General features: G+C 43.7%; 103 protein-coding genes and 9 tRNA genes (1 of these 112 running past the window's edge). 40 read left to right on the top strand and 72 right to left on the bottom strand.

All coding sequences use genetic code 11. The features are described from left to right. A protein-coding gene (locus FTU46_RS07900; protein ID WP_159123435.1) for a DsbA family oxidoreductase crosses the window boundary here: on the top strand, positions 1 to 50 show its 3' end. It extends 646 nt beyond the left edge of the window; only the last 50 of its 696 coding nucleotides appear in the window; the start codon falls outside the window, past its left edge; the stop codon is at positions 48 to 50. Between the two features lie 55 nt (positions 51 to 105). Here the strand turns inward: FTU46_RS07900 and FTU46_RS07895 are convergent, their stop codons facing one another. Then, positions 106 to 306 carry a dodecin family protein gene (locus FTU46_RS07895; protein ID WP_179991974.1) on the bottom strand — a complete coding sequence of 67 codons (201 nt, stop codon included), beginning with the start codon at positions 304 to 306 and terminating at the stop codon, positions 106 to 108. A 417-nt stretch (positions 307 to 723) separates the two neighbouring features. Between FTU46_RS07895 and FTU46_RS07890 the strand changes: the two genes are divergently transcribed. The 4 genes from FTU46_RS07890 to FTU46_RS07875 all read left to right on the top strand — a co-directional run bounded on the left by FTU46_RS07890 (position 724) and on the right by FTU46_RS07875 (position 3,986). Further along, positions 724 to 891 carry a hypothetical protein gene (locus FTU46_RS07890; RefSeq protein ID WP_004781698.1) on the top strand — a complete coding sequence of 56 codons (168 nt, stop codon included), beginning with the start codon at positions 724 to 726 and terminating at the stop codon, positions 889 to 891. Between the two features lie 256 nt (positions 892 to 1,147). Then, positions 1,148 to 1,327: a hypothetical protein gene (locus tag FTU46_RS07885; RefSeq protein ID WP_004781696.1), complete on the top strand. Its 180-nt coding sequence runs from the start codon at positions 1,148 to 1,150 to the stop codon at positions 1,325 to 1,327. A gap of 9 nt (positions 1,328 to 1,336) precedes the next feature. After that, positions 1,337 to 2,764: a hypothetical protein gene (locus FTU46_RS07880; RefSeq protein WP_180104699.1), complete on the top strand. Its 1,428-nt coding sequence runs from the start codon at positions 1,337 to 1,339 to the stop codon at positions 2,762 to 2,764. Positions 2,765 to 2,849: 85 nt separating this feature from the next. Further along, a complete protein-coding gene (locus FTU46_RS07875) occupies positions 2,850 to 3,986 on the top strand; it encodes a hypothetical protein (RefSeq protein ID WP_180104698.1) in 1,137 nt (378 codons plus the stop codon). Positions 3,987 to 4,056: 70 nt separating this feature from the next. Here FTU46_RS07875 and FTU46_RS07870 read toward each other — a convergent pair whose 3' ends face one another. From FTU46_RS07870 to FTU46_RS07845, 6 genes are all read right to left on the bottom strand, one after another. After that, positions 4,057 to 4,329: a hypothetical protein gene (locus FTU46_RS07870; protein WP_180104697.1), complete on the bottom strand. Its 273-nt coding sequence runs from the start codon at positions 4,327 to 4,329 to the stop codon at positions 4,057 to 4,059. A 198-nt stretch (positions 4,330 to 4,527) separates the two neighbouring features. Next, positions 4,528 to 6,447: a molecular chaperone HtpG gene (gene htpG / locus FTU46_RS07865; protein ID WP_180104696.1), complete on the bottom strand. Its 1,920-nt coding sequence runs from the start codon at positions 6,445 to 6,447 to the stop codon at positions 4,528 to 4,530. Between the two features lie 154 nt (positions 6,448 to 6,601). After that, complete coding sequence (locus tag FTU46_RS07860) at positions 6,602 to 6,946, bottom strand: lysozyme inhibitor LprI family protein (RefSeq protein WP_166134767.1); 345 nt, start codon at positions 6,944 to 6,946, stop codon at positions 6,602 to 6,604. A gap of 175 nt (positions 6,947 to 7,121) precedes the next feature. After that, positions 7,122 to 7,757 carry an OmpW family protein gene (locus FTU46_RS07855; RefSeq protein ID WP_180104695.1) on the bottom strand — a complete coding sequence of 212 codons (636 nt, stop codon included), beginning with the start codon at positions 7,755 to 7,757 and terminating at the stop codon, positions 7,122 to 7,124. Between the two features lie 334 nt (positions 7,758 to 8,091). Next, positions 8,092 to 9,459 carry a Na+/H+ antiporter family protein gene (locus FTU46_RS07850; RefSeq protein ID WP_180104694.1) on the bottom strand — a complete coding sequence of 456 codons (1,368 nt, stop codon included), beginning with the start codon at positions 9,457 to 9,459 and terminating at the stop codon, positions 8,092 to 8,094. Between the two features lie 98 nt (positions 9,460 to 9,557). Further along, complete coding sequence (locus FTU46_RS07845; protein WP_180104693.1) at positions 9,558 to 10,439, bottom strand: alpha/beta fold hydrolase; 882 nt, start codon at positions 10,437 to 10,439, stop codon at positions 9,558 to 9,560. A gap of 117 nt (positions 10,440 to 10,556) precedes the next feature. On the opposite strand from FTU46_RS07845, the gene FTU46_RS07840 reads away from it, so the two are divergent. Then, positions 10,557 to 11,051: a DUF4442 domain-containing protein gene (locus tag FTU46_RS07840; protein ID WP_180104692.1), complete on the top strand. Its 495-nt coding sequence runs from the start codon at positions 10,557 to 10,559 to the stop codon at positions 11,049 to 11,051. 67 nt (positions 11,052 to 11,118) lie between these two features. Here FTU46_RS07840 and FTU46_RS07835 read toward each other — a convergent pair whose 3' ends face one another. From FTU46_RS07835 to rpoB, 3 genes are all read right to left on the bottom strand, one after another. Continuing rightward, the gene (locus FTU46_RS07835; RefSeq protein WP_034170980.1) at positions 11,119 to 11,484 is read right to left on the bottom strand and encodes a DNA transfer protein p32; all 366 of its coding nucleotides are present in this window, start codon (positions 11,482 to 11,484) and stop codon (positions 11,119 to 11,121) included. A gap of 260 nt (positions 11,485 to 11,744) precedes the next feature. Beyond that, the gene (gene rpoC / locus FTU46_RS07830) at positions 11,745 to 15,944 is read right to left on the bottom strand and encodes a DNA-directed RNA polymerase subunit beta' (RefSeq protein WP_180104691.1); all 4,200 of its coding nucleotides are present in this window, start codon (positions 15,942 to 15,944) and stop codon (positions 11,745 to 11,747) included. Between the two features lie 144 nt (positions 15,945 to 16,088). Beyond that, a complete protein-coding gene (gene rpoB / locus FTU46_RS07825) occupies positions 16,089 to 20,177 on the bottom strand; it encodes a DNA-directed RNA polymerase subunit beta (RefSeq protein WP_180104690.1) in 4,089 nt (1,362 codons plus the stop codon). Between rpoB and FTU46_RS07820 the strand changes: the two genes are divergently transcribed. Next, the gene (locus tag FTU46_RS07820) at positions 20,171 to 20,422 is read left to right on the top strand and encodes a hypothetical protein (RefSeq protein WP_034170979.1); all 252 of its coding nucleotides are present in this window, start codon (positions 20,171 to 20,173) and stop codon (positions 20,420 to 20,422) included. The genes rpoB and FTU46_RS07820 overlap by 7 nt on opposite strands. Before the next feature lie 63 nt (positions 20,423 to 20,485). Here FTU46_RS07820 and rplL read toward each other — a convergent pair whose 3' ends face one another. The 26 genes from rplL to FTU46_RS07690 all read right to left on the bottom strand — a co-directional run bounded on the left by rplL (position 20,486) and on the right by FTU46_RS07690 (position 39,887). Further along, the gene (gene rplL, locus FTU46_RS07815) at positions 20,486 to 20,854 is read right to left on the bottom strand and encodes a 50S ribosomal protein L7/L12 (protein ID WP_159123444.1); all 369 of its coding nucleotides are present in this window, start codon (positions 20,852 to 20,854) and stop codon (positions 20,486 to 20,488) included. A 48-nt stretch (positions 20,855 to 20,902) separates the two neighbouring features. Continuing rightward, positions 20,903 to 21,409 (bottom strand): 50S ribosomal protein L10, encoded by a 507-nt coding sequence (rplJ, locus tag FTU46_RS07810; protein WP_004781671.1) that lies wholly within the window; start codon positions 21,407 to 21,409, stop codon positions 20,903 to 20,905. A gap of 306 nt (positions 21,410 to 21,715) precedes the next feature. Beyond that, positions 21,716 to 22,411, bottom strand: a complete 696-nt coding sequence (rplA, locus tag FTU46_RS07805) for a 50S ribosomal protein L1 (RefSeq protein ID WP_004781669.1) — start codon at positions 22,409 to 22,411, stop codon at positions 21,716 to 21,718. 3 nt (positions 22,412 to 22,414) lie between these two features. Next, positions 22,415 to 22,843, bottom strand: coding sequence for a 50S ribosomal protein L11 (rplK, locus tag FTU46_RS07800; protein ID WP_004781668.1), 429 nt, complete (start codon positions 22,841 to 22,843; stop codon positions 22,415 to 22,417). Between the two features lie 117 nt (positions 22,844 to 22,960). Beyond that, positions 22,961 to 23,494, bottom strand: coding sequence for a transcription termination/antitermination protein NusG (gene nusG / locus FTU46_RS07795; RefSeq protein WP_005232530.1), 534 nt, complete (start codon positions 23,492 to 23,494; stop codon positions 22,961 to 22,963). Positions 23,495 to 23,501: 7 nt separating this feature from the next. Next, positions 23,502 to 23,942 carry a preprotein translocase subunit SecE gene (gene secE / locus FTU46_RS07790; RefSeq protein ID WP_179991968.1) on the bottom strand — a complete coding sequence of 147 codons (441 nt, stop codon included), beginning with the start codon at positions 23,940 to 23,942 and terminating at the stop codon, positions 23,502 to 23,504. Positions 23,943 to 24,018: 76 nt separating this feature from the next. Continuing rightward, positions 24,019 to 24,094: transfer RNA gene (locus tag FTU46_RS07785), tRNA-Trp, on the bottom strand. 46 nt (positions 24,095 to 24,140) lie between these two features. Continuing rightward, the gene (gene tuf, locus FTU46_RS07780; protein WP_179991967.1) at positions 24,141 to 25,331 is read right to left on the bottom strand and encodes an elongation factor Tu; all 1,191 of its coding nucleotides are present in this window, start codon (positions 25,329 to 25,331) and stop codon (positions 24,141 to 24,143) included. 151 nt (positions 25,332 to 25,482) lie between these two features. Next, positions 25,483 to 25,557 (bottom strand) — tRNA-Thr (locus tag FTU46_RS07775). 21 nt (positions 25,558 to 25,578) lie between these two features. Next, a tRNA-Gly gene (locus FTU46_RS07770) sits at positions 25,579 to 25,654 on the bottom strand. Between the two features lie 36 nt (positions 25,655 to 25,690). Next, positions 25,691 to 25,774, bottom strand: a tRNA-Tyr gene (locus FTU46_RS07765). A gap of 55 nt (positions 25,775 to 25,829) precedes the next feature. After that, positions 25,830 to 25,905 (bottom strand) — tRNA-Thr (locus FTU46_RS07760). Positions 25,906 to 26,003: 98 nt separating this feature from the next. After that, the gene (gene trpE, locus FTU46_RS07755) at positions 26,004 to 27,497 is read right to left on the bottom strand and encodes an anthranilate synthase component I (RefSeq protein WP_180104689.1); all 1,494 of its coding nucleotides are present in this window, start codon (positions 27,495 to 27,497) and stop codon (positions 26,004 to 26,006) included. A gap of 108 nt (positions 27,498 to 27,605) precedes the next feature. Next, positions 27,606 to 28,274 carry a phosphoglycolate phosphatase gene (gene gph / locus FTU46_RS07750; RefSeq protein WP_180017492.1) on the bottom strand — a complete coding sequence of 223 codons (669 nt, stop codon included), beginning with the start codon at positions 28,272 to 28,274 and terminating at the stop codon, positions 27,606 to 27,608. 78 nt (positions 28,275 to 28,352) lie between these two features. After that, the gene (locus FTU46_RS07745) at positions 28,353 to 29,012 is read right to left on the bottom strand and encodes an FHA domain-containing protein (protein ID WP_180104688.1); all 660 of its coding nucleotides are present in this window, start codon (positions 29,010 to 29,012) and stop codon (positions 28,353 to 28,355) included. Positions 29,013 to 29,074: 62 nt separating this feature from the next. Beyond that, positions 29,075 to 31,330: a type II secretion system secretin GspD gene (gspD, locus tag FTU46_RS07740; protein ID WP_180104687.1), complete on the bottom strand. Its 2,256-nt coding sequence runs from the start codon at positions 31,328 to 31,330 to the stop codon at positions 29,075 to 29,077. A gap of 38 nt (positions 31,331 to 31,368) precedes the next feature. Further along, positions 31,369 to 32,226 (bottom strand): type II secretion system protein N, encoded by an 858-nt coding sequence (locus FTU46_RS07735; protein WP_180104686.1) that lies wholly within the window; start codon positions 32,224 to 32,226, stop codon positions 31,369 to 31,371. Then, entirely contained in the window at positions 32,226 to 32,969 is a 744-nt protein-coding gene (gene gspN / locus FTU46_RS07730) for a type II secretion system protein N (RefSeq protein WP_004781653.1), read from the bottom strand. The genes FTU46_RS07735 and gspN overlap by 1 nt, the downstream gene beginning before the upstream one ends. 187 nt (positions 32,970 to 33,156) lie before the next feature. Further along, on the bottom strand, positions 33,157 to 33,483 hold the full coding sequence (locus FTU46_RS07725) for an H-NS family nucleoid-associated regulatory protein (protein ID WP_079281036.1): 327 nt from the start codon (positions 33,481 to 33,483) through the stop codon (positions 33,157 to 33,159). 154 nt (positions 33,484 to 33,637) lie between these two features. Beyond that, complete coding sequence (locus tag FTU46_RS07720; protein ID WP_180104685.1) at positions 33,638 to 34,063, bottom strand: thioesterase family protein; 426 nt, start codon at positions 34,061 to 34,063, stop codon at positions 33,638 to 33,640. A gap of 7 nt (positions 34,064 to 34,070) precedes the next feature. Continuing rightward, complete coding sequence (locus FTU46_RS07715) at positions 34,071 to 35,264, bottom strand: heme biosynthesis protein HemY (RefSeq protein WP_180104684.1); 1,194 nt, start codon at positions 35,262 to 35,264, stop codon at positions 34,071 to 34,073. 6 nt (positions 35,265 to 35,270) lie between these two features. After that, positions 35,271 to 36,110, bottom strand: coding sequence for a hypothetical protein (locus FTU46_RS07710; protein ID WP_180104683.1), 840 nt, complete (start codon positions 36,108 to 36,110; stop codon positions 35,271 to 35,273). A gap of 7 nt (positions 36,111 to 36,117) precedes the next feature. Next, positions 36,118 to 36,885 carry a uroporphyrinogen-III synthase gene (locus FTU46_RS07705; protein WP_180017501.1) on the bottom strand — a complete coding sequence of 256 codons (768 nt, stop codon included), beginning with the start codon at positions 36,883 to 36,885 and terminating at the stop codon, positions 36,118 to 36,120. Then, positions 36,885 to 37,808, bottom strand: a complete 924-nt coding sequence (gene hemC / locus FTU46_RS07700; protein WP_159123732.1) for a hydroxymethylbilane synthase — start codon at positions 37,806 to 37,808, stop codon at positions 36,885 to 36,887. Before hemC ends, FTU46_RS07705 begins: the two co-directional genes overlap by 1 nt. Before the next feature lie 114 nt (positions 37,809 to 37,922). Next, positions 37,923 to 38,663 (bottom strand): LytTR family DNA-binding domain-containing protein, encoded by a 741-nt coding sequence (locus FTU46_RS07695; RefSeq protein WP_005232557.1) that lies wholly within the window; start codon positions 38,661 to 38,663, stop codon positions 37,923 to 37,925. A gap of 69 nt (positions 38,664 to 38,732) precedes the next feature. Continuing rightward, positions 38,733 to 39,887, bottom strand: coding sequence for a sensor histidine kinase (locus FTU46_RS07690; RefSeq protein WP_159123731.1), 1,155 nt, complete (start codon positions 39,885 to 39,887; stop codon positions 38,733 to 38,735). Between FTU46_RS07690 and argH the strand changes: the two genes are divergently transcribed. Together argH and FTU46_RS07680 are read left to right on the top strand one after the other, a co-directional pair. Then, on the top strand, positions 39,878 to 41,308 hold the full coding sequence (gene argH / locus FTU46_RS07685) for an argininosuccinate lyase (protein ID WP_051065353.1): 1,431 nt from the start codon (positions 39,878 to 39,880) through the stop codon (positions 41,306 to 41,308). The genes FTU46_RS07690 and argH overlap by 10 nt on opposite strands. A 29-nt stretch (positions 41,309 to 41,337) precedes the next feature. Then, positions 41,338 to 41,613 carry an oxidative damage protection protein gene (locus FTU46_RS07680; protein WP_004781637.1) on the top strand — a complete coding sequence of 92 codons (276 nt, stop codon included), beginning with the start codon at positions 41,338 to 41,340 and terminating at the stop codon, positions 41,611 to 41,613. 955 nt (positions 41,614 to 42,568) lie between these two features. Here the strand turns inward: FTU46_RS07680 and pgsA are convergent. The 3 genes from pgsA to uvrC form a co-directional block, all read right to left on the bottom strand. Beyond that, positions 42,569 to 43,156 carry a CDP-diacylglycerol--glycerol-3-phosphate 3-phosphatidyltransferase gene (gene pgsA, locus FTU46_RS07675; RefSeq protein ID WP_004781631.1) on the bottom strand — a complete coding sequence of 196 codons (588 nt, stop codon included), beginning with the start codon at positions 43,154 to 43,156 and terminating at the stop codon, positions 42,569 to 42,571. A 107-nt stretch (positions 43,157 to 43,263) separates the two neighbouring features. Then, positions 43,264 to 44,058 (bottom strand): thioesterase family protein, encoded by a 795-nt coding sequence (locus FTU46_RS07670; protein WP_180104682.1) that lies wholly within the window; start codon positions 44,056 to 44,058, stop codon positions 43,264 to 43,266. A 118-nt stretch (positions 44,059 to 44,176) separates the two neighbouring features. Continuing rightward, on the bottom strand, positions 44,177 to 45,976 hold the full coding sequence (gene uvrC, locus FTU46_RS07665) for an excinuclease ABC subunit UvrC (protein WP_166136811.1): 1,800 nt from the start codon (positions 45,974 to 45,976) through the stop codon (positions 44,177 to 44,179). 224 nt (positions 45,977 to 46,200) lie between these two features. On the opposite strand from uvrC, the gene FTU46_RS07660 reads away from it, so the two are divergent. After that, positions 46,201 to 47,265 carry an AAA family ATPase gene (locus tag FTU46_RS07660; RefSeq protein WP_180104681.1) on the top strand — a complete coding sequence of 355 codons (1,065 nt, stop codon included), beginning with the start codon at positions 46,201 to 46,203 and terminating at the stop codon, positions 47,263 to 47,265. On the opposite strand, the gene FTU46_RS07655 is transcribed toward FTU46_RS07660, so the two are convergent. Both FTU46_RS07655 and lpxO read right to left on the bottom strand, forming a co-directional pair. Next, a complete protein-coding gene (locus FTU46_RS07655) occupies positions 47,262 to 47,678 on the bottom strand; it encodes a PH domain-containing protein (protein ID WP_179991994.1) in 417 nt (138 codons plus the stop codon). The genes FTU46_RS07660 and FTU46_RS07655 overlap by 4 nt on opposite strands. A gap of 108 nt (positions 47,679 to 47,786) precedes the next feature. Continuing rightward, positions 47,787 to 48,704, bottom strand: a complete 918-nt coding sequence (lpxO, locus tag FTU46_RS07650; protein WP_166136817.1) for a lipid A hydroxylase LpxO — start codon at positions 48,702 to 48,704, stop codon at positions 47,787 to 47,789. Positions 48,705 to 49,193: 489 nt separating this feature from the next. Here lpxO and fadB point away from each other — a divergent pair, with 489 nt between their 5' ends. From fadB to FTU46_RS07630, 4 genes are all read left to right on the top strand, one after another. Further along, positions 49,194 to 51,344 carry a fatty acid oxidation complex subunit alpha FadB gene (gene fadB, locus FTU46_RS07645; protein WP_159123725.1) on the top strand — a complete coding sequence of 717 codons (2,151 nt, stop codon included), beginning with the start codon at positions 49,194 to 49,196 and terminating at the stop codon, positions 51,342 to 51,344. Between the two features lie 12 nt (positions 51,345 to 51,356). Continuing rightward, positions 51,357 to 52,529, top strand: a complete 1,173-nt coding sequence (gene fadA / locus FTU46_RS07640; RefSeq protein WP_180017513.1) for an acetyl-CoA C-acyltransferase FadA — start codon at positions 51,357 to 51,359, stop codon at positions 52,527 to 52,529. Positions 52,530 to 52,666: 137 nt separating this feature from the next. Further along, positions 52,667 to 53,491 (top strand): hypothetical protein, encoded by an 825-nt coding sequence (locus FTU46_RS07635; RefSeq protein ID WP_166136827.1) that lies wholly within the window; start codon positions 52,667 to 52,669, stop codon positions 53,489 to 53,491. A gap of 173 nt (positions 53,492 to 53,664) precedes the next feature. After that, a complete protein-coding gene (locus FTU46_RS07630) occupies positions 53,665 to 54,171 on the top strand; it encodes a hypothetical protein (RefSeq protein ID WP_159123721.1) in 507 nt (168 codons plus the stop codon). A gap of 104 nt (positions 54,172 to 54,275) precedes the next feature. On the opposite strand, the gene tehB is transcribed toward FTU46_RS07630, so the two are convergent. From tehB to FTU46_RS07595, 7 genes are all read right to left on the bottom strand, one after another. Continuing rightward, positions 54,276 to 55,139: an SAM-dependent methyltransferase TehB gene (gene tehB, locus FTU46_RS07625; protein WP_180104680.1), complete on the bottom strand. Its 864-nt coding sequence runs from the start codon at positions 55,137 to 55,139 to the stop codon at positions 54,276 to 54,278. 189 nt (positions 55,140 to 55,328) lie between these two features. Then, positions 55,329 to 56,078, bottom strand: coding sequence for a hypothetical protein (locus FTU46_RS07620; RefSeq protein WP_180104679.1), 750 nt, complete (start codon positions 56,076 to 56,078; stop codon positions 55,329 to 55,331). Positions 56,079 to 56,319: 241 nt separating this feature from the next. Continuing rightward, positions 56,320 to 56,820 (bottom strand): hypothetical protein, encoded by a 501-nt coding sequence (locus FTU46_RS07615; protein WP_180031031.1) that lies wholly within the window; start codon positions 56,818 to 56,820, stop codon positions 56,320 to 56,322. Between the two features lie 228 nt (positions 56,821 to 57,048). Beyond that, positions 57,049 to 57,570, bottom strand: a complete 522-nt coding sequence (locus tag FTU46_RS07610; RefSeq protein ID WP_180104678.1) for a hypothetical protein — start codon at positions 57,568 to 57,570, stop codon at positions 57,049 to 57,051. A gap of 204 nt (positions 57,571 to 57,774) precedes the next feature. Then, positions 57,775 to 57,850 (bottom strand) — tRNA-Phe (locus FTU46_RS07605). A 136-nt stretch (positions 57,851 to 57,986) separates the two neighbouring features. After that, positions 57,987 to 58,062: transfer RNA gene (locus FTU46_RS07600), tRNA-Phe, on the bottom strand. 201 nt (positions 58,063 to 58,263) lie between these two features. Continuing rightward, the gene (locus FTU46_RS07595; RefSeq protein ID WP_180104677.1) at positions 58,264 to 58,641 is read right to left on the bottom strand and encodes a GNAT family N-acetyltransferase; all 378 of its coding nucleotides are present in this window, start codon (positions 58,639 to 58,641) and stop codon (positions 58,264 to 58,266) included. A 96-nt stretch (positions 58,642 to 58,737) separates the two neighbouring features. Between FTU46_RS07595 and hisB the strand changes: the two genes are divergently transcribed. The 5 genes from hisB (at position 58,738) to FTU46_RS07570 (ending at position 62,719) form a co-directional block, all read left to right on the top strand. Next, positions 58,738 to 59,331, top strand: a complete 594-nt coding sequence (hisB, locus tag FTU46_RS07590) for an imidazoleglycerol-phosphate dehydratase HisB (protein WP_005232589.1) — start codon at positions 58,738 to 58,740, stop codon at positions 59,329 to 59,331. Beyond that, complete coding sequence (gene hisH / locus FTU46_RS07585; protein WP_180104676.1) at positions 59,331 to 59,948, top strand: imidazole glycerol phosphate synthase subunit HisH; 618 nt, start codon at positions 59,331 to 59,333, stop codon at positions 59,946 to 59,948. The genes hisB and hisH overlap by 1 nt, the downstream gene beginning before the upstream one ends. Positions 59,949 to 60,082: 134 nt before the next feature. Next, positions 60,083 to 60,763, top strand: a complete 681-nt coding sequence (locus tag FTU46_RS07580; protein WP_373686584.1) for a 3'-5' exonuclease — start codon at positions 60,083 to 60,085, stop codon at positions 60,761 to 60,763. Between the two features lie 222 nt (positions 60,764 to 60,985). After that, on the top strand, positions 60,986 to 61,720 hold the full coding sequence (gene hisA / locus FTU46_RS07575; protein ID WP_005232592.1) for a 1-(5-phosphoribosyl)-5-[(5-phosphoribosylamino)methylideneamino]imidazole-4-carboxamide isomerase: 735 nt from the start codon (positions 60,986 to 60,988) through the stop codon (positions 61,718 to 61,720). Positions 61,721 to 61,789: 69 nt separating this feature from the next. Beyond that, positions 61,790 to 62,719 (top strand): DMT family transporter, encoded by a 930-nt coding sequence (locus tag FTU46_RS07570; RefSeq protein WP_180104675.1) that lies wholly within the window; start codon positions 61,790 to 61,792, stop codon positions 62,717 to 62,719. 65 nt (positions 62,720 to 62,784) lie between these two features. Here FTU46_RS07570 and FTU46_RS07565 read toward each other — a convergent pair whose 3' ends face one another. From FTU46_RS07565 to FTU46_RS07555, 3 genes are read right to left on the bottom strand one after another with little or no spacing between them, the layout of a single operon-like run. Continuing rightward, positions 62,785 to 63,180, bottom strand: a complete 396-nt coding sequence (locus tag FTU46_RS07565) for a membrane protein (protein WP_034702680.1) — start codon at positions 63,178 to 63,180, stop codon at positions 62,785 to 62,787. Positions 63,181 to 63,200: 20 nt separating this feature from the next. Beyond that, positions 63,201 to 63,827 (bottom strand): DUF1294 domain-containing protein, encoded by a 627-nt coding sequence (locus tag FTU46_RS07560; RefSeq protein WP_034170207.1) that lies wholly within the window; start codon positions 63,825 to 63,827, stop codon positions 63,201 to 63,203. 26 nt (positions 63,828 to 63,853) lie between these two features. Further along, positions 63,854 to 64,801, bottom strand: a complete 948-nt coding sequence (locus FTU46_RS07555) for a homoserine kinase (RefSeq protein WP_034170208.1) — start codon at positions 64,799 to 64,801, stop codon at positions 63,854 to 63,856. 113 nt (positions 64,802 to 64,914) lie between these two features. Between FTU46_RS07555 and hisF the strand changes: the two genes are divergently transcribed. Continuing rightward, a complete protein-coding gene (gene hisF / locus FTU46_RS07550; RefSeq protein ID WP_180104674.1) occupies positions 64,915 to 65,673 on the top strand; it encodes an imidazole glycerol phosphate synthase subunit HisF in 759 nt (252 codons plus the stop codon). A 338-nt stretch (positions 65,674 to 66,011) separates the two neighbouring features. On the opposite strand, the gene FTU46_RS07545 is transcribed toward hisF, so the two are convergent. Next, on the bottom strand, positions 66,012 to 66,605 hold the full coding sequence (locus tag FTU46_RS07545) for a hypothetical protein (protein ID WP_180104673.1): 594 nt from the start codon (positions 66,603 to 66,605) through the stop codon (positions 66,012 to 66,014). Between the two features lie 108 nt (positions 66,606 to 66,713). On the opposite strand from FTU46_RS07545, the gene FTU46_RS07540 reads away from it, so the two are divergent. Beyond that, positions 66,714 to 67,784, top strand: a complete 1,071-nt coding sequence (locus tag FTU46_RS07540; protein WP_180104672.1) for an AraC family transcriptional regulator — start codon at positions 66,714 to 66,716, stop codon at positions 67,782 to 67,784. A gap of 73 nt (positions 67,785 to 67,857) precedes the next feature. Here the strand turns inward: FTU46_RS07540 and FTU46_RS07535 are convergent, their stop codons facing one another. Then, positions 67,858 to 68,103 carry a hypothetical protein gene (locus FTU46_RS07535; RefSeq protein WP_180104671.1) on the bottom strand — a complete coding sequence of 82 codons (246 nt, stop codon included), beginning with the start codon at positions 68,101 to 68,103 and terminating at the stop codon, positions 67,858 to 67,860. An 85-nt stretch (positions 68,104 to 68,188) separates the two neighbouring features. After that, positions 68,189 to 69,286 carry a DNA/RNA non-specific endonuclease gene (locus FTU46_RS07530; RefSeq protein ID WP_166136858.1) on the bottom strand — a complete coding sequence of 366 codons (1,098 nt, stop codon included), beginning with the start codon at positions 69,284 to 69,286 and terminating at the stop codon, positions 68,189 to 68,191. Between the two features lie 266 nt (positions 69,287 to 69,552). Here FTU46_RS07530 and FTU46_RS07525 point away from each other — a divergent pair, with 266 nt between their 5' ends. Next, positions 69,553 to 70,110, top strand: coding sequence for a hypothetical protein (locus tag FTU46_RS07525; protein ID WP_180052761.1), 558 nt, complete (start codon positions 69,553 to 69,555; stop codon positions 70,108 to 70,110). A 67-nt stretch (positions 70,111 to 70,177) separates the two neighbouring features. Here the strand turns inward: FTU46_RS07525 and FTU46_RS07520 are convergent, their stop codons facing one another. Further along, positions 70,178 to 72,058: a potassium transporter Kup gene (locus FTU46_RS07520; protein ID WP_104426719.1), complete on the bottom strand. Its 1,881-nt coding sequence runs from the start codon at positions 72,056 to 72,058 to the stop codon at positions 70,178 to 70,180. A gap of 121 nt (positions 72,059 to 72,179) precedes the next feature. Here FTU46_RS07520 and FTU46_RS07515 point away from each other — a divergent pair. The 5 genes from FTU46_RS07515 (at position 72,180) to FTU46_RS07495 (ending at position 75,317) form a co-directional block, all read left to right on the top strand. Then, positions 72,180 to 72,270: transfer RNA gene (locus FTU46_RS07515), tRNA-Ser, on the top strand. Positions 72,271 to 72,616: 346 nt separating this feature from the next. After that, the gene (locus tag FTU46_RS07510; RefSeq protein ID WP_179991941.1) at positions 72,617 to 73,753 is read left to right on the top strand and encodes a J domain-containing protein; all 1,137 of its coding nucleotides are present in this window, start codon (positions 72,617 to 72,619) and stop codon (positions 73,751 to 73,753) included. 417 nt (positions 73,754 to 74,170) lie between these two features. Then, complete coding sequence (locus tag FTU46_RS07505) at positions 74,171 to 74,371, top strand: hypothetical protein (RefSeq protein WP_004781578.1); 201 nt, start codon at positions 74,171 to 74,173, stop codon at positions 74,369 to 74,371. 437 nt (positions 74,372 to 74,808) lie between these two features. Next, a complete protein-coding gene (locus FTU46_RS07500) occupies positions 74,809 to 75,036 on the top strand; it encodes a hypothetical protein (RefSeq protein ID WP_004781576.1) in 228 nt (75 codons plus the stop codon). Positions 75,037 to 75,241: 205 nt separating this feature from the next. Continuing rightward, positions 75,242 to 75,317 (top strand) — tRNA-Thr (locus FTU46_RS07495). A gap of 81 nt (positions 75,318 to 75,398) precedes the next feature. Here the strand turns inward: FTU46_RS07495 and FTU46_RS07490 are convergent. The 3 genes from FTU46_RS07490 to FTU46_RS07480 form a co-directional block, all read right to left on the bottom strand. Next, entirely contained in the window at positions 75,399 to 76,238 is an 840-nt protein-coding gene (locus FTU46_RS07490) for a cyclopropane-fatty-acyl-phospholipid synthase family protein (RefSeq protein ID WP_159123709.1), read from the bottom strand. A gap of 3 nt (positions 76,239 to 76,241) precedes the next feature. Continuing rightward, on the bottom strand, positions 76,242 to 77,549 hold the full coding sequence (locus tag FTU46_RS07485; RefSeq protein WP_180104670.1) for an FAD-dependent oxidoreductase: 1,308 nt from the start codon (positions 77,547 to 77,549) through the stop codon (positions 76,242 to 76,244). A 414-nt stretch (positions 77,550 to 77,963) separates the two neighbouring features. Beyond that, entirely contained in the window at positions 77,964 to 78,842 is an 879-nt protein-coding gene (locus tag FTU46_RS07480) for a pirin family protein (RefSeq protein WP_180104669.1), read from the bottom strand. Positions 78,843 to 79,141: 299 nt separating this feature from the next. On the opposite strand from FTU46_RS07480, the gene ycaC reads away from it, so the two are divergent. Beyond that, on the top strand, positions 79,142 to 79,768 hold the full coding sequence (ycaC, locus tag FTU46_RS07475) for an isochorismate family cysteine hydrolase YcaC (RefSeq protein WP_180002495.1): 627 nt from the start codon (positions 79,142 to 79,144) through the stop codon (positions 79,766 to 79,768). Between the two features lie 140 nt (positions 79,769 to 79,908). After that, entirely contained in the window at positions 79,909 to 80,832 is a 924-nt protein-coding gene (locus tag FTU46_RS07470; protein WP_180104668.1) for a LysR substrate-binding domain-containing protein, read from the top strand. An 83-nt stretch (positions 80,833 to 80,915) separates the two neighbouring features. On the opposite strand, the gene ahpC is transcribed toward FTU46_RS07470, so the two are convergent. Further along, on the bottom strand, positions 80,916 to 81,479 hold the full coding sequence (gene ahpC / locus FTU46_RS07465) for an alkyl hydroperoxide reductase subunit C (RefSeq protein ID WP_005232609.1): 564 nt from the start codon (positions 81,477 to 81,479) through the stop codon (positions 80,916 to 80,918). Between the two features lie 151 nt (positions 81,480 to 81,630). Continuing rightward, the gene (locus tag FTU46_RS07460; RefSeq protein ID WP_180104667.1) at positions 81,631 to 82,275 is read right to left on the bottom strand and encodes a TetR/AcrR family transcriptional regulator; all 645 of its coding nucleotides are present in this window, start codon (positions 82,273 to 82,275) and stop codon (positions 81,631 to 81,633) included. A gap of 139 nt (positions 82,276 to 82,414) precedes the next feature. On the opposite strand from FTU46_RS07460, the gene FTU46_RS07455 reads away from it, so the two are divergent. Further along, on the top strand, positions 82,415 to 82,879 hold the full coding sequence (locus FTU46_RS07455) for a hotdog fold domain-containing protein (protein WP_180013823.1): 465 nt from the start codon (positions 82,415 to 82,417) through the stop codon (positions 82,877 to 82,879). A 70-nt stretch (positions 82,880 to 82,949) separates the two neighbouring features. On the opposite strand, the gene ssb is transcribed toward FTU46_RS07455, so the two are convergent. The 3 genes from ssb to FTU46_RS07440 all read right to left on the bottom strand — a co-directional run bounded on the left by ssb (position 82,950) and on the right by FTU46_RS07440 (position 86,196). After that, the gene (gene ssb, locus FTU46_RS07450; RefSeq protein ID WP_159123705.1) at positions 82,950 to 83,534 is read right to left on the bottom strand and encodes a single-stranded DNA-binding protein; all 585 of its coding nucleotides are present in this window, start codon (positions 83,532 to 83,534) and stop codon (positions 82,950 to 82,952) included. A gap of 51 nt (positions 83,535 to 83,585) precedes the next feature. Then, positions 83,586 to 84,950: an MFS transporter gene (locus FTU46_RS07445; RefSeq protein WP_159123704.1), complete on the bottom strand. Its 1,365-nt coding sequence runs from the start codon at positions 84,948 to 84,950 to the stop codon at positions 83,586 to 83,588. A gap of 154 nt (positions 84,951 to 85,104) precedes the next feature. Continuing rightward, positions 85,105 to 86,196, bottom strand: coding sequence for a DUF475 domain-containing protein (locus tag FTU46_RS07440; RefSeq protein ID WP_004781554.1), 1,092 nt, complete (start codon positions 86,194 to 86,196; stop codon positions 85,105 to 85,107). 222 nt (positions 86,197 to 86,418) lie between these two features. Between FTU46_RS07440 and tenA the strand changes: the two genes are divergently transcribed. Further along, entirely contained in the window at positions 86,419 to 87,090 is a 672-nt protein-coding gene (tenA, locus tag FTU46_RS07435) for a thiaminase II (protein WP_179991937.1), read from the top strand. A gap of 290 nt (positions 87,091 to 87,380) precedes the next feature. After that, positions 87,381 to 90,209, top strand: coding sequence for an excinuclease ABC subunit UvrA (uvrA, locus tag FTU46_RS07430; RefSeq protein ID WP_180104666.1), 2,829 nt, complete (start codon positions 87,381 to 87,383; stop codon positions 90,207 to 90,209). Positions 90,210 to 90,241: 32 nt separating this feature from the next. Here uvrA and FTU46_RS07425 read toward each other — a convergent pair whose 3' ends face one another. Next, complete coding sequence (locus FTU46_RS07425) at positions 90,242 to 91,885, bottom strand: P-loop NTPase fold protein (protein WP_180104665.1); 1,644 nt, start codon at positions 91,883 to 91,885, stop codon at positions 90,242 to 90,244. 65 nt (positions 91,886 to 91,950) lie between these two features. Beyond that, complete coding sequence (locus FTU46_RS07420) at positions 91,951 to 93,660, bottom strand: diguanylate cyclase (protein WP_180104664.1); 1,710 nt, start codon at positions 93,658 to 93,660, stop codon at positions 91,951 to 91,953. Positions 93,661 to 94,801: 1,141 nt separating this feature from the next. On the opposite strand from FTU46_RS07420, the gene omp33-36 reads away from it, so the two are divergent. Then, positions 94,802 to 95,698 carry a porin Omp33-36 gene (gene omp33-36, locus FTU46_RS07415; RefSeq protein WP_005232638.1) on the top strand — a complete coding sequence of 299 codons (897 nt, stop codon included), beginning with the start codon at positions 94,802 to 94,804 and terminating at the stop codon, positions 95,696 to 95,698. A gap of 64 nt (positions 95,699 to 95,762) precedes the next feature. On the opposite strand, the gene FTU46_RS07410 is transcribed toward omp33-36, so the two are convergent. The 4 genes from FTU46_RS07410 to FTU46_RS07395 form a co-directional block, all read right to left on the bottom strand. Beyond that, on the bottom strand, positions 95,763 to 97,727 hold the full coding sequence (locus tag FTU46_RS07410) for a choline BCCT transporter BetT (protein ID WP_180034248.1): 1,965 nt from the start codon (positions 97,725 to 97,727) through the stop codon (positions 95,763 to 95,765). Positions 97,728 to 97,906: 179 nt separating this feature from the next. Further along, positions 97,907 to 98,623, bottom strand: coding sequence for an ion channel (locus FTU46_RS07405; RefSeq protein ID WP_180104663.1), 717 nt, complete (start codon positions 98,621 to 98,623; stop codon positions 97,907 to 97,909). A gap of 232 nt (positions 98,624 to 98,855) precedes the next feature. Next, positions 98,856 to 100,571 (bottom strand): cation acetate symporter, encoded by a 1,716-nt coding sequence (locus FTU46_RS07400; protein ID WP_180104662.1) that lies wholly within the window; start codon positions 100,569 to 100,571, stop codon positions 98,856 to 98,858. 1 nt (position 100,572) lies between these two features. Beyond that, complete coding sequence (locus FTU46_RS07395) at positions 100,573 to 100,905, bottom strand: DUF485 domain-containing protein (RefSeq protein ID WP_004781535.1); 333 nt, start codon at positions 100,903 to 100,905, stop codon at positions 100,573 to 100,575. 182 nt (positions 100,906 to 101,087) lie between these two features. Here FTU46_RS07395 and FTU46_RS07390 point away from each other — a divergent pair, with 182 nt between their 5' ends. Together FTU46_RS07390 and FTU46_RS07385 are read left to right on the top strand one after the other, a co-directional pair. Then, positions 101,088 to 104,579: a PAS domain-containing hybrid sensor histidine kinase/response regulator gene (locus FTU46_RS07390; RefSeq protein ID WP_180025259.1), complete on the top strand. Its 3,492-nt coding sequence runs from the start codon at positions 101,088 to 101,090 to the stop codon at positions 104,577 to 104,579. Between the two features lie 417 nt (positions 104,580 to 104,996). Then, a complete protein-coding gene (locus FTU46_RS07385) occupies positions 104,997 to 105,764 on the top strand; it encodes a hypothetical protein (protein WP_166139501.1) in 768 nt (255 codons plus the stop codon). A 67-nt stretch (positions 105,765 to 105,831) separates the two neighbouring features. On the opposite strand, the gene FTU46_RS07380 is transcribed toward FTU46_RS07385, so the two are convergent. Then, positions 105,832 to 106,482, bottom strand: coding sequence for a response regulator transcription factor (locus tag FTU46_RS07380; protein WP_004781530.1), 651 nt, complete (start codon positions 106,480 to 106,482; stop codon positions 105,832 to 105,834). Between the two features lie 373 nt (positions 106,483 to 106,855). On the opposite strand from FTU46_RS07380, the gene msuE reads away from it, so the two are divergent. From msuE to FTU46_RS07360, 4 genes are all read left to right on the top strand, one after another. Beyond that, positions 106,856 to 107,590 carry an FMN reductase gene (gene msuE, locus FTU46_RS07375; RefSeq protein ID WP_180104661.1) on the top strand — a complete coding sequence of 245 codons (735 nt, stop codon included), beginning with the start codon at positions 106,856 to 106,858 and terminating at the stop codon, positions 107,588 to 107,590. A gap of 28 nt (positions 107,591 to 107,618) precedes the next feature. Beyond that, positions 107,619 to 108,734, top strand: coding sequence for a dimethylsulfone monooxygenase SfnG (gene sfnG, locus FTU46_RS07370; RefSeq protein ID WP_180104660.1), 1,116 nt, complete (start codon positions 107,619 to 107,621; stop codon positions 108,732 to 108,734). Positions 108,735 to 108,886: 152 nt separating this feature from the next. Continuing rightward, complete coding sequence (locus FTU46_RS07365; protein ID WP_125279183.1) at positions 108,887 to 109,501, top strand: riboflavin synthase subunit alpha; 615 nt, start codon at positions 108,887 to 108,889, stop codon at positions 109,499 to 109,501. A gap of 126 nt (positions 109,502 to 109,627) precedes the next feature. Beyond that, entirely contained in the window at positions 109,628 to 111,037 is a 1,410-nt protein-coding gene (locus FTU46_RS07360) for a deoxyribodipyrimidine photo-lyase (RefSeq protein WP_180104659.1), read from the top strand. A gap of 62 nt (positions 111,038 to 111,099) precedes the next feature. Here the strand turns inward: FTU46_RS07360 and FTU46_RS07355 are convergent, their stop codons facing one another. Together FTU46_RS07355 and acs are read right to left on the bottom strand one after the other, a co-directional pair. Next, positions 111,100 to 112,281, bottom strand: a complete 1,182-nt coding sequence (locus FTU46_RS07355; RefSeq protein ID WP_180104658.1) for an acyl-CoA dehydrogenase family protein — start codon at positions 112,279 to 112,281, stop codon at positions 111,100 to 111,102. 130 nt (positions 112,282 to 112,411) lie between these two features. Continuing rightward, positions 112,412 to 114,358, bottom strand: coding sequence for an acetate--CoA ligase (gene acs, locus FTU46_RS07350; protein WP_180104657.1), 1,947 nt, complete (start codon positions 114,356 to 114,358; stop codon positions 112,412 to 112,414). A gap of 261 nt (positions 114,359 to 114,619) precedes the next feature. On the opposite strand from acs, the gene FTU46_RS07345 reads away from it, so the two are divergent. Continuing rightward, on the top strand, positions 114,620 to 115,195 hold the full coding sequence (locus FTU46_RS07345; protein ID WP_180104656.1) for a DUF805 domain-containing protein: 576 nt from the start codon (positions 114,620 to 114,622) through the stop codon (positions 115,193 to 115,195). The last annotated feature ends 148 nt before the right edge of the window (positions 115,196 to 115,343 follow it).

Here is a 115,343-nt window from a genome sequence, read left to right as displayed (position 1 = left end):
CTGATCAGTGTTCTACAGATGCTTGTGATGTTCCGGCAAAGCCTGAGTAAAAACTAAATCAAAAAATCCCCATTTAAGATGGGGATTTTTTATGAATGATGTGAATTATTCAACCAGAAAACTGATCTTTAGATTGACACGATATTCGGTAATTTTATTGTCATTAATCACGACTTTCTGTTCATTGATCCAGGCACCTTGAACATTTTTGATCGTCTCTGTGACTTTTGCGATGCCACTTTGAATTGCATCCTCAAAGCTTTTACTACTGCTTGAATTGACTTCTACCACTTTTGCAATTGCCATGATTCAACACTCACTCTGTGAAGATAGAAGCATTCATCTTAGTCGATTTAAATTTCTCTACAGCTCCTAGCAAACAAGTAATAGCAAAAACTTACAGGGAATGAACAAATACTGATCTGCCCTTACTGCTTTAAAAAAATTTAAATCTGGACCTCTAGTTTTAAATAATCAACAAATAAATGTTTGTTTAAAAGCTTCTAAAACATCTAAAAAATGTATAAAAAACAATCCAAAACTATCTAGAGTAAATATTCTAATACATTGTTTTATAGAGTATTTTATCTAAATTTAGTTGCTTTTCTTGCCGATTTGATCATTTTTTATTAATTGCCATTTGATATTATTTTTCACGTGATTTAGGACTAACTTTTTTTCTTGTTCAAGCTCTTGAACACCCAGATATCAAAAGGTCATGTTATGAAAACTGTTAAATTTTTATGCGCAGCAACTGTGATGGCTTTTTCTCTACAAGCTTCAGCACAAATGGCTCAAGTAGTTTATCTTCCAGATTTCCCTGTGAGCAAAGCTCCAGTTGAAACTGTAGCTACAGATACTGCAACTGCAGAAACTGAAAAAGCGGCTTAAGTCTTTAAGCAAAATCTCCCAGCAGGCTGAATTATTCAGCCTGTTTTTATTTCAGGGCTTCGAAAATTTAACTTGTTCTTCTATTTAAAGAGCATTAAAAATCTCATTATTTTTTATTTTATTTTGATTTCATTCACTTTTTATTCAAAAACAACTACCAAATTCGCTTAAAAAATACTCAAAATAATCAAGCATTTTGTCAATCAGATGCTTATAATCAGAACCTGATCTTTTATGGATTTCAGACTTTCTTGTTATGAACCAGCTTCAAGCATTAATACAGGGAAAAATTTCTCCGCAGGCAATTTCTGTGGATTTTTTGATTGAAATGGCTGAGCGTTATCCAGATCCCAACTCTACCGAATACAAACTGGTAGAACTTGCAGTCAATATGATCATGGCCAAGTCACTGGATAAAGCACTCAAATATATCTAGAGAGCTAAAATGAATGCTTTAGAAAAAGCAAAATTAATTAAAGAATTAAATGAATTGGGGCAGCAATTAGAACATAAATCCCTTAGTTTATATGAAGCTGCCCGAACCAAAAAAAGACTCCAGGATATTTTTCATCTCTGTGATGAACCTGTTTTTAAAAATCAGATTTTAAGTTTTAAATCCCGTGTTCAGCCGGAGATGGCAGCGCATCAGTTTGCGGCGAGCACCGAGTTTCATCACTGTTATCGCGGTTATTTTAAGAATCCTGTCCAGCTGCAACAGGCACTCACTGCACATTCAGAAACAGGCTGGGCCTTTTTGCATCAGCCACAACAAGGCTGGCAAATCTGGCTAGGTCCCGTAGAGCAATCTGATTTTTTACATAGTGAATGGGATGAATTAGTAAATTCCCACAACTGGCTTTTGCAGCAACAGCAACAAGGCACATATTTTCCTCTCGATCCCCAACTGGATATTCCGGCTTTATCTGTTCAGGACGCCGAATTCGATACGCTTACCCTGGAAATCGCGCGTTATCATCAGGGCAGTTTGCAGATTCAGACCAAGATCACTGCACCTCAACTGTCTAAAACAATTAAACCTGATTTAGACAGAGCAACTAGCGAAACAGAAGAAGCTAAAACAGCTGAGCTGTCTATAGAAATAGACAATACGGATAGTTCACCCTCTATTTTGATAATAGATGAAAATATTAATTTTCCTGAATCTATACAACTAGGTGAATTCTCTGCCCTGCTGCATCCATTAGAACATGCTGGAGCGACTATACGGCGTCTCTGTGCCCTAGAATTACAACCGACTGTCTCCCAACCGGCCGATCTGGAAATAGCGCTATATTATGCCGAGGAAGAGCACTGGCAGGCACGTCCTGTTTATCTCTCCATGCAGACCGATCAGCAAGGGCAAGGTCTGAAATATCTGATGCTCTTAGGCGCACCGAGCCTCTTGCAGGCCAATTCCTGTATCCAGCACTGGGGCACGCAACGTGGACGGCGTTGTATAGAGATAAAATCCATATCATGGGCAGCTTTAGGTGCCTGTCTTGATCAGATAGATCTTTTCAGTGAAATATATCTGCAACAAGCCGGAACGGTCTGGATGCCTGAGGAAAGCTATGCCTATATTCCGGCTCGGTGTATTCATCAAAAGAAATTTATCAATTTTGAGGAAGCGCCCGCTGATTTTTCTACTCCAATTTTATTGCTACAGGAACATCAGAAAATTCGGGTGATTCATGGAGAACGTCGCCTGGCATTGTCCAATCAGGAAATCGCTTATCCTTATTTAATGCTCAAACGAGATAAGGATTTGAATTGGCAAAAAATTCATCAAATTGTTTTAGGATTGTCACAGCCAGTACAGGTTTTAGATCTTTATATGGCAATTCAGGCACAAATCATTAAACAATTGATGTAGTTATGTAGTTTATCCTTGCTTTTTTTCCTTATTTTTTAGAAAACTAGCGCAGTAAATAAAATACGATAAGAGCAAGAATCAACTCATGCGAATAAACCAAATTACTCGAATCTTATTGCTATCATTTGGCGTGGGATTAAGTAGTAGCCCAGTTTGGGCAGAAGTATCTCCTATAGAAACAGAACAGCCTACAGGTACAGGTACAGGTACAGGTACAGGTACAGGTACAGGTACAGGTACAGGTATTTTAGATCAGATTCCACGCTTGATCGATGCCACGCCCACGATTTTACCTGAACAGTCAGACGAAGCGATGGTGCCCACCACTGAGGAAACAGAAGATAAATCTTGGGCTGACAAAAAGCAGAAAAGAATCCGTGAATGGGCAGACCGCACCGCACATAAGATTGATAACTGGTTTGGCCAGACCAACCCGGATGAGCCAGCAACTGCGACTTTGCGAATCATCCTGGATAATAGCTGGGACAAATATGAAAACTATGAAATCAAGCCGAGGATTCGAGGAAAAATCAAGCTTCCAACCTTGGAACAAAGGTTAAGTTTGGTCTTTGGTGATGACAGCCTGGATAACGAACTGGATAGCAATGTCGCAATTACCAATGAAAATCCTGGCAATGCCCGGGATAAAAATCTGGATATTCGCCGTACCCGTGAAAACAACAGCTCGTTTGCACTACGCTGGTCAGAATTTTCAAATGGCCTACCTTTCGATAGCGATCTGGATCTGGGGGTACGTTCTGGGGATGATATCTATGTACGGGCCAAAATCAGTAAAGACTGGGCGATGCAGAATGACTTCTCTTTTCATGCCGAACAGATTTATCGCTATGGATTGCAGAGTGAAAATTATTTGCGGACCAACCTGGAACTGATCCATGCTCGTCCCAATGAGGCCTTTTTTTCCAATCAGTTAAGTTTAACCTATGCAGATGAGCAGGAAGACGATTTGACCTGGGACAACTATACCTTCAGACAGCATCAATTTTTCCAGGGCAACCGCTTTAACTATGGCATCTATACGGGCGGCTATCTGGATGATAAAGATTTACGCTTAAATCGCTGGGGACCTTATGTGTCCTGGAGACAGCCTTTCTTACGTGAATGGTTCTTTGTGCAAGGCGACCTGAACTATCTGAATGATGACCGACTGGACCGAAGCCATTATCTGGGTGCGATGGTACGTCTTGAGGCCATTTTCTAAATTTGAACAAATCCGAAACTATAAAAGCCCATAAAATATGGGCTTTTTAATGTCTGAATCCAATAAGTTTTTATTGGCGGTGCTCAACCGTTGTAAAGGCAATTCGATCACTACGAATCATACGTTTTTGCTGCAAAGAAGGCTGTTCCATCTGTGGCATATTCCATACCGCGCGGTCGGTACGCTGCATTCGTTTTACTTTTGGCGCTTCTTTTTTCATGGGTGTCTGAAAACTAATACGATCGCTACGAGTCACTTTTTTGGACTCAGTATCGGCCATTGTGGCTGCGCTCATTGACATCAGAATGACTGTACTCAGACTCATCATCAGTGATTTTTTCATGGGAGAATTCTCTAAACTTAATAATCGCTATTATAAATTAATATATAAAATATTATCTATTTTTCAGATTTAAAACTTAAAGGTATTTTTTTATTCTGGCTATCGCTTTTTTAAATCATTAAAGGGGAATCCAAGTTTTAAGCGCTAAATTCAGAACATAAAAAATCCCTCCGTAGAGGGATTTTTGAAATATAAAAATTAACCCAACAATAGACTGTTAATACGTTTTACATACTCAGCCGGATTTTCTGGTAGACCACCTTCTGCAATCATTGCCTGATCAAAGATCACATTGGCCAGATCATCAAACTGGGTAGAACCTTCCAGTTTTTTCACCAATGGATGTTCCGGGTTAATCTCCAGAATCGGCTTCACATCCGGTACAGGCTGACCTGCATCTTTCAGCATACGGATCAGTTGTGGAGAAAGCTCCCCTTCCCCTGTGACCAGACAGGCTGGGGAATCCACCAGACGAGTTGTTACACGCACCTCTTTCGTTTTATCTTTCAGAGAATCAGTCAACTTTTCAACCACAGGTTTGAACTGTTCAGCAGCAGCTTCGAGTGCTTTCTTCTCTTCCGCATCTTGTAGATCACCTAGATCGACTGCACCCTTAGATACGTTTTGCAATAGCATACCATCAAACTCATGCACGAAGTTCATTGCCCATTCATCGACGCGCTCTGACATCAGCAATACTTCAATGCCTTTTTTCTTGAACACTTCCAGTTGCGGTGAGTTTTTCGCAGCATTCAGGCTTTCAGCAGTAATATAGTAAATCGCTTTCTGGCCTTCCTTCATGCGTGCTTTATAGTCCGCCAATGAAGTGCTTACTTCATCATTGGTTGAAGTTGCATAGCGCAGCAGTTTCAAGATACGTTCGCGGTTACCGAAATCTTCACCTAAACCTTCTTTCAGCACCGCACCAAATTCGCGGTAGAAAGTTTTGAAGTTTTCCTGATCTTTTTCATCTTCAGATTTTGCCAGATTATCCAAAGTGGTCAGAATACGGCGGGTATTGCCTTCACGGATGGTTTTCACATCACGGCTTTCCTGCAGCAATTCACGGCTCACGTTCAATGGCAGATCGGCACTGTCTACCACGCCCTGTACAAAGCGCAGATAGTTTGGAATCAGGTTATCCGCATCATCCATAATGAAGACACGTTTCACATAGAGCTTGATGCCGGCCTTGGCTTCACGAGTGAAAATATCCTGTGGCGCTTTGCTTGGGATATAAAGCAGTTGGGTATATTCAGTACTACCTTCAACACGGTTATGCGCCCAAGCCAATGGTGCAGCAAAATCATGGGTTAGGTTTTTATAGAATTCGGTATATTGCTCTTCAGTAATCTCAGATTTATTCCGGGTCCACAGTGCGCTGGCAGAGTTAATCGCTTCCCACTCATCGGTCTTCACATATTGACCGCCTTTTGGTGTTTCACCTTCAGCAGCTTCTTCTTCCTGCCAGACTTCTTTTTGCATCTGGATTGGCAGGCTAATGTGATCTGAGTATTTATTGATGATCTGTTTGACTTTATAGCTTTGCAGATAATCCAACGCATCTTCACGCAGATGCAGGATAATATCGGTACCACGACCTTCTTTAGTGATCTGTTCAACTTCGAATTCACCAGTACCGCCACTGATCCAGCGCACCCCTTCTGAGGTATCCGTACCGGCACGACGTGATTCTACAGTAATCTTATCAGCCACAATAAAGCCTGAGTAGAAACCGACACCAAACTGGCCAATCAGCTGCGCATCAGCTTTCTGATCACCCGTCAGTTTTGACATAAAGTCTTTGGTACCCGATTTGGCAATTGTCCCCAAATTTTCAATGGCTTCTTGCTGGCTTAAACCGATCCCGTTATCTGAAATGGTAATAGTTTTATTTTCTGGATCGAGGCTGACACGTACGCGGAGGTCAGGATCATTTTCATAATATTCAGGATGATTAATGCCTTCAAAACGTAATTTGTCACACGCATCTGAAGCATTAGAGATCAATTCACGCAGGAAAATTTCAGGATTTGAATAAAGCGAATGGGTCACGAGGTGCAGTAACTGCGCTACCTCAGCCTGGAAACTGTGTTTTTGTACGCTTAAATCGCTCATGAATCACTCCTATTATTTTAGATACAGATGTTAACTGCTGCCTATATGAATGGAGTGAGTTCAATAATTTTCAATAGCATCAAAATAATTTTTTCGCAAAAAATATTTTTATGGCTTTCATTTTTATCAGTTTAATTGATGGGATGGACAAGACTTAATAAGGCCCCATTTTATAGATACGATCAAAATGCAGATCCAGCTGCTGCTGACGCATGTTATAAACCTGACTCAAGCAGGATATGGATTCCTGGCAACGGTCACGAAATTGTAGCCATTTCACCTGATCGCGTTGAATCACCGAACGTGTTCCCATCGGCACCATACGGCGCAAGATGTTATAGCTGGTACTCATTTTGACATCAGCGTCATTCAGCAAACGATGTTCACAAATTGTTTTCTCAGTCGCGGTTGTCGCTTTCTGACAATTAAAACTGGCAGCATAACTCTGTGAAATAAACAGCGTGCTGAAGATCAAAAGACTCTTCGACAAAAAACTCATGCTTTGATCTTCCTTATTATTAAGTCGTATTCAATTAATATTTACTTTATTCGTTTTAATATATTTGAGTATTGCCAATCTGCTCAATTTCAATACGTTATAAATCGTTGTTATTTTGAAAAAAAGCCCCATGCAGGATGAGGCTTTTGGAAAAAATGAACCAAAAAATTGGAGCTTAGAATTTATAGCTATAACCGATCGTATAAACCCAAGGATCGATTCCAAATTCACCTAAATTAATTTTTGTCCCATCAGCAGTCTTTGCTTCCAGATCTGTATCTAAGTCTGCATAACGTGCATCAACAAAGACACCCCAGTTTTTTGCATCCGCTGGCTGGAAGTTAAAGCCGACTTGGCCAGCTACACCATAAGCAACATCTGCATCAAGCTTTGCTACACCTAATGCGTCTTTTGCCGTTTGGCTAAATTCTTCATCCCATGGAATGAATACAGTAGCACCTACACCGATATATGGAGTAAAGCGGCTTGAATTTTTAAAATTATATTTGGCTGTGATTGTTGGTGGTAGATGTTTTAATGATGCAATTTTCACATCACCCGCCATCTCAACATCATGTTTAAATGGGGTAGCCAATAATAATTCGGCTGAAATATTGTCATTGAAGAAATATTCGACTGAAGGAGTAAAATTGAGTTCGCTACTTGCTTTAGCATCTTCAACTACACCAGGAATCAGGTCAGTTTCCTGAGTAGGCGCTAATACAGAAGCCCCCACTTTCACTTGCCATTGCCCTGCCATCGCAGATGCTGAAAAACCCATTAATGCAATTAGAGCTACTTGCTTTAACATTTTAAAATACCCCCAAGGGAAGAATAATTATTAAGAAAATATTTCTTAATTAATAATAAACATGGCTTAAATTAATATGCAATAGATATTATAAAAATAAATTTTATTTATTATTTAAGTATATGTAATTATTAAATATTTATTTTAAATTGATTATATTGGTTGGTTTTGAATACCCAGTAATTTAATCAGATTAAAATAATAATATTCAGAGTAAAATAATCGGTTTTATATTAATTTTTTTATTTAAACATATATTTTAAATACATCTTATAATTTATTTTAAATCTAGGCAAATCTGCTCCGATTTATATCAGAGCAGATTAAAAAGGACTTACAGAACCATGGCTGCAATCCAGCCAAAAATGATAAGCGGAATATTAAAATGAATGAAGGTTGGAACTACACTATCCTTCATATGGTCATGCTGACCATCCATATTCAGACCGGATGTTGGGCCTAGAGTTGAATCTGATGCTGGAGAACCGGCATCGCCCAAAGCAGCCGCAGTGCCGATAATTGCAATAGTTGCTGCAGGACTAAAACCAAATTGAATACAGAGCGGTACATAAATAATCGCCAGAATCGGAATGGTAGAGAATGATGAACCAATACCCAGAGTAATCAGCAGACCAATCAACAACATTAAAAAGGCGGCAAGTGCCTGGCTATTCCCAATCCAGTCAACCGACGCTTCAACCAGCGCAGGAACCTGTCCTGTTGCCTCAATCACGGCAGCAAAACCTTGCGCGGCAATCATGATAAAGCCAACCAGAGCCATCATACGCATACCGGTGATGATCACATCATCTGCTTCTTTCCATTTAAAGATTCCGGCACAACTCAAGATTGCGACACCGACCAGACCGGCAAGAATCATCGAATCTGAATAGAGCTGTACCACAAGGGTTGCAATCACCGCGATCGCTGCCATCCAGATGGTCAGTTTGGCAATTTGCGGTTTCGCTGATTTTTGTTCTATACCCAGTTCAGCAGAGATACTTTGCTGCTGTTCCACATGGATATCTTTATAGAGACGCGGCTTACGGTAGCTGATAAACATGGCCACCAGCAAACCCACGAACATACCTGAGACCGGAATCGCCATCGCAGCGGGAATCTGGTCATAAGTAATCTCAAAGCCATAGGGCTTACCAAAGGTATTGATGTTATGGCCCAAAATATCATTCAGGAAGATGGCACCAAAACCGACTGGAACCAGCATATATGTTCCCACCAGACCAAAGGTCAGCAGACAGGCCACCAAACGGCGATCCAGCTTCAGATGGTTAAATACCAGCAATAACGGTGGAATCAGAACCGGAATAAAGGCAATGTGTACCGGAATCACGTTTTGTGAGAAAACGGCAGCCAATGCCACTGTACAGAAGATCAGATATTTAACCTTGTTCTGTGCCTTTTCTGATGCCTCACCTTTTAAGGTGGTAATCATTTTATAGGCCAGCAAGTCAGGCAAACCGGAACGTGCCAAGGCCAAAGCAAAAGCACCCAAGATGCCATAAGCCAAGGCAATTTTAGCGCCGCCGCCCAGACCATTGTTAAATGCATCTAAAGTTCCCTGGAGGCCAAGACCTGCCAGCAAACCACCCGTAACAGCACCAATGACCAGGGCAAAAACCACAGGTACACGTGCCAATGAGAGTCCAAACATGACTCCAATAGCAGCAAGAATTGCGAACATAATGAATTGGGAATGAGAGAAAACGGCTATTTTATCAGAAAATCCGGATAAAAATTCTTCCACTTATCCCTTGCCGAGTCACGTTCCCAATCTCCATATTAAGTAGTTGCTGTTAATTTTTGCTGAATAAAATTATGGATTAGATGAGCCACCTGTTCCGGCTGACTCAAAATCGCCCAGTGATTGGCATTTAATTCTACCCTGGAAAAATCTTCCACCCATTTTGGCATTTCATCAATCAGATCCGGGCCAACAAACTGGTCCTTTTTGAGCACAATTGCCTGTACCGGACAGATTGCAAAACGCTGTCTAGGTCGAGATAAACGTGGTAGAAAGTTCGCCCGATACAGATTGACGCCATATTTGCCGTCTTTGACAATATTCTGGTTTAGCGGCAGATTATCCTGCTGTTCCAGCTGACTGATCATTTTGCCCCAACGTTCTGCATTAAAGAAATTCCATGCTGTAGGTGCTATAAAAGGTAGCTGGAATACCGCGATATACCAAGACTTGGTCATCTGTTTAAAAAACTTGACCTTATACTGTTTAAACTGTTCACGCATCCAGAAAGCAGCATGATCCAGACATGGACCTGACATGGTGCTAAAAGACAAAATCCGGCCTTTAAATTTAGGTTCGGTGACTGCTTCCCAAGCCTGGATTGACCCCCAGTCATGAGCCGCAAGGTGGAAAGCTCGTCCTGGCAAGACCTGATCGACCACTTGCTCTAAATCTACACACAGACGTTCCAGGCGATAATCCCGAATTTTCTTGGGAACGCTGGAGTCTCCTGCTCCGCGCACATCATAGGTCACCACAAAATAATCCTGAACGAGGTGAGAAATTACCGCTTCCCAAACATCCTGATGGTCAGGATAACCATGAACCAGCACCAAAGCCGGTCGCTCAGGCTCACCCCAGGTTTTCACATAGAGACGTTGATGATCGCTGGTATCTACCCACTGGCTATGTCTTTGCATAGATGTATCCTTATTCGCTGATTGACTCTTTTATTGTTGAAATAGGCACGATTTATCAATGCCAGCTTATTTTTGTTGTTCTAGTATGCATACAAGACCAGAAAAAAGAATATCCACATGAGCCTATTACGAAAAATTCAGCAACTGCCCTCGTTATCCAAATTTATCCTGAATCGCTATGCCCCTTACCGTGGAGCAGGCATTGTCATTGATGAAATGGATTTTGCCAATTATCACGTTCGCGTGAAAATGCCACTGACTCGCAAAAATCAGAATATTGTCGGAGTACATTTTGGTGGCAGCCTGTATTCCATGGTCGATCCTTTTTATATGTTATTGCTGATGCACCATCTGGGTCCGAAATACATTGTCTGGGATAAAAGCTCTACCATTCAGTTTCTAGCGCCAGGACGTGGAACGGTCTATGCGGACATCCGGATTTCCAGGCAGGAAGTACAAACAGTAAAAGAACTGGCAGCTGACCATAGTCCGGTTTATCGCCAGTATCAGCTCAATATTTATGATGATTCCGGTGTGCGTATCGCTGAGGTACAAAAGACCGTTTATATCCGCCTTAAACAGAGCAAAGGCAAGCTTCGAGAAGCTAAATAACGAAATTGAATAAACTAAAAGCGCCATGGAGGCGCTTTTAAATCTATCTGGAGGATAGTTCTGTCGATTAACGACGACGGTTATTCTGTTCGATCGCTGCACCAGCACCACCACCGATGGCACCACCAATTGCAGCCCCACCTGTACCGCCAAAGATGCTTTTACCCACTGCAGAACCTACAGCACCACCGACACCACTATAGGTCGCATTACGGTTTGAACCACCTTGAGCTTTACTACCGACTGCTGCACCGGCACCACCGCCAACTGCTGCACCAACACCACCACCTACTCTGTTACCTACACCACCACCCACTGCACCACCGAGCGCAGCTGCGCCAATACGCTGATCTTTAGCAGACATATTTTCACAGCCTGCCAACATAAAAGTGGAGATAGTTGCAACAGCCATTACGCTCATTAACTTTTTCATGATCTTGGCCTTCCTTCGTGCTTTGACTTAAGATTAACCTGATTTTAAGGAGCGATTCATAACAAGATGTTAAATCTTGAAACCTTCATGATTTATTTTGTAAAGAGCGCATGAAAGATCATGTTTTATTGATGATTTCTCCATATTTAGGACAAGTAACTACCAGATAATCTGATCTTTTCTAGCAATATAAATATATATAATTTGAGAAATAAAAAAGCCACCCGAAGGTGGCTTTTTTAAAATGATTTAGCGGCTAATTACAGACCGTTAAATTCATCGCTGAATGCTTGGCTCAACGCTTGGTCTACATCAGAGAAGTCATTGTGCAGTTCAAATTCTGCAGCTTCTGCTTCTTGACGACGACGCTCTAAGTGGTAAGCCAGACCTGTACCCGCTGGAATCAGACGACCTACAACTACGTTTTCTTTCAGACCGCGTAGATCATCTTCTTTACCTGTTACAGCAGCTTCAGTTAACACACGAGTGGTTTCCTGGAACGATGCAGCAGAGATGAACGAGTCAGTAGAAAGCGACGCTTTGGTAATACCCATCAATTGACGTTCAAATTTCGCAGGGAACTTGTTTTGCGCAAGAACAGCTTGGTTCTCTTGCATCACACGGATGTAATCCACTTGTTCGCCTTTGATGAAGCTTGTATCGCCACCGTCAGTGATGTCCACTTTACGCAGCATTTGACGTACGATCACTTCGATGTGTTTATCGTTGATTTTTACACCTTGCAGACGGTAAACGTCCTGAACTTCGTTCACGATGTAGTTGGTCAACGCCACTTCACCTTTCAGACGTAAGATGTCATGCGGGTTCTGTGGACCATCAGAAATGGTTTCACCACGGTTCACATGTTCGCCTTCGAACACGTTAATGGTACGCCATTTCGGAATCAGCTCTTCGTAGATCTCAGAACCATCATCCGGAGTAATCACCAGACGGTTTTTACCTTTGGTCTCTTTACCGAAGCTTACAACACCTGACACTTCTGCAAGGATTGCGTGTTCTTTCGGTTTACGCGCTTCGAACAAGTCAGCAACACGTGGCAGACCACCGGTAATATCACGAGTACGTGAAGATTCTTGTGGTACACGACCAATTACGTCACCCACACCAATTGTTTCGCCATCACGGACAGAAAGAATAGTGTTTTGTGGCAAGAAGTAGAACTGTTCGCCGCCGTCTACTGTATCAAGCACAACAGCTGGACGTAAATCTTTACCAGACGCAGGACGAGCTGTTACAGGCAAGATTTCAACAGTGGTCATACCAGTTGCATCATCAGTTTTCGATGTTGCAGTTACACCATCAGCGATTTGGCTGAAGCGAACTTTACCGGCAACTTCTGTAACCAGTGGATGTGTATGCGGATCCCAAGTTGCTACGATACCGCCTGCTTCTACAGCTTCGCCATCTTTCAGCAAGATAAACGCACCGTATGGCAGTTTGTAACGTTCACGTTCACGGCCTAAGTCATCTGCAATACCGATTTCACCTGAACGTGAAGTTGATACCAAGTGACCTTTGGCATGTTGTACAGTTTTCACATTGTGGAAACGTACAGTACCTTTGTTACGAACTTGTACGCTGTTTGCAGCAGAAGTTCGGCTCGCAGCACCACCTACGTGGAATGTACGCATGGTTAACTGTGTACCCGGCTCACCAATCGACTGAGCAGCCATAACACCCACAGATTCACCTGGGTTTACCAAGTGACCGCGTGCAAGGTCACGACCGTAACATTTCGCACAAACACCGAAAGTAGATTCACAAGATACGACTGAACGTACTTTAACTTCATCGACACCTTGCTCTTCCAGGTAGTTTGCAAGTTTTTCGTCGATCAATGTGTTACGCGGCAGAATAACTTCTTCAGTACCTGCACGTTTCACATCTTCAGCAACTACACGACCCAGTACTCGAGTACCCAGGTTCTCGATCACGTCACCGCCTTGAATGAACGGAGTCATAACAAGACCAGACAACGTACCACAATCCGGCTCAGTGATGACTAAGTCTTGCGCAACGTCTACCAGACGACGAGTCAGGTAACCAGAGTTCGCTGTTTTCAGTGCTGTATCGGCCAAACCTTTACGTGCACCGTGTGTTGAAATGAAGTACTGAAGTACTGTCAAACCTTCACGGAAGTTCGCTTTAATAGGCGTTTCAATGATCGAACCATCTGGTTTCGCCATCAGACCACGCATACCAGCCAACTGACGAATCTGAGCTGCGGAACCACGGGCACCAGAGTCAGACATCATGTAGATGCTGTTGAATGATTTCTGTTTCTCATCCTCACCCTGTTTGTTCTTAACAGTCGTGAATGACAAGTTGTCCATCATCGCTTTCGCTACCTGGTCGTTTGTACGCGCCCAGATATCGACCACTTTGTTATAACGTTCGCCGGCAGTTACGAAACCTTGTTCGAACTGTTGTTCGATTTCACGAACTTCAGCTTCGGCTTTCCCGATAATCGCTTGTTTTTGTGGTGGAATGACCATATCTTCCATACCAACAGAAACACCAGAACGAGTCGCTTGACGGAAACCAAGGTACATCAATTGGTCAGCGAAGATAACAGTGTCTTTCAGACCCAGTTTACGGTAGCAAGAGTTGATTAACTTAGAGATGTTCTTTTTGGTCATCTCAACGTTAATTTGCTGGAAGTCCATACCTTCAGGCACAACTTCCCAAAGCAGACAGCGACCAGGAGTCGTATCTACGATAATCGTTTGCTGTTCACGTTCACCGTTTTCGTTGATCACGGTTTGGTGTACACGTGCTTTCACGCGAGCGTGCATATCCACCTGACCAGTCGCAAGCGCACGGTTTACTTCGTCAGTGTCCGCGAACACCATGCCTTCACCTTTGGCATTTACCGCATCACGAGTGATGTAGTAAAGACCCAAGACAACGTCCTGAGACGGTACGATGATTGGCTCACCGTTCGCTGGAGACAGAATGTTGTTGGTCGACATCATTAACGCACGAGCTTCTAATTGAGCTTCAAGTGTTAATGGAACGTGTACCGCCATTTGGTCACCATCGAAGTCGGCGTTGAACGCAGCACATACGAGTGGGTGAAGACGGATCGCTTTACCTTCAATCAGAATAGGTTCAAATGCTTGAAGACCTAGACGGTGAAGTGTCGGCGCACGGTTCAACATCACTGGATGTTGACGGATGACAGAGGCAAGAACGTCCCAAACTTCTGGAGTTTCGCGCTCAACCATTTTCTTCGCAGCTTTAATGGTTGTTGCTTGACCAGATGCTTGCAGTTTCGCAAAGATGAATGGCTTGAACAGTTCAAGAGCCATTTTCTTAGGAAGACCGCATTGGTGTAAACGAAGGCTTGGACCTACGGTAATTACCGAACGACCAGAGTAATCGACACGTTTACCCAACAAGTTCTGACGGAAACGACCTTGTTTACCTTTGATCATATCTGCCAAAGATTTAAGAGGACGTTTGTTAGAACCAGTAATCGCACGACCACGACGACCGTTATCCAGCAATGCATCTACAGATTCTTGCAACATACGTTTTTCGTTACGTACGATGATGTCTGGAGCTGCAAGGTCAAGAAGACGTTTTAAACGGTTGTTACGGTTGATCACACGACGGTAAAGGTCGTTCAAATCAGAAGTCGCGAAACGACCACCTTCAAGTGGTACAAGCGGACGAAGATCTGGTGGAAGTACAGGAAGTACGTTCATCACCATCCATTCTGGCTTGTTGTTCGAATCGTTGAATGCTTCCATCAATTTCAGACGCTTAGAGGCTTTTTTAAGCTTAGTTTCTGAAGTTGTATTTGGAATTTCTTCACGAAGACGCGCAATTTCAGCTTCAAGATCGATATCTTTAAGCAAGTCTTGAACCGCTTCTGCACCCATTTTCGCAGTGAATTCATCACCGTGTTCTTCTAACGCATTGAAGTATTCTTCATCGTTAAGAAGTTGGTATTTCTCAAATGGAGTCATACCTGGGTCAGTGACAACATAAGATTCGAAATACAATACGCGTTCGATATCACGTAGCGTCATGTCTAATAAAAGACCGATACGGCTAGGAAGTGATTTCAAGAACCAGATGTGTGCAACTGGAGAAGCCAATTCGATGTGACCCATACGCTCACGACGAACTTTCGCAGTTGTTACTTCAACGCCACATTTTTCACAAATGACGCCTTTGTATTTCATGCGCTTGTATTTACCACACAAGCATTCGTAATCTTTTACTGGACCAAAGATTTTGGCACAGAATAAACCGTCACGTTCTGGTTTGAAGGTACGGTAGTTAATGGTTTCTGGCTTTTTAACTTCACCATGAGACCACGACTTAATCATTTCTGGTGACGCAAGACCAATACGGATGCGATCAAACTCTACTGGAGCATGACCGTCGGAATCCGTCTTTTTGCGCATGATATCGAGCAAGTCTTTCAATTTTTTTCTCCGTGTGTCGAGGAGATTTTCACTTCCCGACTGGGTCACAAATATTGTTTTTTAACTGAAATTTGGAATCTCCCCTAACCCCTCTTTACTAAAGAGGGGAACTCCCCCTTTGAAAAAGGGGGCCAGGGGGATTAATTAGTCACCATTTTTCAGTTCAATGTTGATACCTAAAGAACGGATCTCTTTGGTCAATACGTTGAACGATTCAGGCATACCTGGGTCCATATAATGGTTACCATCTACAATGTTCTTATAGATACGGGTACGACCTTCAACGTCATCCGACTTCACAGTAAGCATTTCTTGAAGCGTATATGCTGCACCGTATGCTTCCAGTGCCCAGACTTCCATCTCACCGAAACGCTGACCACCGAATTGTGCTTTACCACCCAGCGGCTGTTGCGTTACTAGAGAGTAAGAACCAGTAGAACGCGCATGCATCTTGTCGTCAACCAAGTGGTTCAGTTTCAGCATGTACATGTAACCTACAGTTACAGGACGGTCGAAACGTTCACCAGTACGGCCATCGTACAATACAGTTTGACCCGTACGTGACAAGCCAGCAAGCTCAAGTAATTCTTTGATCTGACCTTCTTCAGCACCATCAAATACTGGAGTTGCCAGAGGAACACCTTTACGCAGGTTACCAGACAGTTTCAAGATTTCTTCATCAGTCAGGCTGTCAAGATCTTCTTGCTGACCGCCAACCTTATTATAAATCTTGTCTAGGAAATCACGCAGTTCAAGAACTGTACGCTGTTCTTTCAGCATCTTGTCGATTTGATCGCCAAGACCTTTAGCAGCCATACCCAAGTGAGTTTCCAGAATCTGACCCACGTTCATACGTGATGGTACACCGAGCGGGTTCAGTACGATATCTACTGGTACACCATTGGCATCGTGCGGCATGTCTTCAACAGGCAGGATGTTAGAAACTACACCCTTGTTACCGTGACGACCTGCCATCTTATCACCAGGCTGGATACGACGTTTAACGGCCAGGTAAACCTTAACAACTTTCAATACGCCAGTTGTCAGTTCGTCACCTGTAGAAAGTTTGCGTTTTTTCTCAGCAAATTTCTCATCAATTTCAAGGCTCTTCTCTTTCAGGAACACTTGAATTTGAGTTAAACGTTCAGCAATTGCTTCATCACTTGGTTGGATATCAAGCAGATCAACCAGCTCTAAACCAGATAACAATTCTTCAGACAGTTTGTCACCGCGTTTAGTAGTACCGCCACCGTTAGATTCCTGACCTTTCAACAGACGGACAATACGTTCACGTGCTGCTTCTTCGAAGATTTTGTATTCTTCTTTCAAGTCTTTACGGTAAGCATCCAGCTGAGCTTTTTCAATTGCCTGAGCACGTTCGTCTTTCTCAAGACCGTCACGTGTAAACACTTGAACGTCGATCACAGTACCTTTAGTACCCGATGGAACACGTAAAGAAGAATCTTTTACATCAGCCGCTTTTTCACCGAAGATTGCACGAAGCAGTTTTTCTTCAGGAGTTAACTGAGTTTCACCTTTAGGCGTTACTTTACCTACCAGGATGTCACCCGCAGTCACTTCAGCACCGATGTAAACGATACCTGACTCGTCCAGTTTAGAAAGCGCTGCTTCACCCACGTTCGGAATATCGGCAGTAATTTCTTCAGCACCCAATTTGGTATCACGTGCAACACATGAAAGTTCTTGGATGTGAATAGACGTTAAACGGTCTTCTTGAAGAACACGCTCAGATAACAAGATCGAGTCTTCGTAGTTGTAACCATTCCAGGTCATGAACGCTACACGCATGTTTTGACCAAGCGCAAGCTCACCGCCATCAGTTGATGGACCGTCAGCCAGAACGTCACCACGACCTACTTTATCGCCCAGGTTCACAAGAACTTTCTGGTTGATACAAGTGTTTTGGTTAGAACGTGTGTATTTGATCAGGTTATAGATATCTACACCTGCTTCGCCTGCAACCATTTCGTCTTCGTTGACACGAATCACGACACGCGAAGCGTCAACAAATTCAATACGACCACCACGTTTCGCGATTACACATACACCAGAGTCATGTGCTACGTTCGCTTCCATACCGGTACCAACCAGTGGTTTATCAGCAATTAACGTAGGAACAGCCTGACGTTGCATGTTCGAACCCATCAATGCACGGTTGGCGTCATCGTGCTCAAGGAACGGAATCAGTGATGCTGCTACAGATACAACCTGTTGTGCAGATACGTCCATATGCGTCACTTTTTCAGGAGGCATACGTACGAATTCACCTTGGTGACGTACAGAAACGAATTCTTCAGACAGGTTGCCATCTTTATCTACTGCAGAGTCGGCCTGTGCAATCACAGTACCTACTTCTTCAATCGCAGATAGGTATTCAACGTCATCAGTTACGCGACCATCAACCACTTTACGGTATGGAGTTTCCAGGAAACCGAAGTTGTTACATTTTGCGTAAACAGATAGCGAGTTGATCAAACCAATGTTTGGACCCTCAGGAGTCTCAATTGGACATACACGACCATAGTGAGTTTGATGTACGTCACGTACTTCGAAGCCCGCACGTTCACGAGTCAAACCACCAGGCCCAAGTGCTGATACACGACGTTTGTGTGTAATTTCAGACAACGGGTTGTTTTGGTCCATGAACTGAGACAACTGACTTGAACCAAAGAATTCTTTGATTGCAGCAGCCACTGGCTTCGCATTGATCAGGTCTTGCGGAGACAGATTATCAGTTTCAGCTTGAGACAGACGTTCTTTAACAGCACGCTCTACACGAACCAGACCTACACGGAATTGGTTCTCGGTCATTTCACCCACAGAACGAACACGACGGTTACCCAAGTGATCGATATCGTCGACTTCACCTTTACCGTTACGGATTTCTACTAATGTTTTTAATACATCAGTGATATCTTCATTCGAGAGAATGCCTTCAACTTCGCGTGACTTCTGATCAGTACCCACTTCGTAAGGACGACCCAAACGACGGTTGAACTTCATACGACCCACTGGAGACAGATCATAACGCTCAGAAGAGAAGAACAGGTTATTGAACAGGTTCTCAGCAGCTTCTTTTGTTGGTGGCTCACCTGGACGCATGACTTTGTAGATTTCTACAAGCGCTTCATCACGGCTTACTGTGGTATCAGCACGTAATGTATCCGCAATAAACGGACCACGGTCGATATCGTTAGTAAACAGGATATTGAACTGTTTCACGCCGCCTTCTGCAATTTTCACCATGATTTCATGGCTCAGAACAGTATTGGCTGCAATCACATCACCATCTTTCAGTGGGATGTCTTCAGCAGTGATACGTTCGTACAGGTACTCATCAGGAACAGAAAGCTTCTCAAGACCAGATGCTTCCATTTGACGTACATGACGTGCGTTAATACGTTTACCTTGTTCAACAATGACTTTGCCGTCTTTGTCAGCAATGTCGAACTGTGCCATTTCGCCGCGCAGGCGCTCTGGAATAAGGTCAATCTGGTAGCTACCCATGTCCAGATACACAGGTACTTTCTCGTAGAACATGTCGAGAATTTGTTCGTTGGCATAACCCAGCGCACGAAGCACCACAGTCGCAAGCAATTTACGACGACGGTCAATACGTACGTAGACCAGGTCTTTGGCATCGAATTCAAAGTCTAACCATGAACCACGGTAAGGAATGATACGTGCTGAATAAAGGACTTTACCGCTTGAGTGAGTCTTGCCTTTATCGTGGTCAAAGAATACGCCCGGTGAACGGTGCAATTGCGATACGATTACACGCTCGGTACCGTTAATTACGAAAGTACCGTTGTCTGTCATAAGCGGCATTTCGCCCATGTAGACTTCTTGTTCACGTACGTCTTTGATTGATTTAGTTTCGCGATCTTTCAGGATCAAACGAATTTTTACGCGCATTGGTGCTGCATAAGTTGAGCCACGAAGGATACATTCGCGTACATCAAACTCAGGCTTACCAAGACTATACTCAACGAATTCTAAAGCAGCATTGCCAGAATAACTTTCAATAGGAAAAACTGAACGAAATGCGGCTTGGAGACCGATATCTTCGCGGTTTTTTGGTGATTTGCCATCTTGTAAGAATGTTCTGTACGAGTCGACTTGAATCGCGAGCAGGTACGGAGCATCCATGACGCTAGGCAATTTACCAAAATTCTTACGGATCCGTTTCTTTTCGGTATATGAGTATGCCATCTGGAGTCCTCGGAAAGTGTAAACCAAGCCCGCCTGCAGAACGGGCTCAGAAGGAATTACGCTGGCCGATATGGCCACCACTCTTTACAAATGCTGCAATTTTTAGTGGTATTAAAACGCTTAACAATATTTTTTTAATGAAAAATATTGGTAAGCGTTTGTTCATTATGTTTATTTTTAATTTGTATGAATTTTATATCATGCAAACAAAAATCGAGCCGATTATTGTAACGCAAAAAGGCTGATGACCCAAGAGCCATCAGCCAATTTTTGGAGCCGATTATAAAAAAACCGGCTCCTTTAAGAAATTACTTAAGAGTAACTGTAGCACCAGCTTCTTCAAGTTTTTTCTTAAGCTCTTCGCCTTCTTCTTTAGAAACGCCTTCTTTAAGAACTGTAGGTGCGCCTTCAACCATGTCTTTAGCTTCTTTCAAGCCAAGACCAGTAGCTTCACGAACTGCTTTAATTACAGCAACTTTGTTACCACCGAAAGAAGTCAACTCAACGTTGAATTCTGATTGTTCTTCAGCAGCAGCAGCAGCGCCAGGAGCAGCAGCAACAGCAACAGCAGCAGCAGATACGTTGAATTTCTCTTCGAAAGCAGAGATTAGTTCAACAAGTTCAAGAACAGTTTTTTCTGCAACTGCGTTTAGGATTTCTTCGTTAGTTAAAGCCATGAGAATAACTCCAAATGGAAATTGAATGGTGTGGAAATAAATTTAAGCTTATGCAGCTTCTGACTCGTTTTTCTCTTTGAGCGCAGTAATAAGGCGACCCAATTTTGAAATAGGAGCTTGAAGAACGTTTGCAAGCATAGTAAGCGCTTTTTCTTGGTTCGGAAGGTTCGCGATTACGCTAACTTCAGCACCTTCGTAAACTTTGCCATCAAATGCAGCAGCTTTAAGTTCGAATGCTTTGTTAGTTTTTGCGAATTCTTCGAACAAGCGTGCAGCTGCACCCATGTCGTCTTCAGAAGTCGAGAAAGCTAAGATTGTTGGGCCAACAAGGCTGTCGTTCAAGATATTGAATTGAGTATCTTGAAGAGCGCGTTTAGCCAGAGTGTTACGCACGATACGTGTTTTAACACCTAGTTTACGAGCTTCAACACGAAGAGCAGTTAATTGCTCAACTGTTAAACCTTGGTAGTCAGCAACAACAGCGGCAAATGCAGTAGAAGCAATTTCACTTACTTCAGCTACGATCTGTTTTTTGCCTTCAATAAGAAGAGCCATTGTAAAACCTCCTAACGGTGATTTATGTGCCTGATCACAAGCACACTCCCAATTCGTGAATTCATCTCTGAAATCACACGCGGAGGATGAACAAATCACACCACCGCGTCTACGCAGGCTGGAGTATTAAGAGGAAAGCATAAAACCCCCCTCGCCTGAGGTCTTTGACGCTGATAAATTTACATTTATCAATTCAAAGTCTGCCTAAGTTCGCAAGTAGTCCGAAACCGGTTTCTTCTTGCGTAAGTTTTAAAGCAGTGCTTTAAAACTTACTCAGGGCTTTAAAATTCTGTATAAGTTTATAACTTATTTAGAAACGTTTGCTACATCAACGATCAGACCAGGACCCATAGTAGAGCTTAGAGTGATCTTTTGAATGTAAACACCTTTAGAAGTAGCAGGTTTTGCTTTCTTAAGGTCAGCTACAAGAGCTTCAACGTTTTGACGAACAGCTTCAGCAGAGAAACCTACTTGACCGATCGCAGCGTGGATAATACCTGCTTTGTCTACACGGTAACGCGCTTGACCAGCTTTTGCATTTTTAACTGCAGTTGCTACGTCAGGAGTTACAGTACCTACTTTAGGGTTTGGCATTAAGCCACGTGGACCAAGAATCGTACCCAGTTTACCAACAACGCGCATTGCATCAGGAGCAGCAATCACTACGTCGAAGTCAAGGTTTCCGCCTTGGATGCTTTCAGCAAGATCATCGAAACCAACAACGTCTGCACCAGCTTCTTTCGCAGCTTCAGCAGCAGCGCCTTGAGCAAATACAGCTACGCGTACAGTTTTACCAGTACCTGCAGGAAGAGTAGTCGCGCCACGAACAACCTGATCAGATTTACGAGGGTCAACACCCAGGTTTACAGCGATGTCCAAAGATTCTTTGAATTTCGCAGCTGGAAGGCTAGTAAGAACTTCTACAGCTTCTTCTAAAGTGTAAACTTTCTGTGCTTCTACAGCAGCAGCAATGGCTTTTTGACGTTTAGTTAACTTTGCCATGTCTTATAGCTCCACTTCCAAGCCCATAGAACGTGCAGAACCAGCGATGGTACGTACACGCGCGTCTAAATCAGCACCAGTTAAGTCTGGTTCTTTAGTAGTCGCGATTTCTTCCAATTGAGCACGAGTCAACTTACCAACTTTAGTTTTGTTAGGTACAGAAGAACCCTTTTGGATACCAGCAGCTTTCTTAAGAAGAACAGCAGCAGGTGGAGTTTTCATGATGAATGTGAACGACTTGTCGTTGTACACAGTGATCACGACTGGAATTGGTAGACCAGCTTCAACTTTTTGTGTAGCAGCATTGAATTCTTTACAGAATGCCATGATGTTAACACCACGTTGACCTAGTGCAGGACCAATCGGTGGAGATGGATTCGCTTTACCAGCTGGAACTTGCAGCTTGATATAGCCGTCAATCTTCTTAGCCATTTCAAATTACCTCTGGGTGCAAACGCCGCTAGGCTCCCCAATGATTTCAAGTAACGATACCGTTACAACAACAATGCCTGATTTGCACGCAAATCAGGCGTTTTCAACCCGAACAAATTAAACTGTTTTTTCGACTTGGCGAAATTCCAGTTCAACCTGAGTTGGTCGGTTAAATACGTTAATCGTCAGCGTTAAGCGTGACTTGTCGTAAAGCACTTCTTCCACCACACCTTTAAAGTCAGTGAATGGACCGTCAATTACGAGTAATTCTTCGCCTGGTTCAAACATGGTCTTAGGACGCGGTGCTTCACCAGTATTGCGTACACGTGCAAGGATTGCATCAGCTTCTTTTTGCGTAATTGGAGCCGGTTTTTCAGCCGTACCACCAATAAAACCAAGCACTTTTGGACACTCTTTCACGATGTGCCAAGTGTCATCGTTCATTTCCATTTCGACTAATACATAGCCAGGAAAGAACTTACGCTCTGATTTACGCTTCTTGCCATCCTTCATTTCTACCACTTCTTCGGTAGGAACAAGGACTTCACCAAAGCTATCGGCAACAGCGCTACGCTGGATTCGATCATTAAGCGAACGCATCACTTGTTTTTCATAACCTGAATAGGCATGAATAATGTACCAACGTTTCATAGCTCTCTTACCCGATAATAAACTTCATTAACCAGCCTAAAACATAGTCAAAGCACCATAGAACAATGGCTGCAATCACTACAACAGCAAGGACTTGCCAAGATGTGGTCACAGTCTCTTGTTTGGTAGGCCAGGTCACTCGACGTAACTCGATTCGTGCATCCTTAAGAAGACGAACAAAGCCTTTGCCTTGATGGGTGGCGTATAATAAACCGAATGCCACAACGATACAAGCCAAAATTACCCCAACGCGCACCCAAATATCATTCGCAGGCGCCCAGTATGCAGGTAAATATTGGTTTACCATCATAGCACCGACCAATAAAATCAAGGCGATAACCCATAGAACAATGTCTAACGGAGAACCAGAACTTACATCTACAGCAGGATTATTTCTTTGAGGAATTGCCGCTTCGCTTAATGCGTCGCGTGATTTATCATTCGACATTTTTGTACTCGTCGTAGGTTTCGCGACTTATTATATGACCAGTTTTGCCGACATCAAGCGTCTTTTGAAAAAAACTTGGCAGGCCAGGAGGGACTCGAACCCCCAACATTCGGTTTTGGAGACCGACGCTCTACCAATTGAACTACTGGCCTGTAGATAAACTGGAGCCGAAACTCCAGCTTATTTTCTATTCTATGATTATGCAGTTACTTTAGCAACTACACCAGCACCAACTGTACGACCACCCTCACGGATCGCAAAACGTAGACCTGGGTCCATTGCGATTGGGTGGATCAGTTCTACTGACATTTCTACGTTGTCACCAGGCATAACCATTTCAACGCCTTCTTTCAAAGAAATCGCGCCAGTTACGTCAGTTGTACGGAAGTAGAACTGTGGACGGTAACCGTTAAGGAATGGAGTGTGACGACCACCTTCGTCTTTAGAAAGTACGTATACTTCTGCATCGAATTTAGTGTGCGGTTTGATAGAACCTGGTTTAGCAAGTACTTGACCACGTTGTACGTCTTCACGTTTAGTACCACGAAGCAAGATACCACAGTTCTCACCAGCACGGCCTTCGTCAAGAAGTTTACGGAACATTTCAACGCCAGTTACAGTAGTTTTAACTGTATCTTTGATACCCACGATTTCAACTTCTTCACCAACTTTGATGACACCAGTTTCAACACGGCCAGTTACAACTGTACCACGACCAGAAATTGAGAATACATCTTCGATTGGCATCAAGAATGCTTGGTCGATTGCACGTTCTGGTTCTGGGATGTAAGAGTCAAGCGCTTCAACAAGAGCTACAACTGCGTCTTCACCGTATTGACCAGCTTCACCGTTCAGTGCAGCAAGTGCTGAACCACGGATCACAGGAGTGTCATCACCTGGGAAGTCGTAAGTAGAAAGAAGTTCACGAACTTCCATTTCTACCAATTCAAGAAGCTCTTCGTCGTCTACAAGGTCACATTTGTTCAAGAATACAACGATGTAAGGTACACCTACCTGACGAGAAAGCAGGATGTGTTCACGAGTTTGTGGCATTGGACCGTCAGTCGCAGCACATACAAGGATCGCGCCGTCCATCTGAGCAGCACCAGTAATCATGTTTTTAACATAATCGGCGTGGCCCGGGCAGTCTACGTGAGCGTAGTGACGAGTTGGAGAATCGTATTCTACGTGTGAAGTATTAATTGTAATACCACGTGCTTTTTCTTCTGGTGCAGAGTCGATTGCAGCGTAGTCTTTCGCTTCACCACCGAATTTTTTCGCACATACAGTTGCAATCGCAGCTGTTAAAGTTGTTTTACCATGGTCAACGTGACCGATTGTGCCCACGTTAACGTGTGGCTTATTACGTTCAAACTTAGCCTTAGCCATGTTAATCTTCCTCGTTTACGTCGAACACAATTCTGAGTAAAACCCAGCTCCGACATATCGTTTAAAAAAAATCAAACACCAAATACTTGAAAAGCAGACTAAATAGCCTGCTTTTGAAATATTTTTGCAACCACGTTGCCAAACTGTAATCTGGAGCTCTTATCGAGATTTGAACTCGAGACCTCTCCCTTACCAAGGGAGTGCTCTACCACTGAGCTATAAGAGCAAATATTAGCACTTCAAACAATGGAGCGGGAGACGAGGATCGAACTCGCGACATGCAGCTTGGAAGGCTGCCGCTCTACCAACTGAGCTACTCCCGCACGATGTTGGTACTTACCACTTTGAAGTCTTAAAATTGGTGGTGAGGGAAGGATTCGAACCTTCGAAACTTTCGTAGCGGAGTTACAGTCCGCCCCCTTTGACCGCTCGGGAACCTCACCATTTTTACACTTACATCAGTGTCGTTCTTTACTTCGCACTCCAAACTCTCTAAGATGGTGCCGGCACACGGATTCGAACTGTGGACCTACTGATTACAAGTCAGTTGCTCTACCAACTGAGCTATGCCGGCGTTTCTTAGTGTTTCGTACGTTTCGTATCGGAACGGTGTGCAGTTTAGCAAAACTCAGAATCCATGCAAGTGTTTTTTTCAAAAAAAACGCCAAAAACTCACAAAATCAATCCGTTTGATGATAATTCAACCGCTTTGATCACTGCGCGAGCTTTTATTTGGGTTTCATTCCATTCTGACTCAGGATTTGAGTCCGCAACCAGCCCTGCTCCGGCCTGAACATAGACCTTATTTTCACGAATCACGCAGGTACGAATCGCGATCGACATGTCCATTTCGCCATGCCAGCCTAAATAACCAACAGCGCCGCCAAAAATTCCGCGTTTCACTGGCTCAACTTCGTCAATAATTTCCATAGCACGGATTTTTGGTGCACCAGAAAGTGTTCCAGCCGGGAAAGTTGCCTTAAAAACATCCAGCGCATCCACATCATCCCGCACTTCACCTTGTACATTCGACACAATGTGCATCACATGCGAGTAACGTTCGATCACCATTTGATCAGTGACTTGCACTTTACCGATTTTGGATACTCGACCGACATCATTTCGGCCTAAGTCAATCAGCATTAAGTGCTCGGCAATTTCTTTTTCATCAGACAGTAAATCTTTTTCCAGTGCCAGATCTTCTTCCTTGGTCTTGCCACGTGGACGCGTACCCGCCAGTGGACGAACAGTCGCAATGCCATTTTCCAGACGTGACAGAATTTCCGGTGAAGAACCCACAATATGGAACGGCGTATTGTCTTCTAGGGTCTGCCCTTGCACGAGGAACAGGTAAGGTGATGGATTAAGATGACGTAATGCGCGATAGACCTGTAAAGGCTCACCATCGAAATCAGAAACCATACGATGACCCGGCACGACCTGCATCACATCTCCGGCACGGATGTACTCTTTTACCTTTTCAATAGAGGCAATAAAGTTGTCATGTCCAGTTAAAGACTCAAAATGCGGTGCTGTATGTTTTTCCGCTTTCAGGCTTACCGGTGTCGCCAGAATATTTTCCAGCTCATCCAGCTGCTGCTGCGCTTTCTCATAAGCTGCCTGATCCGCTGCATCGGCATGGACAATCAGGAACAAGGTATCTTTCAGATTATCGAATACGATGACGGTTTTGGACAGCATCATCCAGATATCTGGCAAGCCTACCGGATCAGCTTCAGGCACATTTTTTAGCTTAGGTTCGATATAACGTACTGAGTCATAACCAAAGTAACCGACAAGACCACCGGTAAAGCTTGGTAAGGCTGGAAGTTCTGCCTGGGTCGGTACTTTAAACTGTGCCTGAAAGTCACGGATATACTGGAATGGATCGGCACAGTGCTGTTTTTCAATAGAGCCATCTGGATGCTGAACAGTCAGTTCACCCACATTACAGGAGAATACAGTCGATTCACCCAGGCCGATAATTGAATAGCGCGCCCAGTTTTCTCCCCCTTCCACAGATTCGAACAGATAAGCCTGTTGGTGCTGTTTTAGACGGGCAAAGATAGATAAAGGAGTATCGGTATCAGCCAGACGCTGGCGGTATACAGGAATCAGGTTGTAGCCTTGAGATGCAAGTTGCTGGAATTGAGCTGAAGTTGTCATTCGGTTTTTCTCTTTAAATTAGGGTTACTCAGTATGAAAATGGAATTGGACTGAGCGACGCCATCGAAAAACCTTACAACTATTCATCTTATTTCCTTCGTACCCTATTTAAGCAAGCAACTCACGTAGATCATCAACAATTTCTTGAGGATCACAGTCTGCTATATTTTCACCATGATTATAGCCATAGCTGACTACAATACAATCTATACCCGCACGGCGCGCAGCTTCGATGTCATTGACTGAGTCCCCGATCATCAGTACCTGCTCTTTGGTCACGCCATAATGCTCCACACAATGCAACAACTGACGCGGATCTGGCTTACGCTCGGCAAAGCGATCACCACCAATGGTGTCATCAAAGTATTTCGCCATTTCCAGAATATCCAGAATACTGCGTGCCGGTTCTTCTGGTTTATTGGTCACACAGATCAGTTTTTTATCGTTAGCCTTACCCCATTCCAGAAACTCGATAATTCCGTCAAATGGCTTGGTATCTACACAAGGATCGGCATTATAAATTTCCAGGAACGTCGCAAGTAATTCCTGATGCTGGGCAGGTAATACTTCTCCCACCAAATGCTGGAGTACGCTTTCACAGAACTTGGACGTTCCTTTACCGATCCACACCCGTACCTGCTCCTCAGTCACCAGGGGTAGCTGCAAGACATTCAGGCTCATATTCATGGCTCGATACAGATCATGGGCTGAATCCACCAAGGTGCCGTCCAGATCGAATAAAATCAGCTTACGTTGTTCCAGTTGTGCAATTGACATCCTGACCCTCATTTTCTTTATTTGCAGCCATAAAAAAGGCATGCGTGATGCATGCCTCGATTGTAACCAATCATGGGCTTATTTAAACAACACCCAAGCGATAATCGCCAAAATAATCAGAACGATTAGTGAAATCAGTCCAATAGATGCATTTTTCTGTGCTTCTTTTTCCTGCTCTACACGAGAAACAGGCTGTTCCACCGGAATTGGTGCGGGTTCTGGCTTAACCGAGCTCAGGTCTACCCCTTCAGCAATAGGCGCAGGTTTTGGAATACCAACATTAGTCGGCATACCATCACGGGTCAAGTTGACTGAAGCATCACGCTCTCTCAATTCTGGAATGCCCTGCTCATTCATCTGCTGGGCAGGAGTTTTCTCGACCATTTCGATCTCTTCAACCACTTGCTCTGCTGTTTCTTCAACTTCTGGCGCCACTTCAACAGGCGCTACAGGTTCAAGAACCAGGAATTTCAAGCTGGCAAACTGGACTACATCGTCTTGTTTTAATCGCGTTTCCTGCTCAATACGCAAGTCATTCACAAAAGTGCCATTAGATGAGCCTAGATCCTGTAACCACAGTGCATCGTCTTTCAGCAGAAAAGCAGCATGCTTACGCGAGATTTCCGCAGCCTGCAGCACAATATCAGCCGCCTGATGACGCCCTACCAGCATGTCACGGTCGATTGCTATTTCCTGTCCGGTCAAGTCATCGGTAATTGCCTGTATTTTCCAAGTCATGAAATCTACTTCTCTATTCTCTTTGACATTATCATAACATGCTGTATGCAAATGCGAATGGTCTAGCTTTTGGGTCTAAGTGTGGTTGTTGTAATGGTATTTCTACTTTTTTCAACCTGCTGGACTGGCTGCTGTACCACTTGTCGCTGAATCCCCGGCTCAATTGCTACCGGTGTAGCTACTGCTGTAGCTGACGGCGTTGATGCTGGCGCACTCGGAACATTCTGGTAGGACGAATTCGTCAGTGGTGTCTTAGAAACTGGAATACGCTGCTGATACACATCTTCAACACTTTCCGGCAACTTGGCAAAATTACCGTCTGAATCGAGTGCCAATTGCAGACTGTACAGCTGACCATAACGTTGCTGCGTCAGTTTACGTACTTCATTTCTATCCCCCACAATCGTTGGGTGGATAAAGATCAACAGGTTTCGTTTCTGATTAGATTTACCTTCTGAGCGGAACAAGCGTCCCACCCCTGGAATTGCCCCTAGACCGGGTACTGCCTGACGTCCATAACTAGTATTGTCCGAAATCAAGCCACCTAATACGATCGTTTGTCCATGTTCTGCCAGAATCGAGGTTTTGATCGCACGTTTGCTGGTGACCAAATCTTGTGCTTGGCCTTTATTGGCTTTTACATCTGAGACTTCCTGTTCAACTTCCAGACGTACAGTACCATCTTCACCAATGTGCGGTACGACTTTTAAGGTTACACCGACATCTTTACGCTCAATAGTGGTATAAGGATTAGCAACACCTGCGGCTCCCGTAGAAACTGAACCGGTCACAAAGGGTACGTTTTCACCGACAACGATGTAAGCCTCTTCATTGTCCATGGTCACAATCGACGGCGTAGATAACAGGTTAGACTTGGTCGTTTCTTTTAAGGCCTGAATCATCGCGCCGTATAAACGGCGTGAACCATCACTGCCTTCACGGTAATCACCAATCACCAGTGAACTGCCTGCACCGACAGTACTCGCCGCACCTGCACCACCGCCAGTCAGATAACCTGCTGCAATATTTTTCAGACTGGTGCCAAAATTATCAAAATTGATCAGACCAATTCCGCTGCTGATATCACCTAAGGCCCATTGCACACCCAGCTGATCTGCATCTGTCCCTTCTACTTCAATAATTGCAGCTTCAATCAGAACCTGTTGACGGCGTACATCTAACTGACCAATGGCAGATTCGATTTCACGCATCAGTTGCGGGTCTGCTTTAACCACCAGAGAATTCTGCGTGGCATCCGCAATAATGCTGACGCCATTGGCATTAAAGCTGCTGATCCCGCCCTGCTCGGTTTTCATGCCAGTATTGAGCTGAATATTGGATGCACCTGAGCTATTTGAGCTAGTGGTATTATTGTTATTCAGGTTATTAGTCGAATTATAAGAAGATGAGCTGGAAGAAGAATTATCCAAACCAGTATTGACTGCCTGCCCTGTCACTAACCCCTGCAAAATTTCCGAAAGATTCTTGGCACTGGCATATTTCAAACGGAAGACTTTTAAGCCCCCCAGACGGTCTGCTGCAGGCACATCCAGTGTTTCAATAATCTGACGAATGCGCTTGCGTGTCGCTGGATCCCCTTTAATCAGAATACGGTTGGTACGCACATCTGCCATGACCCGTACCCGTGAACCACGCAGATCTTTAGCTGCACCTGTCGCTGCCATTGAATCAATCAGCTCGATCATTTCTTCGGCCTGACTGGATTGCAGGCTAATGGCTTCAATATCATTCTGGCCCGTGCCATCCAGATTACGGATGATGGTTTCCAGCTGATAGATATTAGTGGCTCGGTCCGACACAATTAGTGCATTGGTGCCCGGAACGGCAGCCAAATGGGCAAACTGTGGCATCAACGGACGCAGGGCTGGAATCAGGTCATTCGGATTGGTATTTTCCAGCCAGATCACGCGAGTGACAATCTGGTCACCAGTCGCACGATGACGTGCATCATAGGGAATCCCGGAGCTTTTGACATTGCTGTCTGGAACCAGCTTGATGGTATTTCCTGAAGGGATGGCCACTACACCATTGACATTCAAGACGCCTAAAAACAGGTCATAAACTTCATTTTTATTCAGTGGCTTGTTGGAAATGACCGTGACATTACCTCGAACCCGAGGATCTACCGCAAAATTTTTACCGGTAATATCCGCCACTTCATTAATGAAGGCGGTTAAGTCTGCATCCCGGAGATTGATTTTCCAGGTTTGCGCATAACTTGCCGTACTGACCATAGCAACCAATGGTGCGGCCACACAGAATGCCCATGCTGATCGATTATTATTAAATAAAGCCATAAACTTTTGTGTTTCCTAACCCTATGCGTGATGACACATCACTTCAAATCCTGTTGTATGGTCATCACCTGATCACCACGTTTTATTTCGAGTTTGACCTGACCGTCACGTCGAGCCTGTTCCAGTAATTGTGCTTCGGTTTGTCCCTGTGACAGGGTCTGACCATTCAAAGACAAAATCCGGTCCCCCGGTCTTAATCCCAAGCGATTACGCAGTGCAGCCGGTGTCCGTGAAGTGACTTCATAACCACCCTCTGCTGCACTTACCCCCATATTCTGTAAGTACTGGTCCTTATTTTCCTGCATCTGCTGGATGGCCCGATTGATTTCACTGTGTGGTGAAGGTTGTTCAGGCATACCACTTTCCGTATACATCGGAGGCATTGAATTTGCAGATGCTGCTGAGGTATCCGGCACGATTGGCTGATTTAAACCATTTTCCAGTCCTTTAAACAGGATTTCTTGGGTCGCACCGCTTGATTTACGCAAAATCACCCGGTCCCAATACACTTCAGCCAGCGTAAAACTGCTATTCCCCAATACTTCTCCGACCCGATAACGGTCAGACTGGTCATTAATTTTCAAGACTGCTGAAGAGTTATAGCTTGGGCTCGCCACCACAACTCCCTGCAAGACAATATTGGCAGTTTCAGCAGTGTTCGCTGCGTAAGTATTTTCCTGAAATAGTGAAAAGGCACTTATATTTGGCACTTGAGCCTGTTGTGACCCTAGTTCTACCTGATCAATCTGCATCGCTTGTGGCGGAGCCACCAGAAGCCAGAATAAGGCGGCCAATTTCCAGCATAAATACAGAATTAACAGGAATAATAAAATCGGAGTAACACGCTCTGTCTGCTTCAAATCAATATTTTTAAAATAATCGAGTGGGCTTGCCATCAGTTGAAGCCCCCCATTAAAGGCTGACGGGTACTAATCACGTAAGTATCCAGTCCAGCTTTACCCGTATAAGAAGGAGCATTCAATAGAAAACGCTGTGTCAGCTGAATATCCAGCATCAAGCTTGGATCCAGTTTAATATTCAACATACGTTGATCACGATTGTCGCGTACGTCCAACAGCAGCTGTCCATTCTCATCAGATAACTGACCACTTAGAACCGGTACATTCATACGCTCCTGACGCTGGGCAAACGTGTAAATCAGTTCACCACCACTCCATTGCATCTGACCGTCTACATGACTAAAGCCTTGCTCTTTTTTATATTTAAAATCGAGTTCTTTAAACTGAATCGGGTTGGTAGGCCATTGCCAGTCAGCAATCTTCTTTAAAGTTTCAGGTGCAAGCTGTCCCTCAAGATTTTTAACGGTTAAAGTTTTATTCAAACCATAGCCCATCACACCCGAAAACTGGGTATTACCGCTATGCAGATCAATATTTGCCCCTAATCTCAGCAACAACAGGTCCAAAGGACGAACCTGCCAGTTCAGACTTCCCCGAAGATTACCTTTTTTCCAGTCCGCACTTCCCTGCCAGATATTCCCGCTTACATTATGTAAGACCTGATTATTTTTATAAAATTTTGAAATTAACCAAGCTGCAGGAACTTGCAGAATTACAAAGACAAAAAAGGCTAGAATTGCAAATATCAACCATTTTAATGTTTTCGGCTTATTGCTCATCCCGCCACGACCAACCTATCCAATCGAAACCCCTAAATTTATAGTTTTGTCATTTTATAATCACATTATGCACACTTTTTCTCTGACGCCAATTCATAGGCATAAAAAAACCAAGCAGGATGTGCTTGGCTGATCAATCACAGGCCGTATGCATAACAGCATGATGATGAATAATGCGGCAGAAGGATTAGATCACGAAATCTTCCAGTTTTGCGCCTTTCTCTAATTCAGCAACTAACCAGCGTGGCTGTTTACCGCGACCAGTCCAGGTGTCTTCCGGATTGCTTTTACTGCGATAACGTGGCTCTACAGACTTACGTGCAGTTTTTTTACGTTTAGAAGCACCAAATTCAAGAAGCTGTTCAATCGTTAAGCCTACTTTGTCGGCAATATCCAATACCTGATGATAAGCATCTTCAATTTCCTGATCTTTTTTCAAAGCAATTAAAGACTCAGCTTCTGCTTGTAAACGTTTTAACTCTTCAACTGATAAATTTGTAATGTCTGGCATCATGTTCTCCAATAAATAGCATTATTTCTTTTAATAAATAACGAACCCATCATATTTATATTAAGTGTAATATTCAATATAAAATTTTAAATGTATAACAATAAACTTAAGGGCCATTACAAAATTAATCATTAAATTAGAGATAAAAACTCTAATATTAAATTTCATGTTGTACAGTTAATTCTAGCGATTTTATTTTTTCTCGAATATGTTCAGGTATTTCAGTTTTCTGCATATTTTTATTTAAACATACAATTACTGCTTCTGAAGTAGCTACGATACTTTGCTGCTGTTCACTCCATAATAAATAATGCATTCTGACTGCACTATTCCGAATTTCATCAATTCGTGCCGCCACTTTTAATTGATCTGGATAAACCACAGGTTTTAAATAACGGCATTGATTTGAAGCCACTACTGTTAAAATATCTTCATCAAAGATATTTAATTTACCCAAATAAGCCAAACGGGCACTTTCTATATAACGGTAATACATGGCATTATTAACATGCCCAAACGCATCCATGTCTCCCCATGTAACAGTTTGCGAATAAATCACCGGATATTGTTGTAATTCTGACATTATTTCCTCAAATTCTGATTTCGATAAAATTAACATTCGATTCAAATACGGCATTTAACTGCTGTATTAAATCCTCTCTTCCCTGTAATACAGATTTAATTCTCAAATAGCTCATGCGAATGTCATCTGGATAGAGATCCAGCAATTGCTGAGCTTCTTCTACCCGGCCAGTCGCCTGTAGAATATGCCATTTGGCAAAACTTAATATTGGCAGTGCAGTATATTTTGCATCCCAAACTGAGATCTGCTGCTCAATATCTGCATAATCTGGAAACTGCTTTAATAACTGCTGCTGGAACCATAAATAGAATACATCCTGATTAAATTGGAGTTCCAGTAAGTGTTTAGCAAGGCATTCATGCTCAACACTCATTTCCGGCATTCTAAATAACAGTTTCAACCATAATAGCTTGACTTCATAGTCACGATTAAATATATCCTGTTTTAAATCCAGATAACGTTGTTTTAAATATTCTAAATCATCTTCAGTAGCCTGGTCATAAGCTATTAATAATTGCTGCAGCCATATTTTTTTTACTTCTTGGTCTAAATGCCCATATTTGGTTGAACGTAAATATAACCAGGGAAACTGTAAGGCAAATTGCCCCCATAAAGCATTTAAACGCTGCTCATAAGCGGTTTTGACTCGTCTTAACCAGGGAGATAACTCATGTTGATTTAAAAATTCTAAATGCGTTAATGCCTGCTGACCATCCTGCTGCGATAAATAGATTTCAATCCGCTGTAATTCTGCCAGTTCAAATGCCATAGGATTAGACTGATTTAAACTACTCAATGCTTCGCTATATTGTTGCTGTCCCCAGGATAATCGGGCATCAATAATATGCTTGAGCAATCCCGACTGATTAAAAGACTGCTGGATAAAATCCCGTTGATCCTGTGCAGCATTTAATAACCAAACTACGGCTAACTGCTCATAAGGATGCAGGCGGGCAAAGCTGAATACCGTTTCATGTTTACGCTGTTTAAAGCTGAGATAACGCTTGGTCGCATACCACAGCATATGCATCAGAAAGCTGATTACGATAAGCAAGCCCACCAGGAACCAGAAAGTGGTCTGGATTTGTAGTCCGCGCCAATACAGATAGACATAGCCCGCACCATAACCATAGCTCAGTACGCTCAAGATCGCCAAGCCCAGCAAACCAACCAGTAAATAAGCAAGTAAAATCTGTTTCATAAGCAATTAACCGATCAGGGTACGCGTATTGAGCTGAGGAGTAGGCGTTTGAGGTGCTATCTTAATTTGCTCCAGTCGCTGAATCCATTGTTTGCTTTGCGCATCCGGAAGTTGAGCCAATACCTCGATCACACTTTTCAGGGCTTGCTGGAAAGCTACCTGCTGTCCTTGCTGCACACTATTTTCTGCAATCAGTAAACGCAGCTGAGCTTCTTTTAAGACCAGATTACGCTGCATTAAGACTGCACTCGGTTTCTCGACTGATTCAATCTGAATCCAGCGCTGCCAAAATGAGCTTTGGGCTGTAGCGCGGTGCTGATGCTGCACCCGGATTTCCTTTTCCATCTCAATATCAATCTGTTGCAGTAATTCTTTTAATTTATTCTGTTGTACTAAACGATTGTTGATGAACTGCTTAAGGACTTCCCGATCCTTGTCAATCGCCTGATTCAGGCTACCCAGAAGAGCAGGTGCCAGTTCTAGATGTGCAAGCTGATTGGATAATTGGTTCAACTTTTCCATCGCCATTGCATATTGTTGCTGCTGCAAGGCAAACTCAACCAGATCCAGATATTGCTCAACTAAAGGTAGATCATCCTGCAAGTTAGCCCTAGGAGTATCCTGAACTGTCCCCTTGTTCGGTGTTTCAGGGTTTGCTGCTTGGCCCGTAGCAACCTGACGTTTTAAGGCCACCAGCTGATCATTCAGATTGGCATTCTGCTGTTGCAGCTGCTTAAAATTCTGGGTCAATTCAGTCTGTGCTGAATTTAAGCCAAACAGGTCATAGCTCAGCTTGGCAATCCACGCCAAGCTCAAGATGAAAAAAACAATGAATAATTTTTTCATGCGTTTCCTAGTACATCAGTAGCTGCTGCAAAATCGTCGATCCGCTTAAGTCCTCTAACTGAGCGAATTGAAAACCAGCCTGATGTTGCTGTTGATATTCCCCAAGCATGGCAGCCAAACGCGGCCCCAAAACCAAATACAATGCCCGATTGATGAGATGCGGATACGGCTGCATCAAGGCTAGCCAGTTAAGCCAGCTCGCTTCACTGCTGACCAAGACTGCATAACGGGGATTAGCTTCAAGGCTCGTCAAATGTTTAGCTAATATCTCGGAAGTCACTGGCGGACACTGACGATCATATAAAATGAAATTCAATATATGAATTTGCTGATCCTTTAAATGCTGCATCATAAATTGACGCCCACCTTCACCTCGCCAAAAGGCGACAGTTGATCCGGTAGCTAACTGCTGTAGCACAGGCAATTGCAGCATCCCTTCCGAAGTCTCCACATCAGGCACATAACTCTGGATACCGTAGCTTGCTAAAGCCCGCTCGGTAGCTTTACCCACAGCGACCCACTGGACACTTCCAAGATCATGCAATGATAGGCCTGCCTGCTGCAAATATTGCATGCCAATTTGGGCAGCGGTCGGACTCACTACGACAATCAGTTTTGCTTGGGGTAGCTGCCTAAATAAACTGGCTAGCTCATCCGTATAAGGCTGCTGTACCAGTTCTAGCAAGGGCAACTCTATCACCGGAATTTGCGCTGTCTGTAGAGCTTGCGTTAAATTTGCAGCACGATCACTCGGACGGGTATTAATGAACAACATTATTTTGAATAAAGGGCTTTCAGTAACTCGCCTGCACCCTGATCTAGTAGATCTTTGGCCAGCTGCACGCCCAATTGCTCTGCATCTGCCATGGTTCCACTTTGCTGTGCGCGTAGCAAAGTTGCGCCATCTACGCTACCGACCCGGCCTTCAATCGAAATGACACCTTCATTTAAAGTGGCATAGCCTGCGATTGGCACCTGACAGCCACCTTCCAGATAGGCATTAAAGGCACGTTCGGCACGGACACAGGCATCAGTTTCTACATGTAACAGAGGCTGGATTAAATCTAATACCGCTTGATCTCCACTCCGGCATTCCAGGCCCAGTGCACCCTGTCCTACTGCGGGTAAACTTACTTCAGGCACAATACTATGACGAATACGATCTGCAAGGCCCAAGCGTTTTAAACCGGCACTGGCCAGGATGATTGCATCATACTGACCTGCATCCAGTTTGGATAAGCGTGTACCCACATTACCGCGTAAATCGATAATCTCAAGGTCCGGACGCTGTTTTAAAATCTGGGTTTTACGGCGCAAGCTGGAAGTTCCAACTTTGGCACCTTGAGGTAATTCGTCAAAACTGGCATAAGTATTTGAGACAAAAGCATCCAGTGGATCTTCACGTTCACAGATGACTGCCAAAGATAAGCCTTCAGGCAAAGCCATTGGCACATCTTTCATTGAATGGACTGCCAGATCAGCACGACCATCTAGTAAGGCTGCTTCTAATTCTTTTACAAATAAGCCCTTACCGCCAATTTTAGCCAATGGCGTATCAAGAATTTTATCACCCTGTGTAACAAAAGTGACTAACTCGACCTGAAGTCCAGCATGCAGGTCCTGTAAGCGTGCACGGATATGTTCCGCCTGCCAGAGCGCAAGTGGACTTTGTCGAGTAGCAATTTTTAGGGTCTTCATAAATTTCAATAAACAGTCAATGAGAACAATAGTCTAAACTTAACCTGCTCACTTGAAAATGCAAGCGAATTTATACAAGTTTCAATACTGGTCCAGACGAACTCATTGATCCGTTTAGAGTTTCTGAATCCGTTCCCGCAAGAATGGCAAATGACGCCGGCTGACCGCCAGACGCTCTTCCAGTTCACGACAACGCACCTGATACTGGCCAGAACTCACCACTTCCAAGCCTTCCAGATAGTGAACCGAAACCAGTGCATTACGGTGAATCCTGATGAACTGATGTCCAAACTCCTGTTCCAACTCCTTCAGGGTTTCATCAATCAGGACACTGCCGTTTTTATGGCGTACGGTCACATATTTTTGATCCGCCAGAAAATAATAGATATTTTCAACTGGCACCAATTCGACCCCGCGATAGGTCTTTGCCGCAATTTGATGGCGGCTGATATTGATTTCTTCCATATTTTCTTTTTGTTTTAGTTGGCTCATTTGAGCTTGGGTAAGTTTAATTAGATGCTCTAAAACCTGTGCCAATTCCTGTTGCATCACCGGTTTAAGCAGGTAGCCGTCTGCATTAGATTTGAATGCATCCAGCGCGTGTTGGTCATAGGCCGTACAAAAGACAATAGCCGGCATCGGGTCGAGTTGACGCAAATGCTGCGCACAGGTCAAACCATCCATTTCAGGCATTTGAATATCTAATAAGATGACATCAGGTTCATGCTGGTGAGCCAGATCAATTGCTTGACGACCATGCGTAGCTGTTGCAACTACATCATGCCCCAGTTGAGAGACTAAACGTGATAGTCGCTCGACAGCCAAAGGCTCATCGTCACAAATCAGGACGTCCATTTCTCCTCCTTAATCCAGTCAACATTATTCATTTGATTATAAGTTAACTGTGATTTCCTTGATTTCTTTTTATTTATAGCGATATTGCACAACCGTGGTAAACACCCCTCCACCGGCGAAAGTTTGAAACGTCATCGTAGGTCCGTAATAAGCTTCCAGACGCTGTCTGACATTTTCAATTGCAATACCATGTCCCTTTTTTAATGTTTTATTATCCTGCGTATAGGGGTTTGTTATGATGATATTAATTTGATTTTGCAAGATTTCAATCAATATGCTTATGGTACTCTTTGTCAAAATTTTTTCAACTCCATGGAAAATACTATTTTCCACTAGGGGTTGTAAAGTCAATAATGGAATTTGGACTTGTGAGTATAAGTCTTTGTTTTCTAATTTCCATTCGACCTGCAAACGCTCTCCCAGACGAATCTGTTCAATCTCCAGATAGCGCTGGCAGAGTTCAATTTCTTCCTGCAACTTGACCAGCTTCAATTCCTGAAAACTGGCCCGAAAAAGACGGGACAAATTCAGCAACATTTGTTCGGCTTTGTCCGGGTCAATACTGATCAGGCTAATTACACTGTTAAGACTATTAAACAGAAAATGCGGATGAATCCTGGCCTGCATGGCCTGAATCCGTGCATGTAATTCACTGTGCTGCTGCTGCGCCCATTGTTCACGCAAATACAGATAGCGAAAACAGAACATGCCTAACAGGATACCAAAACTCAGATGTAGGCCGACCTGATCCAGTGCGACTGCCAGACTCAGTCCCTGAAAATTCAAATTGCTGCCAAAATAAGTCAGCACATTCAGACTGGTCGTAGTTACCAAAACAATCGCCTGTAATAGCAAAAATCCGCAGATTAATGCCAGCTTAATCCCCATACGTTGAAAGTGCTGATGAAAAAGCTCGACTAGCGCTGCAAAACATAACAGTATCCAGTTGATATACAGCATATATTGAAGCAGATCTGCCAGATTAAGCGCCTGCCAGGACTGTGCTTTTGCCAAGGCTAAGACCATGGCCAGCACATTGCCGCCAATAAACATTTCCAGCAAATAGTGCAGCTTGCCGATCTGGCTAAAAAAATAAGAGCTTTGCACTGATCCGGTCGGAGATGTAAAAGATTGATCGACTTGGACTTCGGCAACGGGCTTTGAATTTGTTATACTCTTTTTCGTTCTACTGCTTTTAATCTGATTGAGCCGACATGACCACATCTTCTAATTCCTCAAATCCATCACAAGCCCAGACTTCGGGTATGTGGGGCGGTCGTTTCTCTGAAGCGACTGATGCTTTTGTTGCTGAATTTACAGCATCTGTTCAATTTGACCAACGTTTTTATAAACAAGACATTGCAGGCTCGATTGCACATGCAACCATGCTGGCAAAAGTTGGCGTACTGACCGAACAGGAACGTGATGACATTATCGAAGGTCTGACTGCCATTAAAGCAGATATTGAAGCAGGTAACTTCGAATGGCGCATTGACCTTGAAGATGTGCATATGAACATTGAGTCGCGCCTGACTCAGCGTATCGGCATCACCGGTAAAAAATTGCATACGGGCCGTAGCCGTAATGACCAGGTTGCCACAGATATCCGTCTGTATGTCCGTGATGAAATTGATGCCATCCTGGAATTACTGAAAAAATTGCAAAAAGGCATCCTGGGTCTGGCAGCTAAAAACACCAATACCATCATGCCAGGTTTTACCCATCTGCAAACTGCACAGCCAGTGACTTTTGGTCATCACTTAATGGCTTGGTTTGAAATGCTGGTACGTGACTCTGAGCGTCTGATTGATTGCCGTAAACGTGTTAACCGTATGCCACTCGGTTCTGCTGCTCTGGCAGGTACGACTTACCCGATTGACCGTGCTTATACCGCTGAGCTTCTAGGTTTTGAAGCTGTTGCTGAAAACTCACTTGATGCTGTTTCTGACCGTGATTTCGGTATTGAATTCAATGCTGCGGCATCTTTAATTATGATGCACCTGTCACGTATGTCTGAAGAAATGATCCTATGGACATCGGCTCAGTTCAAGTTCGTAAATATTCCAGACCGTTTCTGTACTGGTTCATCTATTATGCCGCAGAAGAAAAACCCGGATGTACCTGAACTGATCCGTGGTAAAACTGGCCGTGTATATGGTGATCTGATGAGCTTGTTGACCCTAATGAAAGGTCAACCGCTTGCTTACAACAAAGATAACCAGGAAGACAAAGAACCATTATTTGATGCGATCGATACCGTCCGTGGTTCATTAATGGCATTTGCGGATATGATTCCTGCGCTTGTACCAAACATCGAAATTATGCGTGAAGCAGCACTTCGTGGCTTCTCAACGGCCACTGACCTGGCAGATTATCTGGTAAAAAATGGCGTGGCTTTCCGTGATGCACACGAAATTGTGGGTAAAGCGGTAGCTCTGGGTGTACAGGAAGGTAAAGACCTGTCTGAACTGACACTTGAGCAACTGCAACAGTTCTCTGATCTGATTCAGGCAGATGTATTCGAAAAAGCCCTGACCTTAGAAGCATCTGTGAATGCACGTAATCACATCGGTGGTACTGCACCTGCACAGGTTGAAGCTGCGATCGAACGTGCGCATGCTCGCCTAGAGAAACTTTACGCTTAATTGCTTTCGCTTTAAATTGGAGTATTGATATGTCTCGACAAGTTTTTTGCCGTAAGTATCAACAAGAAATGGAAGGTTTAGACTTTGCACCATTCCCGGGTGCAAAGGGTCAGGAACTGTTTGATACGATATCTAAACAGGCTTGGCAAGAATGGCTGAAACACCAGACCACGCTGATCAATGAAAAGCGTTTAAACGTGTTTGAACCGGATGCGAAAAAGTTCCTTGAAGAACAACGCGAGAAATTCTTTAACAATGATGAATCATTGGAAAAAGCCGAAGGTCTAAAGCCTGAAGAAAAATAAGGCGCTGCCTTATTTTTCTGCAAGACAAGCACCGAAGGTGCGCGTAGGTCAACATTTGAAAAGCTCCATAAACGGGGCTTTTCTTATATCAAAAGCACTGCTCCGCCACGCCGCAAGACAAGCGAAGCGCGTAGTTTCAAATGTCAAAAAGGAGCCTGACAAGGCTCTTTTTTTTACGAATACTGCAAGAGCTAGACTGCGTTTTAACTGAGCAAAACAAGCGCATAATTTTACTTTTCAAAAAGGAAATACATGAAAGATTCCCCTTTTAGTTTAAAGCCCTGCTCTTTTTGTTTTTTACATAAGACAAGCAGCTATGAGTTCATAGAATAAAAAAACTCCTTACATGGAAATTTTTCTTTATCTAAGTTCGAGCCTTTCTTCTTATGTAAATTAAGCGAAACGTATCACTTCGAATGCTACAAAAAATAATCCATAAAAAGAATTCCCTTTTTAATTTGAAAAGTATTTCTTCATCAGATCATGAGCTAAATACCTGACAAGAGACTCCTCGGATATTCTTTTTCTATAGATACTCTATTTCTCTTAAAAGCACTCTAAAAACTATTTTAACTTTCATGAAATCGAAAATTATTGACCTAAAAAACAGGCTCAAAACCTGTCATTTTCTTACCGTGTTTTTTAAATTTAAGCAGCTATTATCTTACTGAAAAGCAATCAGATTTGTATCAAAATAATCAATTGTAAATTCTGTATACATTGCTCTCACAAAACACAACATTCAGCTACAAGAAACCACATGATTTTGTGGAAGGTGCTCCCTATAATGACCAGCAAGAAGATGAGATATCTTTGAATAACTATAATAATAACTGAGAAATACCCCCGATTTCATCCCAGTTCTTCCCCCAAAGGCTGGGTATTTTTTTGCCTGCTATTTTTATATTTCCTATTTCAGCTATAAAAAAAAGCCCCTTTAAGGAGCTTTTATTGATTAAGGCTGTTTCAGATATGGCCAGGCTGCTTTTAGATAAATAAACATTGACCATAAGGTCAGTACCACAGCTGTATATAGCAACGCATAAGCCAGCATTTCTAGCGGTGGCCAGTTCAGCAGGAAAACCGTAATTGCGATCATCTGGAACGCGGTTTTGTATTTACCCACTGTCGACACCGCCACACTGGTACGCGCACCGAGTTCAGCCATCCATTCACGTAAAGCTGAAACTGTAATTTCCCGTGAAATAATCACAATCGCTGCAAAAGCCATCGAGATCGAAGGTTGCCATTGCACTAAGACAATAAGCGCAGCAGCGACCATCAACTTGTCTGCAACTGGATCCAAAAAACGACCAAAAGCAGACGTCTGATTCAGAGTACGCGCCAGATAACCATCAAACCAGTCAGTGACTGCAGCCACTACAAAAATTGTCGTTAAGATAATATGCCGCGTCACATCAGGACTGGTTTCATTAAATCCCATTGCCGGTGGCCAATATGCGACCAATAAAAAAACCGGAATCAGGATAATACGAGCCAAGGTCAAGATATTTGGAATATTCAGGATACGACCTGTAGTCATAGACACCGCCAATTGTTCCCCTCATGTACGATGAAAATGCACACTTTTTTCGAGGTTTAATCCATCATTAATACGCTTCACTTTATACGAATTGACTTGAAGTGTCACTAGGCAAACACCGTCACTGTCTGTCTGGCCATCGCAATCAGCCGATTTTCTACATCCCACAGATAGGCATGTTCTGTTGAATAACCGTCAGCCGCATGGTCGGTAATCACTTTATATTTAAACCAATCATGTAGCTGATGCTGCACTGGATGCACATAGGTTACAGTCCAGGTCAGGCTGCTCGCTGGGGCCAGTGTCTGAAACATCGGTAACACCCCTGGTGGCCAGATGTCAAAAATGGCCATCAGGTCAGCTAACTGAAATTCACGGTCAGAATGTTGATCTGGATGGAAGCGGCACCAGCCTTCAAAATCAGGACGTACACTTGAACTGCACGGCAGATTCAAATCCGCCCATCTGAGTTCAAAATGATCAAAACACTTTGGAAGCTTGAACTGTGCAGGAATCTGGAACAGGGTTTCAGGAGGAGCATAATCCGGAGCCTGGATTTCCTGATGTACCTGAATGCTAGAATCGCGCGCTACGCCGAAACTGGCAATCAGAATGCTCTGAACAGCCTCATCCTGCCATAGACGTACTTCGATGGTAGTGACCGATTTGCCTTCACGCAGAATTTCCGCAGTTAGGCGTGCTTTGCCTTCCTGTACCGGGCCAACAAAAGTCACACTGGTACTCAGCAAACGTTTAGCAGGATCATTGATTATTACCACGGCTTTTTGCATCATGACTGCAGCTGCAAGTCCACCGTAGATGGTTCTTCCTTGTCCCCAGCCTGTCGGCATTTCAATCCATTCTTGCTGCGCAATTTGTGCGTACAGTGCTTGCAACGACATATCGATCCTTCAACTTTGTCTGATGAACCGATATATTGCTGGAAAAATCTATGAATAGAAATGACCTTTGACTCGAAGGTCAATGTGCATTTTTGCACTTGTAATTGATATAAAACGATTACTCATGCAGAACTTTATAAATCATCCGGGCCATGACCGAACCCAGACCCGGCACCAGTTGCAGGTCTTTTTCAGAAGCTTTAAGCACACCCTGAATCCCACCAAAATGGGTCAATAAATCACGACGACGCTTCGGTCCTAATCCTGGGATCACTTCCAATACGGATGAACCCCGTTTTTTATCGCGTTTGGCCCGATGGCGGGTAATGGCAAAACGGTGAGCTTCGTCACGTACCTGCTGGATCAGATGCAAGGCCTTATGATCTTCTGGAAGCTGAATCTTGCTGCCATCGGTAAAATGCAGGGTTTCCAGACCCGGCTTACGCCCTTCGCCTTTAGACACACCAACCATAAAGGCATCTAGCCCAAGTTCCTGCATGACTTCCATCGCCATATGCAATTGCCCTTTACCACCGTCAATCAGCAGCAAATCTGGCAACATGGCTTTTTTATAACGACGGGTTAAGGCCTGACGCATCGCGGCATAGTCATCACCCGCCTGAATATCATTGATAGAAAACTGGCGATAATCACGTTTGCGCGCACCTCCACTGTCAAAGACTACACAGGAGGCAACCGTATCTTCACCCATGGTATGCGAGATATCGAAACACTCAATCCGATCTACCGGCCGTCCCACGACTTCCTCTAACTGATGGAAACGTTCATTCAACTCAAAATGGTTGGCCAGTTTGCCCTGAATAGCATGTTGTACATTCATTTGCGCCAGTTCCAGCCATTCAGCACGGGTTTCCCGGACTTTCGACTTGATCTGAATCTTCTTATCAAAATGTTGAGAAAGTGCGGCTTCAAGTTCCTTCCGATCTGGCATTTCAATATTCACGATCAGTTCAGATGGAATTTCATCGGCGACCTGGAAATAGAAATTGGCAATAAAATCCGAGAGCATTTGCCCCAGATCATCACTCAGCATATCCGGGAAATAGCCTTTACCGCCGAGCATTTTGCCATTACGCACATGCATGATCTGCACACAAGTCACGCCTGCCTGGTAGGCAATTGCCAGAATATCTGCCTCACCTTTGACTTTATAAATCGCCTGCTGTGCCTGTACATCACGCAGTAACGCCATCCGGTCACGATAAAATACCGCCTTTTCAAATTCCAGATTTTCTGCAGCTGCTTCCATCTTGGCAATCAGTTCCTGATTCAGCTCTTTGGTATCACCTTGCAGGAAGCGAATCGAATTATTGACATCTTCCTGATAATCCTCAGGCGAAATCAGACCCACACAAGGGCCGGAACAGCGCTTGATCTGATATTGCAAACAAGGTCGAGTACGATTGGCAAAGAAACCATTTTCACAGGAACGTACATTGAATAATTTTTGCAGAATAACCAAAGTATCGCGTGCATTGTAAGCACTCGGATAAGGTCCAAAAAACTTGCCAACCTGATGTTTGCCCTTGCCACGACCGCTGGCAATCCGCGGATAAGGCTTGTCTGCCGAAACAAAAATATAGACATAGGATTTGTCATCACGCAGCATGATGTTATACGGTGGACGATGCAGCTTGATCAGGTTTTGCTCTAGCAATAAAGCTTCAGTTTCTGAACGCACCACCAAGGTTTGAATGTCGTAAATCCGTGCCACCAAAGCTTGAGTCTTGGGATGATCAAGGGTTTTGACAAAATAACTGGACACCCGATTTTTCAGATTTTTGGCTTTTCCCACATATAAGAGTTCGCCATCTTTGCCATACATCCGGTAGACCCCGGGTAAGGTGGTCATATTGGCCAAGATTTTTTCAATATGAGGGCGTGCGTTCTCGTTCACCTAAAACCTATTTTTTACCTGCAATATGCAGATATATGTGATGTTTAATGTGTCATTTTCAAGCGATGACACAAAATTCACCCGAACTGTCATCGAAAGTGAAACAGGTTATGCCCAGACCGCCGTATTTATAAGCAACTCAATATGGTCTGATTGCTAAAAGCTATAAGTCGCCTGAACTAACTTTGCTATGCTCGACAGGTTCAATCTCGAGATGATCCAAGATGACAAGTTCCCAATCCGGTATTCATGTTGTGCAACCTGCCACCTCTAGCCATAGCCAGTCTGAGCGTGACCGTTTAATTGGGAAACCGCGTTTTCATTTTGAACCTCAGGCTGTGATGCAGTTGCTACGGGAACGGATCATCGGTCAGGATGCGGCCTTAAATGAAATTGAAAAAATGCTGCATGTGGTCAAGGCTGACTTTTCCAGTCCTGAACGTCCGCTTTCGGTTACCTTAATGCTTGGCCCGACCGGTGTCGGCAAAACCGAGACCGTGCGTCTGATTGCCGAAGCAATTTATGGCCGTCCTGATGCTTTCTGCCGGATTGATATGAATACTTTGGCGCAGGAACATTATGCAGCTGCCCTGACTGGCGCGCCTCCGGGTTATGTGGGCTCTAAAGAAGGCCATAGCCTGTTTGATGAAACCGCTATTGCCGGAAGCCATACCCGTCCCGGCATCATGCTGTTCGATGAACTGGAAAAAGCCAGTACTGAAGTCATTCGTGGCCTGATGAATGTCCTGGATACCGGTCGACTGACGTTGACTGCTGGTACCAAAACCATCGATTTTCGTAACTGCATGATTTTTATGACCAGTAATATCGGCGCACAGGCCTCACAGCAATATCTGGAAAAACTCAGTTATCTGCCGCAGAAAATGCAGCAACTATGTCTGAAAAAAGTACCGACCCAGCAGATCATTGAAAAAGTCATGCAGCGCAAGTTCGATCCTGAATTTTTAAACCGGATTGACCGTACCTTGCACTATCAGGCTGTCCAAAATGATGCCCTGCCACGACTGGTTGAGATTGAGCTGGATAAATTAAATCAACGTCTGCAACATCAGAAACGACAGATTCACCTCACTGATGCAGCCAAGGCCCATTTTTATCAGGGTCATGACATCCGTTATGGCGCCCGTCATCTGGGCCGAAAAATACGGACTGAACTGGAACCGATCTTAGCGCTTTATTTCCTGAACCATCCAGAACAACTGCAACTCCATCTGGACTGCATTAATGGTCAATTGCTAGTTCAGCCTCAAGCCTCCGATTCCAATTAAACTGTTTGATGTGCTTGAATCGCCTGAATCAATGCATCCGGGTCTTTAGGTGAAATCAGGATATATTTTTGCTGATCTGCCAATGTATAGCTGACTTTTAAACGCTTGAAAGACAAAGCAGGTGCAATTTCTGAATGATCTGTAGGCTGGATATTCTGAATTGAGCTGAGCGGAATTTGCCAGGTCAGCCATAGGCTTTTAATGGTCAATTGCCCATCCTGGACGATATAACGGGTACTCCAGACCGGCCACCAGACCAAGAGGATTGTGAGTATATAGACTGCGGTATGCACCGGATATTGAGCCATCGTCCCTTTGGCCTGCATGGTCAGTAATAATTGCAATAACAAACCGCTCATACAGATCAAAAATGCCAGCAGCCACCAGTCTTTTTTGGAACGAAATACACGCATCATCTTCCCCCTATTTTGTTTTATCTTACACAAAATCAGAATGATGTGGTGAATCTCTGCAAGTAATAAAAAACGCCCATGTGGGCGCTTTATTTTTTATGTTGCAGCTTAGGCAAACAGATAAGGACGAATAAAGATCAGGAAGAAAATACCCAGCATCAGGAACCATTTCAGGAAATAGTACAGCTGGCGGTTCTGTGCTTTTAAAGCTTTGGCTTTTACCCGGAGTTGATAGACATAACCAAAGACTTTGTTTAAGCCACCAGTCTGATCCCCAACCTCATTCGGTGAACTGGCTGCTGTCATCACTTTTTTACCAAACCAGTGATTGAAGCGTTCCATCCAGCGGGTTTTTAAAGGTCGCTCGACATCAGCAAAGAAAATGATCCGGTTCTGGTCAGTCTTGTTTTCGGCATAATGAATATAGGTTTCATCAAATACCACGCTCTCGCCGTCGCGCCAGGAATAACGCTGACCATCGACATCGATAAAGCAGCGGTCATCATTCGGGGTCATTAAGCCCAAGTGATAACGCAATGAACCGGCATAAGGGTCACGATGACGGACCAAACGGCTATCGGGTGCCAGCTCGGTAAACATGGCCGCTTTAATGGTAGGCAAAGTTTTGAGCAAGGCGGTAGTTTTTGGGCAGAGTTCTGCTGCAGAGGGATGCGCCGAGTCATACCATTTTAAATAGAAGCGTTTCCAGCCAGTCTTAAAAAATGAGTTAAACCCCAGGTCATCATATTTGCTCGAAGCCTTGATCCCGCCTTTCTGATAGAGTGCCTGTGCTTCGTCACGAATCATTTCCCAGTTTTCATCCAGCACTTTTAGGTCTTTAAAATGCTGCGTATCGATATAAGGCTGATTCGGTACGCGTGAAAAGGCGTACATCAGAAAATTGATCGGTGCAAACAGGGTCGAATGGTCAAAAAACTGGCGATAAAAAGAATGCCGAACTGTGCCACGTCGCTGAATATATAACGCTGAGATGACAAAGATGGCCAAAATAATCCACTTAAGCATATCAATACCCAAAAAATCCTAGCCCTAAAAAAGAACGGGGAAAAATAAAAAAGTCACATCTGGGCCGCATTATAACAAAGCTGCTTTTGCTCTCCCTACCCGCTTGTAGAACACAGCGTTGCATACATTTTCTTACATCCGTATCGAATAATTTGAATCTCAATTGACTATTTTGACCAAAACACCACACAGCAAACATTCCCTATCTGGTCAATTTACGTTATAAAAACAGCGCGACAGCAATAAAAAAGTGAAATTGAAACAATAACTTCATTACACTGCGATAACGGTTCACTGTATTCCGGACATGACAACACCTTGATTGAGCGATGAAAATTGATGACCCTTGCGTCACGGCTTGATACAACTTGTGTTGTTCTTTTTGGATATAGTTATCGTAAGATTAGCGAAGTAAAAAAGTGCGCGGGAAATGCGCGCTTGCTTCACAACATCAACTTAGAAGTCCTCCAAAATAAAGGAGATCAGGGCATGATCCACGCTGGCAATGCCATTACCGTCCAAATGCTTGAGGACGGAATTGCAGAATTCCGCTTTGACTTACAAGGTGAGTCGGTTAACAAATTCAACCGTGCAACGATTGAAGATTTCAAGGCTGCGATTGACGCAGTTTCCGCTGCTGACATTCAGGGTTTAATCGTGACTTCAGGCAAGTCTACATTTATTGTAGGTGCTGACATTACTGAATTCGGCGATAACTTTGCTCAAGGCGAACAGGCAATTGTTGACTGGGCACTACCAGTTCATGAAATTTTTAACAGCTTCGAAGACCTGGACATTCCTAAAGTTGCCGCGATTAACGGTATGGCACTAGGTGGCGGTTTCGAGATGTGCTTAGTCTGTGACTACCGTGTGATGTCAGAACAGGCGCAAGTCGGCCTGCCTGAAATCAAACTTGGTATCTTCCCTGGTTTCGGTGGTACGGTTCGTTTAAGCCGTCTGATCGGTATCGACAATGCAGTTGAATGGATGGCCATGGCTACTCCGAAAAAACCGGCTGCTGCACTGAAAGATGGTGCTGTTGATGCGGTTGTGGCTGCAGACAAACTGAAAGATGCTGCGATTGACCTGTTGAAACAGGCAATTCACGGTCGTTTAGACTGGCAAACAAAACGCCAGGAAAAACTGGATCCAATCAAGCTGAACATGCTTGAGCAAATGATGGCGTTCAATACGGCGAAAGGTGCGGTTCTTGCAAAAGCAAACCCTGCTCAATACCCAGCGCCAAAACTATTGCTTGATTCTCTTCAGGCAGGTGCAAGCTTACACCGCGATGAAGCGTTAAAAGTTGAAGCTCAAGGCTTTGCGAAAGCTGCGGTAACTCCACAAGCAGGTGCGTTAATCGGTCTGTTCCTGAACGACCAGGTTGTGAAGAAAACTTCTAAGAAATATGAACAAGGTGCACATCCAGTGAACCAGGCTGCCGTTCTAGGCGCAGGGATCATGGGTGGTGGTATTGCTTACCAGGCGGCAAGCAAAGGCACTCCAATCATCATGAAAGACATCGGTAACCAGCAACTTGCACTGGGTATGTCTGAAGCAAACAAACTGCTGACCAAGCAGGTTGAACGCAAGAAGATGAAGCCGGCGCAAATGGGTGAAACCCTTGCTCGCATCCGTCCTACTTTAAGCTATGACGAGTTTAAAGAAGTCGACATCGTGATCGAAGCAGTAACTGAAAACCCGAAAGTGAAAGGCATCGTACTGAAAGAAACTGAATCTAAAGTACGTGAAAACACAATTATTGCGTCGAACACGTCTACGATTTCAATCACGCGTCTGGCTGAAAATCTGGAACGTCCTGAAAACTTCGTCGGTATGCACTTCTTTAACCCGGTACACATGATGCCACTGGTAGAAGTGATTCGTGGTGAGAAGACTTCTGCTGAAGCGATTGCAACGACTGTTGTTCTTGCTCAGAAAATGGGTAAAACACCAATCGTAGTGAATGACTGCCCGGGCTTCCTGGTAAACCGCGTACTGTTCCCTTACTTCGGTGCATTTGACCTGTTACTGAAAGATGGTGCTGACTTCCAGCAAATCGATAAAGTGATGGAAAAATTCGGCTGGCCTATGGGTCCTGCTTACCTGATGGACGTGGTTGGTATCGATACTGGCGTTCACGGTGCAGAAGTGATGGCTGAAGGCTTCCCGGATCGTATGAAACCTGATTTCAAAGGTTCGATCCAAGTGATGTACGAAAACAACCGTCTGGGTCAAAAGAATGACGTTGGTTTCTACAAATACGAACTTGACCGTAAAGGCAAAAAAGCCAAAGTGGTTGATCCAACTGCATACGAGCTTGTGGCATCTGTTGCAACTGCTGAAAAACGTGAATTTGATCCTCAAGAGATCATTGACCGTATGATGCTGGCTTTCTGTAACGAAACTGTTCGTTGCCTGGAAGACAACATTGTTGCAACTCCGGCTGAAGCAGATATGGCGATGATCATGGGTGTAGGCTTCCCTCCATTCCGTGGTGGTCCATGCCGTTATATCGACCAAACTGGTGTAGCTGAGTATGTTGCACTTTGCGACAAATACGCGCACTTAGGTAAGGCTTATGAAGCGCCGCAATCATTGCGCGACATGGCTGCTAACAACAAAAAATTCTACGGTTAAGGAGTGACGTGAATGGCTACTTTAAATCCACGTGACGTTGTGATTGTTGATGGCGTACGTACTGCCATGGGCAAATCGAAAAACGGTATGTTCCGCAATGTACGTGCCGACAGCATGTCAGCTGAACTTATCCGTGCGTTGATGGTTCGTAACGAATTCGACCCGAATGAAGTTGAAGATGTAATCTGGGGCTGTGTGAACCAGACTCTGGAACAAGGGATGAACATTGCGCGTAACATCGCATTGTTAGCTGATCTTCCTAAGACTGTTGCAGGTCAAACGGTTAACCGTCTGTGTGGTTCTTCTATGCAGGCAATCCACACTGCGGCTGCACAGATTGCGACTAACCAGGGTGATATCTTTATCATCGGTGGTGTAGAGCACATGGGCCACGTAGGCATGATGCACGGCATCGACCTGAACCCTGCTGCATCTAAGCACTACGCAAAAGCATCAAATATGATGGGCCTGACTGCTGAAATGCTAGGTCGCATGAACGGCATTACTCGTGAAGAACAGGATGCGTTTGGTGTTGAATCTCACCGTCGTGCCTGGGCTGCAACTGAAAATGGTCTGTTCCAGAACGAGATCGTAGGCATTGAAGGTCATAATGCAGATGGCTACAAAATCTTGTGTGATATCGATGAAGTGATCCGTCCAGATGCGAACCTTGAATCGTTCAAATCTTTGCGTCCAGTATTCGATCCGAAAGGCGGTACAGTGACTGCTGCTACATCTTCAGCATTGTCTGACGGTGCATCTGCAATGCTGTTAATGTCTGCTGAACGTGCTCAAGCACTTGGTTTGAAACCACGTGCTGTGATCCGCTCTATGGCGGTTGCAGGTTGTGATGCTGCAATCATGGGTTATGGTCCTGTACCTGCAACTCAAAAAGCGCTTAAACGTGCTGGCTTAAGCATGGCAGATATCCAAACCATCGAGTTAAATGAAGCGTTTGCTGCTCAAGGCTTATCAGTGATGAAAGGCTTAGGTGTTTATGAGAAGCAAGACATCATTAACTTAAATGGTGGCGCGATTGCGTTGGGTCACCCGCTTGGTTGTTCTGGCGCGCGTATCACGACGACATTGCTAAACGTAATGGAGCAACAAGATACGCAAATCGGTCTTGCGACGATGTGTATCGGCCTAGGTCAAGGTATTGCAACAGTGATCGAACGTGTTTAATTCTTAAATAATTCGAGACAGAAAACCCCGCTTATTGCGGGGTTTCTTTATTGCGAACTATTCATTCAAAGTTTTGTAAAATACACATAGCCTTATTTATGATAAAGTTGAATATTAAATATAAATTTAAAATAATTATGAAAAAATATTTAGCATTTACAGTTCTGAGTCTAAGCTTGGTAGGATGTGCCAGCACACCAAAAGCACCACAATCTGATTACTTTGCAAGAATTCAAAAAGAATTTAAAACCCAACCTGTGGCTATCTTGACAGATGCCTGCCTACTACGTAAAGAACTTGGTGACAGTCATATTTTACTGGATCAATCTAATCGTACTGCCGAAGCAATATCTCAATCATTGGTAAAACAGTTAAACCAGAATGCGGTTCAAGTGACCAAAACCTTCCAGCCAACACATTGCGGTTTCTTTGAAAAGCGTACCATTCAGACTTATAAAAAACGTAATACTTTAGAGTCGCAACCTGAATATTTAGGCACTTATCCTGTTTTGGCAGCCAACCAACCTGCAATTACTGATCTGGATGGTGCAAGTATCCAACTGCTGCTTCAAAAGAGTTTTAAAGCCAGCCATGGGCGTTATGCGTTAAGCAATAACTATCAACCTGTAGATATTGATATTACAGATCGCCTAACTGACCATCTCAAGCCTGTGTTAGGCACATCTAAGGTTCTGGTCATCCAGGTCTTAGGACAACAGCCTTCTTTAGGAAAACGGATTGGTAATATTGCCGGCACAGCTGCTTTCGCAGTTTTAACAATGGGTGTAGTTGTAGCAGATGATCCAGTACCTACGGAAGGCCAATACTATGTACTTTCTTATGTTGATTTGGATAAGAAACAAATTTTATGGTCTAAGCATCAAAAATTCGATGGAAAACTTTATCAGACCGGCCCAGTTAGCGTAACGACACCAAATATGCTAAAACCTTTGGGTCTTTAAAATAGAAATAAATAAAAAACCCTGTTTAATAACAGGTTTTTTTATTTAAAAGAATGTTATCCCTTTGTAAATTTAGTTGAATATTCAACCAATAAAAACTTATCCATCAGCCACTTATATTTGACAGGCGTATCATAACCCCACATTTCTCTCCTTTATTTATGGGGTTATGCATGAAAATGCTTAAAACACTTCTAGCAACTGCAATCGTTGCAACTTCAGCTTCTGCTATGGCTTCTGCAACAGTTTCTCCTGTTGCTGCAATGAAAGAACAAGCAAAAACTGTTGCCGCTCAAACTGCTCAACAAGCAACTGCGCCTGCACAAGCAAAAGTAGCGACTGCGACTGTTAAAGCACAAGACTCTGCTGCCAAAGCTACTGCTGAGAAACAAGCGGCTGTCGCTAAAGTAGAAGCAACTCAACAACAAGCTGCTCAAACTAAAGAAGCAGCAAAAACTGAAGCGGCTCAAAAAGTAGAAGCTGCAAAAGCTGCACCTGCAGATATGAAAAAAGTAGCGGATTCTAAAGTAGAAGCCGTGAAAACTGATGCAGCTGTAAAAACTGCTGAAGTAAAAGAAGCAACTGTAGCAAAAGCTGAAGAAGTAAAAGCAGCGCCTGCCGAAGCAGCTGTAAAAGCCGAGAAAAAAGGGTGGTTCTCTTGGTTTAAAAAATCTGCTTAAGATATTTTAAATCCATAAAAAAAGATGTCCGAGTGACATCTTTTTTTTGTTTTTTGGCTCTTTCAGATTTAAAGTCAAAAATATAAAGACCTATAAATCTCTTATTAGACCTTTCGGGCTAGCATAGTCGCAAAATGCTGCTTGATCCGGTTGCCCTGTTCATCTACTCGGTGTAATTCACCGACATTTTCATTATATTTCACCAGATTCCAGCCTTCATAATAGGCACTAAGCTGTCCCGGCTTAAAACTAAACGGAAAGTCTGGCTGTACCGGAATATCATCGGTATCCATCGCACAGACAATCAGGTTATAACCGCCCGGCACTGTCGCCTGCTGCATCTGTGCAATAAGTGGTGGAATGGTATCGGCCTGCAGGAACATCATCACTACCGTACAGCAAATGAAGTCATATTGACCCTGAATACTGGGGTCAAGATTTAAATCCCGTTGCTGAACCTGAATATTCCCGATTTCTTCATTCTGAATGATCTGTCTTAAGGTCTGTAGACTATTTTCATTCACATCCCAGGCGTCGACTTCAAAACTGTTCTGACTCAAATGCAACGAATTGCGGCCTGAACCACAACCGACATCCAGCACACGACCACCCTTTAAATACGGCATAGCTGCCAGAATTTCCGAATGGGTCGGGCTTAGCTGATATTTCTTAGTGAAGTAATCCTCAGGTTTGCAGTAAAAACGCAGCTGACATTCTGCATCTTCACTAGCCGCAACGATCTTATGCCAGACCTGTGGCTCAATGAACGGCGGTTGCTGCTCTGGCGTAAATACATGTTCAGACTGTACATGACCTGACGGATCCAGCATGGCAAAATGCAGCTCACCTTTAAGAACGGTCAGCTTTGCCCAAGTGCCTGCTTTGGTATTGTGTGGCTGCTTGAACCCTTGTGGGATAGCTTGCTGCGTCCAGACCGGAAATTCTTTATAACATTTCAATTGTTGCATAAAAGATTGTGCTCCCTCTTCTCGCTTTCCGTCTGCAAGCATGCTTCTGGATATTCATTTTTCTTAAGCATAGCTGGTTCTCTTACCAATGAGAACTGGCACATCTTTGATGTAAGCAATGCAACAAGACTAATTCTGACAGAAAAACATCATGTCATTTAGAGATAAGAAATCATAAGATCCTTATACTTAGAGTTTGTTCTCTGCCTCTTTAAGTGCCTGCTGATCCACTTGAGTCATTTGCTGATTGAGCTGCACTATTTCCTGATACAGCTTATTGAATTGCTTTAAGGGTGCATCTTCATAGAACATAAAGGTCTGGTTTTTCTTTTCCCATTTATTGTTTTTCAGCACCAGAAATAGCTGGTCTGCTTTGGCCAGACTCTGTTTTTCAATTTCAAAAATTGCATGGGCATTATCCTGCTGCTGATTGGCTTTCAGATTATCTGCCAGCTGCTGACGATAGCGGTTTTTAATATCCAGCTGTTTCACCTGCTCTAACTGCTGGGTTGCCCGCTGCTGAATTGTCTGTTCATAGCTATCGACAATTTCATGCACGCGCTTCAGCATGGCTTCAGTTTCTTTATAGTCTTGAGCCTGATCTTTGGCTAAGCGGTCAATGTCCAGAAAACGATCCCAGTCCGCTGCTTTGAGGTCACGTAAATACTGATTGCGAGCCTCGGCACGATCACGCATCTGACCCAGAATAAATTGGGCCATCACGGCATAATCCCCATCCAGACGATCATCTTCCAGATCAATCTGAATCGGTTTAGACCAATCCTGTGCCTGTTGCAAAATAGATCCAGTTTTTTCTTCCAGTACCGTTTCATATTCTTGCAAATCGGCCTGCTGTTTCTGCTCTACAGAATTTTGATAAAATAACCAGATCAAAATTGCCAGTACCACTCCAGCGATAATCATAAAAACACGGGGCATCTACACGCTCCAGGTCTGTCATCCAGATCTTGTTGATTTTTTACACTATGCTTATTTTTCCAGCATAATTCAAGACATAGAGCTTTTCACATTTGTGAACGTGCTTCCTCAATACTGAAAAAATGAATCCAGTAAAAAGCCTGAAGAAAGGAAATAAGTTTTCAGACTTCCTTTCTTCATGACGTGATCTGGCTATACCGAAACTGACTGACCTGATCAGCCTGACCCATCGGATTGTGTGCTAGCGCGAACCAAAAGGCAGCCTGAGCTCAAGCCGATTCGGATCAAACTGCTCCCTGACGATCTGGACATTGGTGGCATTCCGGTCAATGCCAAAAGGTTGCAAAATCACATAGATTCCATTTCTTGGATCTGAGGACTGCAAGCCTTGCGCTACTGCCAGTACATATTCCCGGAACACAGTAGGCAGACTGTCCAGATCTGGATTAGGCGCTGCTGCCCCCATGTCAATATTTGCAACGACATCACCATCGACACTATAAGCCTGGATATCGCGTTCAATTTTCATCAGGCGCATCTGCAAAGCCTTACGCTGGCTGGCACCTTCCTGATAAGGCGTTATTTCCGTCACAGCACGCATTTCAGGCTCTGCCATGACAGTTAAGGTGGGAAGTACCGTTGCTTCAGAATGAGCAGGAGCTGCATGACTCAGTACAGGGAGAGTAAAAGCAGTACAGGTCAGCATCAGGCCCAAGCTTTGAATGGATTTTAGGAGATTCATCTTATTACCCCTCGGTTGGAAAAGGGAAAGCGTCAGATTAAATCTTACAAGTAATACAGCTTCTTATTGTTAAGTTTGATAAACGGTCAATCGAATCCATTACACCCTCATAAAGCCAACCAGCAAATCAGGAGCAAAGCTCCTAAAAAATATGAATTATTCAGAAGTTAGATTTAAAAAAGCAAAAATCCCCAATATGGGGATTGATTTGCATTACTGGCTCATCCTTTAAGGAGATCTTGGAAATTGCGCTACAGGAGATGGATTGTTGTAGTTTTCTAATAAGCCCAGATTCACCTTGTCCAGATTAATCTGTAGTTGAAGACCGCGTCCTGGTTGCAAGCTGCTGCTACGATCGATCCCGACATTCTCCAGCAGTGTATACAGCCCTTGGGTTGGATCACCAGATTGTAAGCCCTGGGCAATGGTCATCACATACTGTTGCAGTGCAGGTGACAGTAAACTCAAATCTGGAGCTTGGGTCGGCTTAATATCGAGGTTTGCCAGCACATTTGGATTAACCATGAAATTTTCTGCATCCTTGGTTCCCCGGATTACCTGATGCTGCAAGGCAAGACGATTGGCTTCATTCTCAATAAACGGGACATAGCCAGTCTCATTACTCATTTCAGGTTCAGCCATAATGGTCATTGTCGGCAAGGTAAGTACCGGTTTCTGTTCTTCCGCATGCACTGCTATGCTCAATGTACCTAACAGAACCCCAAATAAAGATGTTTTTATACTGTTCATGGGCTTTCCCCCTACTTCAAATTTCACAACCTGAATGCCTTTATCAGTTGCTAAAGTCTGTATTTAATTATCTATTAGATTACCTTGATTATTTTGAGAACTCATTCCTGCTCAGATGAATGGCAAAACAAGTTAATTCTTAGGCTGAATCAAAAATCACAGGCGAAAAAAAACCTCAAACATTGTTTGAGGTTTTTTCGAATATGGTGGCGAGACCCAGGATCGAACTGGGGACACACGGATTTTCAATCCGTTGCTCTACCAACTGAGCTATCACGCCGATGCGGTGTATTAAGCCGTATCTGGACACATTAGTCAATCGAAATTATGAAAAAAAAGATTGAGTGTCTGAATTTTGGCCTAAAAAAAATCCCTGATGGGATCAGGGATTGAAAACTTTAAAACCGTTTTGAATATGGTGGCGAGACCCAGGATCGAACTGGGGACACACGGATTTTCAATCCGTTGCTCTACCAACTGAGCTATCACGCCGATGTCGCGTATTAAACAGTTTCAGCTCTTAATCGTCAAGTACATAACGTATAAAAATCATCAAATGTTTACTTTTCCATCGATTTGCATGTTTATACAGCAATATTTTCATATTTTCAGCAAATACCTGACTAATAAAATAAATTGAATCCGGTATTTACAAAAAAAGCAGCCCGAAGGCTGCTTGAAATTTATCTATATTTAAATTTTTTCAAGATTTGCCAGACAGCGGTGAATGGCTCCGCATCCCGGTACAAATGCTTTTACTCCTTTTTCCTCTTCCATGCGGCATGCCTCACTCACCAGCCTTTCTGCAACCCCGCGTCCACGGTTGGCCGGATGCACCACAATGTTTTCCAGGGTTCGGCTTTCGCCTTGTCCCGTGCACCAGATGGCGCCGATGATTTTGGTGTTAAATTCTGCGGTATAAAGTAAGGTATACTGTGCAAGGTTTTGCTCTAGATGTTCAATGGCATCTGTCCCATCACTAAATTCAGGGCTAGTGTCATACAGTCGCTCAAGCTGGCTGCGCACTTCGTCGTTTTCTAGAGAAGTATAAGCATGTACGGTAATAGGCATTGATAAACCCTCCTGAGCAATCTAATATGCGGTGACGTCGTCACGGCGAAAATATTTTCTACATCAATCATTTTGACGTATTTGAGGAACGTGTCTATGACAGATCGTATCAGTGAAGTGGTAAGAAATACCAACGAAACCAAAATTCGAGTTCGTTTGAACCTCGATGGTACTGGTCAAGGCACTTTAAACACTGGTATTCCATTTTTAGATCATATGATTGATCAAATCAAGCGACATGGTCTGTTCGATATTGATATTCATTGTGATGGAGATCTGGAAATTGATGACCATCATACCGTAGAAGACTGTGGTATTACCTTAGGTCAGGCCTTCGCTCAGGCTTTGGGTGATAAAAAGGGCCTACGTCGTTATGGACACTTCTATGCGCCGCTTGATGAATCTTTAAGCCGTGTCGTGGTGGATCTGTCTGGCCGTCCGGGTCTGTTTATGGACATTCCATTTACCCGTGCCATGATTGGCCGTTTTGATGTAGACCTGTTTTCTGAGTTTTTCCAGGGCTTTGTCAACCACTCGCTGATGACTGTACACATTGACAACCTGAAAGGTAAAAACAGTCACCACCAGATCGAAAGTGTATTTAAGGCATTTGCCCGTGCACTGCGTATGGCATGTGAAGTTGATCCACGTGCTGCGAATACTGTTGCTTCAACCAAAGGTACCTTGTAATGACCCGTATTGCCCTTCTTGACTATGGCATGGGAAACCTACACTCAGCAGCCAAAGCACTTGAACACGTCGGTGCAACGGTAGATGTGACTAATGATCCAAAACTGATTGCCCAAGCCGACAAAATCGTTTTTCCGGGTGTGGGTGCAATGCGTGACTGCATGCAAGGCATGCATGAAGCCGGAATTGATGAAGTGGTACGTAATGCCGTGTTTAACAAACCGGTATTGGCCATCTGTGTCGGTATGCAGGCCCTGATGCAACGCTCTGAAGAAAATGGCGGTGCGGATGCACTGGGCATTTTTGCAGGTGAAGTGAAACACTTCCCGGAAATGGCAGGTTTAAAAGTGCCGCATATGGGCTGGAACCAGGTACATCAGGCCGATCCAAGCCATCCGATGTGGAAAGACATTGCTCAGGATGCACGTTTCTATTTCGTGCACAGTTACTATGTGGAACCGCAAGATCCGAGCATCGTGGCAGCAACCTGTAATTACGGTATTGATTTCTGTACTGCCCTGCATCAAGACAATCTGTTTGCAACTCAGTTCCATCCGGAAAAGAGCCATACTGCAGGCCTTCAATTGCTAAAAAACTTTGTGGATTGGAATATCTAATCCAATACATTCAAAAAGCTCGCATCATGCGGGCTTTTTTTATGGGCTACAGCTTAAAATTTTATTTTTGAAAAATAATTCACATCCAAGCTTCCTTCTCTAAGGTATGCTCTATTCAACCTGAATATTCATCAATGGAAGATGCTTTAATCATGGATACCCAGCTTAACGATATTCTGCCGAGTAAAGAGGCAATAGCGACTTTTCCACCTTTTCAAAATATCGCGCCTGAAAATATTGCGGTGATTAACAGCATTCAGCAATGTGAAGCTCTACGCGAAGAACTTGAGCAGATCGCGGTCTTTGGTCTGGACACTGAATCTAAACCCACATTCAAGGTCGGTGAAGTTTCTACTGGTCCGCATCTGATTCAGCTGGCCACTCTGGAAAAGGCCTACCTGTTTCAGATGAATGCTGCCATTTGGGATTTTCTGAAACCGATTTTTGCCAATCGAGACCAGATTAAAGTTGGTTTTGGCCTGAAAAATGATGCGCATCTTTTCCGTAAAAGAGGCATTGAGCTGAACAGTGTGATTGAACTGTCAAAGTGCTTTGGTGCGTTCGGCATTAAAAATCCTCTTGGATTAAAAAATGCGATGGCTTTGCTATTTCAGGTGAATTTTCCTAAATCAAAACGGGTTACGACATCGAACTGGGCGAAAAAACATCTCAGTCAGGCACAGATTGAATATGCGGCTGCAGATGCCTATGCACCTTTACTGGTCTTTGAAGAATTGCTGCACCGTGGCTTGGGACCCAAGGAAGTTCCCAATACTTCACTAAAATTGAAAATTCGCCCGCATTCAAAAATTTGAACAAACAGAAGATCAGTTTTCTAGCGAAATATCATTTTGATATCAGACTCCATCAGGAGTATTGCAAAGAATAAAAAAATTGAAGAATAAAATCCTGTCACTCCAGCATATCTTCAGACAGGTTTTCTTTTTTCATACCGTTTAAGAGTTAGAAATTTCGACTTTATTTGCTAAGATGAACTCACTGAAATTCATTCTAAAGATTAAGCAAGGAGCGAAAGCATGCTGATCATCCCTGCAATTGACCTGAAAGATGGCAAATGTGTCCGTTTAAAACAAGGTCGTATGGAAGACGATACCGTATTTTCTGACGATCCGGTGGCAACAGCACAGCATTGGGTAAATGAAGGCGCTCGCCGCTTGCATTTAGTAGATTTAAATGGTGCTTTCGCAGGTACACCGATTCATAAGCCAGTGGTAGAAGCCATTGCCAAATCACAGCCAGAATTGCCTATCCAGATTGGTGGCGGGATCCGCTCACTGGAAACTATCGAGCATTATCTGGAAGCAGGCGTATCTTTTGTGATTATTGGTACAAAAGCAGTACAAAATCCTGAATTTGTAGAAGAAGCATGCAAAAAATTTGCAGGCCACATTATTGTGGGTATCGATGCCATGAACGGCATGGTGGCAACGGATGGCTGGGCGAATGTGACTGATGTAAAAGCGACTGATCTGGCAAAACGTTTTGCGGATGCAGGCGTGTCTAGTATTGTTTATACCGATATTGCCCGTGATGGCATGATGCAGGGTGTCAACATTGAGCAAACTGTACATCTGGCACAATATTCAGGTCTGCCTGTAATTGCTTCAGGTGGTGTAACCAATATGGATGACGTGCGTAACCTGAAAGATCAGCCTGGCATTTTAGGTGCGATTACCGGTCGTGCGATCTATGAAGGCACTTTAAATCTACGTGAAGCACAATTATTGCTGGATGAACAAGAAGCGCTATAATAGCGTCTGCTGAAAAAGAGGTCTGTGGACCTCTTTTTTTTATTGTTCAATTTTTTGATCCTCTCTCCCATGTCGACATCTGTTTCCCAAACATCCTCTACCTGGAGGACGAAAGTTCCTCAACTTGCTCTGATCCTGATTACGATTATCTGGGGCGGCAGTTTTATCACCGTACAATATGGTCTGAATTTTAGTAGTCCGGTGATCTTTGTCGGATTACGTTTTGCAGCAGCGGCAATTGCCGTAACTATGCTGTCCCAGAATCATCTGAAAGGCATGACACTTAAAGAAGTGGCAGCGGGTGCCATCATCGGGGCTGTAATTGCAATCGGTTATGGAACCCAAACGGTGGGCTTGCAAACGATTAGTAGCAGTGAATCGGCCTTTCTGACTGCGCTGTATGTTCCCTTAGTGCCTCTACTGCTTTGGCTACTGTTCCGTAAAAAACCATATTTCATGACCTGGGTCGGTGCCCTGTTTGCCTTTCTCGGTCTGGTGTTTTTAACCGGTAATGGCTTTGGTGCCATCCAGCTGAATTTTGGTCAGGCGCTGACTTTGCTCGGCTCGATTGCCATTGCGCTTGAGATTATTTTTATCAGTCATTTTGCTCCGAAGGTGAATACCCGGCGTGTCACCGTGCTACAACTCATTTTTGCCTCGCTATTTTGTTTTCTGATGGCACCGATACTGGGTGAATCTCAGTTACCTGGCTTCCACTGGCATCTGGCAGGTATTTTGGTCGGTCTCGGTATCGCCAGTGCCTGTATTCAGCTGGTGATGAACTGGGCACAGGAAATGGTAGATCCTTCTCAAGCTGCGATCATTTATGCCGGTGAACCGATCTGGGCAAGTTTATTTGGACATATGGCGGGAGAACGCTTACCTGCTTTAGCACTTATGGGAGGCTTAATGGTCGTACTTGGAGTAATTGCCAGCGAATGGAAACCAAAATTTTTCAGAAAAGAAAAAATAGAAGAGTTGAAGGAAGATCTTTCCTAAGCTTATGAGTTCCCCCTCTTAGAAAAGGGGGAGTTTTTTATCTAGAGAAATAAATATAGCTAATCTTATTTGGTATACATCGGTCGATTGTCATTCAGACGCATAATGCCGCGAATCGCGCGATAGACAATCCAGATCCAGGAAACAAAGACCACAACCAGACAGAAAGTAGATGCACCAAAAGCGACGCCTGCAAACAGGTCCGGATCTTCATGGGTAAAGAACAGGAATAGGAACGGCACAAAGGCTACAATATTCCAGAATAGATACCACCAGAAACTGCGGATTTGCCAGGTAAAGTGGCTTTCAAAAATCGAGCCTCGTACATCCGAGCGCTTCATATAGTTAATAATCAGTGCAATCACTGCCAGCAAGCCACCACTAAAAATGGCCACGATATATAAGATATAAAGAATCAGGGTTAGCGTGCGATTTGAGTCTTTATCAATTGAATAGTTCATCTACGCTCCTGTGGTTGTTTCTAGATATTCAGGCTGTTAAAGGGAGAAATCAGCCATATAATCAAAATAATGTTAAAAGCTATAGTACAAAAATAAATTTGCCGGAAGGGTTGTTTTTGTGTTTTATGCCGTAATTTTTGCTGTGCCAGCCAGGCTGCCGGCCATCCTCCCAAAAAAGCCACCAAATGCAGGGTGTTTTCAGGAATACGGCGATTGCCCAGTTGTGCCGCTTCCTTATCCTGGGCATATAGCCAGTAACTGAGAACATTCATCAGGCTCACCAGTAACAGGATCATTCCACTCAACAATCCGGCTAAACTGAGTCCCGCCAGTACCAAAATATAGGCCACAGAAGCAACCTGCATCGGCTGTAGTTTTTCTGGCTGGCTTCGGCCTGATGTTTTAGTTTTTGTTTTTGCCGTTTTGGTTTGTGATGCTTTCAGGTACATAACCTGCTGGGCACGATAACGTCCCTGCTCATCTAGAATCACCAGATAATCTAGCGCACAACCAACAATTGGCCGTGGACCGGGACGGGCAAAATCTTTGATATGCAAAAACACGCGATCTTTGGCCGGATCATTGGGCTGAATAAAGCCATAGCCTTTGTCATCAAACCATTCTACCAAACGTCCCTGATCGCGCATTTTGCCTGTTCCTGTTTATTTTTAATTTAAGCTGTCACAAATTTTAAACGTTCAATCAGCATGTTACGCATCTCTTCCGGATTTTTTTGCAGAATATCTTCACCGGTGCGGCCTTCAGCCGCATTTTTCTGTGCCACCTGTAAACGCATCATCCAGAAACGGCCCGCAGCCATTGCCAGGTAAAGCTCCAGACATGATTTTTCATCCTCAGTCAATGGACGCACAGTTTCATAGGCTTTTAAAAAGGCATTGGCCTTTTCTTCATTTAAAGTAACTTCCGGATAATTGGTACAGAAGTCATTTAAAGTAATTGCAATATCAAACAGGAATTCATCTTTATTCAGCTCGTAAAAGTCCAGAATACCTTTCAGTTGGTCACCCTCAAACAGGGTATTGTCACGGAACAGATCCGAATGGATAAAGCCACGTGGACGATCCGGATATACTGCGGTTAAAGCTTCATACAGGCCCAGAAGTTTACCCAGTAAGACTTTATCTGCTGCGTTCAGACTCGGTTTAATTTCCTGTGCTACGTTATACCAGTAGGCATGGTCACGGACAAAGGCGCGCTCAAGTTTAAAATCTTTCAGTGCGACATGCATTTTGGCCTGAGCAATGGCAATCGCTTCCGCCTGCGCAACGGTAGATGGCATCGGATGCTCGCCCATCATGCGTGGTGCAATTTGTGCCGGCTTATTTTTTAGCGTATGAATGGCTTTGCCTGAATGGGATAAAGGCACCGGTACGGCCAGACCTGCCTGCCCCAGATGCTGCAAGACCGGCACCAGTTCTCCGGCGGCCTGTTCATCCATATCTTCAAAAACGGTCAGCACATATTGCTGGTTTTCGCAGACCAGAAAATAGTTCGTATTCTGGATACCTCCTTGAATGGGAATCAGATCAATCACCTCAAGTCCATAAGGTGCTGCGAAATCCTGAACTTCCTTTAAAGTCAAAGTGGTATAAACCGACATAGAAAACCTGCGAAAAAACTTACATATTTTTGCTAGAATACCGTTTCCATCTACCAAGGTGTAGCGCTTGCGTGGGTGAGTTTCATAATCGGCTGTAATAATTGGAAAAATTTATGCTAGCTAAACGTATTATTCCTTGTCTGGACGTCGACAACGGTCGCGTAGTCAAGGGTGTTCAGTTCCTTGATATTCGTGATGCGGGTGACCCGGTAGAAGTGGCACGCCGTTATAATGAACAAGGTGCCGATGAAATTACTTTCCTTGATATTACCGCTACACATCATGGACGCGACACCACTTACCGTACCGTTGAGCGTATGGCTGAATCTGTATTCGTACCGCTTACCGTAGGCGGTGGCGTGCGTAAAGTCGAAGATATTCGTCTACTATTAAATGCAGGTGCGGATAAAGTCAGTATTAACTCGGCAGCAGTCTTCAACCCTGAGTTTGTACAGGAAGCCTCACAGCGTTTTGGTGCGCAATGTATCGTAGTAGCGATTGATGCCAAAAAAACTGGCGAGAATAAATGGGAAATCTTTACCCACGGCGGACGCAAACCGACTGGTATTGATGCACTGGAATGGGCAGAAAAAATGGCCAGCTACGGCGCAGGCGAACTGTTAATTACCTCTATGGATGCCGATGGCACCAAAGCAGGTTATGACATTCCCCTCATGCGTGCTATCAATGACCGCGTCACTGTACCAACGATTGCCTCTGGTGGCGTAGGCAACTTGCAGCATCTGGCTGACGGGATTATCTATGGTGGTGCCGATGCAGTACTTGCCGCCTCTATTTTTCACTTTGGCCAGCATACCATTCCTGAGGCCAAGGCTTATCTAGCTGCTCAAGGTATTGAAATGCGTCTTTAAACGACAGCCTTCAAATGAAAAAGAGCGTGAATATCACGCTCTTTTTTTATGCATTATTCTTAGAAATCATTTAAATTCTGGACAAAAAAAAGGAGTCTTGCGACTCCCTATAAAAACCAAGAAGAACTACAGCACTTGGTATCTTTGACATTTACAATATAACTCAATCTGTATGCAGGTTGATAAGACTTTCTATCATCAACAGACGCAAATATAGGTGAAATCCTGAGCACAATATTGACAATATATGCAGAATTTATTGACAAATCACGACAGGGTTAACCAAAGTGAGAAATGGTTAACATTTTATGTGGCAGATTACTCGAAATTTAAGTTATTTAATCACGATCTTTAGCCCATTTAGCCGGGAAATAACGCTGAGTTAAGTGGGTTAAGCGCGTAGAGATCTGTTCCGGCAACGCAATACCAAGAGGATTTTTTTCCTGTAAATCTGCTGAAGAAATCACCCGAGTTCCCATAAAATAATCAAACCAGGGCTTGGTCACGCACCAGTTGGCATCCTGGTTACTGTTCATATGGTGATCATAATGCCAGGGAATTTTTTTTCTGGCCCATTCTGGTTGCAGATGTGCCCGCCGATGCATATAAAAATAATTGCCTGCACTATATAGCGTGGCCAGAAACATGCCCTTGGACAAGGGATAAAAAGCCAGCCCGAATACGCTTGCTGCGACGGCCAGTGAACCGATTTCATTGCGGATTCGCCAGTTTTTCAAACCTTCAATATAGGCATAATCAGAAAATCTGGTCTTGCGAACTTCACGATGATGTTCCCAATGTGAACGCATGCTGTCCGGCACTGGGCTATAACGTGTCTGCCCTGCCCGATGCGTACCATGCAGTACATATTTATGCGCAAACCATTCAAAGCCATTGGCTACGACCAGTCCTGCTAGAAAGCCTTTCCACATGATCTTTTCCTCCCTGTTTGTTTACACTATAGGTCAAACAAAGGGCTAGATATTGACCGATAATTTCAATATCATTGACAAAAAACGACAGAACAAAAGAATTAAAAAATGCACGTTCCTCAAGATTATGTCGGTTCGGTATATGGTGGTTTAGGACATTTGCTTTTGGACTATTACCAGCTCAAACAACTGGACATCCCCAAGAAATTGTTTGCGATCCAGAACCTGGAGCGTTTTGATTATATTCTCTGGCGCGATCTGCTCAGCCAGCTGGATCAGGAGTTGCAGCGGCCGGCACTCGGCCTGGAAATCGCGCAACTGGTGCAGGCCAAACATCTGGGTATTATTGGCTATCTGGCATTATCCAGTGAAACGCTGGGCGAAGCCTTTATGCGTTATCATGACTATCATCGCCTGATCTATGATGGCAGTCCTTTACAGGTCAGTCTGGATCGAGATTACCTGTCCATTTCCTGGAGCGAGATTCCGTTTAAAGTGAGTACGCAACTCACAGATGAGATTGCTATCGCGCTCATGACAGAATTTATTCGCTCAAGCATTCTTGACCAGCATCAACTGCATCTGCATGAAGTCCATTTTCAACATCCGGTCAATAAAAATATTGCGGTCTATGAACAGTATTTCCGCTGCAAGGTCCGTTTTGGTCAGGCCAGAAACCAGGTACTGATTCCTATGAGTGAAATGTCTACGCCTTTAAAGAAAGGCGATCAGACCTTACAGAAATTACTGATGCAACAGGCAGAAGCGGTGCTGGAAAAACTCCCGAACTCCACCCAGATTGATCAACGCTTGCAACAGGCGATTCTGGTGGGTCTGCAGAAAAATATGTTCCAGATTGAACATATCGCCAAACAGATGAATTTTTCTGTACGTCAGCTACAACGTTACCTGCAAAAACAGGGCCAGACCTATCAGCAGCGTATGCAGGAAATCCGCTGCATGATGGCCATGCAATATCTGAAAGATCCTCATCTGAGTCTGCAGGAAATCAGCATGCTGCTTGGCTATTCTGAGCAGAGCGCATTTCAGCGTGCCTTCAAGCAGTGGACGGCTCAGACCCCACAACAATGGCGCTCAGAATACCTGGAAACCCAGGTGCAGGAAAAATTTCTGGACTATCCTGCTACTGCAGAGATTAATGTCCCATATCAGATTTAAAAATTTGAATAAAATAAAAAAGCTCCTCATTAAAGAAGCTTTTTTCTAGCCGGAATAGTGATTTAAGAAATTTCTATAAAAATGGATTTTCAATTTCATCTGCATCATTGCGTTCAATTTTTTCTGGCAGATCCGGTGTTTCTTCGAGCTGCTGCACAATATCATTTAACAGTGCCTGCAAGACTTTGGCTGCCTTGAGACCAGCCTGGTCTTTGGTAATTTGCAGATTGCCATACAGACTGACACAGTCCAGATCATTCTCAACTGTCAGATCATGAATCGAATGCGATTCGGTTCCATTTTCAAATGCTTTAAACATTAATTTCTACTCTGTTTTATTATTTTTACTCACCTGTCTTCAGCATGCTACCTGAAGCCTGCTTTTTACAGCAAGCTCCTTTTCACTATTTCAGCAGCTGCAGGATGTATTGCAACAAGGCCTCAATCAGCTGTTTAACAATCGTATCCTGAGTATCATGATCGATCCCGCTCTTATTAACTGATGAGCTGGTATTGCTTGTACTGGCCGAACTTGAAGCCGATGGTTTGAACTCACGCTGCAGTTTTTCCAGATCTTCTTTCGGCACATCTTCAGCACACTGGCTTTCTGCATCCCAATTCGAATAGGCAATTTTCTGGTTGGCCTTCACAGCATTTGCAGTCAACGGCAGATGATAGGTATTGCGTTTCTGTTCTTCAGTTAACTGAGGAAACAGGTTAATGCCGAGCTGCTCTTCCAGATAGCAGACACTGACAATGCGAACCTTGAGCGAATTATCATTAGGTGCATAGTAGGCACCAATGGCACCAGTTTTCGGCATGTAGATCGCTTTGTACACGGCAGTCGGTACAATCACACCCTTGCCAATAGTTTTCAGTTTTTTGGCAGCAAAGACTGGCCCGGTCACTACATACACGTCCTGCTTCTGCTTGGTCACAATTGCTCGGGTCGCTTCTTCCAGCTCGCGCCAGACCTGCTGATTGTTCTTTGGTGCCTGCGGGACCATATTGGCCAGCGAGAAACTGTCAGACTGTGCAGCTTTATTTGGCATATCCGCATTTGGCGCCATATGGCCTCGGTCATAGCCTGAACCCCGGTAGTCAGCCAAAGTCGCACGATGAGCAGCATTTAGTCGTGTTTCTTCATGGAAGTTGTCTTCACGTGGAATTTTCTGGCTCAGACGCTTCGGTGTTAAGGCCTCCGCCACCCAAAGTGGCGTTTTGGATACCCCAGAATAACCCACATTAAAGCCATTAAAACACAGTGAATAACTGTCTTTTTTCAGGCTGTCTTTCATTAAGTAAGGCGGGATGTCCCGGTAAAACTGTTCCAGACAGCTCGAATTCGATGTAGACGGCAGAGAAATCCACTGACTGATTTTTTCCTGGCCAAACGCAATCGCGAAACTCCCGGAAGCGACCATTGCCAAGATCACTTTCACGCTATTTTCATTAAAAAACTGAAAAACTGAATTCTTCGACTTACGCTGCTTCTTTGCCATGCTACACGTGCTTTTAAGATCAAAATCGGGGGTTTTGCGAGCTTAACAAGCCATGTATATGAAGTATATCTTACCCTCTTTATTTGCCTAATAATTACACAATCTACCCCTATATTCTTAAATCTTGTAACAAAGTGTCGTTTTTTTAGTGAGCTTTCAGCGCGGTTTTTTAACCTTTAAGTAGCTTTGATTGTGACCTCGTCTTGAGTGTGCAAAGCTATTTGACTACTCAAATTACGTACAATTATTAGCAATGGAGTTAATTTATGAATTCCAAACTATCTAAGTTATTAGGTCTCGGAATATTTACAAGTGTGATCAGTGCCGGCGCATTCGCTGAGCCTCCTGTACAAGCGGGTGAAACACTTGAAAGCTTATCTAAAGCTAAAATTAGTACCACTGTAAATGGTCAGCAAGCCTCACTGGAAAGCCTGGTGAACTCTGGACAGATCCGTCTGGTAAACCAGCCAATGTCTGCACCTGCTCAGCCAGGCCAGCAGCCACAACAATCAATGCCAAATCAGCCAATGCCAACACCAGGCATGCCTGATGCACCTGTTGCACAACCAGAAATGCCGGATACCAATCCAGCTCCAGCCAATCTTGAGTCTGAACCAGCAGCCCCTGCTACAGAACAGGAAATGACTATGGGTGAAGCTGTAGAGCAACCAGCTCTTGAAGAACAGCAAGCTGCTGCACCTGAAGCGGCTGCGATGACTGAGCAAACTGAAATTGCAGTAGAAGCTGAAGCTGATCCTGCGGTAGATGCACCTTTAAACGCCGCCCCTGAAATGCCGGTTGAGACAGAAGCAACAGAACAATAATTTGTTATAAAGCTTTCTAAATTCTCTCCCCTAAAAAAACCAGAGCCTAGCTCTGGTTTTTTTATTTTTACATCTCGATCTGGCTACCCAGTTCAACTACCCGGTTGGTCGGAATCTGGTAGAAGTCGCTGACCGGACTGGTATTACGCTGCATGGAAACAAACAGTTTTTCCCGCCAAGGTGCCATTCCCTCTCCCACCGTATGCATAATCCGTTCCCGGGAGATAAAGAAACTGATCTGCATCAGGTCATATTCAAAGCCCCATTCTGCATACGCATGCTGCAATGCTTCCGGGATATTTGGCTGATCCTTAAACCCGTAATACATTGTCACTCGATAAAAATGCTCACTGAGTTTTTCCAGTTTAATCCGTTCTTCATCGCCTACAAAAGGAATATCCCGGGTAATGACTGTTACCAGAATATTGCGCTCATGTAGCACCTTGTTGTGCTTAATATTGTGCAACATCGCATGCGGCACAATGGTCGGAGTTCCGGTCAGGAAAATCGCTTCACCCGGCACAAACTTGGTGCCTCCTCCAATTGAAATACTCTTAATAAATAGGTCAATTGGTAGTGCATCTTTTTCCAGACGGTTCAAGACCAGTGCACGACCATCTTTCCAGGTCATCAGAATCGTAAATAATGCCGCTCCGAGCAGGATCGGTACCCAGCCACCTGATGCAATTTTTAAAGACGTTGAGGCTACAAAAACCAGATCCAGCATCAGGAATGGTGTGGCAAATAACACCACTTTCCAGATCGGCCAGCGCCAGAAACCATAAGCCAGAATGCTGATTAAAATGGTGCCACAGAGCATGGTCATAGTGACTGCAACCCCATAAGCACTCGCTAGGCGGGCGCTATTTTCAAAGAGTAAAATCAGAATCACTACAGAAATAAACAGCATCCAGTTAATGAAGGGCAGATAAATCTGGCCACGCTCTTCGGCTGAGGTATGTTTTACACTCAGGCGTGGCAAATAACGCAGTTGAATGGCCTGATTCACCATGGAGAATACCCCGGTAATGACGGCCTGTGAGGCGATCACAGCAGCTGCTGTGGCCAAACCAATCATTGGATATAAGCCCCATTCCGGAAGCAGCATATAAAAAGGATTTTCCAGTGCTTCAGGACGGCGCAGCAATAATGCCCCTTGTCCAGCATAATTGAGCAACAAACATGGCAATACGATAATGAACCAAGCCAGACGAATCGGCAGACGACCAAAATGCCCCATATCGGCATAAATGGCTTCACCACCAGTCATGGTCAGAATCACGGCGCCCATGGTCAAGAAGGCTACAAAAGGCTGATCGACCACAAAATGATAGGCCCAGTATGGATTCACCATAGCCAGTACTGTCGGGGTCTGAATAATACTCCACAAACCGAAACCACCAATTGACAGGAACCAGAGTAAGGTCAACGGACCAAAAAATTTGCCCATGGTTCCAGTACCATGACGTTGTACCAGAAAGAGTCCCGCAATAATCCCGATCGATAGAGGTTCTAACCATTGATTAAACACAGGTGTGGCTATACTCAGCCCTTCAACCGCAGATAACACAGAAATTGCCGGGGTAATGATCCCGTCACCAAAAAACAGCGATGCCCCAATAAAGCCGAGCGCAATCAGGTAAATTTTCTTGTCATCAGAAATACGTGTGGTTCGCAAATTGAGAGCTAGTAAGGACATGATTCCGCCCTCACCGTTGTTATCGGCACGCATGATAATAGTGACGTATTTGAAGCTCACCGTCAGCATGATGCACCAGAAGATCAAGGACAAAATGCCCAACACCGAAGCTTCACTAATGGCAAGGTGCGACGTCAGGAAACATTGGCGTAGTGCATACAATGGACTGGTTCCAATATCTCCAAAAACAACCCCAAGCGCAGCCAGCGTAATTACCGGGAGAGCTGCTTTCTGTGCAGTGCTTTGCATATATCGTCTTCGTTTTTAACAAGCATTTTTGCGAATCATAGCACTGCGTTCAAAGTTTTTCCGCAAATCAATTGTTTCAAGCTTGGCAGACTGGCTTTTTTTCTATATCATCCACGGCCATGGTGAGGTGTCCGAGTGGCTGAAGGAGCACGCCTGGAAAGTGTGTATACGTTTATAGCGTATCGAGGGTTCGAATCCCTCTCTCACCGCCAAATTTTATACTCATGCAATCGTATGCAGTCCTAAAAGGTTTAAATCTAAAAGGTTTAGGCCTTTTTTATTATCTAATACACTCCATAGCATAACAGTAGAATACCCGCACTTTTGCGGGTATATTTGCGGGTATCAGCCTTCATTCTCTAAGGAATGGACGACAAAAATGTCATAGTCATTCAAATTTATACCCGCTTGAACTGTTCTTGCGTGTGATTATGATCAGTTTTGAAACGAGGGAGATAATGAAGGCTTTACCGAAGCTGGATATTTGAATATTAAGTTTTAAGGCATTAGAGGGGGTCTAATGCCTTAATTAAAATTAATTTATGAAAGAAATAATTTATGAATTTATATGAAATATTGCATATTTCTCAAGATGCACCAGAAGAAATTATTAAGCTTGCATATAAAGGGTTGGCTCAAAAATATCATCCAGATCGATATAAAGGTAATGATGCAAATGAAATAATGATTAAAATTAGAGAAGCATATGAAACTTTAATCGATCCAATTAAACGTAAAAATTATGATCAATTTCTTACAGAACAAGCCCGACGTAAGCAGCAACAAGAAGAATATATTAAGAAGAAGGAACAAGAAGAGTTTATGCGAGCTCAAAGAGCAGCTTTTGAACAGCAAAATAAAACCAACTCCACTAACGGCTCAAAAGACAACAGCCAAGAAGCTGATTCTAAAAGTTTCAAAATGAATATCTCCATTGATGTCCCAAATAGCTTTTCTATTTTCTCCCCTTTTATAAAATTTAAAAATTGGATAATTTCAAAGAAAAAAGTTTTCATACAAATAGGTAGTACTTGTATTGCATTAGCTTTGATTTTCATAATTGTAATTGTAGCAAACTCATATATGCAGAGTTTATCGGATAAATCCGATGTAGAAGCAATTCTAGCTGCTGAAGAGGCAAGAGAGGCTGCTGAAGAAGCTGAAGCAGCAGCAGATGCCGCTGCGGTAGAGGCGACAGGAATTGAAGAAGATTACAGCCTAGCTGATTCAGAGTTAATGAATGATAGTGAAGAAGTTTATGCAGAAAGTGATGAAGCCAATACAGTTACTGATGAAAGAGCGATGTCCACATACGAAACTGGACTATTATATTACTTACAACCTAATCCTGCAGAAATTAAGACATCGTCCAAACAAGTGTATGATACTTTTAAAGAAAGTGGAATTATAGGAATTAAAGATCTTATCTCGAATTGCTATATTACATTTCAAAAATCAAAAAAATGTTTGTATTTAGACTTGGCTGGAAAATATATTAATGATTCAGGAGCAGATGCTGGACTTCCAGCAGATGAATTCTTTGAGAATGAAGCTATTATAGAAAGAATGAATAATAATTTTTATATTCCTAATAAAGTTGGAGCAGATTTAGCTACGCCTCATGCTGAACAAATAGCTCATCAAACCTATGAAACAATAGAAAAAATTATATCTGATGAAATGGCAGAAATGTAGTGTAATATGATCAGCGTTGATCAATTAAGCTTTTGGGACTAAAGAGTAATCATGTATCTAATTATAATTTCCCCAACCTAATTGATCAAAAAACTCAATTATTATTTTGTTTGAGGGTATTTTTGTGGGAAAATAGTCAATAATATTTATAAAATTCAAATACTTAATTATAAAACCTAGCTTCCTCACTCTCACCGCCAAAATTCATTATCATGTAGCCACATGATGTCTTAGAAGGTGCATTAGAAGGCTTAATCCTAAAGGATTTAAGCCTTTTTTGTTGCCGAAATTATTAGGGAATGGATTAAAAATAAAAGAATAACTATACAAGTTACATAAATGATGCCGGATGGCTGTTGAATGACACTGAGGAATATTCGAGCATGATCCTATCTTGGTAAAAAATGATGGATCGCTATGAAAGATGATGAAAAGCCCCTAAATTTTGATGATGATAATGAGCCTCTGGATTTCGAAGATGAGGAGTTCACTGACGATAAAAAAGAGGATGAAATGTACAATCCGATCACCAAAGATGGATCAAGTGTAGATCCTGCGGATGATGGCACACGTCATCTTCGTCCTGAAGATGGTGATCCGTTAGAAGTCGAGCCTTAAGCCCTAGCCCAATTTTATATTGGGCTTTTTTATAGTCTAGAATACTAAGAGTGAGCACTTTGGACAGATGAGTTGAAAAAGGATAATTCGTTTTACTAATTATTTTTGAGGTGAGTATTGCTTGCCTTTTCTTTTGATAGATTTAAAGATGTAAGGATATAGGCTGAGATATATTTAAATAAATTTTCTGGATAAAACCATGATATATCCATTTTTATTACTTTCTTAACTTTATGTTCTTCTTTTAGTTTATTTATATGATGAAGACAAAAACTGGCATAAAAATAGCTTAATTTAATTGTCATCATCGCTATGTTATGGTGGAATCAAAACAGGATAAAAGGAGAATAAAAACCAAAAGATAGAAAATGTTATTGCTTGAGTCTTCCTTATTTGGGTTAGAAAAAAGTGGAAACACTGCTATTCGGAGAGTGGACATGAATAACAGCGCAAACTACATGAAACAGATAAAAAATGCCAAACGCGGTGGTTATACCCCGACCATTGCCAAAGACGTCAACAAACATAAGATTCAAAAAGCCCTAAAACTAATTGAACAGTGGAGAAGTCTTGCTCAAGAACTCAAACCTCAAATGCAGTTTGATATGGCCTTTACTTTAGAGGAATGCGCACAAGACCTGGATCGGATACTCAAAAGCAGATAATTCCCTTTTAACTCACTCATAATAGATTTTAAATATCAGCCCTTTACCGTTGCCCATATCACTGATATGGGCAATTTCATGATTTAAATGTAGATGCCTGAGTGAAGATGATTCAATGATCAGCAATAAAAAATTGGTTATAAGATTGAACGGTTATTTTTTGGCTTGCGCCCTTAAGAAAAATCTGTAAAATGCACTCCACAACGCCGGCATAGCTCAGTTGGTAGAGCAACTGACTTGTAATCAGTAGGTCCACAGTTCGAATCCGTGTGCCGGCACCATTTTCTTAGCCTCGCTTTTTAGTGAGGCTTTGATGTTTCTGGGTTTGGCATTTTTATATAGCTGTTTTTTGCCTTGAATACTCAGATCGCCTGTGCCGTCACCTGCACATATCTTACAATCCCATCCTGATATAACTTCTGACAAAGCTTTGCCGTCATCTGGATTTTAAACTGATCCAGTCTTTTGCCTTTTTGTTTCAATTTCTTTGTATTTAAATTCTGATTTACATAATCAGCAAAACCTGAAAATACCGCTTCGGACAGATCTTCAATCTGAATATTCTTAAATTCAAAATTTTCCAAACAATGATAAAGCTCATTTTTCAACATCAGGTTTTTTAAATTGACATCGGCGGATGTCAGCAGAAACTGATATTTACGCTTTTGCAGCGCATTCAAGCTGTTCCATTTTTCCGACAAGATCAGATGATGAAAGCCAATCCGTGCATTGGTGTTCAAAACACTGCGTACCTGATCTAGAAGTTCGGGAACGGAACTATGATAGGCAGCATCCAGACATAGCACCACATCAAAGCGCTGGGAAAAATGCATGTCTTTTAAACGCAGGAAAGAAGCCGGATAGATGGCATTGAGATTAGGTAAATGTTGCTGAATATTCGCCACACAAGCAGGCTGAAGTTCTACACCGGCCAGATATTGCACCTGATAGTGTTGCTGCCAGTGCAACAGGCTGGCACCCTGGCCACAGCCCAGATCCAGCAATTTATCCTTTGAATTTAAACCGACCATTTCTGCCAAATGGTCGGCCAAAGTTCGACAGGCAGCTACATAATCCTGCTGCCCTTCCCGCCAATAACCCAGATTGCTCCAGGGCAACTGCGACTGGTCTCCCAGCAACGAAGCATCAATTGCATATTTATGTTGAGGAAGACGCTGACGAAGTGCCTGAAACCATTGCATCAATCAATAACCGAGTTGGGGTGCTACCTCGATCTTAGGTTTAAGTCCTTCAAATGGCAACGGTGCTCCCATAATTGCAGCAATTTTCATGGCAGAAGTCACTGCAGATTCCAAGATTGGTAAACCGTCCGATGACCATGAGCCGCAGTAGAACACTTTACGGTTCATTTCCAGATGACGATGCTGTAATTCTTTATTGAGGGCGATGGTATTGGCATCTACTACCGCACGGGTCAAGGTCACTGATGAAATCACTTTTTTCGGATCAATCTCAGTCACAGGACGCCAGGTCTGGAATACTGGTGATTTACCCACCAGACTCGGTTCAACCGCATTCAGCCAAACCGTAAATTGCTGACGGGTAAACTTGCGATCCATCATATAGCTGAGTACAGCCCAATCCTTACGTTTCGGTGGCATCACGCTGCTATCGCGGTGAATGACCAATTCACCCTGTTCAAATTTGAATTTCTTTAACAGCTCGATATCACGGCCAAACTGTTCATGATCCAGGAATTCATCAATATGATTGGTTGGTGTCGCCACAACCACACGATCAAAGGTTTTCGACAGACCAGCTGCATTTTCTACCAGTACTTTGTCGCCCTGCTCTTTTACCGAAACGATCGGCGCACCACTTTCAATGTGAATGCCTTCAATCAGCTTGTCTACCAAAGCCGGAGTACCGCCCTGTATACGTAACAAGGCATCACCATCCGTTAGCTGACGCAGGAAAATCAATAAAGGTTTGGCTGGCCATTCACCAATGGTTTTTGGATTACAGGTACAGATGGTATACAGCACCGGCATCACCGCACCATGCCAGAACACTTCTTCAATCTCATTGCGATTGATAAATTCTGCCAGGCTGATGTCCTGATTTTTGGATTTAAAGAATTTTGCCAAGGCTGTTTTGAGTTGCAGCAAACCTTTAACCAGACGCCAGCCATATTGCTGGATGCCTTTGCGGTTATTGATAATCGGAATATTGCCAATCCGGCTACGTGACGTGGTTAGCCAGGTTTCTACCCGGTCTTCAAACAGCCAGCTACAGGCCATATAGGTACGTACCGGGTAAGTTTTAATGCCCAGATGAGTCGCCAGACTTAAGGTATTTTTCCACAGATAAGGATTCATCACACGTAAAGGTGCGTCAATGAGGCCTCCTTCAAATTCGAGACTATGACTGTCCATGCCGCGACCTTGAAGCGCTTCAAAAATAGTAATGCGATGTCCTGCGTCCTGAAGAATTCTGGCAGTAGCCAGTCCAGCCATGCCACTACCAATTACTGCGATATCCAATCTGATCATCCGTCATTGAAAAACTAAAAGAAATTATGAACCATGCTTTCGGCAAATAGGTTATTAAAATCTTCCAGAATACTTTTTTTTCGTAAGTCTGAGTTAACGTAACTTTACAAATAAATTACATTTTTTGAATAGCAAAAAACGTCTTTATATAGAGTAACTTAAACCGCCATTATATTTAAATATTTAAAAATAAATCTTTAAAAAACAAATGATTTAATTAACCGATTTTTTAATCATCGGTTTACAAAGACCGCAAAACACTCTATAATATGCAGCACAAGAAAGAGATAAATTCATAGAGATAAACAAAATGAATTTATCCAAGAAACTCGTAAAAACGACAAGAAATTCCAGCGCATTAGAAAAAAAAGCCTCTGCTTGTGCAGAGGCTTCTTTGTTTTAAGACTGACTGTATTATTCGGCCTGTACCGCGATTTCACCAAATTTACCCTGATTAAAATCTTGAAATGCCTGAATAATTTCTTCCTTGGTATTCATTACAAATGGGCCATAGCCTTGAATAGGTTCATTCAGCGGCTCACCGGTCAAAAGCAAAAATTTAGTGTCCTGATCGGCCTGTAGCTGAATTTCAGGATCATCATCGCGCGCAAACATCACAATAGAGCTATCCAGGACTTTTTGACTGCCATTTACCACCAGCTCACCCGCCAGTACAACCAGCAAAGCATTATGTCCGGTAGGTACATGCAACGTAGTTTCATACTCCGCTTTTAGCTCGCCATCCCAGACATTCACCGGACTAAAGGTATGCGCAGGGCCATGATGACCTCCGAATTCTCCGGCAATCACCCGGATATGTCCTGCACCTTCATCCATTTCAATCCGTGGAATCTCAGCTGCAGTAATGGCCTGATAACGTGGCGCGGTCATTTTGTCTTTGGCTGGCAAGTTGACCCAGAGTTGAACCATTTCAAACAGGCCGCCCTTTTGCGCAAAATCTGGAGAATGAAATTCTTCATGCACCACCCCTGCACCCGCTGTCATCCACTGCACATCGCTGGTCTGAATCGTACCGCCACCGCCACTGGAGTCCTGGTGGGTCACTGCACCCTGATAAGCCAAGGTTACAGTTTCAAAACCACGATGCGGATGCGAACCTACACCATGCTGCTCAGTAGTCGATGCAAAATGATACGGCGCTGCATAGTCCAGCAGTAGAAATGGACTAATGGCCTGCCCCAGACGATCATAAGAAAACAGGTTTTTCACCGGGAAGCCGTCACCGACCCAGTGCATGTTTTGATTACGGTAGACACCAATGACTTTTTTCATCTTTTACTCCTATATACAATAGGATGAACATGCAGCCATTGTATGCTTTACAGGCAGTTCTCGACACTAGGCTACTGAAATGCAGTATCCCAAATATAAGACAATAGTAGGTTTAAATCATGAAAATTGTCACCAATAAATACTGAATTTTATTTTAATTTTCCCATTATTCTATTTTTGAGATTAACTATCCCGGAATTTAGGCTTAATTTGTCCTATTTTTATCTCTACCATGTAATCACCGCATGTCGCCATCAGTGGCTGATCTGCTCACCTGATTTCATTAGAGGAAAATAAAAATGGCAAAACCCTATGTGCGTTTAGACAAGGACAATGCAGCTGTATTGCTGGTCGATCATCAAACTGGCCTGCTATCGCTGGTACGTGATATTGACCCGGACAAATTCAAGAACAATGTGCTGGCACTGGCTGCAGCGGCAAAATATTTCAATCTGCCAACGATTCTGACGACCAGTTTTGAACAGGGTCCAAATGGTCCCCTAGTACCTGAATTGAAAGACATGTTCCCGGATGCACCGTACATTGCCCGTCCTGGCCAGATCAATGCCTGGGATAATGAAGACTTTGTCAAAGCAGTAAAAGCTACAGGTAAGAAACAGCTGATTATTGCTGGTGTCGTGACTGAAGTCTGTGTGGCCTTTCCTGCTCTGTCTGCACTGGAAGAAGAATTTGACGTATTCGTGGTGACTGACGCTTCAGGTACCTTTAATCATCTGACCCGTGACTCGGCATGGAATCGTATGTCTCAGGCGGGTGCGCAGTTGATGACCTGGTTCGGCATGGCTTGTGAACTGCACCGTGACTGGCGTAATGATATTGAAGGTCTGGGTACTTTATTCAGCAACCATATCCCAGATTACCGTAACCTGATCAATAGCTATAACCAGAACACAACACAGAAATAATCTGCTACAACTTAAAAAAGCGGCCCATGGGTCGCTTTTTAGTATAAAAATCAAATGAGATTTTGCTAGAAAATATATAGCCCAAGTCAGATTTCCCCTATGATGGATATGGCATAAACACAGGGCGATTGAGGTGAAACGTGCATTCTTTTGATGACTATTATTATTTCTACCTAGTGGTAAAGCATGGTGGTTTTAGTGCAGCCAGTGACGCCTCTGGCATCACCAAGTCCAAACTCAGTCGTCGTATTCTGGAACTGGAAGCACGTTTTAACGTTACCCTGATTCAGCGTTCAACCCGGCATTTTAAAGTGACACCACTTGGTCAAGAATTTTATCAGGAATGTGAAAAGCTGATTCAGCAGGTGGAATGTGCCCATAGTGTCCTACTCAAGCAGAAAAGCGAACCGCAAGGTTTGGTCAAGTTCAGCTGCCCTTCAGTGATGATGCGTTTCCAGATTCGCCAGTTACTGAATGAATTCTTAAAAGCCTATCCGCAAGTACAGGTCGAAATGGAAATCACCAGCCGCCGCGTCGATGTACTGCATGATGATATTGACCTTGCCATCCGCACCAACTTTGAGGCCAATGAAGATTCCAGCATCGTGGTTCGGGATGTGATTAAAACTACGCATTGTCTGGTCGCCAGCCCGGAACTGCTCAAGAGTCAACAGCTACAATATCCAACTGAAATCAATAATTTTCCTACTATCGTTCTCGGCACTCAAAAACAGCATTATCAGTGGCATCTATATCACACGAATAACAAGGAACAAATGGATATTCCACTGGAACCGCGAATCAAAAGTAATGATCTGGCTGGTGTGTATTATTCTGCACTGGATGGCTTGGGCATTGCCGATCTGCCTTATTTAACCGTGGAAGAAGATCTGAAAGTAGGTCGCCTGATTCACATCCTGCCAGAATGGTGTTCCAATATGGGTACTGTCCAACTGGTCTATGTCTCACGCAAAGGCCAGCGTCTGGTCATGGAAAAACTGATTGAACATTTGGTTGAAGGCTTGCGTGCTGCGGCAGAAGGTCATAGAGGTTATACCATTTAAGTTTATTATTTCAATTCCGGTAGACAATAAAAAACCCAGCGCTGAGGGCTGAGTTTTTTCAACTTCGATAACGTGTTATCGAATTAGATTTTACCGACCAGGTCGATTGAAGGAGCAAGAGTCGCTTCACCTTCTTTCCATTTTGCCGGACATACTTCACCTGGGTGAGCGTGTACATATTGAGCCGCTTTTACTTTACGAAGCAGTTCTTGTGCATCACGACCGATACCACCCGCGTTGATTTCAACGATCTGGATTTTACCGTCTGGATCGATCACGAAAGTACCACGATCCGCCAGACCATCAGCTTCAATCAGCACTTCAAAGTTTTTCGCCAAAGTCCAGGTTGGATCGCCGATCATTGGGTACTGGATTTTACCAATTACGTCAGAGGTGTCATGCCAAGCTTTGTGCGTGAAGTGCGTGTCTGTAGATACTGAGTAGATTTCTACGCCCAGTTTCTGGAATTCAGCATACTGATCAGCAAGATCGCCTAATTCTGTTGGACAAACAAATGTGAAGTCAGCAGGATAGAAGAATACTACAGACCATTTGCCTTTCATGTCCTGCTCAGACACTTCAATAAATTGGCCATTGTGGTAAGCAGTTGCATTGAATGGCTTAACTTCAGTATTGATTAAACTCATAAGTCTATTCCTATCTATTCGTGAAAGTGTGTGTTCATTTGATGTAGTTAAGAATACGCAAAAACTACCAATAGGTAAAACCGTAACTTTTCATAAAAACTATCGGTTTTTTAGATTTATAATTCCTTTTATTTTTATCTTTCTGATTTGTTTAATCGATTTTGGCGGATTCACTTTCTTGAAAATGCTGTATAGATTGCCAAGCCGATTTTGCTAAGGCTGCTGCATAGTATTTAGGGCAGGTTTGAACTCGACCAGATAACCAGCTCCGGCAATAACTTTCAGTGGGTCCAATGATCAGTGACATAAGCAGTTCTAAGGGAACAGCTTGTAATTGCCCGATATCTGCCTGCTGAGCCAGCCATTGCTTTAATTCCTGATTGCGCTGCTGATTCGACTGCTGTAACTCCTTTTTGAAATCACTGCTTTGAACTGTATGATGCGCGGCATAAAGAAAGCGGGCAAAATCAGGATACGCTACGACCCAATCGATATAACTCTGAATCACCGCCTCTATGCCTTGTTCAATACCCTGAACTTGTGACAGAGCCTGCAAACGCTGCGTTGACTGATCTGTGAGCGCTGCAATATACAGTGCCGCAATGATCCCCTCCTTGTTTTTAAAATGATGATAGATCGCCCCGATACTGGTATCGGCCTGATCACGGATCATTTCAATCGTAGTCGCAGCAATGCCTGTACGCAGAAACTCTGTCAATGCACATTCCAGAATCTGACGTTTGAGTAAAGCCCGTCTTCCCTTAAAAATCCTTTCCAGCAATTCCATGTTTTGCATCTTTAATATTTAAATCCTCTCTATTTTTAAAAGCAGGCTGGCAGCCTGATGTCTGGTTTTTGTCAGATGCGCCAATACAGAATAATATTCTGTATGAGAATATTATTCTGATTAAAAAATAATATACAGGAAGTTATAAATGAGCCAAGCCCTAAAAATCTGGAAAAGCTTAGAAAATAAGCCAGCCGGTAAATATCTTTTTTCTAAATTACTTTGTCTAAAAGCACCTTATTTCGGCAGTATTTCTCCATTGTTTGAAGATTTAAAGCCTGGTTATTGTGCAGTGAGCATTAAGAAACATCGTGCCGTACTGAATCATTTAGGCACTGTACACGCGATTGCCATGTGTAACATGGCTGAACTGGCAGGCGGTACCATGACCGATGCAACCGTTCCAAAGACCCATCGCTGGATTCCTAAAGGCATGCAGGTCGAATATGTCAAAAAAGCTACTACTGACTTGGTTGCGATTGCGACACCCGCCGAGCCTAACTTTATATGGAAGGAAGGCAGCGATTATCTGGTCAATGTAGAAATTAAAGATACTACAGAAGAAGTTGTGTTTCGGGCGGTGATCACCATGTGGGTCTCGGTGAAAAAATAAAAAGTTCTATAGATGAAGAAACCCGCCAAATGGCGGGTTTTGATGATGATTTACCTTTCTAATGTCGGGATTAGAACGGAAGATCATCATCCAGATCAGCTGCAGGTGCTGCTACTGGAGCAGGTGCAGACTTCGGCGCATAACCACCCTGGTTATTTTGGTTATTGTTGCCATAACCACTGCCCTGATTATTGTTAAAACCGCCTTGCTGAGGCGCTGAGCCATAACCACCTTGTGAATTATTGCTATAACCGCCACCCTGGTTATTGTTATTAAAACGTGGCTGGTTAAACCCGTTATCGCCCTGCTCGCCTTGTGGACGACCAGAATCCAGCATTTGCATTTGCTCACCACGGATTTCCGTTGTGTAGCGTTCTTGACCGCTTTGATCTGTCCATTGACGGGTACGTAATGAACCTTCGATATAAACTTTAGAACCTTTGCGCAGATATTGCTGTGCAATTTCACCTAAACGGTTATGCAGCACAATACGGTGCCATTCGGTTTGCTCTTTACGTTCGCCCGTATTTTTATCAGTCCATGAATCGCTGGTTGCGATAGAGAATTGAGTGAGAGAACCACCATTTGGGAAAGTTTTGGTCTCAGGATCTCGACCTAAAGTACCAACTAAAATGACCTTATTAACACCACGCATCAGACGTACACTTCCTATTTATTTCTATATTTTACTTTATAAGAGTTATGTTTAAATGGCTACCTCTTTACCTAACAAGTGCGTTAATTGTTGTCGCGAAACATCATCAACCTGCTGTTTATCGACCTTGACAAAGGCGACTTGCTGTTCAGACATGACCACAACCTCTTCAATACCACGAATCGCCAAAAGTTGAGAAGTCCATTCATCTGTTTGTTTACTCTCTGGCAGACGAAGCACGAGCGATGAAAGATAGCGTGGTTGAGCCAACCCAAAACTCATGAGCAGCCAAATTATAGCAATTGCCGATAAAATACTCCAACCGAGCGAAGTGTTGTTGAGTAACAACAATTGTCCACCAATGATCCCGCCAAAGAATGCGCCCAGGAACTGACTACTGGCATTCACGCCCATCGCAGTGGCTTTGGATTGAATCGGGGCTGCTTTGGATAGCCAGGAGGGCAGTAAGGCTTCCATGACATTAAAAGCAATAAAGAATAATCCCAATCCACCGATCAGCACATATTTAGACTCAAAACCAAAAATCATGATCAGCAGACCCAGGATAATACCGCCAATCGCTGTCAGGAAAATGCTGCGCATCTTGCGGTATTTTTCTGCCAGTACAATGCTTGGGAAGGCAAAAAACAAGCTTACAACCAGCAGCGGCAGATAGACCCAGCCATGGCTCGATAATGGCAGTTCAGCAACTTCAATCAGTTGCGATGGCACATAAATAAACATCGCTGTAAGTAGCAAATGCAGGGTAAATACTGAAATATGCAGACGGTTCAGGTCTCCCATTTTCAGGACCTGTTTTAGCTGCTCTACATAACCTTGCTGAAAATTTTTATGATGACGAGTGACTTTAGGAACCATCAACAGCATCGCAATCGCAGCCAAGCCCATTACGGTAGTCACCCAGAACAGACCAGAAATGCCGACCAGTCCTGTCACCCACGGCCCCATGGTAAAGGCCACCACAAAGGACAGGCCGATACTCATGCCCATCACCGCCATGGCTTTCATGCGGTTTTCTTCACGGGTCACATCAGCCAATAAGGCCATTACCACTGCTGAAACTGCCCCACCACCGGCAATCGCACGACCAATGATCACGCCATAAATGGTGTCAGACATTGCAGCAATCGCGCCACCTAGAGCGAATAACAACAAGCCTAAAACCACCAGTGGCTTACGGCTATAGCGGTCCGCGATCAGGCTAAACGGAATCTGCAAAATGGCCTGTGTCAGGCCATAAATACCCACCGCCAGACCAATCAGTGCCGGCGTAGCATATTCATATGACTGCCCTGCTACAGAGAATACAGGGATGATCATAAACAACCCCAGCATGCGCAGTGCGAAAATACTGCTCAGGGCAAAGGTCGAGCGACGTTCTAAGGCATTCATCATAAAGTCTGGCGATCGAGTTAGTTAATCTTGATGCGCAGATTATAGGCCATTCCGCTCAAAGGAATGCATGAATTTTATTTGAAATAAAGATGAGGACTATCTGAAAAATAAAAAAGCGTAGCCGGAGCTACGCTTCTGTTCAGCGATCACAGGACTATTTGCCTGCTTTTAATAACTGACGCTTGGTATATTGGATTGAAGCAATGACTGCCCAGATAATGAAAGCCACACCGATTAGACCAGTTACCACTTCAGGGATATGTACACCGGTACTGCTTGCCAGCATGATAAATGCCAGAGCACCAATCGCATAGTGTGCGCCATGTTCCAGATAGATATAGGCATCCAGCGTGCCTTTATCGACCAGATAAATAGTCATGGAACGTACGAACATCGCACCGATGGCCAGGCCTAACATGATGATTACCACGTCAGACGTAATCGCAAAGGCACCGATCACACCGTCAAAACTGAAAGAGGCGTCCAGCACTTCTAAGTACAGAAAGCCACCAAAACCGGCTTTCACCACTCCAGTCGGTACACCTTCAGCATCGTGACGAACAGCATTACCCTCTTCGTCTACTTCCGGTTCCCCGCCTAGCATATGGCTTAGGACCTGTACGCCGATATAAATCACGATCCCCCAGATCCCGGCCAGAATAACATCCAGACGTTTTGCTTCTTCAACCTGGAAATCCATGATTAATAAAGCAATCAGGGTAATAAAGACCGACATCGCCGGAACGTTTGCCAGATGCGCCAGACGGCGTTCCAGCATGCGGAACCAGTGGGTGTCTTTTTCTTCATCCAGGAAGAAGTTTAGGAATACCAGCATCAGGAAGGCACCACCAAAGGCAGAAATCTCGGCATGATGTGCCATTAGTTTGGCCGAATATTCTTTGGGTGCATTTAAGGCGAGCTGCACCACTTCCATAAAGCCCATATCCGCAGTCACGGCCACAATGACCACCGGGAAAATCAGGCGCATCCCGAAAACTGCAACCAGAATCCCGACTGTCAGGAAAATCATTTTCCAGAAATGATCCCAACCGCGCAGGACGGATGCATTGACAACCGCGTTATCAAACGACAACGACACTTCCATAATCGCCAGAATAGCGGTAATGGTCAGTGCTGTGAACATGGTTTGCAGGCCCGCTTCCGGACCATGGGTAAATCCCCAATAAGCAGACAAACCAAGGCACACGATCGAAAATACGATTGAGAAACCAAAGTGTTTCAACATATATATCGACCTTAGATAAATTTCATTAAATGCATTTCTTTAAACGTAGAGAAATACTAAGACTAAAAGTTGTCCCAATTATGAAACTTTTGCCGCATAAACCAAAGCACTTCCTGAACCATTTTTAAGTATTTTCTGCTTTTCAGATTTGCTGATCTTTTAAACAGATTCATCTTTGCTATAGTGCTGGATGTTTTGACTTCAACTGCTAAGGATTTCAGTATGAGTTTCTCTCAAGACGTATGGCAACGTAATCTCGGACTTTATCAAAAGACATTGGCCTTGCCTTTTAACCAGCAACTGGCGCAGGGAACATTAAGCCGTGAAGCCTTTAGTCATTATGTGATTCAGGATGCACATTATCTGCTGGCTTATGGCCGTGCACTGGCGGTCTGTGCAGCAAAAGCTTTTGAAGCAGATGACGTAATCCAGTTTAGTGAGGCCGCTAAAACTGCCATTGTGGTCGAACGCAGCCTGCATGATGGCTTTATGCAGGATTTTGGCATCAGCAAAACCCAATTTGAAAATACACCTTTGACTCTGGCCTGCCATCATTACACTTCTTATTTACAGGCAACGGCCTGGGCAGAAAGTTATCCGGTGGTTCTAGCTGCCCTTTTGCCATGTTTCTGGATCTATGCAGAAGTCGGTAAGGATATTGTCGATAAGGCAGCGCCGAATAATCCGTATCAGGCCTGGATTGATACTTATGCTGGTGAAGATTTTCATACAGCGGTACGCAATGTAATTGCTACTGTGGATCGGGTGGCAGCGCGGGTCGATGCCGATACTCTGGAAAAAATGCATCAGGCCTATACCCATGCAGCACGTCTGGAATGGTTGTTCTGGGACAGTGCTTATGAACAGCGCCAGTGGCCAGGTCTGGATGATTAATTTTAGTTTCTATTAACTGAGTCCTGTTTAATACAGGGCTTTTTTATTTTATAAAAACTATAAATGATGGAAAGTGAAGCTAATTTTATTGCATTATACAGTATGACATTTCATCCATTAGACGTTTTGAAGAAAGCAAATTCACTCCACGTTTTTACTCAGTTGCTTTAGTACTGATCTTTTGACCAATATCCGACACAACTTGACGTTTAAAATACTTTTATTTGCACTTGAACATTTTTCATTCGGTATCATATAAAGGTTTTTGATGAATTTTCTAGGATCATTGCATGAGCCAAAGTCACATCCGTATTCGAGGTGCACGTACCCATAACCTGAAAAATGTGAACCTTGATATTCCACGCGACAAGTTTGTGGTGATTACGGGACTGTCTGGTTCAGGTAAGTCCTCATTGGCATTCGATACGTTATATGCGGAAGGTCAACGTCGTTATGTAGAATCTTTGTCTGCCTATGCGCGTCAATTCCTTTCGCAAATGGAAAAGCCGGAAGTTGATTCGATTGAGGGCTTAAGCCCGGCCATTGCTATCGAACAGAAATCGACTAGCCACAACCCGCGTTCGACTGTAGGTACCATTACCGAAATCTATGACTATTTACGTCTGCTCTATGCACGCGTAGGTACACCTTACTGTCCGGAACACGACCTGCCTATGGTGGCACAGACCGTAACTGAAATGGTCGATGCGGTTAAAGAACTGGAAGAAGGCACTGCGCTGTTATTGTTAGCGCCTGTCGTGCGTGAACGTAAGGGTGAGTACACAGCGTTATTTGAGCAACTGCAAAGCCAGGGCTTTGTGCGTGCACGTGTCGATGGCGAGATCATGGAAATTGATCCGCCACCTGAGTTGGACAAAAAGAAAAAACATACTATTGAAGTCGTAGTTGACCGCTTTAAGGTGCGTGATGATCTCGGTAACCGGATTGCAGAAAGTTTTGAAACTGCACTGCGTCTCGGTGGAGATATTGCGATCCTGTCCTGGATGAAAGGCGAAAATGATGATCGCGTGTTTTCTGCCAAACACTCCTGTCCGGAATGTGACCGCGCTGTGGCAGAACTGGAGCCACGCCTGTTTTCATTTAACAATCCCTTCGGTGCCTGCCCGGTCTGTGATGGTTTGGGTACCCGTAGCCATTTTAGTGCAGACAAACTGATTCCCAATCAGGAAGTTAGTATCAGCCAGGGTGCGATTCGTGGCTGGGATCGTCAGCGTCCGTATTATTATGGCATGCTGCAAAAAGTAGCCGAGCATTTCGGTTTTTCTCTAGAAACGCCTTGGAATGAACTGGATGCCAACACCAAGAAGAAATTCCTTTACGGTACCGGCAAAGAAAAAATTGACCTGAGCTATATTGATGAACGTGGTCGTCGTCATAACCGGGTGATGCCATTTGAAGGTATCTTGCCGCATCTGGAACGCCGTTACCGCGAAACTGAAAGCAATTATGTGCGTGATGATCTGGCGCAGTATCTCTCTAATGCTGCCTGTGATGCTTGTGATGGTTCACGTCTGAATGAAATCTCGCGTAATGTGAAAATTCTGGATAAGACCATTGCCGACGTTACCCGCATGTCAATTGGTGATGCAGAAAGCTATTATCAGGGGATTAATCTGGAAGGTGCCCGTGGTGAAATTGCGGACAAGATTTTCAAGGAAATCCGTGAACGCCTGCACTTCCTGGTATCAGTCGGTCTGAACTATTTGAGCCTGTCCCGTTCTGCTGAAACCCTGTCTGGTGGTGAAGCACAGCGTATCCGTCTGGCCTCACAAATTGGTGCTGGTCTCATGGGCGTGATGTATGTGCTGGATGAACCTTCGATTGGTCTGCATCAGCGTGATAATGATCGCCTGTTACAAACCCTGATTCGTCTACGTGACCTCGGTAATACTGTTTTAGTGGTCGAACATGATGAAGATGCAATTCGTGCTGCAGACCATATTATTGATATTGGTCCGGGTGCCGGTGTGCATGGCGGTCATGTGATTGCAGAAGGAACTTATCAGGAACTCGCTGAAAACAAAGATTCCCTGACCGGTAAATATCTGTCTGGCAAACTGAAAATTGAAGTACCGAAAAAACGGGTTCAGCCACCGAAACCGGAAGAACAGATCAAATTGATGGGTGCTGCCGGGCATAACCTGAAGAAAGTCGATCTGACCATTCCTTTAGGGATCATGACCTGTGTTACCGGTGTTTCAGGTTCTGGAAAATCTACGTTGATTAACCGGACTCTGTTGCCACTGGCAGCGACTCAGCTGAATGGTGCAACCACACTGACTGCCGAGAAGTTTGATTCAATTGATGGTCTGCAATTTCTGGATAAAGTGGTTGATATTGACCAGAGCCCGATTGGTCGTACGCCACGTTCGAACCCAGCAACTTATACCGGTTTGTTCACTCCAATTCGTGAACTGTTTTCACAAACTCAGGAAGCCAAAGCACGTGGTTATACCGCTGGCCGTTTCTCGTTTAACGTGAAAGGTGGGCGCTGTGAGGCCTGTGAAGGTGATGGCATGATTAAGGTAGCGATGCACTTTCTGCCGGATATGTATGTGCCGTGTGACGCCTGTCATGGCAAGCGTTATAACCGTGAAACGCTGGAAGTGAACTACAAAGGCAAGAATATTTCTGATGTATTGCAGATGACCGTTGAAGATGCCATGCATTTCTTTGATGCGATTCCAGTGATTCATCGTCGTCTGGAAACCTTGCATCAGGTCGGTCTGGGTTATATCCGTTTGGGTCAGTCAGCGACGACCCTTTCTGGTGGTGAAGCACAACGGGTAAAACTGGCACGTGAGCTGGCCAAACGGGATACCGGCAAAACCCTGTATGTACTGGATGAGCCAACCACTGGTCTGCATTTCCATGATATTGCCAAGCTGCTAGACATCCTGCATGAGCTACGCAATAAAGGGAATACCATTGTGGTGATTGAACATAACCTGGATGTGATCAAGACTGCAGACTGGGTGGTAGACCTTGGGCCTGAAGGTGGTGCGGGTGGCGGTATGATTATCGCGGAAGGTACACCTGAAGAAGTCGTGAAAGTGAAAGCGTCACATACGGGTAAATTCTTGAAGCCGTTGTTGTAATATTTTTAAAAGGAGCTCAAATGAGCTCCTTTTTAATTATCTAATCTTGAAATCAAGTAGTTCATATAGTTTCTATAAAATTCTGATTTCTGTCCTCTTTCTAGGTATATTTCTTTAACCGTACTTCTGAACTTGTATCCAAAATCTGATTCATTTTCTCTCTCTAGTATCTTCTTAACAATATAGCTACTATTTATAGACTCAAATCTAGAATCACCAGATACTTGATCAAATAAAAATCTCTCCCAGTCTTGTTTAGTTGCACACTTTACAGATAACTCATCTTCGTGATTCCATCCTTGCTTAACATATATTTGAAAAACCGCATTGATCAAAGAAGGTAAGTTGTCTGTATTTGAATCAAAATTCTCTATAATGTTTTTAAATATTGGTCTTATCTCACCAAAACTATCAAAATTATAAAATAATCTTTTATTCTTCTGAATTTTTTGTTTTATCCACTCACTAGTAATTTCTTCTAACTCTCTAACTTTTTCTACTTCGCCAAAAACTTCTAACAATGTAATAGCAAAACTTACATTACCCAAACTATCTAACCCAATCACTTTTTTGGTTATCTCAAATAATTGATTAGGAAATTTCACATCTGCTTGTATCTGCCAAAATACTTCAAACATTCTATGAAATTCATTTTTTAATCTATTGTTTTCTTCTGAAATCAGATCTGAATTAGCTAATTTTCGCAGTTCTTCAAAATTAGGATCACCTTTTTGATCAAAGTACTTTTTAAACTCAATTAGCCATTCATCAGTATGAACAAAATCATAATTTAATGATTTTAAGCTTTCATATGTATTTACTTTTTGTTCAGACCAACCTTTTTGTTTATCTTCAAATACTAACTTGATATCTTCCCATCCGAACTCAGACTTTTTACCAAAATCCTCAATAAAATATCCTTGTAATACTCGAACCAAAATAATTTCTTTTGTTGTATCTGCCACTTGCGCAGGTAATTGTTCTAGAAATTGTTTATATAGCTTAATCACTTTTTGAAAAAAGCGAAAATTATGAATTTCTAATTTATCTGCAAATTTCACCATTAAATTTACTAAAGGTTCATCTATATCTTTCGCATTTTCACGAAGCAAAGGTTCAACAGATGTAATTTTAATTTCTTCATCAATCAGTTTTTCTTTGTATTCAGCATATTTTTTCTTATTTTCATTCTCAGTTTTTGACTCATCTAAAATTAAAATTACTTGGCAGTTACGCTCCAATTTCAATTGATTCGCTAAGCCCATAACATCTTTGATATCAAGCTTATTCGACATACGTTCAAAATCATCAAAGCAGATAATGGCGTCTTTAACTTGATTAAACATCAAACTATCAAATATCTTTGCTGAGGAGCTAATACCAAATTGAGAAATTTTGGTCTCTTTTAGAATAGAGGGTAGCCCTCTTATCCATCGAGGAATTTCAATGGCAGAGCTATTATTTTCAATATGACTATAAATATGAGTTTTTAAGTCACTTAATGACTCCAACCCAAATAAAGAAACATACACATATTTCTTTTTATTTGGATTATTCTTTCTAAACGTATTCCAAAAGAACGTCTTACCCACTCCCCAAGATCCAGTAATAGCCACAGCCATACCTTTGTTTTCATTTTCTCTAAATATTTGCTCTAATCTTTCTTCTGGTTTCATCTTTATTAGCATCTAAGAGTGATAAGTTCGCTTAAATTTAAATTAAAAAGTACTGGGCTAAGAATTTAAACCTCAGCCACCACATTGCGCCCCTTCGCTTTGGCCTTAAACAAAGCATCATCGGCATTTGACAATAAAGCCATCCAGGAAACAGCGCCAATGGCGACCCCAATACTGACCGAAACCTTAATCTCGTCTCCTGCTGCAGTCACAATATGACGCTCAGCCACTTCAGCCCGGATTTTATCGGCCACAATCAATGCCTGTTCCATCTGAATATTTTCAATCAGTACCAGAAATTCATCACCACCATAACGCACCAGCAAATCTGTAGCACGGACATTGGCTTGCAAACGCTCGGCCACCAGTTGAATCACCTGATCGCCAATAATATGTCCATATTGATCATTCACCTGTTTAAAATGATCAATATCAATAATCATCAAACAGGTTTGGCTCAATTGACCCGGCTGATTTTCCATAAAACGGATATATTCTTCCAACGCAAAACGGTTGGCCAGCCCGGTCAAAGAATCGGAATGGGCAATATTTTTCAGTCGAAATTCTAATGCTTCACGCTCTTGCAGCGTATGCTGCAGTTTTTGAATTGCTGTAAATAAGGATTCAGTAGGCCGGTCTATTTTTAGTTTTGATTGGGCTTGCTTCCGTTCAGACCCAGTGGACAAATCAAATAAAATTTTACGTGCCCGAATTAAAGGAATAAAGATGCGTTTACGCGCAAAAATCATGGTCAAAATTGCCGTAATCAGGGAAATTCCAGATAAGGCCACTGTCCAGATCAAATGATTCAGACCATGGCGCATTTCCTTAATAGCCACATCTTTGGTGTATTGCAGTAAATAGTTCTGCAAATCAATCACTGTTGTAAATTTATCTACAATGGCTTCAGTCAGCTGGGTTCCAGTTAAATAATAAGGACGCTGCTGGCGGCTATCTTCAATCAGTCGCTCCACAATCGGTAAACCTTGCTGGATAAATTCAGTTCCGACCCGCTGATGTAAACGAATAAATTCATCAGTTTTGTCCTGAACAGGCTGTAGCGTATCAATAATATCCCAGAGGTAGCGTACCTGATGCTGGACCTGCAAGGAACGGGTAATGTTTTGCTCTGGAATCTGGGTTCCAAATGTCACATGTGCCATGACATTTGACGCTACCCGACCCGATTGATCCCTGAGATCAGATAAAAACAGGATTTCACTCATGTAATTATCCAAACGGGCAGATGGCGTAGCAGAGGCAATCACTACTCCTTTCAGAATTTTACGGCTGCTATCCCAGGCAGTAAACATGGCGAGAATAGCCTGATCCATTTCCTGTGCAGTACGTTCCGGGCGAGGTATTTGAGTATAGAGATCGACCTGCTGACGTCCATTCTGCAAGCTCGGTTTCAATTCAGATAAAAGTTGCTGGCTTAGGTGATTAAAACCAACCTGATCGAGTGCCTGAGCCGTAATTTGCATCTGTTGATCGACTTCCTGACGGTAATCGCTTAACTCCTGCTGATGTTTGGCAAATTCCTCAACCGAGCTGGACATTACTTTGTTGGCAGGTGCCCGTTCCCGGGAGATTTTATTGGAGAGATCGGTGACCTGTTGTAAGGCATAAAGCTGCTGATAGGTTTGTTTTGATTTTAAATAATGTTGACTACTATCAATAATTAAGGGAATACAAATACACAATAAACATAAAATAATGATCGACATCGACCAGTACAGATGTTTGCTGATTTTCTCAGAGCGCAAAGTATTCATCTTGATTTTTAGTCCTTCACATGAATCAAGGACTCCCCATTTAATAGTAGATAGATTATACAAATAAACGCCTACTCATCATCAATATTTCTTCCCAATTGCTTTGATTTTCAGAAGGTTTTTCTTATGTTCTTAAAGGTTTTAACTCTTTATATTTTCAGGATTTTTCATCTGTTATCACTAAAATATAAATAGGAATGAAAATTTCATAATTTAAAATATAAGAAAATTAAAAAACTCGCTTTCTGAACTATTTACACGTGCAACAATTAGGTGCATAATGCACTGCATTAGGGCGAGTTAAATTATTCCTCAGCAGATTTTTTGATTTACCCGCAAATTTTGGCGAAAAAACCTCAATTTTATATAGAAATTGAGGTTTTTTTTTGCAACTTTATAGAACGAAGCAATTTTTAAATTGAAATAATGCACCATTAAGGTGCACTTAAGAATCATCTTTGACGGCTTTCTATACTAGTTTTTCTAATCTTCTTTTATGAACTAATCCGTAGACTGATGCTTCTAAAAAATTCTGGCAAAAAAAAGCCCAACCTTGGGGAAAGCTGGGCCGATAAAAACAAAAATATGTGGAGAATCAGTCAAATTATCATGTAAAAACATGAACTCTAACCTGATTTTTTTATTATCAGTCAATTTGGTAACAATGTAAAGCACATTAATTTACTAGGATTTATGACATATCACAATTTATAGACAAAACAGTGAAATACATCACATTATAACTCTGATTTTGTCGCTAAACCGATCAATTCTTTCATAAATTTGCTTTATATTACAGTTTTTACGCCTCTCTTAAATTCAGTGTAATAAACATGATTATTTTCATGATAAATAAATTGGTTTTTTGAATTAAAATCCACTATTCAACTTAATTAAACAATCAAAAAATCCTTTATTAATTCATTTTCCTGATTAGATGTAACAATTTATTTAGTATACAACATTGTTATTTAAGCTTTTTTCTAAAATAACTAAATTTTCTAATTAAAAGACTATTAAACAAAATCAATACAATGATTTTGTACAAAAAAATAGCGATTTCGAATTGGATTGACTTAATAAATTGTCACAATACAATACGTTCCTGTTGTACATCTTTTGTAACAAAATGGTAAATATCATGAAAAAACTCGGTTTAGCCACTGCTTTATTATTAGCCATGACCGGTGCTCAAGCATATCAATTCGAAGTTCAAGGTCAATCAGAGTTCATCGACAACACTGTAAATGACAAAGATTTCACTGGTGCTGTTCAAGGTACTTACTACTTCAAAGATGTAGACGCTTCTAAAGGCCCTTTAGCTGAAGCTGCTTTCATCAACCAGGCATCTAACGTTTCTGCTGCTTATACATATGGCGAATATGATGTAGATGCTGATGATAGAGACCAGACTTCTCATACTTTCGGTGTGAAAGGTGAAGCTTACATCCCAACTAAAGTTGTTCCTGCTTATGCAAGCGCTTCTTATAGCCATACAATTACTGATGGTAAAGGTGGCCAAAATGATGACAATGGCGACCGTTATGCATTAGAAGTAGGTGTACTCCCTATTCCTAACTTCCTGGTAGCTGTAGGTTACACAAGCGTTGCAGACCAAACTTCTTATGACGCTTTCAATATGTTCAACAACGGCGTTGCTAAAGCTGCTCTTGAGTCTCGCACAATCGATGAAGACCAAGATGCAATCACTGCTCGTACTAAATATGTAGGCGCAATTGACGGCACTAACATGTCACTTGGCTTCGAAAGCGGCTTGGTTTATGGTGAAGATACTGCTTACAACCTAGGTACTACTTTGTACATCAACCCTAAATTAAGCGTTGGTGCATCTTATATGGAATCTAGCTACGCTAACTCTCCAGACAAAGCTTGGGGCGCAAACGTAAACTACTTCATCACTCCAGCAGTTGCTGTAGGTGCTAGTTATGTGAACTCAAACTACGAAGCAAATCTTGCTCAAAATGCTGTAGTTCGTGATACACAAACTGTAGGCTTAAATGCTAAATTCCGTTTCTAATTTCTGAATTAGTGACTGAATAAAAAAAGGACGCATCAGCGTCCTTTTTTATTGGATCAAATATTTATTCTGGAGAACGGACCAGACTTAAAAAGTGCAGATGACGTTCATATTGGTCAATGATGTCCTGGATTAAATCTTCCTGAGTCCATTCCATCACATCATAATTTTGCCCCCCTTCCCTTAAAAAGACTTCTGCCTGATAAGATTGCGGAGAATCTGCATCCGGCATAAAGCTCGGTGCTAAAGTCTGGGTAGCAATGACCTGATAAATAAAGTTCATTTCATTCTGATGATCGACACGTAACTCGATCCCATCTTCCAGTTTAAAGATTTTCACCTGGATGTGACGACGTTTCAGTTCAGCCTGAAAACTGTTAAAGGCTTTGCTGACCATCGTATCAATATAATCACGTACTTCATTATGCGTATGCGGATAATGCATAATTAAACCGAGTCGCTGTTGCCAGCTACGCGGGTTCTGAATGGCCCGCGGGGTAATGCGTGCAGCTTGTAGCGCATGCATTTTAGTTACATCCAGATGCAGGGCCTTAATCAGTCCCCAGCAAATCAGCAGCATAATAAATGTAAACGGTAAGGCACTCATAATCGTAGCCGACTGCAGGGCTTCCAGCCCGCCTGCCAGCAACAGAATGATGGCCAATAAAGCCATTAACACGGTCCAGAACAGACGCTGCCAGGTCGGTGAATTCTCGGTTTTAGCAGTGAGATAATCCGTGACTAATGATCCTGAATCTGCTGAAGTGACAAAGAACAGGATAACCAATACCGTAGCAATAATACTGGTGACTGAATTAAATGGCAGATTACCTAAAAATTCGAACAGCGCTACAGAGGAGTCACGTTGTACTGCCTCAAGCAGATTAGTATTGGCTTCATGCATGATACTGAATAATGCAGCATTGCCCATAAAGCCCATCCAGATCAGGGTAAATCCGGTAGGAATCAGTAGAACCCCAACAATGAACTCACGGATACTGCGGCCTTCGGATACTCGGGCAATAAACATCCCGACAAATGGCGACCAGGAAATCCACCAGGCCCAATACATAATGGTCCAGCCACCAATCCAGCCACTAGGCTGATAGGCATACAGATTAAAGGTCATACTGAACAGGTTTGCAACATACTGGCCAGAGTTTTGAATGGTGGTCTGCAGAAGATAGATGCTTGGACCGGTAACAAAAACAAAGATGAGTAGCAGTAAGGCAAGCAGCAGATTCAGTTCAGCTAGGCGTTTGATGCCCTTATCCAAACCAAAAAATACGGACATTGATGCCATTACAGTGACGGCAATAATCAAAATGACCTGAGTACTGGGGGTCTGCTCAACTCCAAATAGGTAATTCAGACCCGAATTAATCTGAGTCACCCCAAAACCTAAAGTTGTCGCAACCCCAAATACTGTCCCTAAGGTGGCAAAAGTATCTACCCCGTCTCCGATCGGGCCATGAATCCGGTTACCGATCAATGGATATAAGGCAGAGCGAACTTTTAAAGGCAGGTTATGTCGATACGCAAAATAGGCCAATGACAGACCCACAATGGTGTAAATCGCCCAGGCATGCAGGCCCCAGTGGAAGAAAGTCACGCGAATAGCTTGCTGTGCGGCCAGTACAGTTTCCGGGTCACCAGCAGGCGGTGTGACATAGTGCATAACCGGTTCGGCAACACCGAAAAACATCAGGCCGATCCCCATGCCTGCGGTAAACAGCATGGCAAACCAGGATGCCTGGCTGTATTTTGGCTGACTATGGTCGGGCCCAAGTTTAATTTTCCCCATATCAGACAGGGCAATATAAATCAGGACAATCAGGAAGATCGCCACGGAGAGGACATAAAACCAGCTAAATGAAGTGGTAATCCACGCATTCATTTGCTTGGTCAACAGGTCGAATGAATCAGGTGCCAGTATTACCAGTCCCAAAAAAATGGCGATAATCACCACTGTACTAATAAAGACATTCGGATTGATATTGGCAAACCAGGATGAAGGTTTGGAAGGCATAGATCCCCCATTTTTTTAATAGATTGGATGCCGGGAGGCTTGAATCATTATTGATAAGTAAAAACATTCTGATCGAGAGAATTACGATCAAAGATACGTTTTGGACCTTAAGATTTTAAAATATTCAGGAAAATAAAGCCGTTAAGTTACTGTAACCAAGCTATGCAGCTCTGTACGTTCTATTCCTCAGGCTTTCTATGCTTATGTTGTATATGAGTTTGTTTAGGAAGATGAGAAATATACTGTAAGGCAATCAGACGCGAGACTATTAAGGCCAGATACATTACCCCGACAAACATCTGGATAATGGCCAGCATCCGTGCGACCGGGCTGACCGGCATCACATCAGATAATCCTGTAGCAGACTGCACACTAAAACTCAGAAAGAGTAGATCCAGCCACGGCTGATAAGCTTTTAGATCTGGATCCGAGAAGCTGTAAGGTACCCATAACTGGCAAATGCTATAGAGAAAAGCGAAGCCCCAAGCCAGCAATGTAAAGACTGCTCCCGCTGCAAATAGTTCGTCTTTGGTCAGATAACGGTCATGAAACATATAACGTAACAGGCCATACGCTGCACTGAAATAGGCACTGGCTTCAAACAGGTGGGCGACGATCATGATCCAGGTATAGCGTAGCCCCAAAACAATCAGCGATGAAAAGAAGATGGCACCTGCGACAAAGAGGAGTCCCAGAATGGTAAACATTGGAGTCTGGCGAATTACCTTGGCAATTACCAGTAGTACCACTACCCCCAGCATCCATGTACCCGCGCGATAGGACACACTGTCATAACTCAGCATCGACAGAATCAGAATCAGTAATTGGAGGCATAGCAGCCACGCAGAAGGCAGATACTTAAAATGGGTCCAGAATCGTAGCAGAGAGTGCTTCATGAGATTTGTCTTGATGTCCTGTCGAGCATCATTATTGTTATCGCTGGCTTAACATAGCATGATCTGTCGAATGGATAGAAACAGGATTGTATAAAAATCATTGAAATCTCAGTTAAAAATGGTCGTATTTAATTTTAGATAAACTATCCCAATGTCTTCTTCATTGGGTAGCTTACGTATTTATAGCTATAAAAAAAGCCCCCATCAGGAGGCTTTTTTAGGACATCAGATCTTAATGATCAGATGCACCTGAGATTCCAATACCTGTTTGTGAGCGAACAAACTGTGCATCGAAAGCTTTGCGTTCTGCCTGTGCTTTCACTGAGCGGTCTGTGATGGAGAAGAACCAGCAGCAGAAGAAAGACAATGGCATTGCAAATAATGCAGGGCCATTAAATGGAACGACTGGTGTATCTGAAATCGCGAAAGTATCTACCCAAACGGCTTTAGACAGTACAATCAGCACTACCGCAGTCACCAGACCAACCACGCCACCAATTACAGCACCACGTGTGGTCAGGCCTTTCCAGAACATAGACAGTACTAGTACCGGGAAGTTGGCACATGCTGCTACCGAGAATGCCAGACCTACCATGAAGGCAACGTTTTGCTTCTCGAACAGAATTCCCAAGATCATCGCAAAGATAGCAAGACCAAGAGTTGCAATTTTAGACATGCGCAGTTCAGATTCAGGTGTAGTACGGCCTTTCTTGAATACGTTTGCATACAAGTCATGTGAAATTGCTGAAGCACCTGACAAGGTCAAACCTGCAACTACCGCAAGAATGGTTGCGAATGCCACTGCAGAAATGAAGCCCATGAACAGGTCACCACCCACAGCATCTGCCAGGTGAACCGCAGCCATGTTGTTACCACCCACCAGCTCTAGCTTGCCTGTAATTGCCATTTTAGCAATATCCAGGAACTGCGGGTTGTTCGCTACGTATAGAATCGCACCGAAACCGATAATGAAGGTTAACAGGTAGAAGTAACCGATAAAGCCTGTTGCAACCACCACTGATTTACGTGCTTCTTTGGCATCTTTTACTGTAAAGAAACGCATCAGGATATGTGGCAGACCTGCTGTACCAAACATCAGCGCCAGACCAAGAGAAATCGCATCGACCGGATTCGAAGCCAGATTACCTGGACCCATAATCTTGGTTGCATCTGCAAGGCTCAGGTCATGTACTTTAGAGAAAACCTGAATCGATTGTTCAAACATATTGGTGAAACTGAAACCTACGCCTTTCATGACCATGAAAGCCATAAACGTCGCACCAGACAATAGCATCACGGCTTTAATGATCTGTACCCAGGTCGTTGCCAGCATGCCACCAAACATTACGTAGGCCATCATCAGAAGACCAACAATCACTACAGCAATATTATAGTTCAGACCGAAGAGCAATTTGATCAACTGACCTGCGCCCACCATCTGTGCGATCAGGTAGAACGCAACTACAACCAATGAACTTAATGCAGCTAGAGTACGCACCGGTTTTTCTTCCAGACGAAACGACACTACATCGGACAGGTTGAATTTACCCAGGTTACGCAAACGTTCTGCCACCAGGAATAAAACGATTGGCCAGCCCACCATGAAGCCTAGTGAGTACAGCAGCCCGTCAAAACCTGACAGGAACACCATCGCGGAAATACCGAGGAAAGAGGCTGCAGACATGAAGTCACCAGCAATGGCCAGACCGTTCTGGAAACCAGAAATGCCGCCGCCGGCAGTATAGAAATCATTGGTATTTGTGGTTTGTTTGGCAGCCCATTTGGTAATAAATAAGGTTGCTCCAACGAAAATCACAAACATGATAATTGCGTGCCAGTTGGTCGCTTGCTGCTCCGCAGCACCCAGATCTGGTCCAGCAAATGCCATTGCCGAGCTGAGCAAGGTCAGCGCTGCAGCAGCAAGCGCTTGATATGAAATCCCTTTCATCTTAGTGTTGCCCCTTTTCTTTTGTAATCGCTTCCACTTCCTGAATTGCTTCTCTGTTCAGCTGATCAAGTTTGTTATTGGCAATGTAGGAATACACCCAGCACAATATAAAAGACAAAATAATGATACCGATACCTAGAGGTACACCCCAGGTCGTTACACCGCCAGAAATTGAAGACAATAGAAATTCTTTGTTGTAGCCAACAAGCAACATGAAACCGACATAGACAAATAGCATGATGCCGGTTAAGGTCCAGCTCAGCGTACTTTTTCTACGTACCATTTCTTTGAATTTGGGATTCTGTAGAATTCTTTCTACTTGTGCCTCATCCATAGTTACACTCCTGTAGCCCCACCATGGGCTTACTATTTTTTAATTCGAATTATCACTGTTGCAAAATAACAACATTTAGAATGACTTGTAATTTAGACTTTGGTCGTTAAAAAATGATCAATTTAAACTGCTGAGTGCATGATGCGGTATCATAGCGTCATGCACAGTACACATCAGGCTATATGAACAGTTGGCTCATCATAGGGGTGCTCGCCCTCTATATCACTTTACTCTTTACTTGCGCTTTCTATGGGGAAAAACATGCCAGCCGGCTGAGTACCCGTGGCCGCATGCTATTGTTTAGTTTAACTTTAGGCGTCTACTGTTCTTCCTGGACATTTTATGGCGCGACCGGTGCTGCGGTTCGTGAAGGAATTATTTTCCTGCCGATCTATCTTGGTCCCCTGCTCTTTGTCGCGATTGGTTACGATATCTGGCGCCGTCTGGGACGGGTACGCCAGCACCATGCCATTTCTTCAATCGCGGACTTTGTCGCTGCACGTTATGGTAAAAGTGGGCCTCTGGCTTCGCTAGTCACCATTCTGGCGGTGATTGCCATCATTCCTTATCTGGCCTTACAGTTACGTGCAATTGCCTTGAGTGCGGCGGTCATTCTGGAACCTTCCGCTGGGATTGCCAGTACCACCAATAGCGTACTGTTCCTGACTGGCGTCCTGGCAATCCTGGCGATGATTTTCGGCACCCGGCAGATTGCCAACACTGAACAGCATGGCGGTCTAATGCTGGCTGTCGCCTTTGAGTCCTTCGTCAAGCTATTTGCCCTGCTGGCCGTGGCCTGTTTCTTTATTTTTGAAGCACCAGAAAATCTGCCTCAGATTAGTAGCGATATTCAGTCTACCTTCCATGATGTACAGCTGTTTGGCGTACCGGAAAGCTTCTGGGTTCAGACTTTGCTGGCTGCACTAGCAATTATCTGTTTACCGCGTCAATTCCATGTCGCCGTAGTTGAATTACGGGATGAAAAACATATCCGTGGTGCACGTCGCTGGTTTGCCATTTACCTGATTCTGACCACACTAGCAATTATCCCGATTGCCAGCTGGGCACTGCATGCGGCACCTCAATACCTAGCGATTCCTGATGTCGCAGTGCTGTCTTTACCGCTTAGCTATAATCAGGACTGGCTGACTTTATTGGCCTTCCTAGGGGGCTTCTCGGCCTCGACCGGCATGCTGCTGGTATCTTCAGTAGCCCTATCGATCATGCTGAGTAATGACCTGATCATGCCGGCGCTCTGGCGCTTAAACCTGATCTCACGGCATGACAAGCGTTTGCCACTGGTACTCAAATTTACCCGCCGGATCTGTATTCTGGCCGTGATGTTGATGGGCTTTCTGTTCTTCAACTTTTTTAATGATATTGACCAGCTCTCAGTCTTTGGTCTGCTGGCCTTTAGTGCCGTGGCACAATTCGCCCCTGCCCTGATTGGTGGTCTGTATTGGCGTGGCGGGAGTAAGCAAGGTGTATATGCTGGCCTGCTGACCGGTTTCGCTTTATGGTCGTATACCCTGCTATTACCAACGATTTTGCGCAGCCTGCCAGAAGCCTATCAGCAGTTCAGCCAGAGTTTTCTGGAACAGGGTCCTTTGGGCTGGAACTGGTTACGTCCTGAAGCCCTGATCGGTTTCGAATCTTTTGATCCTTTAACGCATGGTGTGGTCTGGGCACTAGGTCTGAACACATTCCTATATATCTGGGTTTCCCGGATGTTCCGTCCAAGTGTGGCTGAACAGATTCAGGCGGAAAGTTTCTTCTACTATGAAACCAAGCCGCTTCCTTCTCAAAGTCCATCTACTGATGTCAGCTACTCGCATCAGGATGTGGCCCGTTTAAAAGTTGGTGACCTGATTACGCTGGCCAAGCGCATTACCGGTGAAGGCCCGACCATGCAGGCCTTCCAGCAGTTCTGTGCTCAAAATAGTGTGGAACTGAATGAAAATAGCAGTGCCAATGGCATGTGGTGGCGTTTTACTGAGCAGTATCTGGCCGGTACCATTGGTGCAGCCTCGGCACGTACCCTGCTGACTACCGCGATGGTGAATAATGGCCTGGCCCTCGGTCAGGTGGCGAATATTCTGGATCAGGCCTCACAATGGCAGCGTTTTAACCAGAACCTGATCATGACCATGATCGACCATATGACCCAAGGGGTGAGTGTGGTTGATGAAAATATGTGTCTGGTCGCCTGGAACAACCAGTACCTGAAACTGTTCGATTATCCGAAAGATATTGTTTATGTCGGCTGTCCAATCGCTGACCTAATCCGTTATAACGCTGAACGCGGTGAATGTGGTCCGGGCTCGGTCGAAGAACATGTGCGTAAACGGATTCACTGGATGCAGGTCGGCAGTGCGCATGAATTTGAACGGATCCGTAAAGATGGCCGCGTGATTCAGATGCGGGGTAACCCAATTGAAGGCGGTGGTTTCGTGACGACCTTTGCCGATATTACTGCCTTCCGTGAAAATGAAGCATTACTGGAAGCCCGGGTTCAGGATCGTACCCAGCAGCTCGCTGATGCCCTGTCTGAACAGCAACTGGCGCGTGAACAGGCTGATAAAGCCAATATGTCCAAGAGCCGCTTTATTGCTGCCGCCAGTCATGACCTGTTACAGCCAATGCATGCTGCACGTCTGTTCAGTACGGCGCTGGAGCAAAGTGTACAAAGCGAAGAAGATCGCAAGACCCTGCAGCAACTGGATCGTGCCCTGCATGGGGCAGAAAGCATGCTCTCAGCTCTGCTGGATATTGCCCGACTGGAGGGCGGTACGATTCAGCCGAAACGCCAGGCTTATCCACTGCATGATTTATTAAGTGATCTGGAACTGCAATTCAAATCCATTGCGGCACAACGTGGCATCAAACTGCGAGTGCATGATGCCCAGTTCTGGATTGACACCGATCCACAATGGATTCGCCGGATTATCCAGAACTTTGTCAGCAATGCCCTACGTTATACCGCCAAAGGTAAGGTCGTGGTCGGTGTACTGCGTTCTAGCAACCGGCCAAATCATATCCGGATCGGGGTTTGGGATACCGGTCCCGGTATTGCTGAAGAACAGCGGATCAAGCTGTTCCAGGAATTCGAGCGATGTGGCCATACTTCGCCTTGGGGTGAACAGGGTCTGGGGCTTGGTCTCGCCATCGTGCAGCGTATGACCGGACTACTGGATTATCCAGTTCATGTTTCTTCCGAGCTGGGCAAAGGTTCCTGCTTCATGATTGAAGTACCGTTGACCGCAGCGCCGAAAGTCATTGCCGCCCCTGTTCAGGCTGTGCCATTGAAGTCCAAGGCCTTTAAGATTCTATGTTTGGACAATGATGAAACCATTCTGGAAGGCATGTCGACCTTATTGACCAAATGGGGCTATCAGGTCTTTAAAGCCACTGAACCAGAACAGGCCGCCGAGATGATTCAGCAGGAAAATATTCAGGTCTGGCTGGTGGATCAGCATTTAAATCAGGATAAAATCGGTCTGGACTTTATTCTGGAACATCGTAGTAGTGATATTCCGGTAGCATTGATTACTGCAGATTCTGATCCGGAACTGCCACAGCGCCTGAAGGATTTAAATATTGTCCTGCTGAAGAAACCATTGAAACCCGCTTCACTTCGTTCCTGGTTATCCGGTCTGAAAATCTCTGGTAGTTAGAACTTTTTATTTTCATCTCAATGCCCATTTTAATGATTTAAAGTGGGCATTTTTTATACCAAACAAATACCTTTCTTTACCTGACTGGCAAAAAAATCAGGCCAATGTGCTAAAAGCACCAAATTTCACATAATTCCTGCTGATAAATTGCTCAAAATTATCATTTCAGCATTCTCTATGGCAAAAGCCACCAATTCTATTAATATACATGTGTACACCTAGTTACAATTATTTAAGTTGTTGTTTTAAATTAATTTTTAATCCTATTTTATGGCAGATAGAACTTTGGTCGTATTTTTAATACAACAGGCTTAGCTCTAAAAATAGACAATATAAGAAACGATCAGTTTCCATCTGACAATGCCTAAATCCTTTTGGCAGCTGGTCTATTTGCACTGCTAGATAGGAGTTATAAAAATGAAACTCGATGAATCAATTGCTCAGCTTCCCGCACAGACTCAGCAATTCCATCGCCAATATGGTGCTAATGCCTTATTACCCAGCATCGACTGGACGCAAATGTTTAAATACAGCAAACTCGACGATACCCAGATTCAGGCACTTGAAACCCTGTATCAGCATGCGGTTCCTTTAGCCCTGCAAGTTTTTGATGAACTGCATTTTGATGTCTTTGAACCTTATGCCTACAAACCGCAAGGTTTAGGTTTATTTGAACGTTTGGCTGAACAGGAAAACAAGCTGATTGAATCTCTGGAAGCAGAAGCTGAAGATTTACCTGTACAAACCCGTCATCAGATCTGGAGTATGCTGCTGCGTGGTGGTGCCGTACTGGTCTTTAAAGCGTGGCTCGGCAAAGTGAAAAATGAAGAAGATTGCCTGGATACCACCCAGTTTGATGAACTCTCTGACTTGCTCTTTATCAAAACCTGCCCGCATGAACTGGCAGAGCACCTACAGGTCGATCCGAATAGCACAGACGAGCATGTATTCCTGATGTATGAAGATGAAGTTTATCTGGACCGTTTTAACAGTCTGGAAACTGCTGCCCTGTTTGTAGACTTAGGTGTGTATGATGCGACTTTCCTGAGTCTGCGTGATGATCGCGTAGCAGAATACCTGATCTCCAAAGGCTATGTCACTCAAGAACAGATTGATGAACTGCAATCCGCACTGAATCCAATGTTCTGTACCGATGTCACCCAAAAACAGGATTATATTGCTTAATCTGGCAATATATTCGCAATAAAAAAGACCTCAGATGAGGTCTTTTTTATTTTGTAAGCTGTATCACTTACATTTTCTTTTCTTCAATATTCAAGGCATTGATAGCAAGCACCGCCTGGGTACGGTTTTGTACACCTAGCTTACGGAAGATCGCTGTTACGTGCGCTTTAATCGTAGCTTCTGAAACATCCAGTTCATAGGCAATCTGTTTATTCAGTAAGCCTTCGGCTACCATCATCAAGACACGGAATTGTTGCGGTGTCAGTGACTGAATCCGTTCTGCCAATGCAGTTTCGTCTGCAGCACGCGGATCGAAGTTCATGTTGGCTGGCAGATTGGGTGGTAACCAGATTTCACCTTCGAGGACTTCACGAATCGCTTCACCAATATGGCTTGGATGTGCAGATTTTGGAATATAGCCCATTGCACCATGTGCAATCGCACGCTGGATAATGCTGGCTTCTTCGTGAGCAGAAACGACAATAATTGGAATCGAAGGATATTGGGCGCGAACGTGGACCAGAGCAGAAAAGCCCGATGCACCTGGCAGGTTTAAATCCAGAAGGACAAGATCAGGCTCAGGACCATTTTCTAGACGTTCATAAAATTCATTGACTGCTGCAGTTTCATGAATCTGCGCTTGTGGCAGACTATAACGAACAGCTTGGATCAGAGCATGACGAAACAGTGGATGATCATCAACGATTAAAATATTCATAGGACGTGAGAGAGATCTTGTGCACAGTAGCTCCTATTCTAACCACACAAGCCAGTTTATGGATATGCAAGATCACCAATTTTTTAAATAATGTGGAGTTTTTCTTTAATTTTTTTAAATTTTGGCTTATTTCAATAATTCTTTAATTCTCATCACTTTTTTATATATGATTTATTCCTATTCTGCATAGCTTATCTTTATTCAATATAAATATAGTTATCAGCCATTTATCCAGCTCTATCCGTTTCAGAAGCACATTTTCCGCTTATATAGAAAAATCAGATAACTTTTCAGCATTTCGTTATTTTACACCTATTGCGGCAATCGGGATTAATAGGGTCATTCCGAGCTTAACCATTTTTAGGTACTTCACATGTCCCATTTTTCCGAGCAAAAACCTTTAAATATCGTGGCTGTTTCTGGCGGCCTGAATCACCCATCTAAAACCGAAGCATTGGTTCAAGCCATTCTGGATGAACTGGGTGAAGCGACGCCAATCAATGTACATTTCATTAAATTTAGCGAAATCGGCCAGCTTTTAGGTGGTGCAATTTACCGTAACCAGTTACCGCAACGCGTGCAGGATGATCTGGCAGCCGTTGAAGCAGCAGATGCCCTGATTGTTGGTACGCCTGTTTACCGCGCTTCATTTACGGGCCTGTTCAAGCATTTCTTTGACTTCGTAGAACAAATGGCGCTGGTAGATGTACCGGTTCTTTTAGCAGCTTCTGGTGGTAGTGACCGTCATGCGCTGGTTCTTGAGCACCAATTACGCCCATTATTCAGCTTCTTCCAGGCACAAACCTTACCAATCGGGGTATATGCCACAGATCGTGACTTTACGCCTGAATATACTATTCACAGCGAATTACTTCGTGCCCGTATTACCCTGGCAGTGGCTCGTGCCCTACCGATCCTTGAATGGGCGCCAGCAAAGGGGCAGCGTGCTGAGGTCATTAAAGAAAAATCTCAGCAAGCCAACCAGAGCCTAGGCATCAACAAGCAAATCGAACAGGAAGAAGTTTTACCTTCAGCTGCAGTGCCAAGCCTGGATGCCGCAGAATCCCGTTTGCACAGCAAGAAAGTGCCAAAGACTCAAGTGGCTTAATGGCCACTTCATTCAGAGGGTAAGAATAATGTCACAAGATAAAAATATTGTATTTGCTTACTGGGTTCCAAATGTCAGTGGCGGTCTGGTGGTCAGCGATATCGAACAGCGTACGGACTGGAGCTATGACTATAATGTCCGTCTGGCGCAAACTGCTGAGAAAGCAGGTTTTGATTATGCCCTGACCCAGATCCGTTTTACTGCGGGCTATAACGCTGAAAACCAGCATGAATCAGTGAGTTTCAGTCATGGCATCCTGGCGAAAACTGAACGTTTAAAAGTGATTGCCGCGATCTTGCCGGGCCCATGGAAGCCTGCGCTGGCAGCGAAGCAGCTGGCCACCATTGACCATCTCACCAATGGCCGGATTGCGATTAATGTCGTAAGTGGCTGGTTCCGTGGCGAGTTTGATGCAATTGGTGAAGAATGGCCGGAACATGACGAACGTTATGCACGTTCAGAAGAATTTATTCGCAGCCTGAAAGGGGTCTGGACCCAAAACAATTTTAGTTTTGATGGTAAATACTACCAGTTCCAAGACTATACCTTGAGTCCAAAACCGGTACAAAAACCGTATATTGAAATCTTCCAGGGGGGAAGTTCCCGGGCAGCACGCGATATGGCATCTCGCGTGTCTGACTGGTACTTCACCAATGGCAATACACCTAAAGAGCTGAAAAAACAGATCGATGATATTCGTGAAAAAGCCAAAGCGAACAACCACTCTGTGAAAATTGGCGTAAATGCATTTGTGATTGCACGTGATACCGAAGAGGAAGCGCAAGCAGTACTGCGAGAAATCGTGGCCAAGGCCAATGTTCAGGCGGTGAAATCTTTCGGTGAGGCAACGCGTGAAGCGGGCGCAGCCAGTAAGGAAGGCGAAGGTAACTGGGCCAAATCTACGTTTGAAGATCTGGTGCAATATAACGATGGCTTCCGTACCAACCTGATCGGGACGCCAGAGCAGATTGCAGAACGTATCATCGAACTGAAAAAAGTCGGTGTTGATCTGGTTCTTTCAGGCTTCCTGCACTTTATTGAAGAAGTAGAATATTTCGGTGAAAAAGTCTTGCCACTCGTGCGTGAACTCGAAACGCAGCAAGCTGAACAGCAACAAGAAGAACAAGAAGCTGAGCTCGTTTAAACTATAATAATGCTCAGCATAACGATTCATTCCCTCAAGGCTCGGCTTGAGGGATTTTTTTTGTGCAACACAGTGTTCTCGGCATAGAGATAGCCGCCTGCTTCATTCTTGACTAGAATGAAGCCAAACTCGATGAGATAGAAATTTAAATTATGTATACCGGTATCGTACAAGGCTTGGAAAAAGTCGTGGATATTCGCCAGGGCAATGGCTTCATTACCATTATCGTGAGCAACGAAAATCAGTTTTTTCAGGATGTCTTTATTGGCGCCAGTGTTGCGATCAACGGCGTCTGCCTCACCGTAACGACTATTGATCAGAAGCTAAATCAGATTCACTTCGATATCTCCGATGTAACCCTTGCTCTCACCACCTTAAAATCTCTTCAAGTGGGTGATGAAGTGAATGTCGAACGCTCTGCCAAAGTCGGTGCAGAAAATGGCGGGCATAATCTGTATGGGCACATCGAAGGCACAGCAATCATTAAAAATCTGGAACATCGGGGTGAAACCTACCATATCGATATTCAGATCCCGGATGGCAATATCAAATACTTTTTCCTGAAAGGGTTTATTGGTCTGAACGGCTGCAGCCTGACCATCAATCGCGTCGATCGCGCCAATAGTGAAATTTCGATTGATCTGATTCCCGAAACTTTGCGTCTGACCACCTGGAAAAATGCCAAAGTAGGTGATGAAGTCAATTATGAAATTGACCAGACCACGCGTACCTTGGTGGATACCTTAGAAAATATTCACCAGCGTTAAATGAAAGAGCCGCTTATACCATAGGCGGTTTTTTAACTGATCATTCTGCCCATATCTACGTTTCTATACAGAATTTTCAGGTGGAATGAATAAAATAATCTGATTCCGATTCAGAACGTTATTCCCATGCAGTTGATCTGGTTCCGCCAAGACCTCCGTATACATGACCATGCCGCACTCTGGCATGCTACTCAGCAAGGACCTTGCATTGCGCTAGCAGTCCTCTCTCCCGAACAATGGCAACTGCATCAGGATGCCCGGATCAAAACTGATTTTTATCTGCGTCGGCTCAAATATTTAAAACAGCAGCTACAGCAACTGAATATCCCGCTGATCATATTGAACATTCCTTTATGGGAAAATTTGGCGCCAGAAATATTGAATCTGTGTCAAACCCTGAAAATTGAAAACCTGCATGCCAATATCGAAGTTGGTGTCAATGAACTGGAACGTGATGCTCAAGTGCAGCAATTACTGGAACAGCAACAGATCAGGGTCGAGCTCTATCATGACCGCACCCTGTTTCCTCTCGGCAGTATCCGAAACCAGTCCACTCAACCGTATCAGGTCTATAGTGCCTTTAAGAAAAAATGCTATGAGCGGCTAATTCTGGATGTACCCGCCTGCTATCCTGAGATTGAAGCTCAAGATCCAATCCAATTACCTACTGATTTCATCAATGTTGATCTGGAAAAATTCTCGGCAGATTATGTAGTAGAGCATGCTGCCCAACTTTGGTCTGCGGAAGATCGAACTGCCTTGGACCTGCTCGATGATTTTATCGAGGACAAAATGGCTCATTATAAAACCGACCGTGATCTGCCAGCAGTTGATGGTACCAGCCGCCTCTCCCCTTATCTGAATATCGGTGTTATTTCAGTTCGCCAATGTATGCAAGCTCTTTTTCAGGATGGCTATTTCCAGATTGAGGATGTGGGTCAGCAGACCTGGTTAGATGAACTCTTGTGGCGGGAATTCTATCTACAGACCCTGTTTGATTTTCCACGTGTCTCCAAACACCAACCATTTAAGCAAAATACCCATAAGATCCAGTGGCGCAATGCCCCCGAAGATCTAGCTGCCTGGCAGCAAGGCCAGACCGGAATTCCAATTGTCGATGCTGGCATGCGGCAAATGCTGGCAACTGGCTGGATGCATAACCGGGTCAGGATGATTACTGCGATGTTCCTGTGTAAGAACTTGCTGATCGACTGGCGACTGGGTGAAGCTTGGTTTATGCAGCACCTGATTGATGGCGATCTGGCTGCGAATAATGGCGGCTGGCAATGGTGCGCATCAACCGGCATGGATGCTGTGCCCTACTTCCGGATTTTTAATCCGGTCAGCCAGTCCCTGAAGTTTGATCCCAATGGAGACTATATCCGCCAGTGGGTGCCTGAACTGGCGCATCTGGATGCCAAATCCATTCATGAACCTTATGCCAAAAATCCTGATCTGGAACTGGATTATCCAAAACCGATTGTCGATTTAAAAGCCTCTCGTGTACGAGCCATAGAAGCCTTTAAGCAGATTTAGAAGAAACTATCACTTCATCTAATATGAAAAGCCTCCAATATTGGAGGCTTTTTATTTTCATATCAAGAATAAAAACTTGGATCAGGCACTTTCCCGGTCAATACCCATTCCCCAACTTCCTGATATTTATAATCTACCGGATCATGTAAGGTCTGGGTACGAACATTACGCCAGAAACGGTCCAGATTCAGTTTGGCTATAGTCGCACGCGCGCCCATCACCTGAAAAATATTCTGGGTGATATAGAGAGATGTATTGGTGGCCGCGATTTTGGCTGTGGCAATCGCCACTGAAACTTCACCACGCTGCTCAGCAGTGAGATCATTGCCCAGATCCCAAGCGACTTGTAAGGTTTGAATCGCTTTATCTGCCAAGAGACGGACGCTTTCCAGCTGCACATAAAAATCCGCAAAATGCTTCTGGGTAAAGGGGTCATTTACTGCATCTTCTACCAGTGATTTAGACCAGGCTTTTTGAGTCTGTACGGTTTGTTTGGCCACTTCAAACGCACCTTCTGCTACACCGAGGAACATGTGTACAAAGATCAGCTGGGCAATCAATGGACGTAAGCTTGAATACGGTGTACTCAGTGGACCGGGATTTAACAGCAATTCATTTTCATGAATTCTGACCTGCTCAAAATGGCTGGTGCCGCTATCGGTCTGGCGTTGACCCATATTATTCCAGTCACCGAGAAAACTTACACCCTTACGTGCTGTTGGAATTACCCCGATCAGTAATTTTCCAGCGTCGTTATAGCCTGAGCACAGTAAGATATCGGAATCAATGGAGCCGGAACAGAAGCTTTTATGGCCATCAAAAATATATTCTTTTTCAGCAACTTTTGTTGCGGTAGTACGACGATCCAGTGGATTTAAGGTATTACCCCAGAACAGGTTTTCCCGAGCGGTCTGTTCAAACCAAGGACCATATTGTTCCGGTTGGGAAAATAATTGAACCGTTGCAATCAGCAAATGATGAAACCCATAAACATGTGCCAGTGAACTATCGACTCGGGCAATAATTTGAATGGTTTTAAAAATTGTCTGCCAGTCTGCTTCCTGACCGCCGTACTGTTTCGGAATGGACAGGCCCAGTAAACCGCTCTGACGAATCAGATCACGCTCGGCTTTAGGATTACCGCCCTGCTTGTCACGAGCTGCGGCTGTTTGGGCAAAAGTTTCTGTCAGTTGCTGGGCAATTTGCAGTGGAGATTGATCTAGATATTGTTGTCGTACATTCATTCTTTTGACCTAAGTTCAGCATGGTTTTAGCTTAGCAGATTGCAGCTTGGCACTATATTCGAAAGCATGCAGAGCTTATTCCTGAGACAAAAATACCGGCAAATAATGCCGGTATTTGAACGTCCTAAACTTATACCTGATTACGTTGCACTTCAGCAATTAACTGATCCACGACCTGTGGTTCAGCCAGAGTCGAAGTATCACCTAGACTGTCCAGCTCATTGGCAGCAATCTTTCTTAAGATCCGGCGCATGATTTTACCTGAACGGGTTTTAGGTAAAGCAGGTGCCCAGTGCAAGGCGTCTGGCGTTGCCACTGGCCCTAAAATTTTACGTACCCAAGCTACCAGTTCACCGCGCAGCTGTTCAGTACTTTCAGTCCCTGCCTGCAAGGTGACAAATGCACAAATCCCCTGACCTTTGATGTCATGCGGCATACCGACAACAGCCGCTTCGGCAACCGCTTCATGGGCCACCAGTGCACTTTCAATCTCTGCCGTACCCAGACGATGACCGGAAACATTGAGTACATCATCGACACGACCAGTAATCCAGTAATAGCCATCTTCATCACGACGTGCACCATCACCGGTAAAATAGGTACCTGGATAGGTCGAGAAATAAGCTTCAATAAAGCGATCCGGGTCACCCCAGATGGTGCGCATCTGGCCTGGCCAGGAATCCTTAATTACCAGATTTCCTTCCGCCACCCCTTCAATTTCCTTGCCTTCTGCATCGACAATGGCGGGTTGCACACCAAAGAATGGACGGGTCGCAGAACCCGGTTTCAGGTCGGTTGCACCCGGTAAAGGCGTAATCATGAAGCCACCGGTTTCGGTTTGCCACCAGGTATCAATCACCGGACAGCGACTTTCACCAACTACCGAGTAATACCAGTTCCAGGCTTCCGGGTTAATCGGCTCACCGACCGAACCTAAAATTCTCAGGCTGCTACGATCACTTTCCCGTACATAGGCATCCCCTTCCCGCATCATGGCGCGGATGGCCGTTGGTGCGGTATAGAGAATGGTCACATTGTGCTTGTCGACAATATGTCCGGTACGCGCCCAGCTTGGATATTGTGGTACTCCCTCGAACATGACCGTAGTCGTACCATTAGAGAGCGGACCATACAGTACATAGGAATGCCCGGTAATCCAGCCGACATCGGCAGTACACCAGAACACATCATCCTGTTTGATGTCAAAAACTTCTCGGAAAGTACAGTTCACATAAGTCAGATAGCCGCCTGTGGTATGCAGTACGCCCTTAGGTTTTCCGGTTGAACCCGAGGTATACAGGATAAACAGCGGATCTTCCGCATTCATCGGCTCAGGCGGACAGATCTCATTGACGGTCATAATTTCCATGTGATACCAGAGATCACGCCCCTGTTGCATTTCTACCGGATTGCCGGTGCGATGTACAACGATGACATGTTCAACCGATTCGGTACCGGCGACTTTCAGGGCTTCATCCACATTGGCTTTCAGTGGAATAGCTTTGCCACCACGCATGCCCGAATCTGCAGTAATCACCATTTTGGCCTGACTGTCCTCAATCCGGCTGGCCAGAGAATCAGGTGAGAAACCACCAAACACCACACAATGCACTGCACCAATCCGGGCACAGGCCAGCATGGCAATTGCGGCTTCCGAGACCATTGGCATATACAGCACCACCCGGTCGCCTTTTTTAATCCCGTTTTTTTTCAGAACATTGGCGAAACGGCAAGTTTCATCATAAAGCTCATGAAAAGAAATAATCTTGTGACGGGACGGATGATCCCCTTCCCAGATAATCGCCGGTTTATAAGGATGTTCCTTAAGATGGCGATCCAGACAGTTGGCACTGACATTGAGCTGGCCATCTGCAAACCATTCAATTTTAAAATTGTCTTTATCAAAACTGGTATTTTTAACCTGGGTAAAAGGTTTGATCCAGTCCAGGCGCTGTGCCTGTTCAGCCCAGAACTGATCTGGTTGTTCAATGGATTGCTGATAACGCTCAAAATACTCTATATCAGTGGTACGTGCGGTTTTCTTAAATTCTGCTGGTACTGGATAGATTTCTTTCATTGTTCGCTTCCTTGATCTTGTTCTATCTCATCACGAGAGCTTGATGGCATTTTGTTGATTGTTTTTTATGCATAATGGCAGTATGTACTGCATATTTCAAATCCGACAATCATGCTTTCGTCGTAGATTATTTATTCAAATTCAATCAGAATAACTTCGGATAATGCTCAGCTATGGCCAAAGTCAGCCAGATATTGCTATCGTCAAATAAAATGAGTCGCCCACTCTCGCTGTATTTTATACAGGCTTAGGATCTTGCCCATGAATTCAACTGACCCTTCCTATTTCCCTCCTCCTTTTCCTGCAGCTGATCATCCCTTATCGATCAAGGGCCGATTTGGACGTTTGAGTTTTATTGCCTGGTCTGCATTTTTACAGTTTATTTTCTTATGCAGCAGTATTGCGCTAGGTTTAAGTATTGATATTGTGAACATTGCCAGCCTATCGGTAGATTCAAACTGGCAAGTTTCCCTGCATGGCTTATCCAGCCTGTTTGCCTTGGCGATCATGCTGGTCTACCTGTATTTCGGTATTGTGATTACGGTACGGCGCTTACACGATCTGGACCGCAGTGGCTGGTGGATGCTGCTATTCTTCGTGCCTTTGATCAATCTGTTGGTCTGGATTTATATCGTACTTTTTCCAGGAACAAGAGGTAGCAATCAGTATGGTCCGATACGTACAAGCCCCGTCTGGGAAAAGATTGTGGCCTGGCTGGTGATCATTTTTACCGTACTCAGCCTGTTGGCGACGACTGCATTATTCTCTTATATGAGTGAAGGTGAGCCTTCAAGAATCCCAAGCGAAGTGAAACAAAAAACGACTGAGTTCTTTTAAGGCAGTTGTGTCTGTTTTGCATAGGGTGTGTTGACACTTTTAGCTTAAAAAAATAGCGAAGTAGTAAAATCAAATCGCCAAACCCAATTTTACTATTCGCTATGCCTCGTACCATGCTGACAGATCAACAGTGGCAAAAGTTGAAAGT

This window comes from Acinetobacter sp. YH12108 (assembly GCF_013419055.1).
Lineage (GTDB): Bacteria > Pseudomonadota > Gammaproteobacteria > Pseudomonadales > Moraxellaceae > Acinetobacter.
This window is presented reverse-complemented; position numbering and strand designations above follow the sequence as displayed.

Excerpts from the sequence above, each read along its gene's own strand:
- FTU46_RS07895 (WP_179991974.1), bottom strand. The coding sequence starts at position 306 with ATGGCAATTGCAAAAGTGGTAGAAGTCAATTCAAGCAGTAGTAAAAGC.
- FTU46_RS07890 (WP_004781698.1), top strand. The coding sequence starts at position 724 with ATGAAAACTGTTAAATTTTTATGCGCAGCAACTGTGATGGCTTTTTCT.
- FTU46_RS07885 (WP_004781696.1), top strand. The coding sequence starts at position 1,148 with ATGAACCAGCTTCAAGCATTAATACAGGGAAAAATTTCTCCGCAGGCA.
- FTU46_RS07880 (WP_180104699.1), top strand. The coding sequence starts at position 1,337 with ATGAATGCTTTAGAAAAAGCAAAATTAATTAAAGAATTAAATGAATTG.
- FTU46_RS07875 (WP_180104698.1), top strand. The coding sequence starts at position 2,850 with ATGCGAATAAACCAAATTACTCGAATCTTATTGCTATCATTTGGCGTG.
- FTU46_RS07870 (WP_180104697.1), bottom strand. The coding sequence starts at position 4,329 with ATGAAAAAATCACTGATGATGAGTCTGAGTACAGTCATTCTGATGTCA.
- htpG (WP_180104696.1), bottom strand. The coding sequence starts at position 6,447 with ATGAGCGATTTAAGCGTACAAAAACACAGTTTCCAGGCTGAGGTAGCG.
- FTU46_RS07860 (WP_166134767.1), bottom strand. The coding sequence starts at position 6,946 with ATGAGTTTTTTGTCGAAGAGTCTTTTGATCTTCAGCACGCTGTTTATT.
- FTU46_RS07855 (WP_180104695.1), bottom strand. The coding sequence starts at position 7,757 with ATGTTAAAGCAAGTAGCTCTAATTGCATTAATGGGTTTTTCAGCATCT.
- FTU46_RS07850 (WP_180104694.1), bottom strand. The coding sequence starts at position 9,459 with ATGTTCGCAATTCTTGCTGCTATTGGAGTCATGTTTGGACTCTCATTG.
- FTU46_RS07845 (WP_180104693.1), bottom strand. The coding sequence starts at position 10,439 with ATGCAAAGACATAGCCAGTGGGTAGATACCAGCGATCATCAACGTCTC.
- FTU46_RS07840 (WP_180104692.1), top strand. The coding sequence starts at position 10,557 with ATGAGCCTATTACGAAAAATTCAGCAACTGCCCTCGTTATCCAAATTT.
- FTU46_RS07835 (WP_034170980.1), bottom strand. The coding sequence starts at position 11,484 with ATGAAAAAGTTAATGAGCGTAATGGCTGTTGCAACTATCTCCACTTTT.
- FTU46_RS07820 (WP_034170979.1), top strand. The coding sequence starts at position 20,171 with ATGCCATCTGGAGTCCTCGGAAAGTGTAAACCAAGCCCGCCTGCAGAA.
- rpoB (WP_180104690.1), bottom strand. The coding sequence starts at position 20,177 with ATGGCATACTCATATACCGAAAAGAAACGGATCCGTAAGAATTTTGGT.
- rplL (WP_159123444.1), bottom strand. The coding sequence starts at position 20,854 with ATGGCTTTAACTAACGAAGAAATCCTAAACGCAGTTGCAGAAAAAACT.
- rplJ (WP_004781671.1), bottom strand. The coding sequence starts at position 21,409 with ATGGCTCTTCTTATTGAAGGCAAAAAACAGATCGTAGCTGAAGTAAGT.
- rplA (WP_004781669.1), bottom strand. The coding sequence starts at position 22,411 with ATGGCAAAGTTAACTAAACGTCAAAAAGCCATTGCTGCTGCTGTAGAA.
- rplK (WP_004781668.1), bottom strand. The coding sequence starts at position 22,843 with ATGGCTAAGAAGATTGACGGCTATATCAAGCTGCAAGTTCCAGCTGGT.
- nusG (WP_005232530.1), bottom strand. The coding sequence starts at position 23,494 with ATGAAACGTTGGTACATTATTCATGCCTATTCAGGTTATGAAAAACAA.
- secE (WP_179991968.1), bottom strand. The coding sequence starts at position 23,942 with ATGTCGAATGATAAATCACGCGACGCATTAAGCGAAGCGGCAATTCCT.
- tuf (WP_179991967.1), bottom strand. The coding sequence starts at position 25,331 with ATGGCTAAGGCTAAGTTTGAACGTAATAAGCCACACGTTAACGTGGGC.
- trpE (WP_180104689.1), bottom strand. The coding sequence starts at position 27,497 with ATGACAACTTCAGCTCAATTCCAGCAACTTGCATCTCAAGGCTACAAC.
- gph (WP_180017492.1), bottom strand. The coding sequence starts at position 28,274 with ATGTCAATTGCACAACTGGAACAACGTAAGCTGATTTTATTCGATCTG.
- FTU46_RS07745 (WP_180104688.1), bottom strand. The coding sequence starts at position 29,012 with ATGACTTGGAAAATACAGGCAATTACCGATGACTTGACCGGACAGGAA.
- gspD (WP_180104687.1), bottom strand. The coding sequence starts at position 31,330 with ATGGCTTTATTTAATAATAATCGATCAGCATGGGCATTCTGTGTGGCC.
- FTU46_RS07735 (WP_180104686.1), bottom strand. The coding sequence starts at position 32,226 with ATGGCAAGCCCACTCGATTATTTTAAAAATATTGATTTGAAGCAGACA.
- gspN (WP_004781653.1), bottom strand. The coding sequence starts at position 32,969 with ATGAGCAATAAGCCGAAAACATTAAAATGGTTGATATTTGCAATTCTA.
- FTU46_RS07725 (WP_079281036.1), bottom strand. The coding sequence starts at position 33,483 with ATGATGCCAGACATTACAAATTTATCAGTTGAAGAGTTAAAACGTTTA.
- FTU46_RS07720 (WP_180104685.1), bottom strand. The coding sequence starts at position 34,063 with ATGTCAGAATTACAACAATATCCGGTGATTTATTCGCAAACTGTTACA.
- FTU46_RS07715 (WP_180104684.1), bottom strand. The coding sequence starts at position 35,264 with ATGAAACAGATTTTACTTGCTTATTTACTGGTTGGTTTGCTGGGCTTG.
- FTU46_RS07710 (WP_180104683.1), bottom strand. The coding sequence starts at position 36,110 with ATGAAAAAATTATTCATTGTTTTTTTCATCTTGAGCTTGGCGTGGATT.
- FTU46_RS07705 (WP_180017501.1), bottom strand. The coding sequence starts at position 36,885 with ATGTTGTTCATTAATACCCGTCCGAGTGATCGTGCTGCAAATTTAACG.
- hemC (WP_159123732.1), bottom strand. The coding sequence starts at position 37,808 with ATGAAGACCCTAAAAATTGCTACTCGACAAAGTCCACTTGCGCTCTGG.
- FTU46_RS07695 (WP_005232557.1), bottom strand. The coding sequence starts at position 38,663 with ATGGACGTCCTGATTTGTGACGATGAGCCTTTGGCTGTCGAGCGACTA.
- argH (WP_051065353.1), top strand. The coding sequence starts at position 39,878 with ATGACCACATCTTCTAATTCCTCAAATCCATCACAAGCCCAGACTTCG.
- FTU46_RS07690 (WP_159123731.1), bottom strand. The coding sequence starts at position 39,887 with ATGTGGTCATGTCGGCTCAATCAGATTAAAAGCAGTAGAACGAAAAAG.
- FTU46_RS07680 (WP_004781637.1), top strand. The coding sequence starts at position 41,338 with ATGTCTCGACAAGTTTTTTGCCGTAAGTATCAACAAGAAATGGAAGGT.
- pgsA (WP_004781631.1), bottom strand. The coding sequence starts at position 43,156 with ATGACTACAGGTCGTATCCTGAATATTCCAAATATCTTGACCTTGGCT.
- FTU46_RS07670 (WP_180104682.1), bottom strand. The coding sequence starts at position 44,058 with ATGTCGTTGCAAGCACTGTACGCACAAATTGCGCAGCAAGAATGGATT.
- FTU46_RS07660 (WP_180104681.1), top strand. The coding sequence starts at position 46,201 with ATGACAAGTTCCCAATCCGGTATTCATGTTGTGCAACCTGCCACCTCT.
- FTU46_RS07655 (WP_179991994.1), bottom strand. The coding sequence starts at position 47,678 with ATGCGTGTATTTCGTTCCAAAAAAGACTGGTGGCTGCTGGCATTTTTG.
- lpxO (WP_166136817.1), bottom strand. The coding sequence starts at position 48,704 with ATGCTTAAGTGGATTATTTTGGCCATCTTTGTCATCTCAGCGTTATAT.
- fadB (WP_159123725.1), top strand. The coding sequence starts at position 49,194 with ATGATCCACGCTGGCAATGCCATTACCGTCCAAATGCTTGAGGACGGA.
- fadA (WP_180017513.1), top strand. The coding sequence starts at position 51,357 with ATGGCTACTTTAAATCCACGTGACGTTGTGATTGTTGATGGCGTACGT.
- FTU46_RS07635 (WP_166136827.1), top strand. The coding sequence starts at position 52,667 with ATGAAAAAATATTTAGCATTTACAGTTCTGAGTCTAAGCTTGGTAGGA.
- FTU46_RS07630 (WP_159123721.1), top strand. The coding sequence starts at position 53,665 with ATGAAAATGCTTAAAACACTTCTAGCAACTGCAATCGTTGCAACTTCA.
- tehB (WP_180104680.1), bottom strand. The coding sequence starts at position 55,139 with ATGCAACAATTGAAATGTTATAAAGAATTTCCGGTCTGGACGCAGCAA.
- FTU46_RS07620 (WP_180104679.1), bottom strand. The coding sequence starts at position 56,078 with ATGCCCCGTGTTTTTATGATTATCGCTGGAGTGGTACTGGCAATTTTG.
- FTU46_RS07615 (WP_180031031.1), bottom strand. The coding sequence starts at position 56,820 with ATGAATCTCCTAAAATCCATTCAAAGCTTGGGCCTGATGCTGACCTGT.
- FTU46_RS07610 (WP_180104678.1), bottom strand. The coding sequence starts at position 57,570 with ATGAACAGTATAAAAACATCTTTATTTGGGGTTCTGTTAGGTACATTG.
- FTU46_RS07595 (WP_180104677.1), bottom strand. The coding sequence starts at position 58,641 with ATGCCTATTACCGTACATGCTTATACTTCTCTAGAAAACGACGAAGTG.
- hisB (WP_005232589.1), top strand. The coding sequence starts at position 58,738 with ATGACAGATCGTATCAGTGAAGTGGTAAGAAATACCAACGAAACCAAA.
- hisH (WP_180104676.1), top strand. The coding sequence starts at position 59,331 with ATGACCCGTATTGCCCTTCTTGACTATGGCATGGGAAACCTACACTCA.
- FTU46_RS07580 (WP_373686584.1), top strand. The coding sequence starts at position 60,083 with ATGGAAGATGCTTTAATCATGGATACCCAGCTTAACGATATTCTGCCG.
- hisA (WP_005232592.1), top strand. The coding sequence starts at position 60,986 with ATGCTGATCATCCCTGCAATTGACCTGAAAGATGGCAAATGTGTCCGT.
- FTU46_RS07570 (WP_180104675.1), top strand. The coding sequence starts at position 61,790 with ATGTCGACATCTGTTTCCCAAACATCCTCTACCTGGAGGACGAAAGTT.
- FTU46_RS07565 (WP_034702680.1), bottom strand. The coding sequence starts at position 63,180 with ATGAACTATTCAATTGATAAAGACTCAAATCGCACGCTAACCCTGATT.
- FTU46_RS07560 (WP_034170207.1), bottom strand. The coding sequence starts at position 63,827 with ATGCGCGATCAGGGACGTTTGGTAGAATGGTTTGATGACAAAGGCTAT.
- FTU46_RS07555 (WP_034170208.1), bottom strand. The coding sequence starts at position 64,801 with ATGTCGGTTTATACCACTTTGACTTTAAAGGAAGTTCAGGATTTCGCA.
- hisF (WP_180104674.1), top strand. The coding sequence starts at position 64,915 with ATGCTAGCTAAACGTATTATTCCTTGTCTGGACGTCGACAACGGTCGC.
- FTU46_RS07545 (WP_180104673.1), bottom strand. The coding sequence starts at position 66,605 with ATGTGGAAAGGCTTTCTAGCAGGACTGGTCGTAGCCAATGGCTTTGAA.
- FTU46_RS07540 (WP_180104672.1), top strand. The coding sequence starts at position 66,714 with ATGCACGTTCCTCAAGATTATGTCGGTTCGGTATATGGTGGTTTAGGA.
- FTU46_RS07535 (WP_180104671.1), bottom strand. The coding sequence starts at position 68,103 with ATGTTTAAAGCATTTGAAAATGGAACCGAATCGCATTCGATTCATGAT.
- FTU46_RS07530 (WP_166136858.1), bottom strand. The coding sequence starts at position 69,286 with ATGGCAAAGAAGCAGCGTAAGTCGAAGAATTCAGTTTTTCAGTTTTTT.
- FTU46_RS07525 (WP_180052761.1), top strand. The coding sequence starts at position 69,553 with ATGAATTCCAAACTATCTAAGTTATTAGGTCTCGGAATATTTACAAGT.
- FTU46_RS07520 (WP_104426719.1), bottom strand. The coding sequence starts at position 72,058 with ATGCAAAGCACTGCACAGAAAGCAGCTCTCCCGGTAATTACGCTGGCT.
- FTU46_RS07510 (WP_179991941.1), top strand. The coding sequence starts at position 72,617 with ATGAATTTATATGAAATATTGCATATTTCTCAAGATGCACCAGAAGAA.
- FTU46_RS07505 (WP_004781578.1), top strand. The coding sequence starts at position 74,171 with ATGAAAGATGATGAAAAGCCCCTAAATTTTGATGATGATAATGAGCCT.
- FTU46_RS07500 (WP_004781576.1), top strand. The coding sequence starts at position 74,809 with ATGAATAACAGCGCAAACTACATGAAACAGATAAAAAATGCCAAACGC.
- FTU46_RS07490 (WP_159123709.1), bottom strand. The coding sequence starts at position 76,238 with ATGCAATGGTTTCAGGCACTTCGTCAGCGTCTTCCTCAACATAAATAT.
- FTU46_RS07485 (WP_180104670.1), bottom strand. The coding sequence starts at position 77,549 with ATGATCAGATTGGATATCGCAGTAATTGGTAGTGGCATGGCTGGACTG.
- FTU46_RS07480 (WP_180104669.1), bottom strand. The coding sequence starts at position 78,842 with ATGAAAAAAGTCATTGGTGTCTACCGTAATCAAAACATGCACTGGGTC.
- ycaC (WP_180002495.1), top strand. The coding sequence starts at position 79,142 with ATGGCAAAACCCTATGTGCGTTTAGACAAGGACAATGCAGCTGTATTG.
- ahpC (WP_005232609.1), bottom strand. The coding sequence starts at position 81,479 with ATGAGTTTAATCAATACTGAAGTTAAGCCATTCAATGCAACTGCTTAC.
- FTU46_RS07460 (WP_180104667.1), bottom strand. The coding sequence starts at position 82,275 with ATGCAAAACATGGAATTGCTGGAAAGGATTTTTAAGGGAAGACGGGCT.
- FTU46_RS07455 (WP_180013823.1), top strand. The coding sequence starts at position 82,415 with ATGAGCCAAGCCCTAAAAATCTGGAAAAGCTTAGAAAATAAGCCAGCC.
- ssb (WP_159123705.1), bottom strand. The coding sequence starts at position 83,534 with ATGCGTGGTGTTAATAAGGTCATTTTAGTTGGTACTTTAGGTCGAGAT.
- FTU46_RS07445 (WP_159123704.1), bottom strand. The coding sequence starts at position 84,950 with ATGATGAATGCCTTAGAACGTCGCTCGACCTTTGCCCTGAGCAGTATT.
- FTU46_RS07440 (WP_004781554.1), bottom strand. The coding sequence starts at position 86,196 with ATGTTGAAACACTTTGGTTTCTCAATCGTATTTTCGATCGTGTGCCTT.
- tenA (WP_179991937.1), top strand. The coding sequence starts at position 86,419 with ATGAGTTTCTCTCAAGACGTATGGCAACGTAATCTCGGACTTTATCAA.
- uvrA (WP_180104666.1), top strand. The coding sequence starts at position 87,381 with ATGAGCCAAAGTCACATCCGTATTCGAGGTGCACGTACCCATAACCTG.
- FTU46_RS07425 (WP_180104665.1), bottom strand. The coding sequence starts at position 91,885 with ATGAAACCAGAAGAAAGATTAGAGCAAATATTTAGAGAAAATGAAAAC.
- FTU46_RS07420 (WP_180104664.1), bottom strand. The coding sequence starts at position 93,660 with ATGAATACTTTGCGCTCTGAGAAAATCAGCAAACATCTGTACTGGTCG.
- omp33-36 (WP_005232638.1), top strand. The coding sequence starts at position 94,802 with ATGAAAAAACTCGGTTTAGCCACTGCTTTATTATTAGCCATGACCGGT.
- FTU46_RS07410 (WP_180034248.1), bottom strand. The coding sequence starts at position 97,727 with ATGCCTTCCAAACCTTCATCCTGGTTTGCCAATATCAATCCGAATGTC.
- FTU46_RS07405 (WP_180104663.1), bottom strand. The coding sequence starts at position 98,623 with ATGAAGCACTCTCTGCTACGATTCTGGACCCATTTTAAGTATCTGCCT.
- FTU46_RS07400 (WP_180104662.1), bottom strand. The coding sequence starts at position 100,571 with ATGAAAGGGATTTCATATCAAGCGCTTGCTGCTGCAGCGCTGACCTTG.
- FTU46_RS07395 (WP_004781535.1), bottom strand. The coding sequence starts at position 100,905 with ATGGATGAGGCACAAGTAGAAAGAATTCTACAGAATCCCAAATTCAAA.
- FTU46_RS07390 (WP_180025259.1), top strand. The coding sequence starts at position 101,088 with ATGAACAGTTGGCTCATCATAGGGGTGCTCGCCCTCTATATCACTTTA.
- FTU46_RS07385 (WP_166139501.1), top strand. The coding sequence starts at position 104,997 with ATGAAACTCGATGAATCAATTGCTCAGCTTCCCGCACAGACTCAGCAA.
- FTU46_RS07380 (WP_004781530.1), bottom strand. The coding sequence starts at position 106,482 with ATGAATATTTTAATCGTTGATGATCATCCACTGTTTCGTCATGCTCTG.
- msuE (WP_180104661.1), top strand. The coding sequence starts at position 106,856 with ATGTCCCATTTTTCCGAGCAAAAACCTTTAAATATCGTGGCTGTTTCT.
- sfnG (WP_180104660.1), top strand. The coding sequence starts at position 107,619 with ATGTCACAAGATAAAAATATTGTATTTGCTTACTGGGTTCCAAATGTC.
- FTU46_RS07365 (WP_125279183.1), top strand. The coding sequence starts at position 108,887 with ATGTATACCGGTATCGTACAAGGCTTGGAAAAAGTCGTGGATATTCGC.
- FTU46_RS07360 (WP_180104659.1), top strand. The coding sequence starts at position 109,628 with ATGCAGTTGATCTGGTTCCGCCAAGACCTCCGTATACATGACCATGCC.
- FTU46_RS07355 (WP_180104658.1), bottom strand. The coding sequence starts at position 112,281 with ATGAATGTACGACAACAATATCTAGATCAATCTCCACTGCAAATTGCC.
- acs (WP_180104657.1), bottom strand. The coding sequence starts at position 114,358 with ATGAAAGAAATCTATCCAGTACCAGCAGAATTTAAGAAAACCGCACGT.
- FTU46_RS07345 (WP_180104656.1), top strand. The coding sequence starts at position 114,620 with ATGAATTCAACTGACCCTTCCTATTTCCCTCCTCCTTTTCCTGCAGCT.